106 protein-coding genes and 1 other RNA gene (2 of these 107 cut by a window edge) are annotated in these 112,819 nt (G+C 60.9%); 66 read left to right on the top strand and 41 right to left on the bottom strand.

All coding sequences use genetic code 11. The features are described 5' to 3' along the window. Both QMK55_RS12235 and QMK55_RS12230 read left to right on the top strand, forming a co-directional pair. Positions 1-528 carry the 3' portion of a mechanosensitive ion channel family protein gene (locus QMK55_RS12235; RefSeq protein WP_102354818.1) on the top strand. The gene continues 54 nt to the left of window position 1, outside the view, so 528 of the gene's 582 nt are visible here — the last part of the coding sequence; the start codon falls outside the window, past its left edge; the stop codon is at positions 526-528. Between the two features lie 221 nt (positions 529-749). Beyond that, the gene (locus QMK55_RS12230) at positions 750-1,382 is read left to right on the top strand and encodes a LysE family transporter (RefSeq protein ID WP_102354819.1); all 633 of its coding nucleotides are present in this window, start codon (positions 750-752) and stop codon (positions 1,380-1,382) included. Positions 1,383-1,584: 202 nt separating this feature from the next. On the opposite strand, the gene QMK55_RS12225 is transcribed toward QMK55_RS12230, so the two are convergent. The 5 genes from QMK55_RS12225 to QMK55_RS12205 all read right to left on the bottom strand — a co-directional run bounded on the left by QMK55_RS12225 (position 1,585) and on the right by QMK55_RS12205 (position 6,346). Further along, positions 1,585-2,328, bottom strand: coding sequence for a penicillin-binding protein activator LpoB (locus QMK55_RS12225; protein WP_320329259.1), 744 nt, complete (start codon positions 2,326-2,328; stop codon positions 1,585-1,587). A gap of 3 nt (positions 2,329-2,331) precedes the next feature. Continuing rightward, positions 2,332-2,919 (bottom strand): penicillin-binding protein activator LpoB, encoded by a 588-nt coding sequence (gene lpoB / locus QMK55_RS12220; protein ID WP_102354821.1) that lies wholly within the window; start codon positions 2,917-2,919, stop codon positions 2,332-2,334. A gap of 36 nt (positions 2,920-2,955) precedes the next feature. Further along, the gene (locus QMK55_RS12215; protein ID WP_025113270.1) at positions 2,956-3,330 is read right to left on the bottom strand and encodes a YcfL family protein; all 375 of its coding nucleotides are present in this window, start codon (positions 3,328-3,330) and stop codon (positions 2,956-2,958) included. A gap of 15 nt (positions 3,331-3,345) precedes the next feature. After that, on the bottom strand, positions 3,346-4,740 hold the full coding sequence (locus tag QMK55_RS12210; RefSeq protein WP_320329258.1) for a hypothetical protein: 1,395 nt from the start codon (positions 4,738-4,740) through the stop codon (positions 3,346-3,348). Between the two features lie 214 nt (positions 4,741-4,954). Then, on the bottom strand, positions 4,955-6,346 hold the full coding sequence (locus tag QMK55_RS12205) for a hypothetical protein (protein ID WP_320329257.1): 1,392 nt from the start codon (positions 6,344-6,346) through the stop codon (positions 4,955-4,957). Positions 6,347-6,540: 194 nt separating this feature from the next. On the opposite strand from QMK55_RS12205, the gene QMK55_RS12200 reads away from it, so the two are divergent. The 3 genes from QMK55_RS12200 (at position 6,541) to QMK55_RS12190 (ending at position 9,982) form a co-directional block, all read left to right on the top strand. Continuing rightward, a complete protein-coding gene (locus tag QMK55_RS12200) occupies positions 6,541-7,440 on the top strand; it encodes a LysR family transcriptional regulator (protein WP_102354824.1) in 900 nt (299 codons plus the stop codon). A gap of 84 nt (positions 7,441-7,524) precedes the next feature. Next, positions 7,525-9,420, top strand: a complete 1,896-nt coding sequence (locus QMK55_RS12195) for an FTR1 family protein (protein ID WP_102354825.1) — start codon at positions 7,525-7,527, stop codon at positions 9,418-9,420. Positions 9,421-9,526: 106 nt separating this feature from the next. Next, on the top strand, positions 9,527-9,982 hold the full coding sequence (locus tag QMK55_RS12190) for a YaiI/YqxD family protein (RefSeq protein WP_320329256.1): 456 nt from the start codon (positions 9,527-9,529) through the stop codon (positions 9,980-9,982). A gap of 131 nt (positions 9,983-10,113) precedes the next feature. On the opposite strand, the gene elbB is transcribed toward QMK55_RS12190, so the two are convergent. Then, the gene (gene elbB, locus QMK55_RS12185) at positions 10,114-10,782 is read right to left on the bottom strand and encodes an isoprenoid biosynthesis glyoxalase ElbB (protein ID WP_102354826.1); all 669 of its coding nucleotides are present in this window, start codon (positions 10,780-10,782) and stop codon (positions 10,114-10,116) included. Positions 10,783-10,896: 114 nt separating this feature from the next. On the opposite strand from elbB, the gene QMK55_RS12180 reads away from it, so the two are divergent. Beyond that, positions 10,897-12,132 carry a sterol desaturase family protein gene (locus QMK55_RS12180; protein WP_320329255.1) on the top strand — a complete coding sequence of 412 codons (1,236 nt, stop codon included), beginning with the start codon at positions 10,897-10,899 and terminating at the stop codon, positions 12,130-12,132. Here QMK55_RS12180 and QMK55_RS12175 read toward each other — a convergent pair. Next, positions 12,113-12,760 carry a DedA family protein gene (locus QMK55_RS12175; protein WP_320329254.1) on the bottom strand — a complete coding sequence of 216 codons (648 nt, stop codon included), beginning with the start codon at positions 12,758-12,760 and terminating at the stop codon, positions 12,113-12,115. The two genes, QMK55_RS12180 and QMK55_RS12175, sit on opposite strands and share 20 nt — an antisense overlap. Before the next feature lie 208 nt (positions 12,761-12,968). Here QMK55_RS12175 and hemB point away from each other — a divergent pair, with 208 nt between their 5' ends. Beyond that, positions 12,969-13,982 carry a porphobilinogen synthase gene (gene hemB / locus QMK55_RS12170; RefSeq protein WP_102354829.1) on the top strand — a complete coding sequence of 338 codons (1,014 nt, stop codon included), beginning with the start codon at positions 12,969-12,971 and terminating at the stop codon, positions 13,980-13,982. A gap of 18 nt (positions 13,983-14,000) precedes the next feature. Beyond that, a complete protein-coding gene (ppk1, locus tag QMK55_RS12165; RefSeq protein WP_102354830.1) occupies positions 14,001-16,226 on the top strand; it encodes a polyphosphate kinase 1 in 2,226 nt (741 codons plus the stop codon). A 249-nt stretch (positions 16,227-16,475) separates the two neighbouring features. Here ppk1 and ppx read toward each other — a convergent pair whose 3' ends face one another. The 5 genes from ppx to QMK55_RS12140 all read right to left on the bottom strand — a co-directional run bounded on the left by ppx (position 16,476) and on the right by QMK55_RS12140 (position 21,046). Then, a complete protein-coding gene (ppx, locus tag QMK55_RS12160; protein WP_102354831.1) occupies positions 16,476-17,978 on the bottom strand; it encodes an exopolyphosphatase in 1,503 nt (500 codons plus the stop codon). 220 nt (positions 17,979-18,198) lie between these two features. Further along, on the bottom strand, positions 18,199-18,936 hold the full coding sequence (locus QMK55_RS12155) for an amino acid ABC transporter ATP-binding protein (protein ID WP_187678221.1): 738 nt from the start codon (positions 18,934-18,936) through the stop codon (positions 18,199-18,201). Beyond that, positions 18,923-19,573, bottom strand: a complete 651-nt coding sequence (locus tag QMK55_RS12150) for an amino acid ABC transporter permease (protein ID WP_320329253.1) — start codon at positions 19,571-19,573, stop codon at positions 18,923-18,925. Before QMK55_RS12150 ends, QMK55_RS12155 begins: the two co-directional genes overlap by 14 nt. Beyond that, positions 19,570-20,238 (bottom strand): amino acid ABC transporter permease, encoded by a 669-nt coding sequence (locus tag QMK55_RS12145; RefSeq protein WP_320329252.1) that lies wholly within the window; start codon positions 20,236-20,238, stop codon positions 19,570-19,572. Before QMK55_RS12145 ends, QMK55_RS12150 begins: the two co-directional genes overlap by 4 nt. Before the next feature lie 22 nt (positions 20,239-20,260). Then, entirely contained in the window at positions 20,261-21,046 is a 786-nt protein-coding gene (locus QMK55_RS12140) for a transporter substrate-binding domain-containing protein (RefSeq protein WP_320329251.1), read from the bottom strand. 256 nt (positions 21,047-21,302) lie between these two features. Between QMK55_RS12140 and QMK55_RS12135 the strand changes: the two genes are divergently transcribed. From QMK55_RS12135 to QMK55_RS12110, 6 genes are all read left to right on the top strand, one after another. Then, positions 21,303-22,010, top strand: a complete 708-nt coding sequence (locus QMK55_RS12135) for a FadR/GntR family transcriptional regulator (RefSeq protein WP_102354836.1) — start codon at positions 21,303-21,305, stop codon at positions 22,008-22,010. 120 nt (positions 22,011-22,130) lie between these two features. Next, entirely contained in the window at positions 22,131-22,460 is a 330-nt protein-coding gene (gene trxA, locus QMK55_RS12130; RefSeq protein WP_320329250.1) for a thioredoxin TrxA, read from the top strand. 249 nt (positions 22,461-22,709) lie between these two features. Continuing rightward, positions 22,710-23,969 carry a transcription termination factor Rho gene (rho, locus tag QMK55_RS12125; protein ID WP_003229334.1) on the top strand — a complete coding sequence of 420 codons (1,260 nt, stop codon included), beginning with the start codon at positions 22,710-22,712 and terminating at the stop codon, positions 23,967-23,969. A gap of 186 nt (positions 23,970-24,155) precedes the next feature. After that, positions 24,156-26,156, top strand: a complete 2,001-nt coding sequence (locus QMK55_RS12120) for an acyltransferase family protein (RefSeq protein WP_320329249.1) — start codon at positions 24,156-24,158, stop codon at positions 26,154-26,156. Between the two features lie 69 nt (positions 26,157-26,225). Further along, positions 26,226-27,692, top strand: coding sequence for a 4-hydroxy-3-polyprenylbenzoate decarboxylase (gene ubiD / locus QMK55_RS12115; RefSeq protein ID WP_102354838.1), 1,467 nt, complete (start codon positions 26,226-26,228; stop codon positions 27,690-27,692). Beyond that, positions 27,692-28,660, top strand: coding sequence for a CDP-6-deoxy-delta-3,4-glucoseen reductase (locus QMK55_RS12110; RefSeq protein WP_320329248.1), 969 nt, complete (start codon positions 27,692-27,694; stop codon positions 28,658-28,660). The genes ubiD and QMK55_RS12110 overlap by 1 nt, the downstream gene beginning before the upstream one ends. Before the next feature lie 34 nt (positions 28,661-28,694). Here the strand turns inward: QMK55_RS12110 and QMK55_RS12105 are convergent, their stop codons facing one another. After that, entirely contained in the window at positions 28,695-29,171 is a 477-nt protein-coding gene (locus QMK55_RS12105) for a sn-glycerol-3-phosphate transporter (RefSeq protein ID WP_320329247.1), read from the bottom strand. Positions 29,172-29,525: 354 nt separating this feature from the next. On the opposite strand from QMK55_RS12105, the gene QMK55_RS12100 reads away from it, so the two are divergent. Next, on the top strand, positions 29,526-30,194 hold the full coding sequence (locus tag QMK55_RS12100) for a gamma-glutamylcyclotransferase (protein WP_320329246.1): 669 nt from the start codon (positions 29,526-29,528) through the stop codon (positions 30,192-30,194). Here QMK55_RS12100 and glpT read toward each other — a convergent pair. Then, positions 30,170-31,519, bottom strand: a complete 1,350-nt coding sequence (glpT, locus tag QMK55_RS12095) for a glycerol-3-phosphate transporter (protein ID WP_102354842.1) — start codon at positions 31,517-31,519, stop codon at positions 30,170-30,172. The genes QMK55_RS12100 and glpT overlap by 25 nt on opposite strands. A 226-nt stretch (positions 31,520-31,745) precedes the next feature. Here glpT and QMK55_RS12090 point away from each other — a divergent pair, with 226 nt between their 5' ends. Both QMK55_RS12090 and QMK55_RS12085 read left to right on the top strand, forming a co-directional pair. Then, complete coding sequence (locus tag QMK55_RS12090; RefSeq protein ID WP_102354843.1) at positions 31,746-32,375, top strand: flagellar basal body-associated protein FliL; 630 nt, start codon at positions 31,746-31,748, stop codon at positions 32,373-32,375. A 178-nt stretch (positions 32,376-32,553) separates the two neighbouring features. Then, entirely contained in the window at positions 32,554-33,168 is a 615-nt protein-coding gene (locus QMK55_RS12085; protein WP_320329245.1) for an energy transducer TonB, read from the top strand. A gap of 95 nt (positions 33,169-33,263) precedes the next feature. Here the strand turns inward: QMK55_RS12085 and QMK55_RS12080 are convergent, their stop codons facing one another. Beyond that, a complete protein-coding gene (locus QMK55_RS12080) occupies positions 33,264-34,241 on the bottom strand; it encodes an NADPH:quinone oxidoreductase family protein (protein WP_320329244.1) in 978 nt (325 codons plus the stop codon). 150 nt (positions 34,242-34,391) lie between these two features. Here QMK55_RS12080 and QMK55_RS12075 point away from each other — a divergent pair, with 150 nt between their 5' ends. After that, on the top strand, positions 34,392-34,799 hold the full coding sequence (locus tag QMK55_RS12075) for a flagellar basal body-associated protein FliL (RefSeq protein ID WP_320329243.1): 408 nt from the start codon (positions 34,392-34,394) through the stop codon (positions 34,797-34,799). Positions 34,800-34,815: 16 nt separating this feature from the next. On the opposite strand, the gene QMK55_RS12070 is transcribed toward QMK55_RS12075, so the two are convergent. The 4 genes from QMK55_RS12070 to QMK55_RS12055 form a co-directional block, all read right to left on the bottom strand. Continuing rightward, positions 34,816-35,934: an ABC transporter permease gene (locus tag QMK55_RS12070; protein WP_102354848.1), complete on the bottom strand. Its 1,119-nt coding sequence runs from the start codon at positions 35,932-35,934 to the stop codon at positions 34,816-34,818. Further along, positions 35,934-38,657, bottom strand: coding sequence for a ribosome-associated ATPase/putative transporter RbbA (rbbA, locus tag QMK55_RS12065; protein WP_102354849.1), 2,724 nt, complete (start codon positions 38,655-38,657; stop codon positions 35,934-35,936). Before rbbA ends, QMK55_RS12070 begins: the two co-directional genes overlap by 1 nt. After that, positions 38,654-39,619, bottom strand: coding sequence for an HlyD family secretion protein (locus tag QMK55_RS12060; RefSeq protein WP_102354850.1), 966 nt, complete (start codon positions 39,617-39,619; stop codon positions 38,654-38,656). The genes rbbA and QMK55_RS12060 overlap by 4 nt, the downstream gene beginning before the upstream one ends. Before the next feature lie 122 nt (positions 39,620-39,741). After that, positions 39,742-40,191 (bottom strand): EVE domain-containing protein, encoded by a 450-nt coding sequence (locus QMK55_RS12055; protein WP_102354851.1) that lies wholly within the window; start codon positions 40,189-40,191, stop codon positions 39,742-39,744. Between the two features lie 197 nt (positions 40,192-40,388). Between QMK55_RS12055 and QMK55_RS12050 the strand changes: the two genes are divergently transcribed. Further along, on the top strand, positions 40,389-40,544 hold the full coding sequence (locus tag QMK55_RS12050; protein ID WP_003229308.1) for a hypothetical protein: 156 nt from the start codon (positions 40,389-40,391) through the stop codon (positions 40,542-40,544). Between the two features lie 35 nt (positions 40,545-40,579). Here the strand turns inward: QMK55_RS12050 and QMK55_RS12045 are convergent, their stop codons facing one another. From QMK55_RS12045 to QMK55_RS12030, 4 genes are all read right to left on the bottom strand, one after another. Next, positions 40,580-41,185, bottom strand: coding sequence for a 5-formyltetrahydrofolate cyclo-ligase (locus QMK55_RS12045; protein WP_320329242.1), 606 nt, complete (start codon positions 41,183-41,185; stop codon positions 40,580-40,582). A gap of 80 nt (positions 41,186-41,265) precedes the next feature. Continuing rightward, a non-coding RNA gene (gene ssrS, locus QMK55_RS12040) (6S RNA) lies at positions 41,266-41,444 on the bottom strand. A gap of 30 nt (positions 41,445-41,474) precedes the next feature. Then, positions 41,475-41,792: a cell division protein ZapA gene (locus tag QMK55_RS12035; protein ID WP_008055229.1), complete on the bottom strand. Its 318-nt coding sequence runs from the start codon at positions 41,790-41,792 to the stop codon at positions 41,475-41,477. Further along, complete coding sequence (locus tag QMK55_RS12030) at positions 41,789-41,998, bottom strand: TIGR02449 family protein (protein ID WP_007911197.1); 210 nt, start codon at positions 41,996-41,998, stop codon at positions 41,789-41,791. Before QMK55_RS12030 ends, QMK55_RS12035 begins: the two co-directional genes overlap by 4 nt. 125 nt (positions 41,999-42,123) lie before the next feature. On the opposite strand from QMK55_RS12030, the gene QMK55_RS12025 reads away from it, so the two are divergent. The 8 genes from QMK55_RS12025 (at position 42,124) to gcvH (ending at position 51,225) form a co-directional block, all read left to right on the top strand. Next, a complete protein-coding gene (locus QMK55_RS12025) occupies positions 42,124-42,684 on the top strand; it encodes a YecA family protein (RefSeq protein WP_102354853.1) in 561 nt (186 codons plus the stop codon). 27 nt (positions 42,685-42,711) lie between these two features. Beyond that, positions 42,712-44,046, top strand: a complete 1,335-nt coding sequence (gene pepP / locus QMK55_RS12020) for a Xaa-Pro aminopeptidase (RefSeq protein WP_102354854.1) — start codon at positions 42,712-42,714, stop codon at positions 44,044-44,046. Next, a complete protein-coding gene (gene ubiH, locus QMK55_RS12015) occupies positions 44,043-45,230 on the top strand; it encodes a 2-octaprenyl-6-methoxyphenyl hydroxylase (protein ID WP_102354855.1) in 1,188 nt (395 codons plus the stop codon). Before pepP ends, ubiH begins: the two co-directional genes overlap by 4 nt. A 109-nt stretch (positions 45,231-45,339) precedes the next feature. Next, entirely contained in the window at positions 45,340-46,557 is a 1,218-nt protein-coding gene (locus QMK55_RS12010; protein ID WP_178082094.1) for a 2-octaprenyl-3-methyl-6-methoxy-1,4-benzoquinol hydroxylase, read from the top strand. Between the two features lie 221 nt (positions 46,558-46,778). After that, a complete protein-coding gene (locus QMK55_RS12005) occupies positions 46,779-47,783 on the top strand; it encodes an extracellular solute-binding protein (protein WP_320329241.1) in 1,005 nt (334 codons plus the stop codon). Between the two features lie 154 nt (positions 47,784-47,937). Then, on the top strand, positions 47,938-49,554 hold the full coding sequence (locus tag QMK55_RS12000; protein WP_320329240.1) for an iron ABC transporter permease: 1,617 nt from the start codon (positions 47,938-47,940) through the stop codon (positions 49,552-49,554). Positions 49,555-49,710: 156 nt separating this feature from the next. Next, positions 49,711-50,793 carry a glycine cleavage system aminomethyltransferase GcvT gene (gene gcvT, locus QMK55_RS11995; protein ID WP_320329239.1) on the top strand — a complete coding sequence of 361 codons (1,083 nt, stop codon included), beginning with the start codon at positions 49,711-49,713 and terminating at the stop codon, positions 50,791-50,793. Positions 50,794-50,841: 48 nt separating this feature from the next. Next, positions 50,842-51,225 carry a glycine cleavage system protein GcvH gene (gene gcvH, locus QMK55_RS11990; protein WP_102354860.1) on the top strand — a complete coding sequence of 128 codons (384 nt, stop codon included), beginning with the start codon at positions 50,842-50,844 and terminating at the stop codon, positions 51,223-51,225. A gap of 54 nt (positions 51,226-51,279) precedes the next feature. Here the strand turns inward: gcvH and QMK55_RS11985 are convergent, their stop codons facing one another. After that, complete coding sequence (locus QMK55_RS11985; protein WP_320329238.1) at positions 51,280-52,422, bottom strand: DegT/DnrJ/EryC1/StrS aminotransferase family protein; 1,143 nt, start codon at positions 52,420-52,422, stop codon at positions 51,280-51,282. 156 nt (positions 52,423-52,578) lie between these two features. On the opposite strand from QMK55_RS11985, the gene gcvP reads away from it, so the two are divergent. After that, positions 52,579-55,452 carry an aminomethyl-transferring glycine dehydrogenase gene (gcvP, locus tag QMK55_RS11980; protein WP_320329237.1) on the top strand — a complete coding sequence of 958 codons (2,874 nt, stop codon included), beginning with the start codon at positions 52,579-52,581 and terminating at the stop codon, positions 55,450-55,452. Positions 55,453-55,638: 186 nt separating this feature from the next. Here the strand turns inward: gcvP and QMK55_RS11975 are convergent, their stop codons facing one another. Then, entirely contained in the window at positions 55,639-55,956 is a 318-nt protein-coding gene (locus QMK55_RS11975) for a DUF2388 domain-containing protein (RefSeq protein WP_102354863.1), read from the bottom strand. A 139-nt stretch (positions 55,957-56,095) separates the two neighbouring features. Here QMK55_RS11975 and QMK55_RS11970 point away from each other — a divergent pair, with 139 nt between their 5' ends. After that, the gene (locus QMK55_RS11970; protein ID WP_146011264.1) at positions 56,096-57,073 is read left to right on the top strand and encodes a hypothetical protein; all 978 of its coding nucleotides are present in this window, start codon (positions 56,096-56,098) and stop codon (positions 57,071-57,073) included. 5 nt (positions 57,074-57,078) lie between these two features. Here QMK55_RS11970 and QMK55_RS11965 read toward each other — a convergent pair whose 3' ends face one another. Together QMK55_RS11965 and QMK55_RS11960 are read right to left on the bottom strand one after the other, a co-directional pair. Beyond that, positions 57,079-58,863, bottom strand: a complete 1,785-nt coding sequence (locus QMK55_RS11965; protein WP_320329236.1) for a GspE/PulE family protein — start codon at positions 58,861-58,863, stop codon at positions 57,079-57,081. 91 nt (positions 58,864-58,954) lie between these two features. Then, complete coding sequence (locus QMK55_RS11960) at positions 58,955-59,293, bottom strand: hypothetical protein (protein WP_320329235.1); 339 nt, start codon at positions 59,291-59,293, stop codon at positions 58,955-58,957. A gap of 126 nt (positions 59,294-59,419) precedes the next feature. Here QMK55_RS11960 and QMK55_RS11955 point away from each other — a divergent pair, with 126 nt between their 5' ends. Continuing rightward, entirely contained in the window at positions 59,420-59,884 is a 465-nt protein-coding gene (locus QMK55_RS11955) for an Lrp/AsnC family transcriptional regulator (protein WP_102354867.1), read from the top strand. 139 nt (positions 59,885-60,023) lie between these two features. Here the strand turns inward: QMK55_RS11955 and QMK55_RS11950 are convergent, their stop codons facing one another. After that, complete coding sequence (locus tag QMK55_RS11950; RefSeq protein ID WP_320329234.1) at positions 60,024-61,394, bottom strand: inorganic triphosphatase; 1,371 nt, start codon at positions 61,392-61,394, stop codon at positions 60,024-60,026. 156 nt (positions 61,395-61,550) lie between these two features. Here QMK55_RS11950 and argE point away from each other — a divergent pair, with 156 nt between their 5' ends. Together argE and argA are read left to right on the top strand one after the other, a co-directional pair. Continuing rightward, on the top strand, positions 61,551-62,705 hold the full coding sequence (argE, locus tag QMK55_RS11945; protein WP_102354869.1) for an acetylornithine deacetylase: 1,155 nt from the start codon (positions 61,551-61,553) through the stop codon (positions 62,703-62,705). 267 nt (positions 62,706-62,972) lie between these two features. Then, positions 62,973-64,274: an amino-acid N-acetyltransferase gene (argA, locus tag QMK55_RS11940; protein ID WP_102354870.1), complete on the top strand. Its 1,302-nt coding sequence runs from the start codon at positions 62,973-62,975 to the stop codon at positions 64,272-64,274. A gap of 122 nt (positions 64,275-64,396) precedes the next feature. Here argA and tauA read toward each other — a convergent pair whose 3' ends face one another. Continuing rightward, on the bottom strand, positions 64,397-65,392 hold the full coding sequence (gene tauA, locus QMK55_RS11935) for a taurine ABC transporter substrate-binding protein (RefSeq protein WP_413817459.1): 996 nt from the start codon (positions 65,390-65,392) through the stop codon (positions 64,397-64,399). A gap of 363 nt (positions 65,393-65,755) precedes the next feature. Here tauA and QMK55_RS11930 point away from each other — a divergent pair, with 363 nt between their 5' ends. From QMK55_RS11930 to QMK55_RS11895, 8 genes are all read left to right on the top strand, one after another. Then, positions 65,756-67,081, top strand: coding sequence for an OprD family porin (locus QMK55_RS11930; protein WP_102354871.1), 1,326 nt, complete (start codon positions 65,756-65,758; stop codon positions 67,079-67,081). Between the two features lie 295 nt (positions 67,082-67,376). Continuing rightward, the gene (locus tag QMK55_RS11925) at positions 67,377-68,015 is read left to right on the top strand and encodes a peroxiredoxin (RefSeq protein ID WP_041072107.1); all 639 of its coding nucleotides are present in this window, start codon (positions 67,377-67,379) and stop codon (positions 68,013-68,015) included. A gap of 320 nt (positions 68,016-68,335) precedes the next feature. Continuing rightward, positions 68,336-68,929, top strand: coding sequence for an NADPH-dependent FMN reductase (gene ssuE / locus QMK55_RS11920; protein ID WP_320329233.1), 594 nt, complete (start codon positions 68,336-68,338; stop codon positions 68,927-68,929). 89 nt (positions 68,930-69,018) lie between these two features. Further along, positions 69,019-69,999 carry a sulfonate ABC transporter substrate-binding protein gene (locus tag QMK55_RS11915; RefSeq protein WP_320329232.1) on the top strand — a complete coding sequence of 327 codons (981 nt, stop codon included), beginning with the start codon at positions 69,019-69,021 and terminating at the stop codon, positions 69,997-69,999. 25 nt (positions 70,000-70,024) lie between these two features. Then, entirely contained in the window at positions 70,025-71,173 is a 1,149-nt protein-coding gene (gene ssuD / locus QMK55_RS11910; RefSeq protein ID WP_320329231.1) for an FMNH2-dependent alkanesulfonate monooxygenase, read from the top strand. Between the two features lie 8 nt (positions 71,174-71,181). Beyond that, positions 71,182-71,964 (top strand): aliphatic sulfonate ABC transporter permease SsuC, encoded by a 783-nt coding sequence (gene ssuC, locus QMK55_RS11905; RefSeq protein ID WP_115146594.1) that lies wholly within the window; start codon positions 71,182-71,184, stop codon positions 71,962-71,964. Next, on the top strand, positions 71,961-72,767 hold the full coding sequence (gene ssuB / locus QMK55_RS11900; RefSeq protein ID WP_102354875.1) for an aliphatic sulfonates ABC transporter ATP-binding protein: 807 nt from the start codon (positions 71,961-71,963) through the stop codon (positions 72,765-72,767). The genes ssuC and ssuB overlap by 4 nt, the downstream gene beginning before the upstream one ends. 32 nt (positions 72,768-72,799) lie before the next feature. Beyond that, positions 72,800-73,015, top strand: coding sequence for a TOBE domain-containing protein (locus tag QMK55_RS11895; RefSeq protein WP_007967989.1), 216 nt, complete (start codon positions 72,800-72,802; stop codon positions 73,013-73,015). Positions 73,016-73,182: 167 nt separating this feature from the next. Here QMK55_RS11895 and QMK55_RS11890 read toward each other — a convergent pair whose 3' ends face one another. Both QMK55_RS11890 and QMK55_RS11885 read right to left on the bottom strand, forming a co-directional pair. After that, entirely contained in the window at positions 73,183-73,809 is a 627-nt protein-coding gene (locus QMK55_RS11890) for a TetR/AcrR family transcriptional regulator (RefSeq protein ID WP_102354876.1), read from the bottom strand. A gap of 250 nt (positions 73,810-74,059) precedes the next feature. Then, a complete protein-coding gene (locus tag QMK55_RS11885; protein WP_102354877.1) occupies positions 74,060-75,436 on the bottom strand; it encodes a glutamine synthetase family protein in 1,377 nt (458 codons plus the stop codon). A 278-nt stretch (positions 75,437-75,714) separates the two neighbouring features. Here QMK55_RS11885 and QMK55_RS28605 point away from each other — a divergent pair, with 278 nt between their 5' ends. From QMK55_RS28605 to QMK55_RS11845, 8 genes are all read left to right on the top strand, one after another. Further along, positions 75,715-76,071, top strand: coding sequence for a glutamine amidotransferase (locus QMK55_RS28605; RefSeq protein ID WP_146011265.1), 357 nt, complete (start codon positions 75,715-75,717; stop codon positions 76,069-76,071). A 95-nt stretch (positions 76,072-76,166) separates the two neighbouring features. After that, the gene (locus tag QMK55_RS11875; RefSeq protein WP_102354878.1) at positions 76,167-77,525 is read left to right on the top strand and encodes a glutamine synthetase family protein; all 1,359 of its coding nucleotides are present in this window, start codon (positions 76,167-76,169) and stop codon (positions 77,523-77,525) included. A gap of 56 nt (positions 77,526-77,581) precedes the next feature. Further along, the gene (locus QMK55_RS11870; protein WP_320329230.1) at positions 77,582-78,946 is read left to right on the top strand and encodes an aspartate aminotransferase family protein; all 1,365 of its coding nucleotides are present in this window, start codon (positions 77,582-77,584) and stop codon (positions 78,944-78,946) included. Between the two features lie 171 nt (positions 78,947-79,117). Beyond that, positions 79,118-80,227: a polyamine ABC transporter substrate-binding protein gene (locus QMK55_RS11865; RefSeq protein ID WP_102354880.1), complete on the top strand. Its 1,110-nt coding sequence runs from the start codon at positions 79,118-79,120 to the stop codon at positions 80,225-80,227. A 187-nt stretch (positions 80,228-80,414) separates the two neighbouring features. Further along, entirely contained in the window at positions 80,415-81,512 is a 1,098-nt protein-coding gene (locus tag QMK55_RS11860) for a polyamine ABC transporter substrate-binding protein (RefSeq protein WP_102354881.1), read from the top strand. 67 nt (positions 81,513-81,579) lie between these two features. Continuing rightward, positions 81,580-82,722 (top strand): ABC transporter ATP-binding protein, encoded by a 1,143-nt coding sequence (locus tag QMK55_RS11855; protein WP_025112033.1) that lies wholly within the window; start codon positions 81,580-81,582, stop codon positions 82,720-82,722. Between the two features lie 35 nt (positions 82,723-82,757). Beyond that, complete coding sequence (locus QMK55_RS11850) at positions 82,758-83,639, top strand: ABC transporter permease subunit (RefSeq protein WP_320330251.1); 882 nt, start codon at positions 82,758-82,760, stop codon at positions 83,637-83,639. Continuing rightward, on the top strand, positions 83,636-84,526 hold the full coding sequence (locus tag QMK55_RS11845; protein ID WP_123469660.1) for an ABC transporter permease subunit: 891 nt from the start codon (positions 83,636-83,638) through the stop codon (positions 84,524-84,526). The genes QMK55_RS11850 and QMK55_RS11845 overlap by 4 nt, the downstream gene beginning before the upstream one ends. A gap of 143 nt (positions 84,527-84,669) precedes the next feature. On the opposite strand, the gene QMK55_RS11840 is transcribed toward QMK55_RS11845, so the two are convergent. Continuing rightward, entirely contained in the window at positions 84,670-85,311 is a 642-nt protein-coding gene (locus QMK55_RS11840) for an HD domain-containing protein (protein WP_102354883.1), read from the bottom strand. Between the two features lie 303 nt (positions 85,312-85,614). On the opposite strand from QMK55_RS11840, the gene QMK55_RS11835 reads away from it, so the two are divergent. After that, positions 85,615-86,580 (top strand): GlxA family transcriptional regulator, encoded by a 966-nt coding sequence (locus QMK55_RS11835; RefSeq protein ID WP_102354884.1) that lies wholly within the window; start codon positions 85,615-85,617, stop codon positions 86,578-86,580. Between the two features lie 114 nt (positions 86,581-86,694). On the opposite strand, the gene QMK55_RS11830 is transcribed toward QMK55_RS11835, so the two are convergent. Then, positions 86,695-89,106, bottom strand: coding sequence for a penicillin acylase family protein (locus QMK55_RS11830; protein ID WP_102354885.1), 2,412 nt, complete (start codon positions 89,104-89,106; stop codon positions 86,695-86,697). Positions 89,107-89,208: 102 nt separating this feature from the next. Further along, positions 89,209-89,787 (bottom strand): DUF6436 domain-containing protein, encoded by a 579-nt coding sequence (locus QMK55_RS11825; RefSeq protein ID WP_102354886.1) that lies wholly within the window; start codon positions 89,785-89,787, stop codon positions 89,209-89,211. Between the two features lie 99 nt (positions 89,788-89,886). Here QMK55_RS11825 and QMK55_RS11820 point away from each other — a divergent pair, with 99 nt between their 5' ends. Next, positions 89,887-90,834, top strand: a complete 948-nt coding sequence (locus tag QMK55_RS11820; protein WP_025112040.1) for an alpha/beta hydrolase — start codon at positions 89,887-89,889, stop codon at positions 90,832-90,834. A 102-nt stretch (positions 90,835-90,936) separates the two neighbouring features. On the opposite strand, the gene QMK55_RS11815 is transcribed toward QMK55_RS11820, so the two are convergent. Beyond that, on the bottom strand, positions 90,937-91,689 hold the full coding sequence (locus QMK55_RS11815; RefSeq protein WP_102354887.1) for a DUF2059 domain-containing protein: 753 nt from the start codon (positions 91,687-91,689) through the stop codon (positions 90,937-90,939). Positions 91,690-91,797: 108 nt separating this feature from the next. On the opposite strand from QMK55_RS11815, the gene QMK55_RS11810 reads away from it, so the two are divergent. After that, positions 91,798-92,430 carry a 2OG-Fe(II) oxygenase gene (locus QMK55_RS11810; RefSeq protein WP_025112042.1) on the top strand — a complete coding sequence of 211 codons (633 nt, stop codon included), beginning with the start codon at positions 91,798-91,800 and terminating at the stop codon, positions 92,428-92,430. 1 nt (position 92,431) lies between these two features. Continuing rightward, positions 92,432-92,917, top strand: coding sequence for a DUF523 domain-containing protein (locus QMK55_RS11805; RefSeq protein WP_102354888.1), 486 nt, complete (start codon positions 92,432-92,434; stop codon positions 92,915-92,917). A 121-nt stretch (positions 92,918-93,038) separates the two neighbouring features. Here the strand turns inward: QMK55_RS11805 and QMK55_RS11800 are convergent, their stop codons facing one another. Then, positions 93,039-93,608 (bottom strand): transporter substrate-binding domain-containing protein, encoded by a 570-nt coding sequence (locus QMK55_RS11800; protein WP_102354889.1) that lies wholly within the window; start codon positions 93,606-93,608, stop codon positions 93,039-93,041. Positions 93,609-93,742: 134 nt separating this feature from the next. On the opposite strand from QMK55_RS11800, the gene QMK55_RS11795 reads away from it, so the two are divergent. Further along, entirely contained in the window at positions 93,743-94,168 is a 426-nt protein-coding gene (locus QMK55_RS11795) for a DUF4399 domain-containing protein (protein ID WP_102354890.1), read from the top strand. A gap of 71 nt (positions 94,169-94,239) precedes the next feature. Here QMK55_RS11795 and serA read toward each other — a convergent pair whose 3' ends face one another. Next, the gene (gene serA / locus QMK55_RS11790) at positions 94,240-95,469 is read right to left on the bottom strand and encodes a phosphoglycerate dehydrogenase (RefSeq protein ID WP_102354891.1); all 1,230 of its coding nucleotides are present in this window, start codon (positions 95,467-95,469) and stop codon (positions 94,240-94,242) included. Positions 95,470-95,675: 206 nt separating this feature from the next. Here serA and QMK55_RS11785 point away from each other — a divergent pair, with 206 nt between their 5' ends. The 4 genes from QMK55_RS11785 (at position 95,676) to QMK55_RS11770 (ending at position 99,977) form a co-directional block, all read left to right on the top strand. Then, complete coding sequence (locus tag QMK55_RS11785) at positions 95,676-97,070, top strand: FAD-binding oxidoreductase (RefSeq protein WP_320329229.1); 1,395 nt, start codon at positions 95,676-95,678, stop codon at positions 97,068-97,070. Positions 97,071-97,109: 39 nt separating this feature from the next. Beyond that, on the top strand, positions 97,110-97,775 hold the full coding sequence (locus QMK55_RS11780; protein WP_047596640.1) for a fumarylacetoacetate hydrolase family protein: 666 nt from the start codon (positions 97,110-97,112) through the stop codon (positions 97,773-97,775). 258 nt (positions 97,776-98,033) lie between these two features. After that, positions 98,034-98,957 carry an SdiA-regulated domain-containing protein gene (locus tag QMK55_RS11775; protein WP_102354893.1) on the top strand — a complete coding sequence of 308 codons (924 nt, stop codon included), beginning with the start codon at positions 98,034-98,036 and terminating at the stop codon, positions 98,955-98,957. Between the two features lie 102 nt (positions 98,958-99,059). Further along, positions 99,060-99,977: an SdiA-regulated domain-containing protein gene (locus tag QMK55_RS11770; protein ID WP_102354894.1), complete on the top strand. Its 918-nt coding sequence runs from the start codon at positions 99,060-99,062 to the stop codon at positions 99,975-99,977. A 150-nt stretch (positions 99,978-100,127) separates the two neighbouring features. Here QMK55_RS11770 and rpiA read toward each other — a convergent pair whose 3' ends face one another. Next, positions 100,128-100,802 carry a ribose-5-phosphate isomerase RpiA gene (gene rpiA, locus QMK55_RS11765; protein ID WP_095137581.1) on the bottom strand — a complete coding sequence of 225 codons (675 nt, stop codon included), beginning with the start codon at positions 100,800-100,802 and terminating at the stop codon, positions 100,128-100,130. 310 nt (positions 100,803-101,112) lie between these two features. Between rpiA and ilvA the strand changes: the two genes are divergently transcribed. Further along, entirely contained in the window at positions 101,113-102,627 is a 1,515-nt protein-coding gene (gene ilvA, locus QMK55_RS11760; RefSeq protein ID WP_102354895.1) for a threonine ammonia-lyase, biosynthetic, read from the top strand. Positions 102,628-102,666: 39 nt separating this feature from the next. Then, complete coding sequence (locus tag QMK55_RS11755) at positions 102,667-103,092, top strand: DUF2269 domain-containing protein (RefSeq protein WP_320329228.1); 426 nt, start codon at positions 102,667-102,669, stop codon at positions 103,090-103,092. 105 nt (positions 103,093-103,197) lie between these two features. Here the strand turns inward: QMK55_RS11755 and QMK55_RS11750 are convergent, their stop codons facing one another. Beyond that, a complete protein-coding gene (locus QMK55_RS11750; RefSeq protein ID WP_320329227.1) occupies positions 103,198-103,854 on the bottom strand; it encodes an HAD family hydrolase in 657 nt (218 codons plus the stop codon). Positions 103,855-103,997: 143 nt separating this feature from the next. Between QMK55_RS11750 and QMK55_RS11745 the strand changes: the two genes are divergently transcribed. After that, on the top strand, positions 103,998-104,477 hold the full coding sequence (locus QMK55_RS11745) for an RNA pyrophosphohydrolase (protein WP_003229203.1): 480 nt from the start codon (positions 103,998-104,000) through the stop codon (positions 104,475-104,477). Between the two features lie 22 nt (positions 104,478-104,499). Continuing rightward, positions 104,500-106,779, top strand: coding sequence for a phosphoenolpyruvate--protein phosphotransferase (gene ptsP / locus QMK55_RS11740; RefSeq protein WP_320329226.1), 2,280 nt, complete (start codon positions 104,500-104,502; stop codon positions 106,777-106,779). A 235-nt stretch (positions 106,780-107,014) separates the two neighbouring features. On the opposite strand, the gene QMK55_RS11735 is transcribed toward ptsP, so the two are convergent. After that, positions 107,015-107,761 (bottom strand): NRDE family protein, encoded by a 747-nt coding sequence (locus tag QMK55_RS11735; protein WP_102354899.1) that lies wholly within the window; start codon positions 107,759-107,761, stop codon positions 107,015-107,017. A gap of 130 nt (positions 107,762-107,891) precedes the next feature. Between QMK55_RS11735 and QMK55_RS11730 the strand changes: the two genes are divergently transcribed. The 4 genes from QMK55_RS11730 to QMK55_RS11715 all read left to right on the top strand — a co-directional run bounded on the left by QMK55_RS11730 (position 107,892) and on the right by QMK55_RS11715 (position 111,580). Beyond that, the gene (locus tag QMK55_RS11730) at positions 107,892-108,674 is read left to right on the top strand and encodes a sulfite exporter TauE/SafE family protein (RefSeq protein ID WP_102354900.1); all 783 of its coding nucleotides are present in this window, start codon (positions 107,892-107,894) and stop codon (positions 108,672-108,674) included. 77 nt (positions 108,675-108,751) lie between these two features. After that, positions 108,752-109,567, top strand: coding sequence for a prolipoprotein diacylglyceryl transferase (gene lgt, locus QMK55_RS11725; RefSeq protein ID WP_102354901.1), 816 nt, complete (start codon positions 108,752-108,754; stop codon positions 109,565-109,567). Positions 109,568-109,617: 50 nt separating this feature from the next. Continuing rightward, on the top strand, positions 109,618-110,589 hold the full coding sequence (locus tag QMK55_RS11720; protein WP_320329225.1) for a thymidylate synthase: 972 nt from the start codon (positions 109,618-109,620) through the stop codon (positions 110,587-110,589). A gap of 151 nt (positions 110,590-110,740) precedes the next feature. Further along, positions 110,741-111,580, top strand: a complete 840-nt coding sequence (locus tag QMK55_RS11715) for a hypothetical protein (protein ID WP_320329224.1) — start codon at positions 110,741-110,743, stop codon at positions 111,578-111,580. Between the two features lie 20 nt (positions 111,581-111,600). Here QMK55_RS11715 and cadR read toward each other — a convergent pair whose 3' ends face one another. After that, on the bottom strand, positions 111,601-112,050 hold the full coding sequence (gene cadR, locus QMK55_RS11710; protein ID WP_130928467.1) for a Cd(II)/Pb(II)-responsive transcriptional regulator: 450 nt from the start codon (positions 112,048-112,050) through the stop codon (positions 111,601-111,603). Positions 112,051-112,134: 84 nt separating this feature from the next. On the opposite strand from cadR, the gene QMK55_RS11705 reads away from it, so the two are divergent. Beyond that, on the top strand, positions 112,135-112,819 hold the beginning of the coding sequence (locus QMK55_RS11705; RefSeq protein WP_320329223.1) for a heavy metal translocating P-type ATPase. 1,589 nt of this gene lie beyond the right edge of the window; only the first 685 of its 2,274 coding nucleotides appear in the window; its start codon is at positions 112,135-112,137; its stop codon lies off the right edge, out of view.

Here is a 112,819-nt window from a genome sequence, read left to right as displayed (position 1 = left end):
GCGGTGCAGATTCTGCTGATCCTGCTGGCCGGTTATCTGGCCCAGCGCTTCGTTGCCAAAGGCCTGACTCGCCTGGGTGAGCGCTACCCGTTCCCGCCGCAGTTGCTGATGCCGCTGCGCGGCGGGCTGCGCTGGCTGATCATGGGCAGCGCGCTGATCTTTGTGCTGGAACGACTCGGCGTGTCGGCCACGGTGCTGTGGACGGCGCTGTCGGGTTTCGTTGCGGTGGCGGCGGTGGCGTTCTTCGCCATGTGGAGTGTGCTGTCGAACCTGCTCTGCGCGATCCTGATCTTCACCGTCGGCCCGTTCCGTCTGGGAGATGTGGTTGAGCTGGTGGACACCACCGACAAGCCTGGCGTCAAAGGCCGGGTGGTGGCGATCAATCTGCTGTACACCACGTTGATCGAGGCTGAGGAACTGGGTACCGGCAGCGCCATGGTGCAGGTGCCGAACAGTCTGTTCTTCCAGCGCTCGGTGCGGCGCTGGCGCGGTAGCGATGTATTTCCTTCCAGCGGTTTCGAGAAGTAGATTCCCCGGGCGATTGATCTGACGCCTTCGCGAGCAGGCCCGCTCCCACAGTGTCCTGGGTGGAACACACAATGTGTGAACACCAAAGATCCTTGTGGGAGCGGGCTTGCTCGCGAAGGGGCCCTCAGTAGCACCTGCAACATTCAGCAAAAAATCGGTAGTCATCCATTCAAACCCGGATTAGCTTAGGCATTTGTCACGAGCATGAGTCGAGGTGTGCGATGGAGCTACAAACATGGCTGGCGTTTTTCGCCGCCTGCTGGGTGATCAGTCTGTCCCCGGGTGCCGGCGCTATTGCGTCGATGTCCAGCGGTCTGCAATACGGTTTCTGGCGCGGCTACTGGAACGCCCTTGGCCTGCAAATCGGCCTGGCGGTGCAGATTGCGATTGTCGGCGCCGGCGTTGGCGCGATCCTGACTGCTTCGGCCACGGCTTTCCACGCGATCAAATGGTTCGGTGTGGCTTACCTCGTGTATCTGGCGGTCAAGCAATGGCGTGCGCTGCCCATGGACATGAGCGATGACGCGGCGGTACGGCCGATCGGCAAACCTCTGGCGCTGGTGTTCCGCGGTTTTCTGGTGAACATCAGCAACCCCAAGGCGCTGGTGTTCATGCTGGCGGTGCTGCCGCAGTTCATCAATCCGCACGCACCACTGCTGATACAGTACCTGGTGATCGGCGTGACCATGATCTGCGTCGATCTGATCGTCATGGCCGGCTACACCGGTCTGGCGTCGAAAGTGCTGCGGCTGTTGCGCACGCCGAAGCAGCAGAGGCGCATGAACCGCACGTTTGCCGGGCTGTTCATCGGTGCGGCGGCGTTCATGGCGACGTTGCGTAAAGCGGTGGTGTGACGCCTGCGGGCACAAAAAAGGCGACCTGATGAGGTCGCCTTTTTTATTATTACGTATCGCTCTAGTGAACTCAGTTGTAGTGAGGGGATTCATCCCCGATGGACTGCGTAGCAGTCCCAATCTCTTTTTTGCTCAAGAGCGGGGCCGCTTCGCGGCCCATCGGAGATGAATCCCCTCGCCACAGAGTTCCGTGCTCACTCGGTCAGTGCAAGATCACCGGCGCCGTATCACGCGGCAGGTTGTTGCGCTGTTGCGGCTCACGCGGCTGCTCGTAACCGCCACCACCGAGCTGTTGGCTCAGTTGCCCGGCGACGTCCTCGCCCAGTGCCTTGGACACGTCACGCACCACCCGAGGTCGGTTCAGCGAGATCTTGATGTCGCGGCCGTTCACCAGTTTGGTGTCCTGCGCTTCGCCCATCGCCGTGAAGGCCGACGTGATCTCGTAGGTCTTGGTGTTGATCAGACTGAAATCCGCCACCAGCGTCAGGCCCAGCACCGCCGAATAGCTGTCGGTGTGCGCCAGCTCGTTCATGTCCTGGGTGAAGTCGATGTCGGACACGGTGCCGAACAGCACATAGTCGGCGCCTTTGAAGTTGCCGGCCTTGATGCGCTTGATCACGTCATAGACGTCACCCTTGGACGACGCAGTGTACGGCGTGCCTTGCACCAGCTGGAACATGCCGGTACGCAGGATTTCACCCTTGATGTCGCCAGTGAATTTACGCAGCTCACCCTGCTCGATGTAGCTGGTGGTCGCTTCCAGCTCGTTGTAGTTCGAAGAACCACTGGAGCTGTAGTAACCCTCACGGTAATTGTTCTGCGCTGAAACGATGTGGATGTATTGTTCCACGCGCTCCTGATACGCCAGATCCGTCACCGCGACTTTCGGGGCCGCTTGCACGCTGAACGCGCAAGCCAGGGCCATCATGCCAATCCATGTGCGCATTGATTAACGCTCCGTGGTTTTGCGGATCTCTTTTTCGTCCATCCACTCGGCCAGACCGCTTTCAACGTCGATCAGTTGCAGGCTGAATTTGTAGAAGACGTCCTTGTAATCGCTGCTGCGCTTGACGATCGAGCTGATCGAACCTTCGATGCGGTACTTGGCGGCAACCATGTTGCCGGTCTTGGCCACGGTGCTCTTCTTGTACAGGCCGCTCTGGTTTTGCAGCTTGAGCTGGTCAACCTGGCTTTGCATCGCGTTGTTGTCGCTGGCGAAGCGGGCAACACCGGTTTTCATCAGCTGAGTCTTGATGCTGGTGGTGATTTCGCGGGTATCGATGTACTCGCTGGTCTTGTTCTTCACATCGTAGACCTGCACCACCGGGCGGCCCTGCAGGATGCCGGACTGGGCCAGCGAGCGGGTCATCGATTCGGCGATCATTTGCAGGTCGGTCGAACCGAATTCGTTGGTCACGGTTTCAACCGCTTTGGTGTCGCCGTAGCTGATGTTCTTGCTGCCCAGGGTTGGCGAAGTGTTGGCGCAACCGGAAGCCAGCAGGGCGAGGACAGCGATCATGGAAAAGCGTGCAAACATGGGAATGCTCTCTAAAACAGGAATAGGGTGGCGGGCTTAAGGCGTCTTGAGTTCCAGACGGAAATCCACGGCTTTCGGGGTCGGGGCGATGCCCTGGATGAAGCTGGTCTGGGCGCCGTACATCATCTGGCTTTTCCAGACTTCTTCCTCGGCGATCGGGAAACCTTCCGGGCCAAGCCAGGCGAAGCGGTAGTAGAACGTCTTGTTGCTGTTGAGGGTGTTGGTCAACTGCACATTGACGGTCATGAAGCCGTTCTCGCGGGCCACGCGCATGGCGCCGACCGCGATGTGTTTCTGCGGGCCCATGGCCACGACCTTGCTTGCGGCGCTGCCCGGCTCCGGTGGTGGCGGGGTGGCGCAGCCGCTGGCCAGGACGGCGAGGGCGGCAACGGCGATGAGTTTGAAGCGCATGCAAAGACTCCGTTCTTAAGGTTGTTTGTTGCTGGCGACGTTGGTCGCGCCGGCGCTCGGGATGACGTGGGCGGCGACGCCCGCAGCGAACACCTGGTTGCCCACGGCGCGCAGGCTGATCACCTGATAACGCTGATCGACGGTGACCTTGACCACTGAACCGCCGACGGCGCTCGGCAGACTTACTTGGTGCTCGCCTTTCTTCAAGCGCAGACGCACCACCTGGGTGTTGTCCGGTAGGGTGCGCCACGTACGGGTATCGGCACCTTCCAGCACTGCTGAAGAGATACCCACGGCCAGACCGGCCAGCGGGTTGGTTTCGTTGATCTTCTTCTGCGCCACACCTTTGGTGATTGCACGCACAGTGGTGCGCACGATGATCCCCGGCATGTCATCGCGCAGGGCGCGGCGCGACATGGCGGTGGTGCTGTTGAGGGCAGTCAGGTTGACCTGCTGGCCATCGACGCCAATCTGCGCGAACGGCGCGGTGGAGGTGTCAGGCTTGATGATCGGGAACGACAACGGGGTGATCACCACGTTGTTGGAGATCGGCAATGGCAGCGGCACGCGGATCGAGTCGCGCGATGGCGCCAGACCGCTTTGCACCACGATCAGGATGTCGCTGTCGTCGGACTTGGACGGCTTGTCGAGATTGACCAGCGCCTGTTCCAGCAGCGGGGTGTTCGGACGCAGTTCAGCCGCCTTGCGGTAGCCCGGTGCAGCCAGGTCTTTCTCGCCCAGGGCTTCGTAGACGAAGCCGGCCAGGTAATGGCTGAACGCACTCTGGTAGCTGTTTTTCAGGCTGACCACTTCTGGCGCATCGAGGCTGGCAACCGGGTAACCCTGCAGATCCTTGTACTGGGTCTTGATCCCTTCTTTCTCGGCCTCTTCTTCGCTCTTGAGGTATTCCTTGTCGCGCAGGTCGGCGATTACCGCTTCACGTTCGTGAGTCTTCTTGATGGCGGTGCGGGCGCCGTCGAAATCATTGACCGCCAGCAGGTTGAGGGCCATCTGCGTGGTCAGCATGACTTTTTCATAGTCGTAGCCTTCGTAGCGGCGGACCTTGTCGTTGACGATGAAGCTGCCGAACTGGGCCAGGTATTTGCCGGAGTCGAGCTTGACCGCGTCTTCCCACTGACCGACCACCTGGTCGGCGCTGGTCCAGGCGTTCTGGCTGCCGGACAGGTCGCCCTTGGCGCGCAGCAACTCACCTTTCTCGAAGTAATAGAGCAGGTCTTTGTCCGGGCCAGTGTTGTTCTTTTCCAGCAGGGTCAGTGCGGCGTCGACGTTGCCGGTGGCCAGTTGCTGGTTGGTCTGGGCCAGTTCCGAATCGTAGTTGCGAAACGCCGAACAGCCGGACAGCAGAGTGACAGCGCTGAGCGCGATCAAGGTGGGAGCACGGAATGCCATGGGGGTACTTCTTCCCTGAGCTTGAAACTGCAGCAGCCACCTGTGCTGGTCGGGCTGATGTGACCCATCGACAGTGGCGCTGGCCTCCTGCCAATTCCTCATAACCAGAGGAGCTTTTATGCCGTATCGCGATAGCGAGGGCGCGGCATTATAAGCGGGTGCTGCTGGCCATGTAATAGCTTTTTGATCGCACTTGTTAGCTTTGTGCCATTACTTATTTCAGGTCCGATACGCGGGTTTCCAGCACAGGGATGGCCTGAAAAGCGCTGCCATTCGCGTAAATCCGCTCGCCCAGCACCCGCAGACCGATCATCTGGCGGTTCTGGTCGATGCGGATTTTCAGTGGCGCTGTGGCATTCGGCAGACCGATCAGATGTTCGCCCTTTTTCAGGCGCAGGCGCACGACCTGCGTCAGGTTGGGCAGGGTGCGCCAGGTGCGAGTGTCCGCCTGCTCGAAACCGTCCCACTGGGTCACATAGGACGCTTTGCCCGGGTTACGTCGGTTGTCCGTGCCCTGAACGTCCGCTGCAAGAAACGCCCGGTAGGTCGTGCGCTGGATAATCCCGGGCATGTCGTCACGCAGCGTGCGCAAGGACATGTCGGTGATGCTGTTGACCGCGATCAGCTTTTTTTGTCGACCATCGATACTGACCTGACTGATCGGCGGGGTGGTGGTGTCCGGCACCATCACCGGAAACGAAATGTTGGCGACGATGACTTGCCCGTCCGCCAGTTTCACCGGGTAAGGCACGCGTACCGAACTGCGCGCAGGCGCCAGGCCACTTTGCACGATGATCAGAACATCGCTTTCGTCGGTCTTGAGTTCGGGGCTGTCGAGATCGCGCAATGCCTGTTGGAAAAACGCCATGTCCGGGCGTAATTCGATGGCCTGTCGATAGCCGGGCGCAGCGAGGTCCTTTTCACCCAGTGCTTCATAGGTGAAGCCGGCGAGATAGTGACTGAACGCACTTTGGTAACCGTTTTTCAGGGCAATCACTGCAGGCGATTCGAGCATCACCACCGGATACCCCTGCAAATCCTTGTAATGCACGCGTGCGCCCTGAGCCTTGGCTGCTTCCTCGATTCTTTCGTATTCCAGCTCCCGTTGCCGGGCGATCAGCGCTTCGCGTTCGTGGGTTTTCTTGATATCGGCGCGGGCGCCGTCGAAGTCATTCAGCGCCAGTTGGTTGAGGGCCATCTGCGTGGTCAGCATGACTTTTTCATAGTCGTAGCCATCGTAGCGGCGCAGCTTGTCATTGATGATGCTGCCCCAGTGATCGCCCATTGCGGCTAGCAGTTTGTCGCCGGTGGTTTCGATCGTGTCCTGGCGCTCGATGATCATCTGCTCGGCGCTGCGCCAGGTCGTCTGGCTCTGTGCGAATTCGCCGCCGGCACTGAGAATGGCGCCCTTTTCAAAGTAGTAGAGCAGGTCCTTTTCCGGGTCAGGATTGTGCGCTTCGATCACCGAGAGAGCGCCGTCGATGTTGCCGGCCTTGAACTGGTCGGTGGTCTGTTGCAGTTCCAGATCGTAGTTGCGATACGCAGCGCAGCCGCTCAGTTGCACAACGGCGGCGATCAACAGGGGCAGCAGCAAGCGATGGCGCATGAAGAGGGTTCATCCTTGAGCGGAAAATGCGACGAGGTGGCGCATTATAGGGTGCAGTAGTGGCCAAGTGATGTGTCGTTTTTGTTTGCCAGTTGCACCGATCAAGTCTGGCGCGCTGCCGACTTACCGGTGGGATGGTCGACGGGATTGAGCTAGCCTTGCCGGCCTGACGCTTAACGAACTGCAGGACTTCGATGAATCAACTGCAAGCCATGCGCGCGTTTCGTAGCATTGTCGAGTGTCGCGGATTCAGCGCCGCCGCCGAGCGGCTCGACACCACCCACTCGACCATTTCCCGGCAATTGCAACAGCTGGAAAGCGAACTCGGCACGCGTCTGATCAACCGCAATACCCGGCGCTTCAGTCTGACTACGGCGGGGCAACAGTATTACGCGGCGTGCGTGGACATCCTCGAGCGCCTCGATCAGGCCGCGCTGGCGGTGGGGCAGGCCCATGAAAGCCCCAGCGGTGTGTTGCGCGTCAGTGCGCCGATGGTGATCGGCACCCTGGAACTGGCGAGCTGGCTGCCAGCGTTTCACCAGCGCTATCCCGAGATCGAGGTGGACCTGTCCTGCGATGACCGTTTTGTCGATCTGATCGCCGAGGGCTTCGACGTGGCGCTGCGCATCTGCGGGCCATTGGCCGATTCGTCATTGGTGGCGCGCCTGCTGACCGTCTCGGACCTGTTGCTGGTGGCGTCGCCGGCCTATGTCGCCCGCAACGGCCTGGTCCGCCAGGTACGTGAGCTCGCCGAACACCAGTTGCTGGCGTTTGCCGGGGGCAGCGAGTGGGTGCTGACCGATGCGCGCGGGGCGACCACGCCGGTACGGGCAGACGGTCGGTTCAAGGCTGATTCGATCAGTTCGTTACACGCTGCGGCGCTGGCCGGGGTCGGCATTGCGGCGTTTACCCGGGCCACGGTACAGGACGATCTGCTGGCGGGCCGACTGGTGCAGATCCTGCCCAACTGCGGCCTCGGTCAACGGCACTATTACGCGCTTTATCCCCATGCCCGGCATGTGGCGCTCAAGGTGCGGGTCTTTGTCGAATTCATGCTCCAACACTATCTACAGGCATCGGTGCCACTGCGCTAAAGCGGTTCTACGTCGACAAAGCTTGAGCGAAAGGCGTTCGAAGTGAACAATATGTAACTTCGCATTTCCATTTGAGACTCATTCATGACTGCCTCGTCCCGATTCCTGGCCTGGCTGGTGTTCCCGTTGTTTGCCCTGAGCAGCTTCAACCTGCTGGCCGACACCGTGGAAGGCGCCCCGCAGGCGCTGCACCTGCTCGATTACATCAGCGCCGACTACCCACCGACGGTCGCGGCGGGCAAGGTCGTTGACGATGGCGAGTACCGCGAGCAACTGGAATTCACCCAGGTGCTGCAAGGGCTGATCACAGGTCTGCCGGCCAAGCCGGAGAAGGCCGCGCTGGAGCAGGGCGTCGAGGCTCTGCACGCCGCCATCACCGCGAAACAGGACGGCGCCGAAGTCGCCCGGCAGGCCCGGCAACTGGGGGCGAAACTGGCGGTGGCGTATGAAGTCAGCCAGGCACCGATCATCACGCCGGATCCGACCCGGGGTGCGCCGCTGTATGCGCAAAACTGCTCGGTGTGCCACGGTGCCAACGGTGCCGGCGACGGTCCGGCGGGTCTCGGCATGACGCCGCCACCGGCCAATTTGCGCGATGCAGCGCGGATGGACCACCTGAGCCTGTACGCGATCTACAGCACCCTCGGTCAGGGCGTCGAAGGCACCGACATGCCGGCGTTCGCCGATCAACTGGACGACCGTCAGCGCTGGGACCTGGCGACCTACATCGCCGGCTTCAGTGCCGACCCGGCAGCGGCCAGGTCCGACAAGACCTACAACATCGCCGATCTGGCCCGCCAGACCCCGGCCGAAGTGCAGTCCGCCGCAGGCGTGCAAGTCGCCGCAACCTTCCGCGCCCAGCGCGCGCAGCCGCCGCAGGTCAAGCGCGGCCCGGCGCAGTTGCTCGACTACACCGCCGCCACGCTGGACAAGAGCCTGGCCGCGTACCGTGCCGGTGATCACGATCAGGCCTATGACCTGTCGGTAGCGGCGTATCTGGAAGGCTTCGAACTGGTTGAAAGCTCGCTGGATAACGTCGACGCCAACGTGCGCAAGGACACTGAAAAGTCGCTGATGGCCTACCGTCAATCGCTGCAGGACGGTCTGTCGGTGGCACAGGCCGAGCAGCGTCTGGACGCGGCCAAGGAAAAATTGAAGGCGTCTGCCGAACTGCTCGGCAGCGATGGCCTGAGCTGGTCGCTGAGCTTCATTTCCGGCCTGCTGATTCTGCTGCGCGAAGGCCTCGAAGCGATTCTGGTGCTGGCGGCGATCCTCGCCTTCCTGCGTAACACCGGCCAGCAGTCGGCGGTGCGCAGCGTCAACATCGGTTGGGGCCTGGCGCTGTTGGCTGGTCTCGGCACCTGGGCGCTGGCGGCATACGTGATCGACGTCAGCGGCTCGCAGCGTGAACTGCTTGAAGGCGCGACCGCGCTGTTCGCCAGTGTCATGGTGTTGTGGCTCGGCGTGTGGATGCACGATCGGCGCCACGCGGCGGCCTGGCAGGATTACATCAAACAGAGTCTGGTGGGCGGCGGCGGGCGTTTCGGCTTCGCGATCCTTGCCTTCTTCTCGGTGTACCGCGAGCTGTTCGAAGTGATCCTGTTCTACGAAACCCTGTGGTTGCAGGCAGGCCCGGCCGGGCATGACGCGGTGCTGGCCGGTGGCGCCACGGCGCTGGTGCTGTTGGTCGGTCTGGCCTGGGTGATCCTGCGCGGCTCGGCGAAACTGCCGCTGGCGCTGTTCTTCAGCATCAACGCCGGCCTGCTGTGTGCGTTGTCGGTGGTGTTCGCCGGGCATGGCGTGAAGGCGTTGCAGGAAGCCGGGATCTTCGGCACGCGGCCGGTGGCGTTCTTCGACTTCGACTGGCTGGGGATTCATGCCGACGCCTATTCGCTGACGGCGCAGGCGGTGGCGATTCTGGCGATTGCCGTGTTGTATGGGCGTAGCCGGATGGCCGAGAAGAAGCGGGTGACTGCTTAAGAGCATTCGCTGCGCTCATATTCGCGGGCAAGCCCGCTCCCACAGGTTTAGCGTTAACCTTGCGGGAGTGGCCTTGCCCGCGATGCTTTTAAAAGAGGAAAAGAACATGCGTGTATGGATCGATGCCGACGCCTGCCCTCGGGCTGCCAAGGATCTGGTGGTGAAGTTCGCCCTCAAGCGCAAGTTCGAAGTGGTGCTGGTGGCGGGGCAGCCGCAGATCAAACCGGGGCTGGCGATCGTCAAACTGATCGTGGTGCCGAGTGGCCCGGATGCGGCGGACGATTATCTGGTCGAGCACGCGGTGCCCGGTGAACTGGTGATCTGCAGCGATATTCCGCTGGCTGATCGTCTGGTGAAAAAAAGCGTGGCGGCGCTGGACCCGCGCGGCAAGGAGTTCGACGCGCAGAACATGGGCGAGCGCCTGGCGGTGCGCAACCTGTTCACTGACCTGCGCGAACAGGGCCAGATCAGCGGCGGCCCGGCGCCGTTCGGCGAGCGCGAGAAGCAGGCGTTTGCCAATGCGCTGGACCGCATCCTCACCCGGCTCACCCGCAAACCCTGAACATTACACAAATCCCTTGTGGGAGCGGGCTTGCTCGCGAAGGCGTCGTATCAGACAACATTGATTTGAATGACGCACCGCTTTCGCGAGCAAGCCCGCTCCCACATTTTTGTTCTGCATGCCGTCAGAGATCAGGCATCGTTTTCGTGGGTCAATTCCAGAACGCGGTCGACCAGTTTATTGATCCCCGAAGCCGCCTCACTGATGTTCTGCGCCAGCATGTACGCCGGGGTCGTCACCAGTTTGCGTGCCTTGTCTTCGATGATGTCGCTCACCGCGCAGTTTTCGTGGGTGGCGCCCATCTTGTTCATGGCGGTCGCGGTGTCGGCGTCATTGCCGATGGTGCAGGTCACGCCCGGGCCGTAGATCTTCGCTGCCAGCGCCGGCGAGATGCACATCAGGCCTACCGGTTTACCCGCTTCGGCAAACGCCTCGGCCAGTTCCAGCACCTGCGGCTGCACGCTGCAACCGGCGCCTTCGACGGCGAAGTTAGAGAGGTTCTTCGCTGCGCCAAAACCGCCGGGCACGATCAGCGCGTCGAAGTCGTCGACGTCGGCTTCGCGGATGTCCTTGATGTTGCCGCGGGCAATGCGCGCCGACTCCACCAGGACGTTACGCGTCTCGGGCATTTCTTCACCGGTCAGGTGATTGATCACATGCAATTGCGCAATGTTCGGGGCGAAGCACTGCACCTGCGCGCCGCGTTGATCCAGGCGCAGCAGGGTGATGACGCTTTCGTGGATCTCGGCGCCGTCGTACACGCCGCTGCCGGACAGGATCACTGCAACTTTTTTGCTCATGGGTTTCTCTCCAGATTCATGGCGCTAAATGTCCACTAATTTGTCGCGCGTTGCCATAGGGTGATTGGGCGGCTACACCTAGGATCTGTCCATAGAATCCGACCGGGGCGCGCCATGGACTTCATTCTGTATGCAGTGCCGTTTTTCTTCGTGCTGATCGCCGCTGAACTGATCGCCGACCGCTGGCGCGGGGTGAGCCACTATCGCCTCGCCGACTCGGTGAACAGCCTCAGCGCCGGGGTGTTGTCGACCACCACCGGGCTGTTGACCAAAGGCGTGGGGCTGCTGACGTATGCGTTTGCCCTGGAACACCTGGCGCTGCTCAGGCTGCCGGCGGACAGTGTCTGGGTCTGGGTGTTGGCCTTTGTGTTCTATGACTTCTGCTATTACTGGCTGCACCGCCTGGGCCACGAGCGCAACATCCTCTGGGCCGCGCACTCGGTGCATCACCAGAGCGAGGAGTACAACCTCTCCACCGCGTTGCGACAGACCAGTACCGGGTTCCTGCTGGGCTGGATCTTCTACCTGCCGATGGCCGTGTTTGGGGTGCCACTGCTGGTGTTCGTCAGCGTCGCGGCGATGAATCTGCTGTATCAGTTCTGGGTTCACACCCGGCACATTCCCAAGCTTGGCTGGTTCGAGTGGTTCTTCGTCACGCCATCCAATCATCGGGCCCACCATGCACAGAACGCTCTCTACATGGATCGCAACTACGGCGGGGTGTTCATTCTTTGGGATCGGCTGTTCGGTACATTCCAGGAAGAGGACGACAGCGAACCGGTAATTTTCGGCGTGACCACGCCGCTGGCGAGTTGGAACCCGCTGTGGGCCAATGTGCAGTTCTACGCGCAATTGTGGGACGACGCGCGCCGCGCCGAAAACCCGTGGGACAAGCTGCGGATCTGGTTCATGCGCACCGGTTGGCGTCCGGCGGACGTGGCGGCGAAGTACCCGCTGAGCAAGCCGGACCTGAGCTGCTTTCGTAAATTCGAGGTGCCGCTCGACAGCCGTCGAAAGGGCTACGTGGCGCTGCAGTTCTGCGTCTATATCGCGCTGGGCAGTTACCTGATGGGGCAGGCGCCGCATCTGCCGATCGCCGCGCTGGTGCTCGGCTGGGGCGCTGTCGCATCGGGTTTGTTTGCGCTGGGCGTGGCCCTGGAGAACCGCCCGTGGGCGTTGAAGGTGGAGCTGCTGCGGCTGGGGTCAAACGTGCCGCTGGTGTGGTTGGCGCCGCTGGTCGGGCTATGGCCGGCCAGCCCGTTGGCCTGGGCTGGCCTGCTCGGTTACAGCCTGCTCAGTGGCATCGGGCGGTATGGCTGTCGCCAGCGCGTTACTCGGCTGGCGTCTTAGGTTCGGGTTTGGCTGTTTCTGTCTGATGCAGATGCGCGGTTTTTGCGGCTTGCTCGTCGGCGTAAACCTGCTTGGCCAGTCGCGCATTCTTGAACCGGCGACGCAGCCACAGGCCTACACCCAGCACCAGCAGCGCGCCGAGCACCCACAGTTCGTACTTCTTGATGCTGCCGAGCATGCCTTCGAGTACCGCGCCGAAGTGGTAGGCGGCAGCTGCCAGGGCCGTGGCCCAGATCGCCGCACCAATACCGTTGAGCAGCAGATAACGTCCCGGCGGATAACCCGACAGGCCGATCGCCACCGGCATCACCGTGCGCAGACCATAAACGAAGCGGAAGCTCAGCACCCAAATGTCCGGGTGCTTGCGGATGTGTTCCAGCGCGCGGTCGCCCATCATCTGCCAGCGCGGTTTGCGCGCGAGTAATTTGCGCCCGTGCTTGCGCCCCAGGAAGTACCACAGCTGATCGCCGGCATAGCTGCCGAAGAACGCCACGACCACCACCAGGTTGATGTCCATGTATCCACGGAACGCGAGGAAGCCTGCGAGTACCAGGATGGTTTCGCCTTCGAAGAACGTGCCGAGAAACAGGGCAAAGTAGCCGAAGTCATGCAAAAATTGTTGGAGCATTGTCTGGGTGCTGGCGAAATGAACGCGCAGCCTAACCCTTCGGACACATTCATGAAAGTGTCGAAATGTGTCTCGACGTGAACATTTCCTACAATGACAATGGATTGCGACTACCTGTCACAGGGGTGCACATAACTGTAATACGACCGTCATAATGGCCGCTTATAACTGTCACGCTCGCCCGTTTGCGCGGGCTCAGGAGTCTGCCGTGAGCTTTACCCCTGCCAACCGTTTGTTCCCCGCCACCCGTTTGCGCCGCAATCGCCGCGATGATTTTTCGCGTCGGCTGGTACGGGAAAACGTGCTGACGGTCGATGATCTGATCCTGCCGGTGTTCGTGCTTGACGGTGAAAACCGTCGCGAAGCCGTGGCCTCGATGCCCGGTGTCGAGCGCCTGACCATCGATCTGCTGCTCGAAGAAGCGGCCAAGTGGGTCGATCTGGGGATTCCGGCGCTGGCGCTGTTCCCGGTCACTCCTGTCGAATTGAAATCCCTCGACGCCGCCGAGGCCTGGAACCCGCAGGGCATCGCCCAGCGCGCCACTCGTGCCTTGCGCGAGCGTTTCCCGGAGCTGGGGGTGATCACCGACGTCGCGCTTGACCCGTTCACCACCCACGGACAGGACGGCATTCTCGACGAAGAAGGTTATGTGCAGAACGACATCACTGTCGACGCACTGGTGCGTCAGGCGCTGTCCCATGCCGAAGCCGGCGCTCAGGTTGTGGCACCGTCGGACATGATGGACGGGCGCATTCAGGCGATCCGCGAAGCGCTGGAGATTGCCGGTCACGTCAATGTGCGGATCATGGCCTACTCCGCCAAGTACGCCAGCGCCTATTACGGACCGTTCCGCGATGCAGTGGGGTCGGCGGCGAATCTGGGCAAGGCCAACAAGGCCTCGTATCAGATGGACCCGGCCAACAGCGACGAAGCGCTGCACGAAGTCGGCGCGGACTTGTCTGAAGGCGCGGACATGGTCATGGTCAAACCCGGCATGCCGTACCTGGACATTCTTTTGCGGGTAAAAGATGCCTTCAAAGTGCCGACCTTCGTCTATCAGGTTAGCGGCGAATACGCCATGCACATGGCGGCGATCCAGAATGGCTGGTTGAGCGAGGCGGTGATTCTCGAATCACTGACCGCCTTTAAACGTGCCGGCGCTGATGGCATCCTGACTTACTTTGCTGTCCGCGCCGCTCAATTGTTACGAGAGCAGAAATAGCCCTCCCAGGAACATTCGATGAATACCGAAGGACTCACAGAAGTTGCAGTAAAAGAAGCTCAGCCGGTGGTGGAACAAATCACCGAAACGCCGCCGGAACTGGAGCCAGCGCCACCCGCGCCGGTTGCCGAACCTGCAGCAGCGGCACCGGTGATCGCGATTCCCGGCCTGGATGACAGCAGCCTGTACATCCATCGCGAGCTCTCGCAACTGCAATTCAATATCCGCGTGCTGGAACAGGCGCTGGACGAGTCCTATCCGTTGCTGGAGCGACTGAAGTTCCTGCTGATCTTCTCCAGCAACCTCGACGAATTCTTCGAGATTCGCGTCGCCGGCCTGAAGAAACAGATCACCTTCGCTCGGGAACAGGCGGGTGCTGACGGTCTGCAACCGCATCAAGCGTTGGCGCGGATCAGCGAGCTGGTACACGGTCACGTTGACCGCCAGTACGCGATCCTCAACGACATCCTGTTGCCGGAGCTGGAAAAGCACCAGGTGCGTTTCATCCGTCGCCGTTACTGGACGACCAAGCTCAAGACCTGGGTGCGCCGTTATTTCCGCGACGAGATCGCGCCGATCATCACCCCGATCGGCCTCGACCCGACGCACCCGTTCCCGTTGCTGGTGAACAAGAGCCTGAACTTCATCGTCGAGCTGGAAGGCATCGACGCCTTTGGCCGCGATTCCGGTCTGGCGATCATCCCGGCACCGCGCCTGCTGCCACGGATCATCAAGGTCCCGGAAGAAGTCGGCGGCCCGGGCGACAACTATGTGTTCCTGTCGTCGATGATCCACGCCCACGCCGATGACCTGTTCCAGGGCATGAAGGTCAAGGGCTGCTATCAGTTCCGCCTGACCCGAAACGCCGATCTGGCGCTCGATTCCGAAGACGTCGAAGACCTTGCGCGTGCCCTGCGTGGCGAGTTGTTCTCGCGTCGTTACGGCGATGCGGTGCGCCTGGAAGTCGCTGACACTTGCCCGAAACACCTCTCGGACTATCTGCTCAAGCAGTTCAACCTGAGCGAGAGCGAGCTGTATCAGGTCAACGGCCCGGTCAACCTGACGCGGTTGTTCAGCATCACCGGTCTGGACAGTCATCCGGAGCTGCAATACACGCCGTTCACTCCGCAGATCCCGAAACTGCTGCAGAACAGTGAAAACATTTTCAGCGTGGTCAGCAAGCAGGACATCCTGTTGCTGCACCCGTTCGAGTCGTTCACCCCGGTGGTCGACCTGCTGCGCCAGGCGGCGAAAGACCCGCACGTGCTCGCTGTGCGCCAGACCCTGTACCGCTCTGGCGCCAACTCCGAGATCGTCGATGCGCTGGTCGATGCCGCGCGTAACGGCAAGGAAGTCACGGCGGTCATCGAGCTGCGTGCGCGCTTCGACGAAGAGTCCAACCTGCAACTGGCCAGCCGTCTGCAAGCGGCCGGTGCGGTGGTGATCTACGGCGTGGTCGGCTTCAAGACCCACGCCAAGATGATGCTGATCCTGCGTCGCGAGGCCGGCGAGATTGTGCGTTACGCGCACCTCGGCACCGGTAACTACCACGCCGGCAACGCCCGTCTGTACACCGACTACAGCCTGCTGACTTCCGACGACGCGTTGTGTGAAGACGTCGGCAAGCTATTCAGTCAGTTGATCGGCATGGGCAAGACGCTGCGCATGAAGAAGCTGCTGCATGCGCCGTTCACCCTGAAGAAGGGCATGCTCGACATGATTGCCCGCGAGACCCAGTTCGCCCTCGACGGCAAACCGGCGCACATCATCGCCAAGTTCAACTCGCTGACCGATCCGAAGATCATCCGCGCGCTGTACAAGGCCAGCCAGTCCGGTGTGCGCATTGATCTGGTGGTGCGTGGCATGTGCTGCCTGCGTCCGGGCATTGCCGGGGTTTCGCACAACATCCACGTGCGCTCGATCATCGGCCGCTTCCTCGAGCACACCCGGGTGTTCTACTTCCTCAACGGTGGCGAGGAGCAGATGTTCCTCTCCAGCGCCGACTGGATGGAGCGCAACCTCGACAAGCGCGTCGAGACTTGCTTCCCGGTGGAAGGCAAGAAGCTGCTGACCCGTGTGAAGAAAGAGCTGGAGCTGTACCTGACCGACAACACCCACAGCTGGAGCCTGCAGTCGGATGGCCGCTACATCCGCAACACGCCAACCGGCAATCAGAACCCGCGCAGTGCGCAGGCGACGTTGCTGGAACGCCTGGGTAGCCCGATTCTTCCGGTGAGCAGCTAAAGCCAAGAGCAAGAGCCCCTCACCCTAACCCTCTCCCGGAGGGAGAGGGGACTGACCGAGGTGTCTTACGCTATACGCCGACGTGAGATATCGAGTCGAGCTCAGGCTTCGAAGCCAATGGAGATCGGCTCCCTCGGGAGAGGGCTGGGCGGACGGCGTTCCGATGAGGGGCAGGCCCACCCCCAATCTCAAACCGAACCCAATAAAAAAGGCGATCCCTGCGGATCGCCTTTTTTGTGTCTGCCCGTCTCAGTGGACGGTAAGGACGATGCCAACCCGCGTCAGCCAATCCGCCTCAAGCCCGAAATCCGCCTGAGTCAGCTGATTCTCATCCAGCCAGTTCTCCGGAAACTCCACATCCAGGTTGTCACCCTTCGCATGCAGCACCACCTGCGGCATCGCCTGAGTCCCGCGAATGTGGTGGAACAGGATCGCGAAGCGCAGCAGCACGCAAAGGCGGATCAGCTTGTCGCCGTCGTCACCGAACTCGGCGAACTTGTCCTTGGGGATGTTGCGGCGATGGCCACGCACCAGCAAGGCGAGCATCTGCTGGTCTTCGCGGGAGAATCCGGCGAGGTCCGAGTGTTCGATCAGATAGGCGCCATGTTTGTGGTAGTGGTAGTGCGCGATGTCGAGCCCGACTTCGTGGACTTTCGCCGCCCAGCCCAGCAGTTCGCGCCAGATACCGTCATCCAGCTCCCAGTCTGCGGCGACCTGATCGAAGGCGTGCAGCGCCTTGCGCTCGACTCGCGCCGCTTGTTCCAGATCGACGTGGTAACGCTCCATCAGCGAGGTCAGGGTGCGTTCGCGCACGTCTTCGTGATGATGGCGGCCCAGCAGGTCGTAGAGCACGCCTTCACGCAGCGCGCCTTCACAGTGATCCATGCGTTGCAGTTCGAGGGCGTCGAAGATCGCTTCGAGAATCGCCAGACCCGCCGGGAAAATCGCCCGACGGTCAGGCTTGATGCCTTCGAAATCGATCTTGTCGACGTCACCCAGCTTGAACAGGCGGCGCTTGAGCCAGGCCAGGCCTTCGGCGTTGACTTCGCCGGTGCCATGCCCGCCGGCCTTCAGCGCCAGGCCGATGGCGCGGATGGTGCCCGAGGAGCCGATGGCTTCATCCCAGGTCAGGCGGTGCAGGGCGTGCTCGATGCTCATGATCTCCAGCCGTGCCGCGGTATACGCCTGGGCGTAACGGGCCGGGGTGATCTTGCCGTCCTTGAAGTAACGCTGGGTGAAGCTGACGCAGCCCATTTGCAGGCTTTCGCGCAACAAAGGCTCGAAGCGCTGGCCAATGATGAATTCGGTACTGCCGCCGCCGATGTCGGCCACCAGACGTTTGCCCGGGGTGTCGGCGAGGGTGTGCGAGACGCCCAGATAGATCAGGCGCGCTTCTTCACGGCCGGAGATGACTTCCACCGGGTGACCGAGGATTTCTTCGGCGCGGTGGATGAATTCCAGGCGGTTGCGCGCTTCGCGCAGGGCGTTGGTGCCAACGATCCGCACGGCGCCCAGGGGCATGCCGTTGATCAGTTGGGCGAAGCGCTTGAGGCAATCAAGCCCGCGCTGCATGGATTCTTCGTTGAGATGGCGCTCATCGTCGATGCCGGCGGCAAGCTGAACCTTCTCTCCGAGGCGCTCCAGAATACGGATTTCACCGTTCTGGGCCTTGGCCACGACCATGTGAAAGCTGTTGGAGCCCAGGTCGATTGCGGCGATCAGGGACAGATTCTTGGCTTTGGATTGCGGCATGGTCTGGGGGTCTCGGTCGATAACCCCGACATCGTGCCACGATCAAACGCTGACGCCAACGCGCATGGTTCAAACCGCCGGAGCGAGCACCCCGAACCTGATCGTTCCCAGGCTCTGCGTGGGAATGCCTCACCGGACGCTCTGCGTCCGCTTTTGGGACGCAGAGCGTCCCTGGCTGCATTCCCACGCGGAGCGTGGGAACGATCAGGGTGAGTCAGATTCAGGCTGTCGCTTCCACCGTACCAATGAAATTCGCCAGCTCCGCCGTCTGCGGATTGGCAAACAACACCTTCGGATCCCCCACCTCATGCACCTTGCCATGGTGCATGAACACCAGTTTGTCCCCGACCTCCCGGGCGAAGCGCATTTCGTGGGTGACCATGATCAGCGTCATGCCTTCCCTGGCCAATTGGCGCACCACGCTGAGCACTTCATTGACCAGCTCCGGGTCCAGCGCCGAGGTGATTTCGTCGCATAGCAGCACTTTCGGCGACATCGCCAAGGCCCGGGCAATTGCCACACGCTGCTGCTGGCCGCCGGAGAGTCGGTCCGGAAACGCATCGAATTTCTCCCCCAGGCCGACGCGCTCGAGCATCTTGCGCGCCAGTTCGGCCGCCTTGGCCTTGGGCACTTTCTGCACCACTTGCGGGGCGAGCATCACGTTCTCGCCCACGGTCAGGTGCGGGAACAGGTTGAACTGCTGGAACACCATGCCGACTTTCTGCCGCAGGCTGCGCAGATCGGCGCGGGCGGCGTCGAGGTATTCGCCGTCGACTTCGATCACCCCGTCGTTGATCGACTCCAGACCGTTGAGGGTGCGCAGCAGGGTCGATTTGCCCGAGCCGCTGCGGCCGATGATCGCCACCACCTGGCCTTCCTCGACGCTCAGGTCGATGCCTTTGAGCACATGATGGTCGCCGTAGTATTTATGCAGGGCGGAAATTCTAAGCAGAGGCATGCAGTCTCCTTTCCAGGTAGCGCGCACTGAGCGACAAGGGGTAGCAGAGCAGGAAGTAGCCGAGGGCGACGAGGCCGTAGACCATGAACGGTTCGAAGGTGACGTTGGCGAGCATGCCGCCGGTTTTGGTCAGCTCGGTGAAGCCGATGATTGAGGTCACCGCGGTGCCTTTGACCACTTGCACCGAGAAGCCCACGGTCGGCGCCACGGCAATCCGCAGCGCTTGCGGCAGGATCACGTAGCGCAATTGCTCCAGCGGATTCAGCGCCAGACTCGCCGAGGCTTCCCACTGGCCATTCGGGATCGCTTCGACGCAACCGCGCCAGATCTCCGCCAGGTAGGCGCTGGTAAACAGCGTCAGGGCAATCGCCGCCGCCATCCACGGCGAGATTTCGATCCCGGCCAGCGCCACGCCGAAGAACACCAGAAACAGTTGCATCAGCAGCGGCGTGCCCTGGAACAGTTCGATCCAGGTGCGGGCGATGTTGCTCGGCAAAGGGTTTTTCGAGATGCGCATGACCAGAATCAGCAGCCCGACGACCCCGCCACCGATGAAGGCCACCAGCGACAACGCCAGCGTCCACTGCAGACCGGTGAGCAGATTGCGCAGGATGTCCCAGAAGGTGAAGTCGCTCATCGGCTGCTCCTCGCGATATAGCGGCGGCCGACCCAGTTCAGCAGTTGCCGGATCAGCAGCGCCATGCACAGGTAAATCAGCGTGGTCAGCGCATAGGTTTCGAAGGCGCGGAAGTTGCGCGACTGAATGAAGTTGGCGGCGAAGCTCAACTCCTCGGTGGCGATCTGCGAACACACCGCCGACCCGAGCATGACGATGATGATCTGGCTGCTCAGGGCCGGCCAGACCTTGCCCAGCGCCGGCAGCAGCACCACGTGGCGGAACGCTTCGAACCGGCTCATCGCCAGCGCGGCCGCGGCTTCCAGTTGCCCGCGCGGGATCGCCTGGATGCCGGCGCGAATGATCTCGGTCGAATACGCACCGAGGTTGATCACCATCGCCAGTACCGCCGCCTGCCATTCGGAAATCTGCACCCCGAGCGAGGGCAGGCCGAAGAATATGAAGAACAGCTGCACCAGAAATGGCGTGTTGCGGATCAACTCGACGTAGACGCCGAAGATTGCCGAGAACGGGCGGATGTTCCACGCCCGCACCAGCGCGCCGATGATGCCCACGCCGACCCCGAGCACTGCGCCAATGGCCGTCAGCTCCAGGGTAAACAGTGCGCCGCGCAGCAACAGGTCGGTGTTTTGCACCACCGGCATGAAATCGAACTGATAAGCCATCGATTGTCTCCCGCGCGACCGATCAGAGATCGGCCGGCAGCGGCTCTTTGAGCCAGGTCTGCGAATTTTTCTCCAGCGCGCCGTCGGCCTTGGCGGTGGCGAGGATCTCGTTGACCTTGCCCAGCAGCGCCGGCTCGTTCTTGTTCACGCCGACGTAGACCGGCGAATCCTTGAGCTTCACTTTCAATGCCGGCACGCGTTTCGGGTTCTTCTCGCTGATTGCGACCATCACCACGTTGCCGCTGGCGATCAGGTCGACTTGCCCGGCGAGGTAGGCGGCAATGGTCGAGTTGTTGTCTTCGAAGCGCTTGATGGTCACGCCTTCGGGGGCGACCTTGGTCAGCTCGATGTCTTCGATGGCGCCACGGGTGACGCTGATGGTTTTGCCCTTGAGGTCGTCGAGCGTGGTGATTGCGGCATCAGGCGGGCCAAATACCGCGAGGTAGAACGGCGCGTAGGCGTGGGAGAAGTCGATGACTTTTTCGCGCTCAGGGTTCTTGCCCAGGCTTGAGATCACCAGATCGACTTTGCCGGTGGTCAGGAACGGGATGCGGTTGGTGCTGTTGACCGGAGTCAGTTCGAGTTTGACCTTGAGCTGCTCGGCCAGCAGTTTCGCCGTGTCGATGTCCAGGCCGCGAGGCTTCATGTCCGGGCCGACCGAGCCGAATGGCGGGAAGTCCTGAGGCACCGCGACTTTCAGTGTGCCGCGTTTGACCACGTCGTCCAGGCCGTCGGCGTGAGCGGGGATATGGCTGAGCATCAGGCTGGAAAACAGCGCGGCGAGGAGGGCTCGGTAACGCAGGGTCATGGCAAATCTCCGGATCGGCGGGAAGTTAAATCTGCGTTCGGACAGAGCATGTGCCGTGCCAATACGTGGCTTTCGCCACGGCAGACCACGGTTTCAGCGGGTTTGTTCGGTCTTACTGGTCTGAACAGTCAGGTCGTTTTTCGCACTGCCATGGCGCATCGGCCTCGATCACCGAACCCCGCTGGGGCATGACTTGCCGGACTCGGCGAATAGCTTTACAACTAGCCGCACATTGGCCTGACGCATCTGAAAAACCATGAATTCGATTTCCCGTGCGGTACCCGAAGTGGCGCTGCAAGCGATCCGCAAACTGATCACCGACCAGGGTTTCGGCGCGGGCGACGCCTTGCCGTCACAGCGCGATCTGGCGCTGCAACTTGGCGTGAGTCGGGCGTCATTGCGCGAGGCGCTGTCATCGCTGAGTGCGCTGGGTGTGGTCAGCATTCAGCCGGGCAAGGGTGTTTTCGTGCAGGCTCCGGTGGAGTTGTCGCGCGGCGACAGCGCACCGGGCTGGTCGTTTGCGGCGCAGGCCTCGCCGCTCGATATTTTTCAGCTGCGCTATGCGCTGGAAGGGTTTGCGGCCGGGTTGGCGGCGGTAACCTTGAGCACGTTCGATCTGGATGCGCTGGAGGACAACGTTGCGGCGATGCGTGAGCAGTTGAAGGCGGGTGACTTCGAGGCGGCAGCGACGCTCGACTTTGAATTCCACCAGCGCATTCTGTTGGCCAGCGGCAATCAGGCGATGCTGAGCATCCTTACCGCCAGTGCCGAGATCTTTCTCGAGAGCCAGAAGCTACCGTTCATCCGCGCCGAACGGGCCATGGAAACCTGGCAGGAGCACCGCAAGATTCTCCGCGCACTGGCGCGCCGGGCGTCCGCCGCTGCCCAGAAAGCCATGCAGGAGCACGTGCGCAACGCGGCACTGCGTACCGGGATTGCCTTCATCGCCCCCGCCACCGCCTGACTTGAGCTATACCCAGACTCATGGGGCGCCATAGCAAGACTCAATCATCTGCGGCTTCCTGAACAAGGGAAGGGCGGATATGATGGGCCACGTTTTTTTGCTTACAACCTGGAGAATTCCATGAGCAGCGATCTTATCAAACACGTTAGCGACGCTAGCTTCGAAGCCGACGTACTCAAGGCCGAAGGCGCTGTCCTGGTCGATTACTGGGCTGAATGGTGCGGTCCTTGCAAAATGATCGCTCCGGTTCTGGACGAGATTGCTGGTGAATACCAAGGCAAGCTGACCGTTGCCAAACTGAACATCGACGAGAATCAGGAAACCCCGGCCAAGCATGGCGTGCGTGGTATCCCGACGCTGATGTTGTTCAAGAACGGCAACGTTGAAGCGACCAAAGTCGGCGCGCTGTCGAAGTCTCAGTTGAAAGCTTTCCTCGACGCCAACATCTAAGCGTCGCTGTAAATCGCCGAAAAAAAAGCCTCGCAAATTGCGGGGCTTTTTGCGTATTCAGGGCTAGACGCTCCGAAACTCAGGTGGTACATTCGGCCCCGCACTGGTTTCTCCACTGCCCCCTGCTAGCCGTCGCCGACGCACTCCTTTTCGAACAAGTTCGCGATCCTGTCGCCTTCTCCGCGGCGCGGCCTCATTAAGCCAAAAGCTTAATTTCCCCCCCTCCATAAATGATTACGTCATTCCTATATGAATCTGACTGAACTCAAGCAAAAGCCGATTACCGAACTGCTCGAATTGGCCGAACAGATGGGCATAGAAAATATGGCCCGTTCGCGCAAGCAGGACGTGATTTTCTCCCTGCTCAAAAAGCACGCGAAAAGCGGCGAGGAAATCTCCGGTGATGGCGTGCTGGAGATTCTCCAGGACGGCTTCGGCTTCCTGCGCTCCGCTGACGCTTCCTACCTGGCCGGTCCGGACGATATCTACGTCTCGCCAAGCCAGATCCGTCGTTTCAACTTGCGCACCGGTGACACCATCGTTGGCAAGATCCGCCCTCCAAAGGAAGGCGAGCGTTATTTCGCCCTGCTCAAGGTCGACACGATCAACTTCGATCGTCCCGAGAACGCGAAAAACAAGATTCTCTTCGAGAACCTGACCCCGCTGTTCCCGACTGTGCGCATGAAGATGGAAGCCGGCAACGGTTCCACTGAAGACTTGACCGGTCGTGTGATCGACCTGTGCGCCCCGATTGGCAAAGGCCAGCGTGGTCTGATCGTTGCACCGCCCAAAGCCGGTAAAACGATCATGCTGCAGAACATCGCAGCGAATATCGCCCGTAATAACCCTGAAGTTCACCTGATTGTGCTGCTGATCGACGAACGTCCGGAAGAAGTAACCGAAATGCAGCGCACCGTGCGCGGCGAAGTGGTTGCCTCGACTTTCGACGAGCCGCCGACCCGCCACGTTCAGGTTGCCGAAATGGTGATCGAGAAGGCCAAGCGCCTGGTCGAACACAAGAAGGACGTGGTGATCCTGCTCGACTCCATCACCCGTCTGGCCCGTGCCTACAACACCGTGATCCCGAGCTCCGGCAAGGTCCTGACCGGTGGTGTCGATGCTCACGCCCTGGAGAAGCCAAAGCGTTTCTTCGGTGCTGCGCGCAACATCGAAGAAGGCGGCTCGCTGACCATTATCGCCACCGCACTGGTTGAAACCGGTTCGAAAATGGACGAAGTGATCTACGAAGAGTTCAAGGGTACCGGCAACATGGAACTGCCGCTGGACCGCAAGATTGCGGAAAAGCGCGTGTTCCCGGCCATCAACATCAACCGTTCCGGCACCCGCCGCGAAGAGTTGCTGACCGCCGACGACGAACTGCAGCGCATGTGGATTCTGCGCAAGCTGCTGCACCCGATGGACGAAGTCGCAGCGATCGAGTTCCTGGTCGACAAGCTGAAAACGACCAAGACCAACGACGAGTTCTTCCTGTCGATGAAGCGCAAGTAACATCGCAGGTAGTACCCGAAAATGGCATCCCGTACGGGATGCCATTTTTTTTGCCTGAATTATGGGAGGTTCGTGATCTGTTAAGGTCTGTCACTGGGCAAAAACAACAAGCAGCATTCGTGAGCCTCTTCGAGTCAGAGGCTCAAGCTGTACAAAAAACAACCATCTGATTGGCATTAAAGATTTATGAGCACACTCGCTTATCGAAGGGATATCGACGGCCTGCGCGCAGTCGCGGTGATCGCCGTGGTGCTGTTCCACTTTGGCGTCCCGGGGTTTACCGGCGGTTTTGTCGGCGTGGACGTGTTCTTCGTGATTTCCGGCTACCTCATTACTTCGATCATCTGGAACCAGCGTCAGGCGGGTCGTTTCAGTTTCGTCGAGTTCTGGGCGCGGCGTGCGCGGCGGATTCTGCCGGCGCTGTTCGCGATGATCATTGCGGTGCTGGCGGTGGGCTGGTTCCTGCTGGCTCCCAAGGACTATGAAGAGCTAGGGCGCTCGGTGCGTTACCAGGTGACGTTCGTCTCGAACATCCTGTTCATGCGCCAGGACGGCTACTTCGATGTCGCCTCTGACCTGAAACCGCTGCTGCACACCTGGTCGCTGGCGGTGGAAGAGCAGTTCTACATTGTCTTTCCGCTGCTGCTGACGTTGCTCTCGAGCCGGCTGAAACACTGGCGGCTGGCGCTGTTCGGCGTGCTGCTGGTGTCGTTCGGGCTGAGTGTGTGGGCAATCAATCATCACCCGGAAAAAGCCTTCTTCCTGCTGCCGATGCGGGCCTGGGAGTTGCTGGCCGGGGCGATGCTGGCGATTGCGCCGAAACACGCCTGGCGCTTGAAACCGCTGGCCGCCCAGGCCTTGAGCCTGCTGGGCATGGGGCTGATCCTGCTGGCGGTGTTCGTCTACGACAAGTCGACGCCGTTCCCGGGGGCCACCGCATTGTTGCCGGTGCTGGGCGTAGTGCTGCTGATTCTGGCCAATGGTCATCGTGAAACAGTGGTTGGTCAATTGTTGAGCAGTCGGGTGATGGTCGGCCTCGGTCTGATTTCCTATTCCTGGTATTTGTGGCATTGGCCGGTGTTCGTTTTTTCCAGCTACGCCAGTGTCGATGAACCGGGCGTGCTCGATACGGCTGGCTTGATCCTGTTGACGCTGGTACTCGGTTATCTGTCGTGGAAACTCGTCGAAACCCCGTTCCGTGAGCGGCGTTTGCTGGCCGGGCGTCGCCAGGTATTGCTCGCGGGTTTATGCGGCATTCTGGTGCTCGGTCTGGCCGGGCAATCCCTGCGCTGGACCGATGGCCTGCCATGGCGCCTGTCCGAGCAGGCTCTGCAATACGCCAAGGGCCGCGAGTGGCGACCGGAGTTGATGGCGTGTCTGGCGGACGACAAGACCCCTGACGACAAGCTGTTCTGCCATTACGGCGTGACGGATCTGCCGACCCGCGCGATGGTCTGGGGCGACAGTCACGCCACCGCGTTGATCCCGGTGTTCGATGACGGTGCCAAGGCCCATGGCGTTAGCGTGATCCTGGCCAGTTCCCCGGGGTGTATCCCGGTCGATGGGCTGGAACATGACGGTGTTTGTGCGCGCTTCAACAAGCGGGTCGAGCAGGGGCTGAAGGCGCAGTCGGTCAGCGATGTGGTGCTGGTCGCGCGGTGGAGCCTGTATCTGTACGGCGATGCCAAAGGCGATCTGGGCCACGTATTGAGAACACCTGATGGCCGTTACGACCGCGCCGACGCCGAGCGGCGTCTGGCTGAAGGTCTGCGGGCACGGGTGGCGCAATTGCGCGCTGGCGGGCATCGCGTGTGGCTGGTGAAAGAGGCGCCGTTGCAAGCCTTCAGCCCGCCGTATCGGCTGACGCGTCTGGCGATGCTCGATCGTCCGGTCGATGACGTCGGTCTGGACGTCGAGGTGCACCACAAGCGCCAGGTGTTCATCAGTCAGTTGTTCGCGCTGCTGGCGCAGGTTGACCCGGCCGTGCATGTAGTCGATCCGGCGCCGCGCCTGTGTGATGACAAGGGCCTGTGCCACGCTGAACTCGGCGGTTATTCGCTGTACACCGATGACAATCATCTGTCCGAAGTCGGTGCGCGCTTCGTGGCGCCGCTCCTCGAGCCGCTGTTTATCGGCCTGCAAGCCCGGGAAAACCTTGGAAAAGCACAGACGAATGCAGCCAAGTAGGCAGCGACAGGCTGCCACAGGCCGGCATAGCAGGTAGGATGTACGCCTATTTTGAGGGTGCCATCGTCAATGAAATTCAAGGATCTTCGGGATTTCGTGCAGCAGCTTGAGCAGCGCGGAGAGTTGAAACGCATCCAGATTCCCGTCTCGCCGGTGCTGGAGATGACCGAGGTGTGCGACCGCACACTGCGGGCCAAGGGCCCGGCGCTGCTGTTCGAAAAGCCCACCGGCTATGACATCCCGGTGCTCGGCAACCTGTTCGGCACCCCCGAGCGGGTCGCCATGGGCATGGGCGCCGAGTCGGTCAGCGAGCTGCGCGAAATCGGCAAGCTGCTGGCCTTCCTCAAGGAGCCGGAGCCGCCGAAGGGCTTGAAGGATGCGTGGTCGAAACTGCCGATCTTCCGCAAGATCATCGCGATGGCACCGAAAGTCGTCAAAGACGCGGTGTGCCAGGAAGTGGTTATCGAAGGCGACGACGTCGACCTGGCGATGCTGCCGGTGCAGACCTGCTGGCCCGGCGATGTCGGCCCGCTGATCACCTGGGGCCTGACCGTCACCAAAGGCCCGAACAAGGACCGTCAGAACCTCGGCATCTACCGTCAGCAAGTGATCGGCCGCAACAAGGTGATCATGCGCTGGCTCAGCCACCGTGGCGGCGCGCTGGATTTTCGCGAGTGGTGTGAGAAGCACCCGGGTCAGCCGTTCCCGGTGTCTGTAGCGTTGGGCGCTGACCCGGCGACCATCCTCGGCGCCGTGACGCCGGTGCCGGACAGCCTTTCCGAATACGCCTTCGCCGGTCTGCTGCGCGGTAACCGCACCGAACTGGTCAAGTGCCGTGGCAACGACCTGCAAGTGCCGGCCACTGCCGAGATCATCCTCGAAGGCGTGATCCACCCGGGCGAGATGGCCGACGAAGGCCCGTACGGCGACCACACCGGTTACTACAACGAAGTCGACAGCTTCCCGGTGTTCACCGTCGAACGCATCACCCACCGGATCAAACCGATCTACCACAGCACCTATACCGGTCGTCCGCCGGATGAGCCGGCGATCCTCGGCGTGGCGCTGAACGAAGTGTTCGTGCCGATCCTGCAGAAGCAGTTCCCGGAGATCACCGACTTCTACCTGCCGCCAGAAGGCTGCTCGTACCGCATGGCCATCGTGACCATGAAGAAGTCGTATCCGGGGCATGCCAAGCGCGTGATGCTCGGTGTCTGGTCGTTTTTGCGACAGTTCATGTACACCAAGTTCGTTATCGTCACTGACGACGATATCAACGCCCGGGACTGGAACGACGTGATCTGGGCCATTACCACGCGCATGGACCCCAAGCGCGACACGGTGATGATCGACAACACGCCGATCGACTACCTCGACTTCGCCTCGCCGGTTTCCGGCCTGGGCTCGAAAATGGGCCTGGATGCCACCCACAAGTGGCCGGGCGAAACCACTCGCGAGTGGGGTCGCGTGATCGTCAAGGACGACGCCGTCACCCAGCGGATCGATGCCATCTGGAATCAGTTAGGAATAGATTGATGCGTGTAACCCTGCAGCCCTCCGGAGCGGTGCTTGAGATACGGCCCGGCGAGCGGATTCTCGATGGCGCTCGGCGCCTGGGCTACGAATGCCCGCAAAGCTGTCGCAACGGCAATTGCCATGTATGTGCGGCGCTGCTGGTGGAAGGCCGGGTCGAGCAGGCCGGCAAGGTGCACGACCACGGCGAGTTCTACACTTGCATAGCCGAGCCGCTGGAAGACTGCATCCTGCTGTGGGATGGCGTGCTCGCGCTGGGAGAACTGCCGGTGCGCAGCCTGTCGTGTCAGGTCATCGAATGCCGGGACGTCGGCGGCGACACCTGGCGCGTGCGCTTGCGGGCGCCGGCCGGCAAGTCGCCGCGCTATCACGCCGGGCAGTACCTGATGATCGAGCGCGAAAGCGGCGAGAAGTCGGCGTTCTCCATGGCCTCGGCACCGCACGGCGGGCGTGACCTGGAAATCCACGTACTGGCGCGCGAGGCCAGTGCGTTGAGCCTGATCGAGCAACTGCAACGCAACCCGCTGGTGCGCGTCGAGCTACCATTCGGCGACACTCATCTCGCCGAACTGCCCGACGGTCCGCTGGTGCTGATCGCCGCCGGTACTGGCATGGGCCAGATCCACAGCCTGATCGAACACTGCCGCGCCAACGGCTTCAAACACCCGGTGCATTTGTACTGGGGTGTACGTCGTCCGGAGGATTTCTACGAAATCGAACACTGGGATGAGTGGCTGAGGCTGCCCAACCTGTTCCTGCACAAAGTGGTCAGCGACCAGTGCGGTTGGGAAGGGCGCTGCGGGATGTTGCACCAGGCCGTGTGCGAAGACTTCGCGGATCTGAAGTCCCTGCATGTCTACGCCAGCGGCTCGCCGGCAATGGTCTACGGCACGCTGGATGCGCTGGTGGAAGCCGGGATGGATGCGCACCAGATGCGCGCCGATGTATTTGCCTACGCGCCACGCTCTTGAGCCGCGCGAATTGAGCCGAGCCTGAGCCCCACCCCTAGAAACGTACGCCGGTAGTCACCATCGCCGCGTTGGCGCCGAGGAATACCAACTCGGCGGCCAATGGGCCGTAGTGAGTACCGATGGACGGAATGATCACCGGCGCAACGCCGTAGCGATTCAACGGGATCTTGTCCTTGTAATCACCGCGATAACCCTGCAACAGCCCACCGGTGACTTTCAGATAAACCGGATACTCGCTGCTGTCATAGCGTTTGCCGACATACGCATAGTTCGAGCGCTGGCGGAACGAATTGCGGAAAGTTGCCCCGCCCCATACCCAGCCGGAAGCCTGATTGCGTTCGATGCCGATCAAGTCCTGATGATTATTGTGTTCGGGGTCGGGCGAGTAATGTCGGGTATAGACACTGGTCTGTGCGTACCAGAAGCCCTTGTCCTTCTGTGAGTCATCCTCGGCCAAAGCCTGGCCGGTCTGAATCAACAACAATGCGGCCAACAGCCTTGGTTTTTTCATGATGCAGCCTCGGTCAAACGGGATGGCTTGCGCCAGAGGAAGGCCGTTATACGTAGGCGTTCAGCGACGGGAAAGACAGAAAGTCCGACATTTTAGTAGGAAGTTTCCTGCATTTTCTTGAACCGATCCTGAACAAGCGAAGGCTTATGCATATTTCATTCGGGTATTTAAGATATTTTGGCAATGGTATTAGGCTATATAAAACCCGTTAGCCGAGGCTGATAATTGCGCTTTAGTGCTATCGGGCAGGTCATACATCCTTTAGCACTTTTCGTTTTACAGTTACTGCTATATGTTCTATCAAGCGAATTGTGCTTACATCTTGTAATACTTGCGGGGCCGAACACTTCCTTCATGACAGCCATTGAATCTGCTTTTGTGAATCTGGCTTACCCTCCGCGGCTCGATCTGGGGCCGCAGCTGACACACGAACAACTTCTCGTCTCGATGCAATCGACCATGGCGCGCCACAAGGGCGGGCCGGTGTGGCTGTTTGCCTACGGTTCGCTGATCTGGCGCCCGGAATGTACGGCGGTGGAGCGGGTGCGCGGGCGAGTCCATGGCTACCATCGCGGCCTGTACCTGTGGTCGCACGAGCATCGCGGGACGCCGGAAATGCCCGGGCTGGTGTTTGGTCTGGATCGCGGTGGTTCGTGCAGCGGCTTCGCCTATCGGCTGCCGGAAGAAAATCTCGACGGTGCGCTGTACGCGCTATGGAAACGCGAAATGCCGTTCCCGTCCTATCGCCCACACTGGCTCAACTGCCGGCTCGAAGATGGCAGTCAGGTGCAGGCTTTAGGATTTGTCTTGGAGCGACACCTGCCCAGCTATGCCGGTAACTTGCCGGATCATGTGCTGAGCCAGGTGTTTGAAAGCGCTTGCGGGCGGTATGGCACGACTCGCGATTATGTCGAGCAGACCGCCCACGCCCTGCGCAGCCACGCCATGCCGGATCGAAATCTGGAGGCGCGTCTCAAGCGCTGCAAGTCAAAGGTCGATCAGGCGAGCGCCTCACGGCTCTGACTGGCGACGTTCTTGTGCCACAAGGTCGGAGCCAGGCAAACCATCGCCATGATGCAGCCGCCCACCAGCAGCACGAAGCCGCCGTCCCAGCCGAAATGGTCCACGGTGTAGCCCATCGCTGCACTGGCCGCGACCGACCCACCCAGATAACCAAACAGACCGGTGAAGCCTGCTGCAGTACCGGCGGCTTTCTTCGGTGCAAGTTCCAGTGCCTGCAAACCGGTCAACATCACCGGGCCATAGATCAGGAAGCCAATGGAGAACAGCGCGATCATGTCGATGGTCGGGTTGCCAGGCGGGTTGAGCCAGTAGACCAGCGTCGCCACGGTGACCAGCGCCATGAATACCATGCCGGTCAGGCCACGATTGCCACGGAAGATCTTGTCTGACATCCAGCCACACAGCAGCGTGCCTGGAATACCGGCCCACTCGTAGAAGAAGTACGCCCACGACGTGGTGTCCACGGTGAAGTGCTTGGCTTCCTTCAGATACGTCGGGGCCCAGTCCAGTACGCCATAGCGCAGCAGGTAGACGAAGACGTTGGCCATGGCCACGTACCAGAGCATTTTGTTGCGCAGCACGTACTTGACGAAGATTTCCTTGGTGCTGAATTCGTCTTCGTGGCTGGCATCGTAGCCTTCGGGGTAATCGTTCTTGTACTGTTCGATTGGCGGCAGGCCAACCGATTGCGGGGTGTCGCGCATGGTCATGAACGCGAACGCCGCCACACCCAGGGCCACTGCAGCCGGCACGTAGAATGCCGCATGCCAGTCATTGAACAGGCCCATGCCGAGCAGGAACAACGGACCGATCAGGCCACCACCCACGTTGTGCGCCACGTTCCATACCGACACCACGCCGCCGCGCTCTTTCTGCGACCACCAGTGCACCATGGTCCGACCGCTCGGCGGCCAACCCATGCCCTGAGCCCAGCCGTTGATGAACAACAGAATGAACATCATGGTCACGCTGGACGTGGCCCACGGTGCAAAACCGAAGACGAACATCACGCCTGCCGAGATCAGCAAGCCGAACGGCAGGAAGTAACGTGGGTTGGAACGATCGGACACCAGGCCCATCAAGAACTTCGACAAGCCGTAAGCGATCGCGATGGCTGACATTGCCACACCTAACTGACCCCGGGTGTAGCCCTCGTCGATCAGGTACGGCATGGCCAGCGAGAAGTTTTTGCGCAGCAGGTAGTAACCGGCGTAACCAAAGAAGATACCGGCGAAGATCTGCCAGCGCAGGCGTCGGTAAGTACTGTCTATTTTTTCTTCAGGCAATGGAGCCTGATGTGCGGCAGGTCGAAAGAAAGCAAACATTCAAGGGCTCCAGATTTCTTGTTTTGACTGCGGATGCGAATGTTACAGTTTCGTTACCGAAAATAGCACCGGTTCGCATCGGCAAAACAGCGGAAAATGTTGGAAGTCGCATGTTCTTTTACGAACCTGTCGCTCAGCTGTAAGAACGGGGCGTTTTCACCACTTTTGAACATGGTGTGGCATAGACTCGCGGCCAGTTCAGCCGATTGATCAGCAGAGATAAGAAATGCCACTGAAGGTTCGCAGATTGATGCCGAGGTTTTTGGTGGCGGCGGGGCTCGCCCTTGTCATGCTGGGCTTGATTGTCGTCGATCATCCTTCCCATTCCGGCCTGCGCAACGCGACGGTGCTGATCATTCGGCATGCGGAAAAACCGGATGTGGGATCAGTGCTCAATGCTCGAGGCGAACAGCGTGCGGCCGCCTACGTCGACTATTTCAACCCGCTGAAACTCGACGGCCAGACTCTTGTTCCCCAGCGCTTGATCGCTGCTGGCGACACCCCGGAGAGTGCACGCTCACGGTTGACCCTGACGCCATTGGCCCAGCGTCTGAACCTTGCAATTGAGCAGCCCTACGTCAATGGTGATCTTCATCAACTGGTCAAACTGTTGCGCAAGAGCAATCAGGCGCAAACGGTTCTGATCGCCTGGCACCACGGCCATATCAACAAACTGATCAAAGCCTTTGGCGGCGATGCCACCGCATTGATGGGGCAGGAAAAATGGCCGGATGATGTCTTCGACTGGCTGATTGTCCTGCGCTTCGATGACAAGGGACGGCTTATCCCATCTCGCAGCCTGAAGGTGCAAGAGCATCTGTTGCCGGGTGACGTTGCCGGGCCGAGCGGCGGCTAAACGTCCGTCAGAAAATTTACCTGCTGCCATTTGCCCAGCGGTTTCGTCAGGTTTCCCATCGGGATCAGGAAATGTCCTGCACCCAAAAGCGAAGCTGCGCCATTCAGTTAAAAGGCCGCGCTCCGTAACCTTTGTGCTGTTGCCGGATAAGGCATCTCACTAGGGAAGGGGCGCGAACATGCGGTGGTTTTTTGCTGGGCTTTTGTTGACGATCTTCAGTCTGGCGCTGGCGGCAGAAGGGTTGCTCATCCCTGAACACAACCCCAAGCCGATTTACCCCAGAGCGTTGCACAGGGCCGGGATCGATGGCGAGGTCAAGGTCAGCTTCATCGTCAAGGCGGATGGTTCGGTCAACGGGATCAGCATTGTGCACAGTGATCATCCAGAACTGGCGGAAGCAGCCCGGGAGGCGATAGCGCAGTGGCGATTCAAGCCCTGGACGGTCGATGAAGGTCGGCCGGCGGAACAGCCGGTGCTGGCGCCAATGCTCTTCCGGCTTCATCAGGATCAGCCGATCCACCTCAACCAGTGGCTGCAGACAGTGAAATGTCGAGTAATCAACGATAGCTTCAGGAACCTGCCAGAGTACGCGTGGGTTGATGCGCAGATATTCAATGACACCCGCGCATACGTCTCCAACGTCATCCACCAGAGCCAGTTGGCGAATGAACAGCGTCTGGCGATCATTGCAAAGATCAACCGGCGCGTCCCCATGATCGTCAGAGGTTGCCGGGAAAACCCGATGCGCAAATACATGAGTTTTTTGCCGCGGGAGGTTCGTGAGTTGCTATGAGAGGCAGCAACGCAGCGCCGCTGTGGGTGACGCTGCGTTAGTGGCTTTCGGGCTCGAGCCGGTTCTTGGGGGAAATATCCGGCCTGAACAACAACTCAGCGCACCTGCACCACCACCTTGCCCACCGCCTTGCGCTGCCCCAGATCATTGATCGCCTGCGCCGCGTTGCTCAGTGGATACACCTGCGACACGAAGGGTTTGAGCTTGCCTTCGGCGAACCAGCCGAACAGTTGCTGGAAGTTCGCCGCGTTGTCCTGCGGCTGGCGTTGGGCGAAGGAACCCCAGAACACACCGAGTACCGCCGCGCCTTTGAGCAGGGCGAGGTTGACCGGCAGTTCCGGGATGCGCCCGCTGGCGAAGCCGACCACCAGCAGCCGACCATTCCAGGCGATGGCGCGGATGGCCTGGTCAAACAGGTCGCCGCCGACCGGATCGTAGATCACGTCGGCGCCCTGGCCGTCGGTAAGGCGTTTGATTTCATCCTTGAGATTGGCTTCGCTGTAGTTGATCAGTTCGTCGGCGCCGGCTGCCTTGGCCACGGCGAGTTTCTCCGCGCTGCTGGCGGCAGCGATGACGCGGGCGCCCATGGCTTTGCCGATTTCCACTGCCGCGAGGCCGACGCCACCGGAAGCGCCGAGCACCAGCAGGGTTTCGCCCGGTTGCAGGTTGGCCCGTTGTTTAAGAGCGTGCATCGAGGTGCCATAGGTCATGCTGAACGCGGCGGCGGTGTTGAAGTCCATCGACGGCGGGATCGGCAGGACGTTGTAGCCCGGCACCGCGACCTGTTCGGCAAAGCTGCCCCAACCGGTCAGGGCCATGACCCGGTCGCCGACCTTCAGGTGGCTGACCTTTTCGCCCACGGCGCTGACCACACCAGCCGCTTCGCCCCCTGGGGAAAACGGGAAGGGCGGCTTGAACTGGTATTTGCCCTCGATGATCAGCGTGTCCGGGAAGTTGACCCCGGCGGCGTGCACCTCCAGCAAGATTTCGTTCTTCTTCAGGGCAGGACTGGCGACGTCTTCCAGCACCAGCGATTCGGCAGGGCCGAAGGCTTTGCACAGCACGGCTTTCATCAGGGCTATTCCTTTGGGAGTGATGGCCGATAAGTGTAGGTGTGTCAGTCAACGGGTCAACGAGCATGCCCGACCCTGATAGTCAGCCATAAGCTTGTGCTTGCGCGGCGGGTCGTTATGCTAGGCCGCAAACCGGATAAGGAGCGAATTGTGAAAGCGTGGATCATGTTGTTGCTGGCCCTGTCTCTGCCTGTGGCAGCGCTGGCCGAAGAAGCCAAAGAAGGCGAGGCGCCGAAGGTCAACTACATCACCTTGAGTCCGCCGTTCGTGGGCAACTACGGGCTGGACGGCACGCCGAAGCTGAAGGTCTACAAGGCCGACGTGGCGCTGCGTGTGACCGGCGAAGAGGCGACCAAACTGGTCAAGGCCAACGAGCCGATGATCCGCAATCAACTGGTGGCGCTGTTCACTCAGCAGACGACCGAGGCGATGGGCAGCATCGAAGGCAAGGAAAAGCTGCGTCAGGAAGCCCTGAAGCAGACCCAGCAAGTCATGAATGACGAGACCGGCAAGCCGGTGGTTGAAGACCTGTTGTTCAACAACCTGATCATTCAGTAACCACGCTGGCTGCTGTTCAGGACGCCAGGCTTTTGCGAAAGCGCGCCAGCGCGATGAGGAAGAACAGCAGGCCGATGGCCGTCAGCGCCAGCAAGTCTGGCCAGACCACGCTCAGCCCGGCGTCGCGAAACAAAATCGCGGCGCTGAGGCTGACAAAATGCGTGGACGGTGAGCCCTGCATGACCCACTGCAGCCATTGCGGCATGCTGTCCAATGGCGTGCTGCCGCCCGACAGCAGCAACATCGGGATGATCACCGGAATCGCCAGCAGGCCGAACTGCGGCGTCGAGCGCGCCAGTGTCGCCAGAAAGATGCCCAACGCGGTACTGGCAAACAGGTAAACCGCGGTCACCAGCAAAAACAGGCTCATCGAGCCGGCCAGCGGCACACCCAACAGGCCTTTGACCACCACCTCCAGCGACAGCCAGGTGCATAGCGCCACCACCAGCAGGTTGCTCCAGATCTTCGCCAGCATGATTTCCAGCGCCGTCAGCGGCAGCACCAGCAAATGGTCGAGTGTGCCATGTTCGCGTTCGCGCAGCAGCGCCGTGCCGGTCAGGATGATCGCCAGAATGGTGATGTTGTTGACGATCTGAATCACCGCGAGAAACCAGCCGCCCTCCAGGTTGGTGTTGAACAGCGCGCGGGTGGTCAGTTGAATCGGTGTCTTGGTCGCGGCATCGTTCTGGCCGCCATAGGCCTGCAGCTCACGCTGGAAGATCCGGCCGATGTAACCGGCGCCCATGAACGCCTGGCTCATGGCAGTGGCGTCGACGTTGACCTGAATGGCCGGTTGCCGCGCCGCCAGCAGATCGGTTTGAAAACCTGCCGGAATGTTGATCACGAAGGTGTACTGGCCGCTGTCCATGACCTGATCCAGTTGCGGGTAGGGCAGCAGCACCGGCGTCTGGAACTCCGGAGGTTGCAGGGCCTGGGCCAACTGGCGCGAGAGGGCGCTGTGATCTTCGTCGACGATGGCCACGCTGGCATTGTGCACGCCGATCACCGATCCGGCGGCGGGCATGTAGATCGCCACGGTGAAGGCGTAGAACAGGAACAGCAGCAACACGCTGTCGTGGCGCAGGCTGGTCAGTTCCTTGAGTCCCAGGCGCAGGATGTGCGTGAACTTGTGCATCAGGCCTCCTGCTTTTTCAGCATGATCAGGCTCAGCCCGGTGAACCCGACAAAGAACCCGAACAGCGCCAGGCACTGCGGCCACAGTTGCCGCAAGTCCAGCGCTTTGGTGAACGTGCCCACCGCAATGTCGAGGAAGTGGCCCGCCGGAAACAGCATGCCCATCACCGCTGCCGCCCCCTCCAGCGAAGAGCGCGGCACGATCAGCCCGGAGAACTGGATGGTCGGCAGGCTGGTGATGATCATGGTGCCGAGGATCGCCGCGATTTGCGTGCGGGTGAACGCCGAGATCAGCAGGCCCATGCTAGTGGTCGCCAGCACATACAGCAGGCCGCCGAACGTCAGGGTCAGCAGGCTGCCCTTGAACGGCACGCCGAACAGCCAGCGGTTCATCGCCACCAGCAGCGCGAGATTGACCAGGCTGATCAGCAGGTACGGCGCCTGTTTGCCCAGCAGAAACTCCAGGCGGGTCAGGGGCGTGGCGTAGAAGTTGGTGATCGAGCCCAGTTCTTTTTCGCGCACGATGCCGAGCGCGGTCAACATCGCCGGAATGAACGCCAGAATCAGCGCCATGACCCCGGGGCCGATGGCGTTGACGCTGACCACATCCTGGTTGTAGCGAAAGCGGGTTTCCAGGTTGGCAGCCGCTGGGTGACTCATTGCAGGGCTGCTCTGCTCGGCAAGTTGTTGCAGATTGGCCAAGTGCACGGCTTCGACATAATTGCGGCTGGTCTCGGCGCGAAACGGCATGCCGCCATCCAGCCACGCCGCCACCGCAGGCTGGCGTCTGGCGTACAGGTCGCGGCCAAATCCGGGCGGGATTTCCAGCGCCAGTTTGATTTCCGAGCGTTGCAGGCGGCGGTGCAGCTCTTGAGCGTTGTGGATGGTCGGCCGTTCATCGAAGTAACGCGAGCCACGAAAGGCTTCCAGATAGGTTCGGCTCTGCGGTGTCTGATCCTGGTCGTACACGGCGAACGCGAGGTTTTCCACGTCCAGGGAAATCCCGTAGCCGAAAATCACCATCATGAAAATCGCCCCCGCCAGCGCAAACGCCATGCGTACCTTGTCGCGCAGCAGTTCCTTGCCTTCGCGGCTGGCTACCGCCAGCAGGCGACCGAGGCTGAAACCGCGCTGCTTGAGCGGGGGCGCCGCGCCCGTTGGTGCTGTTGGCGATTCACTCGCGGGAGGCGACTGGGCAGTGTCCTGAGCCTGTTCCAGGCACGTTACGAAAGCCGCTTCCAGCGTCTCTCCGGCGAACTGCCGTTGCAGCGCCGCCGGGGTGTCGCAAGCGAGGACTTTGCCGGCGTGCATCAGCGAGATGCGGTCGCAGCGCTGGGCTTCGTTCATGAAGTGAGTGGAGAGGAAAATCGTCACGCCTTGCTCGCGGGACAGTTCAATCAACAGTCGCCAAAAGTCATCACGGGCTGCCGGGTCGACGCCGGAAGTCGGCTCATCGAGGATCAGCACTTCCGGGCGATGCAAGACGGCCACTGCCAGCGACAGGCGTTGGCGCAGCCCCAGAGGCAGGGCGCCGGACGGTTGATCGGCGACGCTGAGCAGGTTGAAGCGTTGAATCAATGCGTCGATGCGTTGCGCGCTTTCGGTCTTGGGCAAGTCGAACAGTCGAGCGTGCAGGTCAAGGTTCTGCCGCACGCTGAGTTCGCCATACAGCGAAAAGCTCTGGGACATGAACCCGACCCGCTTGCGCGTGGCCAGATCCTTGGCGTCCACCGGATTGCCTAGCAGTGTCGCGCTGCCCTCGCTGGCCGGCATCAGTCCGGTCAGGACTTTCATGGTGGTGGTCTTGCCGCAGCCGTTGGAGCCAAGAAAGCCGAAAATCTCGCCGCGACCGATGGCGAAGCTGACGTGATCCACCGCCGTGAAATCGCCGAAACGCAGTGTCAGGTCATGGGCCTCGATGGCAATGTCGCTGGTGCCGCCAGTACGTGGCGGAATCACCAGCGGCTGAGCGTCATGTTGGCTGTCGCCCTGGAAATGTGTGAAAGCTTCATCGAGTTTGCCGCTGGGGGTGACAGCTGCCAGCTCGCGGCTCAGGCCGGTGGCAATCAACTGGCCGTTGTCGAGCATCAGGCAATGCTCGAACTGTTCGGCTTCTTCCATATAAGCCGTGGCGACCAGCAGGGTCAGTTGCGGGCGCTCGCGCCGCACGTCGTCGATCAACTCCCAGAAGCGCCGGCGTGACAGTGGGTCGACGCCGGTGGTCGGTTCATCGAGGATCAACAGGTCTGGCTCATGGATCAGCGCGCAGCACAGGCCCAGTTTCTGTTTCATGCCGCCGGATAACTTGCCGGCGGGACGCTCGGCGAATTTCAACAGGTCAGTGGCCAGCAGCAGGTTGTGCATGCGCTGCTCGCTGTCGCCTTTCGACAGGCCGAACAGCGTGGCAAAGAACTGGATGTTTTCGCGGATCGACAGTTCGGGATACAGGTTGCCGCCCAGCCCCTGGGGCATGAAGGCGATGCGTGCATACAGCGTGTCGCGGTGGCGGCGCTGCTGAATCGGCCCGCCGAGGACGTCCAGTTGCCCCTGTTGCAAGGCCTTCACCCCGGCGATCAGCCCCAGCAGGCTGGACTTGCCCGCGCCATCGGGACCGATCAGCCCGCAACGGGTGCCGGCGGGCAGGCTGAACGTGATATCGCTCAGGGCTTGCTGCTTGCCGTAGCGGTGCGCGATAGCGTTCGCCTGAACCGCGAGGCTGTTCATTGCAAATTGGCCGGCCAGACGATCGGCGCGGTGCGTACATAACCGGCGCCGGGCATGCCCGGTTTGGCTTGCGGCACGGCGCTGGGTTGCAACAGGCGCAGCTTGACGCGGAACACCAGTTTTTGCCGCTCGTCGCGGGTCTCGACCTCTTTCGGAGTGAACTGCGACTTGCCGGCGACGAAACTGATCTTCGCCGGCAACGGCTTGTCGGGCAGGGCGTCGAGCAGCACCCGGGCTTCATCGCCCACCGCCAGACGTCCGGCCACGGAGGCTGACAGGTAGAGGTTCATGTACTGGTCGTTGGGGTCGATCAACAGCAACACCCGGCCGCCTGCCCCCAGCACTTCGCCGGGTTCGGCCATGCGCAACTGGATCACCCCGTCAATCGGCGCGCGTAACTGACTGTCGTCGATCTCACTGGTCAGCTGCGCGACCTGGGCCTGTGCCGCACCGATCGCCGCACTGACTGCCGATACCTGGGCGCGGGCCGCCGTCACCGCAGCGTTGCCGGTGCCGATGCGCGACTGCAATTGATCGATGATCTGGGCGCTGACGTAACCGTGCTTGAACAGCGATTGCGAACGCCCCAGCTCTTGCTGGGCCAACAGCAATTCACTCTGGCGCAATTGCACATTGGCCTGGGCGGCGTTGAGGTTTTCCCGGGCGCGCAAGACTTCGGCTTCGGCCTGAATGCGCTGGGCTTCGAGGGTGCGGGTGTCCATGCGGGCGAGCAGTTGGCCCTTGTTGACCTTGTCACCTTCATCCACCAGCACCTCGGCCAGGCGCCCGGGTGTCTTGCTGGCGATCTGCACCTCGGTGGCTTCCAGCCGCCCGTTGCCCATCGACAGACCCTCGACCAGTCTGCTGCTGATCGACATCCAGTAACCGACCCCGCCGGCGGCGGCGAGTAACACCAGAAGCGAACCGGCGTATAAAAATGAAGAGCGGCTGTGCGTCGACATGGGGGCATCCTGCGGCTGTGGCGTCCAGTCTGACTGCTCAAGCGTTCCATTCGCTTGATGTCAGTCAAATGAGCGTCAGCCTAGCCCCTTTTGCCGGTAAAAAAACCGTGACCGGGGAGTTCTCAGCGCAAGCCGAGTACGGTGGCCCACTGTTCGGCCGTCACGGGCATAACCGACAGGCGACTGCCTTTTTGCACCAGCGGCATTTCGGCCAGCGCGGTCTGCTGCTTCAGATAATCGAGCTTCAATACCTGGGCAAACGTTTCGACGTGCGCAACATCGATCGCGCTCCAGGCATTTTTCTCGGGTGTGGCCTTGGGGTCGAAGTAATGGCTCTCTGGCTCCAGTGCGGTGGGATCCGGGTACGCCGCCTGAATAATCTTGCCGATTCCGGCGATCCCTGGCTCCGGGCAGCTGGAATGGTAGAAAAAGAATTCATCCCCCACCGCCATCGCCCGCAGGAAATTACGCGCCTGATAGTTGCGAACCCCATCCCAGCGCGCTGTGCCGAGTTTCTCCAGACCTTTGATCGAGAGTTCGTCGGGCTCGGATTTCATCAGCCAATAGGCCATGTCTTGTGCTCCTCAAGCGGTCATTGGGCAGGTTGTCGGGCAATTTTATGACAAACCGACGGTCGGTTGACGTCAGCATTTGCGCCCGGGTTCACGTTGTCGCAAAATGCCGGCCTTTAAAGCTTGACGCTGCTGCACGGCCTACGAATGGAAACCGCTGCTGTCATCGTGATGATGTGCCTTGAGGGGGGCAATCGATGAAACGCAAACCGGATTTGCTTTGGACTTTGGTTATTTTGTTCGGCCTGGGCGTCGTGACCACCGGTTATGCGCAAAGTCTGTGGACAAGCAAGACCGATGCTCCGGTTGAAGTCGCGCAACAGGTCCAACAGTCGACCGCCTTCAAACGCTGAAACTGCCTCTGCGACGCCGCTGATCTGCGCGGCGTCTAGTCTGCGAAATACCACGCCTTGTCTGTCACCGTGCCCTGCAACGGTACGTCCCAGCTTGCCTGCGCCAGGCGCTCGACCTTCTGACATTCATGGGCCAGCCCCAGCAGCGTCGGCTTGCGCCAGTTTTTGCGCCGGGCCAGATACGCCAGGCTGCGGTCGTAGAACCCGCCGCCCATCCCCAGGCGTCCGCCGACATCGTCAAACCCCACCAGTGGCAGCAACACCAGGTCCAGCGTCCAGATCTTGCGTTGCCGGGCCAGATTGGCGCGCGGTTCGAGAATGCGGAAGCGATTGGGCTTGAGTTTGTCGCCGGGGCGAATGCGCTGGAAGACCATTTTGGTTCGCGGCCAGGCGCTGAGCACCGGCAGGTAGGTGGCCTTGCCACGACGCTGGGCTTCGCGCAGCAGCAGGCGCGGGTTGATTTCACCGTCGGTGGGCAGATACAGAGAAATGTGTTTCGCCCGGCGGAAGTGCGGGTTTTGTGCCAGTTGGCGGAACAGGCCTTTGGCGGCCTGACGTTGCTCGCTCGGCGTCAGCGCGCGGCGCGCCTTGCGCAGCAGGCGGCGGAGTTGCGGGCGGGGCAGCAGCGCAGGTTCGGTCATGGTTCGGCTTCGGCAGTTGAGGGCGAAAACGCACGCATAAAAAATCCGACGCGGGCAAAAACCGGCATCGGATTCGAATCAGGCTCCCCGGATGAACCGCTGTCAACTTAGCCCTTGAACCCGAAAGTTCAAGGTGGAGGATGCAGTAGACTTTAAGGCTTTCCGTCTGGCGGACATGCACACCAGCCCAACGTGCAACCTCCAGGGTAGTGCGAATCGGCTCAGGGACATCGTCAACTGGCAAGCACCCCAGGGAGTGCCGCGAGTATACCTCAAGCGGCCTGGCGAATCAGCCCTTGGTGACGTCCGGATCGGTGGCCAGCACCAGATCGACACGATCGAGCAAGTCGCGCACCTGTTCACGGGTCGAGCCGCTGGCCTGGATGTCCGGGCGCTCTTCTTTGTGCAAGAGGTCGTGGGTGATGTTCAGCGCGGCCATCACGGCGATACGGTCGGCGCCGATGACTTTGCCGCTGCTGCGGATCTCGCGCATCTTGCCGTCCAGGTAGCGTGCGGCACTGACCAGATTGCTGCGTTCTTCCTGCGGGCAGATGATCGAATATTCTTTGTCGAGGATCTGCACGGTGACGCTATTGCTTGAACTCATGAGTCTTGCTCCAGGGCCTTGAGGCGCGAAATCATCGATTCGACCTTACGCCGGGCGATTTCGTTTTTTTCAATGAGGTGAGCGCGTTCCTCGCGCCAGGTCTTTTCCTGAGCTAGTAAGAGTGCGTTTTGACTCTTAAGTTGCTCCACTCGACCAATCAGCAGTTCGAGTCTGGCCATCAGCGCTTGCAGGTCGGTGTCTTCCATTGTGTCCACGTGTTCGTCTGATGGGTGGTAGCTGGCGGACAGCCTTTAATAGTCTTGGCGAGTCTGTCGATGTAGGATACAAGGCCTTCATTCTAGACATAGCGCCGTCTGGCGCCTAGCTGCCCATGACCATTGCGAATTCCCCGTACCAAGCCTTTGCCACGCTGCTGACTTCCAGCGGCCATAACGTCTCGCCTGCCGAACTGCACGGCGTGCTGCTCGGGCGCAGTTGCGCCGGTGCCGGCTTCGATAACGAAGGCTGGCTGATCGACGCCGCCGAACTGCTCGAAGGCGACATTCAGGACAACGTCCGCAACGCCCTGATCGGCCTGCAAGAGATGGTCAAAGGCGAGCTGACCGGCGACGACGTCACCGTCGTTCTGCTGCTGCCGACCGATGATGCACCGCTGACCGACCGTGCCGCTGCACTGGGCCAATGGTGCCAGGGCTTCCTCAGCGGTTTCGGCCTGAACTGCCGCGACAGCAGCATGCTCAGCACTGAAGCCACCGAAGTGCTGCAGGATCTCGCAGCGATTTCTCAGGTGCAAGATGCTCTTGAAGAGTCCGATGACGGCGAAAACGACTACATGGAAGTCATGGAGTACCTGCGCGTCGCGCCGCTGCTGCTGTTCTCGGAAACCAAGAAAGCCGACGTGCCGCCAGCCGCCAAACCGTCGCTGCATTAATCGCGTGCCAGGGAAAGCCATCTGCCCATGACCCATATCCCCAAAGCGGAATACAGCCGTCGCCGCAAGGCCCTGATGGCGCAGATGGAACCCAACAGCATCGCGATCCTGCCCGCCGCCGCGGTAGCGATCCGCAACCGCGACGTCGAGCACGTCTACCGTCAGGACAGCGACTTCCAGTACCTCAGCGGATTCCCCGAGCCGCAAGCCGTCATCGTCTTGATGCCGGGGCGCGAGCATGGTGAGTACGTGCTGTTTTGCCGTGAACGCAACGCCGAACGCGAGTTGTGGGACGGCCTGCGTGCAGGGCAGGAAGGCGCGATCCGTGATTACGGCGCTGACGACGCATTCCCCATCACCGACATCGACGACATCCTGCCGGGCCTGATCGAAGGCCGAGACCGGGTGTATTCGGCGATGGGCAGCAACCCTGAATTCGACCGCCACCTGATGGACTGGATCAACGTGATCCGCTCCAAGGCGCATCTCGGTGCCCAGCCGCCGAACGAATTCGTTGCCCTGGATCATCTGTTGCACGACATGCGTCTGTATAAGTCGGCGGCAGAAGTGAAGGTGATGCGCGAAGCCGCACGGATTTCGGCTCAGGCCCATATCCGCGCGATGCAGGCCAGTCGGGCCGGGCTCTACGAGTACAGCCTCGAAGCCGAGCTCGATTACGAATTCCGCAAGGGCGGGGCGAAGATGCCGGCCTACGGCTCGATCGTCGCCGCCGGGCGCAACAGCTGCATTCTGCATTATCAGCAGAATGACGCGCTGCTCAAGGACGGCGATCTGGTGTTGATCGACGCCGGTTGCGAAATCGACTGCTACGCCAGCGACATCACCCGCACCTGGCCGGTCAATGGCAAGTTTTCCGCCGAGCAGAAAGCGATTTACGAGTTGGTGCTGGCCTCGCAGGAAGCTGCATTTGCCGAAATCGCCCCGAACAAAAACTGGAATCAGGCGCACGAAGCCACGGTCAGGGTCATTACCACCGGCCTGGTGCAGCTCGGGATCCTGCAAGGCGAGGTCGACGAGTTGATCGCGACCGAAGCCTATAAAGCGTTTTACATGCACCGTGCCGGCCACTGGCTGGGCATGGATGTACACGACGTCGGCGAATACAAGGTCGGCGGCGAATGGCGCGTGCTGGAGGTCGGCATGGCGTTGACCGTGGAGCCTGGCATCTACATTGCGCCGGGCAACCAGAACGTAGCGAAGAAATGGCGCGGCATTGGCGTGCGCATCGAGGATGACGTGGTAGTGACCAAGACCGGTTGTGAAATCCTGACCAGCGGCGTACCGAAAACCGTCGCCGAGATCGAAGCGCTGATGACGCAAGCACGGACACACGCGGCATGAGTCGAGTCAATCTGGCAATCATCGGTGGCGGCCTGGTCGGCGCCAGTCTGGCGTTGGCCTTGCAGGCCGGGGCCAAGGCTCGCGGCTGGAAAATCGTGCTGATCGAGCCGTTCGCTCCCGGTGACAGCTGGCAGCCTAGCTACGACGCCCGTTCGTCGGCGCTGTCCTTCGGTTCGCGACAGATCTATCAGCGCTTGGGCGTGTGGCAGGAGATTTCCCGCCGAGCCGAGCCGATCAAACAGATCCACGTGTCCGACCGTGGCCGCTTCTCCACCGCCCGTTTGTCGGCGATGGAAGAGGGCGTGCCGGCGCTCGGTTATGTAGTGGAAAACGCCTGGCTTGGCCAGTGCCTGTGGCAGCACCTTGATAAAGAGGTGATCAGCTGGCGCTGCCCGGCGGAAGTCACGCGCATGGAGCCGCTGACCGACGGCTATCGCCTGACCCTCAACGATGAAACCACGCTTGAATGCGACCTCGCGGTACTCGCCGATGGCGGCCGTTCCGGTCTGCGCGAGCAGTTGGGCATCAACGTGCGCAAGCGTCCGTACAACCAGAGCGCACTGATCGCCAACATCACCCCGAGCGAAGCGCACAACGGCATGGCCTTTGAGCGCTTCACCGACGAAGGGCCGATGGCTTTGCTGCCGCTGCCGGAAAACCGCTGCGCGCTGGTCTGGACCCGTCTGGGGATGGACGCGCAACGCCTGGCCGACCTCAGTGAACGCGATTTCCTCAGTGAACTGCAAGGCGTGTTTGGCTACCGTCTCGGTACCTTGAAACAGGTTGGCGCGCGACACTTGTATCCGCTGACGTTGGTCGAGGCCGAGGAACAGGTACGTTCGCATCTGGCCGTGCTCGGTAACGCCGCCCATAGCCTGCACCCGATTGCCGGGCAGGGCTTCAACCTGTCGCTGCGCGACGCCGATGCCTTGGCCGCCGCGTTGCTCGCCAGTGACAAGCCGCTGGGCGACTTCGCCACGTTGCAGGCGTATCGCGAGCGTCAGCGTCTGGATCAGGACCTCACCGTGGGCTTCTCCGATCAAGTCACGCGGCTGTTCGGCAGCACCCAGCCGTTGGTCTCGCTGGGACGCAACATCGGCCTGCTCGGCCTTGATCTGCTGCCACCGGCCAAACGCTGGTTCGCCCGTCAGGCCATGGGGCTGGGGACGCGACCGGATGCTTGAGTGGCGGGCCGGCACTTTCACTTTCAGGATCGCGCCGCCAACTGGCGCGCTCGGTAAAACCCTTTACGGGCGGCGCACGCCGCCAGCGAGACAGGCTTAAAGCATGGAAATGCGCGCAGATCTGCTGATTGTCGGAGCCGGAATGGTCGGCAGCGCCCTCGCGTTGGCGTTGCAGGACAGCGGGCTTGAAGTGTTGCTGCTCGACGGTAGCCCACTGAGCGTCAAACCGTTCGATGCCGCCGCGCCGTTTGAGCCACGGGTGAGCGCCTTGTCGGCGGCCAGCCAGCGAATTCTCGAACGCCTCGGCGTGTGGGACGGCATCGCCAAACGCCGCAGCAGTCCGTACACCGACATGCATGTGTGGGACGGCAGCGGCACTGGCCAGATTCATTTCTCGGCGAGCAGTGTGCACGCCGAGGTGCTGGGGCATATCGTCGAGAACCGTGTGGTTCAGGATGCCTTGCTCGATCGTTTGCACGACTGCGATCTGGGCATGCTGGCCAATGCGCGGCTGGAGCAGATGCGTCGCTCCGGCGACGACTGGCTGCTGACCCTGGCCGATGGTCGCCAGTTGCGCGCGCCGCTGGTGATCGCGGCGGACGGTGCCAACTCGGCCGTGCGTCGCCTGACCGGCGTTGCCACCCGTGAGTGGGATTACCTGCATCACGCCATCGTCACCAGCGTGCGCAGCAGCAAACCGCACCGGATGACCGCCTGGCAGCGTTTCACCGATCACGGGCCGTTGGCGTTCCTGCCGCTGGAGCATGACGGGCAGCAGGACTGGTGCTCGATCGTCTGGTCGACCACCCCGAGTGAAGCTGAACGCCTGATGGCGCTGGATGAAGCGGCGTTCTGCCGTGAGCTGGAGCGTGCGTTCGAAGGCTGCCTGGGCGATGTCATCAGTGCTGATCCACGGCTCTGCGTGCCGTTGCGTCAACGGCATGCCAAGCGTTATGTGGCCGAAGGGCTGGCGTTGATTGGTGATGCGGCGCACACCATTCACCCGTTGGCGGGGCAGGGCGTGAACCTCGGTTTTCTCGATGCGGCGGTGCTGGCTCAAGTGCTGCTGCAGGCTGCAGAGCGCGGCGAGCGACTGGCGGACGTGAAGGTGCTGAGCCGTTACGAGCGTCGGCGCATGCCGCACAACCTGGCGCTGATGGTGGCGATGGAGGGCTTCGAGCGTTTGTTCCAGGCCGATCCGCTGCCGGTGCGCTGGTTGCGCAATGCCGGGTTGAAGCTGGTGGAGCAGCTGCCGGAGGCCAAGGCTCTTTTTGTTCGTGAAGCACTTGGCCTCACAGGCGACCTTCCGGCGCTCGCCAAACCCTGACATTTTCATTGAGGCTGATGACCTCATAGCGAGCAGGCTCACTCCTACATGGGAACGCATTCCAACTGTAGGAGTGAGCCTGCTCGCGATGGCATCAGTCCATTCACCGCAGTTTCGGAGCTGTGCAACATCTGGTAACTCCTTGGAAAAGTGATCGATTGAGAACCTAAATGTGAGTCCTTATCATTTGGCCCACATTTTCCGACCGAGAGATCACTCCCATGTTGGCACCCAAGCGTCTTCTGACTGCACTGGCCCTGACCCTGATCGGCAGCACCACCGCCCAGGCCGCCGACGAGGTGGTGGTCTACTCCTCGCGTATCGATGAACTGATCAAACCGGTGTTCTATGCCTACACCGCGAAAACCGGGGTGAAGATCAAGTTCATCACCGACAAGGAAGCGCCGCTGATGCAGCGCATCAAGGCCGAGGGCGAAAACGCCACCGCCGACCTGCTGCTCACCGTCGATGCCGGCAACCTCTGGCAGGCCGAGCAGATGGGCATCCTGCAGCCATTCACCTCCAAGACCATCGACGCCAACATACCACTGCAATATCGTTCCTCGACCCACGCCTGGACCGGCCTGAGCCTGCGCGCGCGGACCATCGCCTATTCCACCGAGCGGGTGAAACCGGGTGAGCTGACCACCTACGAAGCGTTGGCCGACAAGAACTGGGAAGGGCGCCTGTGCCTGCGCACGGCGAAGAAGGTCTACAACCAGTCGCTGACCGCGACCATGATCGAAGTGCACGGTGCCGAGAAGACCGAGAAGATCCTCAAGGGCTGGGTCAACAACCTGTCCACCGACGTGTTCTCCGACGATGTTGCGGTGCTGGAGGCGATCAATGCCGGCCAGTGCGATGTCGGTATCGTCAACACCTACTACTACGGTCGCCTGCACAAGCAGAAACCGGATCTTCCGGTGAAACTGTTCTGGCCGAACCAGGCCGATCGCGGCGTGCACGTGAACCTGTCGGGCATCGGCCTGACCAAGCATGCACCGCACCCGGAAGCGGCCAAGGCGCTGGTGGAGTGGATGACCACGCCTGAGGCGCAGAAGATCTTCGCCGACGTGAACCAGGAATTTCCGGCCAACCCGGCGGTGAAACCATCCGACGAAGTGGCGGCGTGGGGCAAGTTCATTGCGGACACCTTGCCGGTGGAAGTGGCGGGCAAGCGCCAGGCTGAGGCGATCCGCATGATGGATCGGGCGGGCTGGAACTGAGTCTGCTTTGATAGCGCTATGATCGTTCCCACGCTCTGCGTGGGAATGCAGCCCCCGACGCTCTGCGTCGAATCACCGAAAGCGTGACGCGGAGCGTCACAGGATGTGTGCCCACGCAGAGCGTGGGCACAATCATTTGAGCGAGACTGTTTCCTTGGCCCACCCCGCCCAACGCCGCTGGTACCCCATCGTCTTCGCCATCGCCGCGTTGGTGCTGTTGCCCCTGAGTGTTCTGCTGCTCTCCTGGCAAACCATCGATCAACAAATCTGGTCGCACCTGTGGCAAACCCAGATGCCGCGCCTGCTCGGCAACACGCTGACACTGGTACTCGGCGTTGGTGTCGGCGTGACGCTGCTCGGCGTCAGTCTGGCGTGGCTTACCAGTCTCTGCGAGTTCCCCGGACGCCGCTGGCTCGACTGGGCGTTGATGCTGCCGTTCGCCATTCCGGCCTATGTGCTGGCGTTTGTCTTCGTCGGTCTGCTGGACTTCGCCGGCCCCGTGCAAACCCTGTTGCGTGAGTGGTTCGGCAGCGGCCTGCGCCTGCCGCGAGTGCGCTCCACCGGCGGGGTGATTATCGTGCTGGTGCTGGTTTTCTATCCCTACGTCTACCTGCTGGCGCGCACCGCGTTTCTTGCGCAGGGCAAAGGCCTGATGGAGGCGGCGCGAGTGCTCGGGCAATCGCCATGGCAGGCGTTCTGGCGGGTGGCGTTGCCGATGGCGCGTCCGGCGATTGGCGCCGGTGTGGCGCTGGCGCTGATGGAAACCCTGGCCGACTTCGGTGCGGTGTCGGTGTTCAACTTCGACACCTTCACCACCGCGATCTACAAGACCTGGTACGGCTTCTTCAGCCTGCCCAGCGCGGCGCAACTGGCCAGCCTGTTGCTGTTGGTGGTGATGCTGGTGTTGTACGGCGAACGTCGCGCACGCGGCTCCAACCGGGCGAGCAACGAACGACCACGGGTCAAGGCGCTGTATCACCTGCGCGGGCTCAAGGCGTTCGCGGCGACGGGCTGGTGCTCGTTGGTGTTCGCCTGCGCTTTCGTGATTCCGCTGTTGCAGTTGATCGTGTGGTTCTGGCAGCGCGGGCGCTTCGATCTCGATGAGCGTTACGCCGGGCTGATCCTGCACACCCTCTACCTGGGCGGCATGGCGGCGTTGATCACCGTCAGCGTCGCGTTGCTGCTGGCCTTCGCCCGACGACTGGCGCCGACCCGGGCGATCCGTTCCGGCGTCAGCCTGGCCAATCTCGGATACGCATTGCCGGGCTCGGTGCTGGCGGTGTCGATCATGCTCGCCTTCAGCTACCTCGACCGCGAACTGGTGATTCCGCTGTCGGGCTGGCTCGGGGGCGCCGACAAACCGCTGCTGCTCGGCAGTCTGGCGGCGTTGCTGATGGCCTATCTGGTGCGCTTCATTGCCGTGGCCTACGGGCCGCTGGAAAACAGTCTGGCGCGTATACGGCCGTCTTTGCCTGAAGCGGCACGTAGCCTGGGTGTCAGTGGGCCGCGACTGTTTTTCAAAGTGTATCTGCCGCTTTTGCTGCCCGGCACGCTGAGCGCAGCGTTGCTGGTGTTCGTCGATGTGCTCAAGGAAATGCCCGCGACCCTGCTGATGCGCCCGTTTGGCTGGGACACGCTGGCGGTGCGGATCTTTGAAATGACCAGCGAGGGCGAGTGGGCGCGGGCGTCGCTGCCGGCGCTGACGCTGGTTCTGGTCGGCCTGTTGCCGGTCATTGGCCTGATCCGGCGCTCGGCGCACCGAAACACTTAGTCGTCAGTCCTGAATCATGCGGCTACAATGCGCGGCATTCGGTGCGGTTCGTCTGACAGACCCGTTCGCTGAAATCGGCTGAAAGCCTTCTATTTCGCGGCTTTCACCCCGTACAGCGGCTGTCCGCACCTTCGCCACGCCCGGAAGGAGAAACCCATGGGACAGCGTACGCCTCTGTATGACCTGCATCTCGCCCTCGGCGCGAAGATGGTCGATTTTGGCGGTTGGGACATGCCACTGCATTACGGCTCGCAGGTCGAGGAGCACCACGAGGTGCGCCGCGATTGCGGGGTCTTCGATGTTTCCCACATGACCGTGATCGATATCACCGGTGCCCAGGCCAAAGCCTGGCTTCAGCATTTGCTGGCCAATGACGTCGAGCGCTTGCACCGCCCCGGCCGCGCGCTTTACAGCACGATGCTCAACGAGCGCGGCGGCATCGTCGACGACATGATCGTCTATCGCCTCGAAGACCGTTATCGGCTGGTGTTCAACGCCTCCACCCGCGATCAGGATCTGGCGTGGATGCAGGCGCAACTGGCCGGGTTCGACGTGCAATTGCACGAGCGCTCCGAGCTGGCGATGCTCGCCATCCAAGGCCCGCAGGCCCGGCACAAGATTGCCGAGCTGGTGACCCAGTCCCGCGCGACACTGATCCAGCACCTCAAACCGTTCGAAGCTGAAGTCGATGGCGACTGGTTCATTGCGCGCACCGGTTACACCGGTGAGGACGGTCTGGAAATCGCCTTGCCGGCCGATCAGGCCCCAGGGTTTTTCAACGATCTGGTGGGTGCGGGCATTTCGCCGATCGGCCTCGGCGCCCGCGACACGTTGCGGGTGGAAGCCGGGATGAACCTCTACGGCCAGGACATTCATCAAGATGTCTCGCCGCTGGCTTCCAATATGGCCTGGAGCATTGCCTGGGAGCCGGCCTCGCGGCAGTTCATCGGTCGTGCAGCGCTGGAAGCGGAAAAAGCCACCGGTGTTGCGCACAAACTGGTGGGCCTGGTGCTTGAGGAACGCGGTGTTTTACGCGCCCATCAAGTGGTTCGTATCGCCGATGTTGGCGAAGGAGAGATCACCAGTGGTAGTTTCTCTCCTACGCTAAGCAAATCGATTGCCCTGGCGCGTGTACCGATGGCCACAGCCGACCGCGCCGAAGTGGAAATCCGTGGCAAGTGGTACCCGGTACGCGTGGTCAAACCGACCTTCGTCCGCCATGGCAAAACTTTGATCTAACCTTTTCCGGCGGGTACGACCGCTGACAATTTCTCGAGGACACCGAGCATGAGCAATATCCCCGCTGAACTGCGTTTTGCCGAAAGTCATGAGTGGGCGCGTCTGGAAGCTGACGGCACCGTTACCGTGGGCATCAGCGATCACGCGCAGGAAGCGCTGGGCGATGTGGTGTTCGTCGAGCTGACTGAGGTGGGCAAGGTGTTCGAGGCCGGTGACGCGGCCGGTGTGGTCGAGTCCGTGAAAGCGGCTTCCGACATCTACTCGCCGATCAGCGGCGAAGTGATTGCAATCAACGAAGTGCTGGCTGACGCGCCGGAAGAGCTGAACAACGATCCTTACGAGTCCTGGATCTTCAAGCTCAAGCCAAGCGACAAGGCCGAGCTGGATAAGTTGCTCGACGCCGCCGCCTACAAGGCTGCCATCGGCGAGTAATTGCCCGCTACACAAAAAAGCCCCGATCTCTCGGGGCTTTTTTGTGGGCGTCGATCAGGCGTCGCGCAACACCGCTTTCACTGCCGCGACCGAACGCTCGACATCGTCCTTGGTCATGGTAGTGAACATCGGCAACGACACGATCAGGCGTCCAACGCGCTCGGCCACCGGCAGCATGCCTTCCTTGAAACCGCGCTCGCGGTACAGGCTGAGCAAGTGGATCGGCGGATAGTGATAGCCGATGCCGATGCCTTTGGCCTGCATCTGCTCCATAAACGTGGCCCGCGCTGGCAAGCCGTCCTTGCGCTCCGGCAGCACCAGCTGGAACAGGTGCCAGTTGCTGTTGGTGAAATCCGCGGGCGGCAGTTGGGCGCCATAGGTCGCTTCAAAGTCATCGCCAAAACATTTGAAGTAGTGACGGGCCAGTGCCTGGCGATGGGCGGTCAGCGCTTCGATGTGGGCAAACTGTCCCAGACCGATGGTGGCGGCAACGTCGGTCATGTTGAACTTGCCGCCGAGCACATCGACGTCGAGGCCGTCGAAGCCGTTGCGGGTCACGCCTTGCAGGCGGTATTTCTCCGCCAGCCGTGCTTCTTCCGGGGTGTTCAGCACCAGGCAGCCGCCCTCGGAGCAGGTCACGTTCTTGTTCGCCTGGAAGCTGAACGACACGAAATCGCCGCTGACACCGATGCGCTGGCCGTTCCAGCTCGAACCCAGGGCCTGGGCGGCGTCTTCGACGATGCGCAGATTGTGTTTGCGGGCGATGGCGTACAGCCGATCCATGTCCACCGGCAGGCCGGCGAGGTACACCGGGATCACCGCTTTGGTGCGCGGGGTGATTGCCGCTTCCAGCTGGTCCAGGTCGATGTTGCGGGTCACCGGGTCGATATCGGCGAACACCGGGGTGGCGCCGACTTCGAGGATCACGTTGGCGGTGGCGACCCAGGAGATCGGCGTGGTGATCACTTCATCACCCGGCCCGATGCCGGCGATGCGCAGGGCGATTTCCATGGTGCAGGTGCCGGAGTTGAACGTGCGCACCGGGCGCCCGCCAAAATATTCCGACAGCTGTGCTTCGAAGGCCTGGACCTTCGGCCCGCTGGTGATCCAGCCGGAGCGCAGCACATCGCCGACGGCGGCAATCGTGGCTTCATCAATGACAGGTTTGGAAAACGGCAGGAACGGCAGTTGGCTCATGGGGATTGGATCATCCGAAAGTTGGACGCCTGATGCAGGCGCTACAGCATGCCCCGGAACGCCCTGTGCCGCCAAGCCGTGCGCGTCGGTATCGGCTGCTATGCTGGTTTGACCGTGTTGCATTGACGCCGAGCGCCAGTCAAGAGAGAGCCCGTCATGTCCCAGTTGCCATCCTTGAGCCAGTTACGCGACCCTGAAGCCTTCCTGCGCCGCCATTTGGGCCCCGACGCCGCCGAACAGCAGGCGATGCTCGACAGCCTCGGTCTCGGCAGCCGGGTCGAACTGATCGAGCAGACGGTGCCGCCGGGCATTCGTCTGAACCGGGCGCTGGATTTGCCACCGGCCCTCGACGAACAGGCAGCGCTGGCCAAGCTGCGTGGCTATGCCGAGCAGAACCAGGTGTGGACCAGCCTGATCGGCATGGGCTACCACGGCACGCTCACGCCGACCGTCATCCTGCGCAACGTGCTGGAAAATCCCGGCTGGTACACCGCTTACACCCCGTATCAACCGGAGATCGCTCAAGGCCGACTCGAAGCGCTGCTGAATTTCCAGCAACTGACCATCGACCTCACCGGGCTTGAACTGGCCAACGCCTCTTTGCTCGACGAAGCCACTGCTGCGGCGGAAGCCATGGCACTGGCCAAGCGTGTGGCGAAGTCCAGGAGCAATCTGTTTTTCGTCGACGAGAACTGTCATCCGCAGACCATCTCCGTGGTGCAGACCCGCGCCGAAGGTTTCGGCTTTGAACTGATCATCGACGCTGTGGATAACCTGAAACAGCACCAGGTGTTTGGCGCACTGCTGCAGTATCCCGACACCCACGGCGAGATCCGCGATCTGCGCCCGGTCATCGATCAACTGCATGCGCAGCAGGCGCTGGCCTGTGTGGCGGCGGATCTGCTGAGCCTGTTGCTGCTGACACCACCGGGTGAGCTGGGCGCCGATGTGGTGTTCGGCTCGTCCCAGCGCTTTGGTGTGCCGATGGGCTACGGCGGCCCGCATGCGGCGTTTTTCGCCAGCCGCGAAGAATACAAACGGGCGATTCCCGGGCGGATCATTGGTGTCTCGAAGGACGCCCGGGGCAACGTCGCGTTGCGCATGGCCTTGCAAACCCGTGAGCAACACATTCGCCGGGAGAAGGCCAATTCGAACATCTGCACCGCGCAGGTGCTGCTGGCCAACATCGCCAGTTTCTACGCGGTCTATCACGGGCCCGAAGGCTTGAAACGGATCGCCCAGCGGGTGCATCGGCTGACCTGCATTCTGGCGGCGGGGCTGGAGCGCCATGGTCTTTCTCGGGTCAACGGGCAGTTTTTCGACACCCTGACCCTCGACGTGGGTGGCGCGCAAAGCGCGATCATCGACAGCGCCAAGGCAGCGCAGATCAACCTGCGGATTCTCGGGCGCGGTCGTGTGGGGCTGAGCCTTGATGAGACCAGCGACGAAAGCACGGTGGCCAGGCTGTTCGATGTGCTGCTGGGTGCCGATCATGGCTTGAACGTCGAGCAACTCGATGCAGAAGCACTGGTTTCAGGCATCCCCGACAGCCTCCAGCGCAAGACGCCTTACCTGCGCCATCCGGTGTTCAACGCTCACCACAGCGAAACCGAGATGCTGCGCTACCTCAAACAACTGGAGAACAAGGATCTGGCGCTCAACCAGTCGATGATCCCGCTGGGCTCCTGCACCATGAAACTCAACGCCACCAGCGAGATGATCCCGGTCACCTGGCCGCAGTTCGCCAACCTGCATCCGTTCGCGCCTCGGGAGCAGGCGCTCGGGTACACCTTGATGATCGAAGAGCTGGAGCGCTGGTTGTGCGCGATCACCGGGTTCGATGCGATCTGCATGCAGCCCAACTCCGGGGCGCAGGGCGAGTACGCCGGGCTGCTGGCGATTCGCAAATATCACGAGAGCCGGCATCAGGGCGCACGGGACATCTGCCTGATTCCGTCTTCGGCCCACGGCACCAACCCGGCTTCGGCACAGATGGCCGGGATGCGCGTGGTGATTGTCGAGTGCGACGAGGCCGGCAACGTCGATCTGGATGACCTGAAAACCAAGGCTGCCGAGGCAGGGGACAAGTTGTCGTGCCTGATGGCGACCTATCCTTCGACCCACGGCGTGTACGAGGAAGGCATCAGCGAGATCTGCGAAGTGATCCACAAGCATGGCGGGCAGGTGTACATGGACGGCGCCAACCTCAATGCGCAGGTCGGGCTGGCGCGCCCGGCGGACATCGGCGCCGACGTGTCGCACATGAACCTGCACAAGACTTTCTGCATCCCGCATGGAGGCGGCGGGCCGGGCATGGGGCCGATCGGCATTCGTGCGCATCTGGCACCGTTCGTCGCCAATCACCCGGTGGTACCGATTGACGGCCCGTTGCCGCAGAACGGCGCGGTCAGCGCGGCGCCGTGGGGCAGTGCGAGCATTTTGCCGATCAGCTGGATGTACATCGCGATGATGGGGCCGCAGTTGGCGGATGCCAGCGAAGTGGCGATTCTCGCGGCGAATTATCTGGCGCAACACTTATCCGGCGCTTTCCCGGTGTTGTACACCGGGCGCAACGGGCGGGTGGCCCATGAGTGCATTCTCGATTTGCGGCCGTTGAAGGCGCAGACCGGGATCAGTGAAGAGGACGTCGCCAAGCGTCTGATGGACTACGGCTTCCACGCGCCGACCATGTCATTCCCGGTGCCGGGGACGTTGATGGTCGAGCCGACCGAGAGCGAGTCCAAGGCCGAACTGGACCGCTTTATCGGCGCCATGTTGAGCATTCGTGCGGAAATCACCGAGGTGCAGAACGGCAACTGGCCGGCGGAAGACAATCCGCTCAAGCGTGCTCCGCATACCCTGGCGGATGTTACCGGGGTCTGGGAACGGCCCTACAGCATCGAACAGGGCATCACCCCGGATGCGCACACCAAGGCGCATAAATACTGGCCGGCGGTGAACCGGGTGGATAACGTCTATGGGGATCGCAATCTGTTTTGTGCCTGTGTTCCTGTGGACGATTACCGCTGATGTCCCCGTGCGACCCGATTCATTGTAGGAGTGAGCCTGCTCGCGATAGCGGTGCATCAGTCGCCGAATCCATTGCCTGGAGTACAGCTATCGCGAGCAGGCTCACTCCTACAGGGGGGGAGTGAAGCGGGAAATGCAGGCAAAAAAATGCCGCTCGATCGAGCGGCATTTTTCTCGGCGCCAGGCTTACTCGGTTTCCACCGCGTTTTTCGCCAGAATCGCATTCGCCAGTTCCATGTCCGTGGCCTGCAGGCCCGGGTTGTCGGCGCGGACTTTCTGCATTGCCGCTTCCAGGTACGGCCCACGGATGCCGCCATCGCTGGCGACGAAGCTGCCGGCATCGTCCTGCGCGGCAACGATCAGCTTGTGATCCTTGAAGGTCAGGTAGGTCGAACCGGTGGTGGCGCCGGACGAAATGACGTTACGCCAAAAGCTGTCGGCCATCGCTGAACCAACGGGAAGGGACAGCAAGGCAAGGGTGGCGACAGCAAGTTTGAGACGCATGATTGAGTGACTCCTGGGGGTTAACTACGGCCTTGGATCGTCATTTACCCGATCCAGTTCCATGACTGTCCAGTCATGGGCGCTGTTGTGCTGGAGGCGAGGCGACTTGTTTGTCACCATGTGCCTTTGTTTCTCAAGCATGGACGCAACCTTGGGTTTGATCGGTCTGTTTTACGCGCTGTTCTGGTGGCTGCTCCTCGTCAGTTTCATCGGGCTGCCGGTGCTGTTGATCATGCTGAGTGTGCCGGCGTGGCGCCGGTCGCTGCTGCTGCATCCGCGCAAGCTTGCAGCCATTGCCCTGGTATGTGTGCCCGTGGTTGGCCTGACCGTTTATCAAATGGTGAGCAGTGCCCAGGACAGTCGCGCGCGTAATCCCAGGCTCGATCATGACGTTCAGATCGGCAACATGGCCCTGCCGGCGGGTACTCGATTGCATCTGAGTACGCTTGAGCCGCTGGATGAGAATGGTCAGCCACAAGTCCATGGCCTGGCAAGTCTCGATCGCGCTGATTTTGCCGGCCCGCATAGCCTTGCCGGGATGCAGGTTTCGGCAATCAAAATGTATCGCCTGCCGGAAACCGAGTTGCTGCTGGTGGGTGATCAGGTCATCGATGGCTGGCCCTGCGCAGGCGGCAGCTGGTTGACCATGACGGTCACCGAACAGACGCGATTGCAACCTGAACGCTGGGCGTTCGGCGCTTGTACGTTGGTCGGCGGGACGCGGATTGTCGGCGAAACCTGGCCCGCCGAGAGCAGGGTCTATCGCGAAGACGACCACTACAGCGTCAGCGACTGGATGGCGAAGGAGCCGGTTTCAATGCGTGGCATTGTGCTGTCGAGCGTCACCGTGAAACTGGACAAGCAGCGCAGGCTGCTGCGTTGGGACGGTCAGTTGCAAAACCCGATGACCCTGGGTGAATGGCAGTACCCGCACGGCATGCGCGTGGGGCAAAGCCATCCGGGTACGTTGATGTTCAGCCCGAGCCAGTCTTACGCCGCACGAAACCTGCGAACCGGGGAGGGGCTCAAGCTCAATCACTCGATTCTGCAACGCAGGTCGGATGGCTCGGTGCTGTGGATCAAGCCGAATGCCGAGGTCAATGTCGCCGACTGGTAACCTCGCTAGCGCTGCTCGCTCTGCGGTGTCACTCGCAGCACTTCTTCAAGGGTTGTCAGCCCTGCCGCGACCTTCTGCGCCCCCGACAGGCGCAGGCTGCGCATGCCTTCCTTGAAGGCTTGCCGGCGAATGGCGGTGAGGTCGGTGTCGGGGGTGATGAAAGCTTTGAGGCTGTCGCTCAGTTGCATGATTTCGTAGACCCCGGCACGCCCGCGATAACCGGTGTCGCGGCACTCCAGGCAACCGATCGCCCGCTGCGCGTTGCCCGGCAGTGGCGCTTGCCACGGTCGGGTCAGGGTCTGCCAGTCTTCCTCTTCCAGCGTCAGCGGCGCCTTGCAGTGCGGGCACAAGGTGCGCACCAGACGCTGGGCCATGACCCCGAGCACCGTGGCCTTGATCAGATAATGCGGCACACCGAGTTCGAGCAGACGGCTGATGGCGCTCGGCGCATCATTGGTGTGCAGGGTCGACAGCACCAGGTGTCCGGTGAGCGCGGCCTGGATCGCCATTTCGGCGGTTTCCAGGTCGCGGATCTCGCCGATCATGATGATGTCCGGGTCCTGTCGCATCAATGCGCGCACCCCGGCGGCGAAGCTCAGGTCAATGTTGTGCTGCACCTGCATCTGGTTGAACGCCGGTTCGACCATCTCGATCGGGTCTTCGATGGTGCAGAGGTTGATCTCCGGCGTCGCCAGCTTCTTCAGCGTGGTGTAGAGCGTGGTGGTCTTGCCCGAACCGGTCGGCCCGGTGACCAGAATGATGCCGTTGGGCTGGCGGGTCATGTCCTGCCAGCGGCGCAGGTCGTCGGCGGAAAAGCCCAACTGATCGAAGTCCTTGAGCAGCACTTCCGGGTCAAAAATGCGCATGACCATTTTTTCGCCGAATGCGGTGGGCAGCGTTGAGAGCCGCAGCTCGACTTCGCCGCCGTCCGGGGTCTTGGTCTTGACCCGGCCGTCCTGGGGTTTGCGCTTTTCGGCGACGTTCATCCGCCCGAGGCTTTTCAGGCGGCTGACGATCGCCATGGTCACCTGCGGCGGGAATTGATAGACGTTGTGCAGCACGCCGTCGATGCGAAAACGCACCGTGCCCTGTTCGCGGCGCGGTTCGATGTGGATATCGCTGGCGCGCTGCTGAAAGGCGTACTGGAACAGCCAGTCGACGATGTTGACGATGTGCGCATCGTTGGCGTCCGGCTCCTGATCACTGGCGCCGAGGTTGAGCAGTTGTTCGAAGTTGCCGAGGTTGCCGTTCTGCGGGTCGGCGTTGTTGGCGCCGCTGACCGATTTGGCGAGGCGGAAGAACTCGACGCTGAAGCGCTGGATGTCCACCGGGTTGGCAACCACCCGTTTGATCGGCAGCTTCAGCACGTGGGTCAGGTCGGCTTCCCAGCCGGTGACGTAGGGCTGGGCGCTGGCGACGACCACGGCGTCGCAGTCGACCGCCACCGCGAGAATCTTGTGCCGCTGGGCAAACGCATAGGACATCAGCGGGGTGATCGCGGCGACGTTGATCTTCAACGGGTCGATGCGCAGATACGGTTGGCCGGCCTGCTGGGCCAGCCACAGGGTCAGGCTTTCCAGGTCCAGGTGTTTGCCCGGACGGCTGAGGTCGTCCAGTTGCTGGCTGGCGATGAATTCCAGTGGATGCTGCTGGCCGCGGGTCGCGTGGCGGCGACGGGCATTGAGCGCCTGCTCCGCCGAGTCCTGGCTGATAAAGCCTTGGGCGACCAGTTCACGCAATACATCGTTGAGATCCAGCCAGCGGTCCTGAGTGGCGAGTTGAACGGACATGCGGGCTTCCTTTTGAACGACAGTTCGCAAAGGATAGTCGTGGCCCCGCAGACCGCTGGGCCACTACCCGACAAAGCCGTTGCCGGATTCGTCAGGCGCTGGCCTGTGCCGGCGCATCCCAAGCCGTGTCGGCGTTTTGCAGGTTCACCGAGCAGACGCTGATCAGGTTACGAAGTTTTTCCGCAATCACTTGCGCGCGATGCCAACTGCAACCGCCCATGACGATGTCGATCGACATCAAGTCGTCCATCCGCTGCACGTTGACCTGTTCGGGTGTGAGGAATTGCAGGGCGAACAGGTTGAGCACCCGCACCAGCAAATCCGGCTCGGCCTCGGCGAGGATCTGATACTGCGCCAGGCAATGGCTGTTGTTGACGTTCCAGACATCGGCTCGGGTTGGGGTGGCGTTCACGGCTTCAAGGTGCGGCATGGCAAGTCTCCAGAATCACTGGAGAAATTTTTACATTCGGTGCCGGGCATTTCTTGGCTAAGATCGGTGTTATTGGCGAGTGATCGACTGGATCAATTCGCAGGATCCTGTATTTGAGGTTTTTCTATGCACTGTGAGCTGGACGCCTACGACCGCAAGATACTCGCCCTGCTGCAAGAGGACGCTTCATTGTCCAGCGCACAGATCGCCGAGCAGGTGGGTTTGTCGCAGTCGCCTTGCTGGCGGCGGATTCAGCGGATGAAGGAGGAGGGGATCATTCGCGGCCAGGTGACTTTGCTCGATCGCAAGAAGATCGGCCTGAACACGCAGATCTTCGCCGAGATCAAACTCAACGCCCACGGGCGTTCGAACTTCACCGAATTCACCGAGGCGATTCGTGGCTTTCCGGAAGTGCTGGAATGTTATGTGCTGATGGGCGCGGTGGATTTTCTGTTGCGCATTGTCGCGGCGGACATCGAGGCGTATGAGCGGTTCTTCTTCGAGAAGCTGTCGCTGGTGCCGGGGATTCAGGAAGTGAACTCGATTGTGGCGTTGTCGGAGATCAAATCCACAACCAGCCTCCCGGTTTAGCGCGAATAACCTCGGGGCTAGGGGGATTTACTGTGGCGAGGGGATTTATCCCCGATGGACTGCGCAGCAGTCCCCGCTTTTTTTAAGAGCGGGGCCGCTTCGCGACCCATCGGGGATAAATCCCCTCACCACACAGTCATCACATGCGCAGAAGCATTTTCCACGCGCGATTCTGGTAAACCGCGATCGCTTGCTGCTTGCGTGCATCGAGCAGTTCGTCAGTGATCGTCGGTTCGTTGGCCAGTTGCGCCAGTTTGTTCAGCTCGCCGTACAGGCGATCCATTTCCGGGATCTCCAGCACGTTACGCGCGTGGTGCAGCCAGGCCTGGATGCGCTCGATACGCGGCAGTTGCTCGGCCAGATCTTCCGGCTGTTGCTGATAGCGCTGCAATTGCAGGGAGGTGGCTTCTTCGCCCAGCATGCGCGGCAGCCAGCTGTGCAGTTGCGCGGCGCCTTGGCGGTTACCGCGAGTGTTGCGCTCGGCGGTCCAGGTGCGGGCCAGCAGCCAGCGCGACGCGGTCAGCGAGAACAGGCCCCAGCGCGGGTCTTCCAGCTCTTCGAGGAATTGCTCTGGCGCCGCCTTGCGCACGTCTTCGTCTTCGATGCCGACCTGAACCAGCGGGCGCCAGTCTTCGAGCAAGGCATCGAGTGCCACGCGCAAGTCGTGCGTCGCCGGACGCGGTGCGGCCTGGCCGAGGCTGCTGAGCAGGGCGCGCATTTCCGCGAGGTTTTCGACCCAGTCCAGCAGCAGGCGCCAGTGGCCGTTGAAACGGTACTGTTCAGCCAGACGCTGGCTGCTGCCGAGCAGGTGCCAGCAGAGCGCGGCGAAGGCGTCGTCGAGTTGGGTTTCCGGCGTCAGTTGCGGCGCCGGCAGGCTCAGCGAGTAGCTGTTGGCGTCATACAGACGGTAGCCGCGTTCGGCCTTGCTGATGTCGCATGGCATCAGGGCCAGGGTTTCCGCCAGTTCGGCGGCCAGTTCCAGTAGCGCGGCCGGCTCGCCTTCGCGCAGTTCCAGTTCCAGCTCGCAGATTTCTTCTTTCTGCTTGCCGACCACCACGTGACCGAGGTCCAGTGCGGCTTCAATGACCACTTTGGCCTTGCCGCGGCCCCAGGCGATTTCCGCGCGCTCGCGGACGAAATCGGTGGTGAAGATTGGCTTCAGGGTTTTCTTGTCCAGCTCGGCCAGCGACTCGGGCCAGCATTCGCCGTCGAGTTTCTTTACGTCGAGCTTGGCTTTGGGCAACTTCCAGTCGTACTCGTTACGCTCGGACAGACCGGCCACGCTCTGGCCGCGGGTCTTGAGGGTCTGAATCACTTCGTCACCGTCCTTGCGCAGGCGCAGGGCGACTTTGGCCTGGGCCAGGTCGCGCTCGGGGGTGTCGAAATACTGGTTCATCAGCTCACGGCGTTCCCAGCCATTTTTGTTGCGTTTTTTCAGTAACGGGTGCTCGCGCAGGGCGGCGAGGGTTTCGCGGCTGACGCGGAGTTTGATTTCGGTTTCTTTCTGCATGGCCGGAAAATCCAGGATCGGGAGCGCAGCCGGGGGAATGTGTGGCTGCCAAGGCCGTGCAGTGTACAGGACTGATACGTCCTACGCCCTGCGGCGGTTTATTCCTGGCGCCGGATGGCTCTATGATGGACTTCAAATCGGGAGTTGGAGCCAGCGATGCCTTTGCCGTCCATGCAAGACCAGTTCGCTGCACTGATCGCCGCACCGTCGGTCAGTTGCACCCAACCGAGCCTGGATCAGTCCAACCGGGCGGTGATCGATTTGCTCGCCGGATGGCTGGGGGATCTGGGCTTCAGCTGCGATATCCAGCAGGTTAGCCCCGGTAAATTCAACCTGCTCGCCAGTTTCGGCAGCGGCCCCGGCGGCCTGGTCCTGGCCGGGCACAGCGATACCGTTCCTTATGACGATGCGCTGTGGCAGACCGATCCGCTGAAGCTCACCGAAGTCGACGGCCGCTGGGTCGGGCTGGGCAGCTGCGACATGAAGGGCTTTTTTGCCCTGATCATCGAAGCCGTGCAGCCACTGCTTGACCAGCCATTCAAGCAACCGCTGCTGATCCTCGCCACCTGTGATGAAGAAAGCTCGATGTCCGGTGCCCGAGCGCTGGCCGAGGCCGGTCGTCCGATTGGGCGCGCGGCGGTGATCGGCGAGCCGACCGGGCTCAAGCCGATCCGCATGCACAAAGGCATCATGATGGAGCGCATCGACATCCTCGGGCAGAGCGGCCATTCGTCGGATCCGCGCCTGGGCCACAGCGCCCTCGAAGCGATGCACGACGCCATCGGCGAACTGCGCGGCCTGCGCCTGTTGTGGCAGCGTGAATTCAACAACCCGCAGTTCAGCGTGCCGCAACCGACCCTGAATTTCGGCTGCATCCATGGTGGTGATAACCCGAACCGCATTTGCGGCCAGTGTTCGCTGGAATTCGACCTGCGCCCGTTGCCGGGCATGGACCCTAAAGTCCTGCGCGCGGAGATTCTGCGCAAGCTCAATCCGGTCGCTGAACGGCATCAGGTGAAGATCGATTACAAACCGTTGTTCCCGGAAGTGCCATCGTTCGAGCAGGCCGAAGACGCCGAATTGGTGCGCATCGCCGAAAAGCTCACCGGTCACCGTGCCGAAGCAGTAGCGTTCGGCACCGAAGCGCCTTATCTTCAGCGCCTTGGCTGCGAAACCATCGTGCTCGGCCCCGGCGACATCGCCTGTGCACATCAGCCCGGCGAGTACCTTGAAATGTCACGTTTACAGCCTACCGTGCATCTACTACGGCAGTTGATTGAACATTACTGCCTGAGCACTGATCAACGGTGATGTTCCCTTTGTAGGAGTGAGCCTGCTCGCGATAGCGGTGAACCAGTCACCGAAGATATTGACTGACACTGCGCTATCGCGAGCAGGCTCACTCCTAAAAGGGACTGTGTCCTGTCTGACCAAACGCTGTAAATTGCCAGCATCCCAACCCGTATTCATGAGGAGAGCGCGCGTGTCGCCAAGCCTGTTCCGACGATAACCATCAGCCCGCTGTGCGTTTTCCGTTTCGCCCTTTTTTCGGCTGCTATTTATTACAGGCCCAGGTTCATGCCCGAATACGTCAATTGGCTTCGTCACGCGTCCCCTTACATCAATGCCCACCGCGATTGCACCTTCGTCGTCATGCTGCCCGGCGACGGCGTGGAACATCCGAACTTCGGCAACATCGTCCACGACCTCGTGCTGCTGCACAGCCTTGGTGTGCGTCTGGTGCTGGTCCATGGTTCGCGCCCGCAGATTGAAACCCGCCTTGCCGCCCGCGGCCTGACCCCCCACTACCACCACGGCATGCGCATCACCGATGCGGCGACCCTGGAGTGCGTGATCGACGCTGTCGGCCAGTTGCGCATCGCCATCGAAGCGCGCTTGTCGATGGACATGGCGTCGTCGCCGATGCAGGGCTCGCGCCTGCGGGTGGCCAGCGGCAACCTCGTTACCGCGCGGCCGATCGGCGTGCTGGAAGGTGTCGACTATCACCACACCGGCGAAGTGCGTCGGGTCGACCGCAAAGGCATCAATCGTCTGCTCGACGAACGCTCGATCGTGCTGCTGTCGCCGTTGGGCTACTCCCCGACCGGTGAAATCTTCAACCTCGCCTGTGAAGACGTCGCCACCCGCGCCGCCATCGACCTCGGTGCCGACAAACTGCTGCTGTTCGGCGCCGACCTTGGCCTGATCGACGAAAACGGCAGGCTGGTGCGCGAACTGCGCCCACAGCAAGTGCCGGCGCATCTGCAGCGTCTTGGCAGCAGCAACTATCAGGCGGAACTGCTGGATGCCGCCGCCGAGGCCTGCCGTGGCGGTGTCGCGCGCAGCCATATCGTCAGTTATGCCGAGGACGGCGCGCTGCTGACCGAGCTGTTCACCCGTGACGGTGGCGGTACGCTGGTGGCCCAGGAGCAATTCGAGCTGGTGCGCGAGGCGGCGATTGAGGACGTCGGCGGTTTGCTCGACCTGATCAGTCCGCTGGAAGAACAGGGGATTCTGGTGCGCCGCTCGCGTGAAGTGCTGGAGCGCGAGATCGAGCAGTTCAGCGTGGTCGAGCGTGAAGGCATGATCATCGCCTGTGCGGCGCTGTACCAGATCGCCGATTCGGATGCCGGTGAGCTGGCGTGCCTGGCGGTGAACCCGGAGTACCGCCACGGTGGTCGCGGCGACGAGTTGCTGGAGCGCATCGAAACCCGGGCCCGGGCACAAGGCCTGAAAACCCTGTTCGTCCTCACCACCCGTACCGCGCACTGGTTCCGCGAACGTGGTTTCGAGCCTAGCAGCGTCGAGCGCCTGCCAGCGGCGCGGGCCTCGCTGTACAACTATCAGCGCAACTCGAAGATCTTCGAAAAGACCCTCTGAAGATTAGCGAAGGACTCTTGTGGCGAGGGGATTCATCCCCGATGGGCCGCGCAGCGGCCCCCTTCACCAAAAGCAGGGGACTGCTGCGCAGTCCATCGGGGATGAATCCCCTCACCACATATTCAATTGTTTTCGCTTACAAACTTCGCGCTGACATACGGTGAATAGTCCGGCAGCACCGTTTCAACCTTGCCTTGCTCCTTCAAAAACTTCGCCGTTTCAGCAATCGCCTTGGCCGTGCCGCCATCCAGCAGCGCAGTGGTTTGCTGTGCCTTGGCATCCGGGAACGCAGAACCAGCCAGCAGTTGGGGAACATCGGCGGCATTGGCACCGGTCAATTTGGCGATTTTCTGCACCGGCGCCGAGTCAGCCGTCCAGTTGTCTTTATGGCTGGCGTAATCGGCAAACGCGTCTAGAGTGACCTTGGCAAATTTGGCGATCACTTCAGGATGTTTTTCGGCGTAGTCCTTGCGCGCGACCCAGACTTCGAAGGTCGGCGCACCCCATTGGCCGACTTGTGCAGCATCGGTCAGGGTCTTGCCAGTCTTGCGAATTTCCCCCAGCGCCGGCGACCAGACAAACGCGCCGTCGATGTCACCGCGCTTCCACGCTGCGGCGATTTCCGCGGGCTGCAGGTTCACCACTTTGACTTTGCTGGTGTCCAGCTCCCAGTGCTTGAGTGCGCCGAGCAAGCTGTAATGAGAGGTGGAAACGAAGGGGGTGGCGATGGTCTTTCCGACCAGATCCTGGGGGCTGTTAATCCCGCTGCCATTGCGTACCACCAACGCTTCGGCGGCATTGATCTGCGCTGAAACAATGAATGCGACGATCGGCAGATTGCGCGAAGCGGCCGCTGCCAAAGGGCTGGAGCCGAGGTTGCCGATTTGTACGTCGCCCGATGCAATGGCTGTCACAACTTGCGGGCCACTATTGAAGCGTCGCCAGTCGATCTTCTGGCCGATGGTTTTCTCGTAGGTACCGTCGGCTTGAGGGACTTTGCTTGGGTCGATACCGGTTTGATAACCGATGGTGAGGTTGGCGGCGTGGGCGGAGAAAGAAATTATTACCGACACACAAACTGTAACAATTTGACTAGATAGTGCACGTTTGACCATGATGGCGTCGCCTTTTAGATAGGGATTGACGTGTTTCAGATGAGTCAACGCTAATCGATCTAAAAATAGGCGAATAAATACCATTTAGTAATTAGCTTAGTAGCCGATATCCTGTGTTGCGCTGCAGGTGGCCATTACTGGGCCATATATCTGAATGGCATAAAAAAGAATGAAATAATTCTTTTTGGGGTTATCAGGAAAGTCAGTACTGTGCAGGGACCCAAATACCGCGATTAGACCTTGGTCGTAGACATACAAGGTTACGATTGACTTGTCAGTCACGCTCTGGCGCTAATCGCGAACCTACGGATCCGGGCATTCGACCAGGACCAGGAACACAAGAATTAGAAACGAGAGGAGCTTTACATGAACAAGTCCACCTTGGCCCTGGCTGTGGCCGTAGGGGTTTTGGCGCAGCAGGCAGGCGCCGCCGGTTTCATCGAAGACAGCAAGGCCACTCTGGGCCTGCGCAACTTCTACATCAACACCGACAACCGTGACGGCACTGGCCCGAACAAGAACGAAGAGTGGGGCCAAGGCTTCGATCTGCGTTTCATCTCGGGTTACACCCAAGGCACCGTGCAGTTCGGTGTTGACGCGATCGGCCTGTACGGCGTGCGTCTGGATTCCAGCCCGGCCACCAGCGGCAACTCCGCCGGTACCGCTTCCGGCGGCACCGTGTTCCCAAGCGATGGCAATCGCGCTGTGAATGACTTCGCCAGCCTGGGCGTGACCGGCAAGGTCAAGATTTCCCAGACCGAGCTGAAGGTCGGTACCCTGATGCCGAACAACCCGGTCATCAAGTACAACGACGGTCGTCTGCTGCCGCAAACCTTCCAGGGCGAAGCGATTACCTCGAACGAATTCAAGGACCTGACCCTGACTGCCGGTCAGGTTGAGGCCGTGAAAGGTCGTAACTCCAGCAACAACGAGAACATGTCGATTGCCGGTGCGAACGCTGGTTCGAACTATGACAAAGGCGTGTTCAGCAACAAGTTCTACTACGGTGGTGCTGACTACAAGATCAACAAAGACCTGACCGCTTCGTACTACTACGGTGAGCTGAAGGATTTCTACTCGCAGAACTTCCTGGGTCTGGTACACAACTGGGGCATCGGCCCGGGCGTGCTGAAAAGCGACCTGCGTTACTACCGCAGCCGTGACAACGGTGCCAACGGCGATACCGCTGCCTACTACACCAGCGGTTACTACGGTGGCAAAACCGTCAAGGGCAAGGTCGACAACGACCTGTACAGCTACCTGGCGCTGTACTCGGTTGAAGGTCACACCTTCGGTGCCGGCTACCAGTACACCAAAGGCGACAGCGACTTCCCTTGGCTGAACCAGGGTGACGGCTCGTCCAACAGCACCATCACCGACATGCAGATCCAGAAGTTCGCCCGTGCTGGCGAGCGTACCTGGCAGGCTCGCTACGGCTACGATTTCGCCAAGATCGGCGTTCCTGGTCTGACCGCCAACCTGATCTACCTGCGTGGCAACAACATCGACACTCCGCTGGGCGAAAAAACCGAGTGGGAACGTGACCTGACCGTAGGTTACGTGATCCCTGAAGGTCCGCTGAAAAACCTCGGCGTAGCCTGGAAAAACGCTATGTGGCGCACCGACCTGGCGAACACCCGTTCCCAGGACGAAAACCGCCTGATCGTCAGCTACTCGATCCCGCTGCTGTAATAGCGCGTTCAAGCTGCTGATATAAAAAAGCCCCGTCCGGCACCGTGCCGGACGGGGCTTTTGCATTTTCGAGTCAGACTCACCCCCGTAAGCCCTTCCCGAAATTCCCCTCTTTTGCAGCTACTCAAGGCCTTCTCGAACCTTGAGGGCGATGTTCGTCGCGATGCCGGCGAGCGTCCAGTGAACGATGTTTAATATTCCTTTAGATTCTAGATATCTAGTTATTTATTCTTTTTAATAATGGCGAATCCCGAGCTACAGTTGAGTTCTCCAACAACTCATCAGGAGCAGCACCATGAGCCTCAGACTCGGCGACATCGCCCCCGACTTCGAACAGGATTCCAGCGCCGGCAAGATTCGTTTCCACGAGTGGCTGGGCGATAGCTGGGGCGTGCTGTTCTCCCATCCGGCCGACTTCACCCCGGTGTGCACCACCGAACTGGGCTTCACCGCCAAGCTCAAGGATGAGTTCAGCAAGCGCGGCGTCAAAGCCATCGCGCTGTCGGTCGACCCGGTGGACTCGCATCACAAGTGGATCGAAGACATCAACGAAACCCAGAACACGATCGTCAACTTCCCGATCCTGGCCGATGCCGATCGCAAGGTCTCCGATCTCTATGACCTGATCCATCCGAACGCCAACGACACGCTGACCGTGCGTTCGCTGTTCGTGATCGATCCGAACAAGAAGATCCGCCTGACCATCACTTATCCGGCGAGCACCGGGCGCAACTTCCACGAGATCCTGCGGGTGATCGATTCGCTGCAGCTCACCGACAACTACAAGGTGGCGACCCCGGCCAACTGGCAAGACGGTGAAGAAGTGGTGATCGTGCCGTCGCTCAAGGATGAGGAAGAGATCAAGCGACGCTTCCCGAAAGGCTATCGCGCAGTGAAGCCGTACCTGCGTCTGACGCCGCAGCCGAACAAGTGATCTTCTTGGGCAGATCGTTCCCACGCTCTGCGTGGGAATGCCGCCCGTGACGCTCCGCGTCACAGTGGACGCGGAGCGTCCATGGATTCATTCCCACGCAGAGCGTGGGAACGATCAGCGTGTAGCCACAAAGCAGGGGATTTCAGGCCGTTTCGACGGCCTTTTTTTTCGCCCGAAGAAAGCTGAAATTTATATCTCCAAAACGCATAACCAAATGAATAAATATGATTTATGGATATATTAATCAGCTGGTAAGGTCACTCCCATCGAAGCGAGATCGCAACCCGCGAATCGCCTGTAACGCGCAAGGAATCGTCTGAATGCTGGTCGTCTCACTCGGTGGTAGCCCCAGCCAACGCTCCCGTTCCGGAGTGTTGCTGGAGCGCTCGCAACGCTGGTTGCAGGAGCAGGGAGTGGAAGTGGTGAGTTATCAGGTGCGGGACTTCCCGGCCGAAGACCTGCTCCACGCCCGCTTCGACAGCCCGAAGGTGCTCGACCTGCTGGCGCAGATTGAAAACGCCGACGGCCTGCTGATCGCCACCCCGGTCTACAAAGCGTCATTTTCAGGCGCGCTGAAGACCGTGCTCGACCTGCTGCCGGAGCGCGCCCTGAACCACAAGATTGTTCTGCCGATGGCCACCGGCGGCAGCATCGCCCACATGCTGGTGGTCGATTACGCCCTCAAGCCCGTGCTGTCGGCGTTGAAAGCCCAGGAAATGCTGCAAGGCATCTTCGCCGAGGACAGCCAGATCGCGTACGGCGAAGGCAGTGCCCAGGCGCAATTGGCACCAGCAATGGAGCAGCGTCTGCATGAAGCGCTGGATCAGTTTGTCAGCGCCATGGCCCGCCGGCCGAAACCGCTGGAGCCGGGCTTGTTGAATGAACGTTTGTTGAGTGCTCGCTGGAGCATTTAAGCCTCACCGAAACTTGAAGTACTCACCTTACTCAGCCGTCAACGGCCAAGCAGGTGCAGCCAAAACCCAACAGCAAAAAGGAGAGCGCTATGCGCACTGTATTTTTGCGTCGTGGTCTGGTCGCTCTGTTTGCTGCGGCTGTCACCTTCGGCGCCATCACTCAAGCTCAGGCCGAGACGCTACGAATCGGTTATCAGAAGTACGGCACGCTGGTGCTGCTCAAAGCCAAAGGCACGCTGGAAAAACGTCTGGCCGCCCAAGGCGTCGACGTGCAATGGACTGAGTTCCCCGGTGGCCCGCAATTGCTTGAAGGCCTGAACGTCGGCTCGATCGACTTCGGTGTCACCGGCGAAACCCCACCGGTGTTCGCTCAGGCAGCCGGTGCCGATCTGCTCTACGTCGCCTACGAACCGCCGGCGCCGAACAGCGAAGCGATCCTCGTGCCGAAAGACTCGCCGATCAAATCGGTGGCCGATCTCAAAGGCAAGAAAGTCGCCCTGAACAAAGGTTCCAACGTGCACTACCTGCTGGTGCGTGCGCTGGAAGACGCCGGTCTCAAGTACTCCGACATCCAAACCGTGTTCCTGCCGCCCGCCGATGCTCGCGCCGCGTTCGAACGTGGCAGCGTCGACGCCTGGGTCATCTGGGATCCGTACCAGGCCGCTGCCGAGAAACAACTGCAAGCGCACACCCTGCGTGACGGCAAAGGCATCGTCGACAACCACCAGTTCTACCTCGCCACCAAGCCCTACGCCCAGAAAAACCCCGAGGTGATCAAGACCCTCGTCGAGGAAGTGCGCGCGGTGGGCGAGTGGTCCAAGGCCAACCCGCAGGACGTGACCCAACAGGTTGCGCCACTGCTCGGCCTGCCGGCGGACATCATCCTGACCTCGGTGAAACGCCAGGGCTACGGCGCGCTGTTCCTGACCCCGGAAGTGGTCGCCGCGCAGCAGAAAATCGCTGACACGTTCTTCCAGCTCAAGCTGATTCCCAAGCCGTTGAGCATCAAGGACGTGATCTGGACACCACCGGCCGCTGTGGCCCAAAGCTCGGCCACCCAAGCCCAGTAACTCGAATTCCCAAGGAGACCACTCCATGAGCCTCAATATCTTCTGGTTCCTGCCTACCCACGGCGACGGCCATTACCTTGGCACCGCCGAAGGCGCTCGCACCGTCGACCACGGTTATCTGCAACAAGTCGCGCAAGCGGCGGATCGTCTGGGTTTCGGCGGCGTGCTGATTCCCACTGGCCGCTCCTGCGAAGACTCGTGGCTAGTGGCGGCGTCGCTGATCCCGGTGACCCAGCGTTTGAAGTTCCTCGTTGCCCTGCGCCCCGGGATCATTTCCCCGACGGTCGCGGCGCGGCAGGCAGCCACGCTCGATCGTCTGTCCGGCGGCCGTGCGCTGTTCAACCTGGTGACCGGTGGCGACCCGGAAGAGTTGGCCGGCGACGGTCTGTTCCTCAGCCACGAGGAGCGCTATCAGGCTTCGGTGGAATTCACTCGCATCTGGCGTCGTGTGCTGGAAGGCGAAACGGTTGATTACGACGGCCAGCACATCAGCGTGAAGGGCGCCAAGCTGCTCTATCCGCCGATCCAGCAACCGCGTCCGCCGCTGTACTTCGGCGGATCTTCTGAAGCAGCACAGGATTTGGCTGCGGAACAAGTCGAGATGGTGCTGACCTGGGGCGAGCCGCCAGCAGCCGTCGCCGAGAAGATCGAACAGGTGCGGGCCAAAGCCGCCAAGCTCGGCCGCACTGTGCGCTTCGGCATTCGTCTGCACGTGATCGTGCGGGAAACCAACGCCGAGGCCTGGCAAGCGGCAGACCGGCTGATCTCGCATCTGGACGACGACACCATCGCTCGCGCTCAAGCTTCGCTGGCGCGTTTCGATTCGGTCGGCCAGCAACGCATGGCCGCGCTGCACGGCGGCGGCCGCGACAACCTCGAAGTCAGCCCGAACCTGTGGGCCGGTGTCGGTCTGGTGCGCGGTGGTGCCGGTACCGCGCTGGTTGGCGATGGCCCGACTGTGGCTGCACGCGTGAAGGAATACGCGGATCTGGGTATCGATACCTTCATCTTCTCCGGTTATCCACACCTCGAAGAATCGTACCGGGTCGCTGAGCTGCTGTTCCCGCACCTCGACATCGAGCGTCCGGAACTGCCGAAAAGTGCCGGTTACGTCAGTCCGTTCGGCGAGATGGTTGCCAACGACATTCTTCCCAAAGCCGCGTCGCAGAGCTGAGGCGCGCCATGAAGAAAATCATCCACAGCCTCGCGCCCTGGGCGTTGCCGGTGTTGTTACTGGCGGTGTGGCAGTTGTCGGTGTCGGCCGGCTGGTTGTCGACGCGGATCCTGCCGGCGCCGGTGGCGGTGATCGAGGCCGGTGTCAGTCTGGTGCGCAGCGGCGAAATCTGGACGCACCTGGCAATCAGCGGCTGGCGCGCGGCGCTGGGCTTCGCCATCGGCGGCAGCATCGGTCTGGTACTGGGTTTCATAACCGGCCTGTCGAAGTGGGGCGAGCGCCTGCTCGACAGCTCGGTGCAGATGATCCGCAATGTGCCGCACCTGGCGCTGATCCCGCTGGTGATCCTGTGGTTCGGCATCGACGAGTCGGCGAAGATTTTCCTGGTGGCATTGGGCACGTTGTTCCCGATCTACCTCAACACCTATCACGGCATCCGCAACGTTGATCCGGCGCTGGTGGAAATGGCGCGCAGTTACGGCTTGAGCGGTTTCAGCCTGTTCTGGCAGGTGATTCTGCCGGGCGCGCTGCCTTCGATTCTGGTTGGCGTGCGCTTCGCGTTGGGCTTTATGTGGCTGACGCTGATCGTCGCCGAAACCATTTCCGCCAGCTCTGGCATTGGCTATCTGGCGATGAACGCCCGGGAGTTCTTGCAGACCGACGTGGTGGTGTTGGCGATCCTGCTTTACGCCGTGCTCGGCAAACTCGCCGACCTCGCCGCCCGTGGACTTGAACGTGTGTGGCTGCGCTGGCATCCGGCCTATCAGGTTGCCAAGGGAGGTGCGGCATGACCGCTCAACAACCTCCACGCTTGCTGCGCGGGATTCCGCTGGTGGTGCGCAATCTGCAGAAAACCTTCGGTGCGCGGCAGGTGCTGCGTGACATCGACCTGCACATTCCGGCGGGGCAATTCGTCGCCGTGGTCGGGCGTAGTGGTTGCGGCAAAAGTACTTTGCTGCGCTTGCTCGCCGGCCTCGATCAACCGACTGGCGGTGACTTGCTGGCCGGATCTGCGCCGCTCAGCGATGCGCGGGAAGACACCCGCTTGATGTTCCAGGAAGCACGGCTGCTGCCATGGAAAAAGATCATCGACAACGTCGGGCTCGGCCTCAAGGGCAACTGGCGTCCGCAAGCTCTGGAAGCGCTGGAAGCGGTGGGGCTGGCGGATCGTGCCCATGAATGGCCGGCGGCGTTGTCCGGTGGGCAGAAGCAGCGCGTCGCACTGGCGCGGGCGCTGATCCACCAACCGCGTCTGCTGTTGCTCGACGAACCGCTCGGTGCGCTGGACGCCCTGACCCGGATCGAGATGCAGCAACTGATCGAGCGCTTGTGGCAGCAGCACGGCTTCACGGTGCTGCTGGTGACCCACGACGTCAGCGAAGCGGTAGCGATTGCCGACCGGGTGATTTTGATCGAGGACGGCGAAGTCGGTCTCGATCTGCAAGTGGAATTGCCGCGCCCTCGGGTACGTGGCTCGCACCGACTGGCGGCGCTGGAAACCGAAGTGCTCAACCGCGTTTTGTCCCTGCCTGGCGAACCGCCAGAGCCAGAACCTGTTTCACCCCTGCCTACGCAATTGCGTTGGGCGCAATAACTCAAGTTCTATCAACGACAGGAATCAAAGCCATGACTATCAAAGCCATCAACGTGCGCAACCAGTTCAAAGGCTCGATCAAGGAGATCGTTCTCGGCGACGTGCTGTCGGAAATCGACGTGCAAACCGCTTCGGGCATCGTCACTTCGGTGATCACCACCCGTTCGGTCAAGGAGCTGGAACTGGCGGTGGGCAGCGAAGTGATCGCCTTCGTGAAATCCACCGAGGTGTCGATCGCCAAGTTGTAAGCCTGTGAGTAAAAAACAACCCCGAAAGGCGTGAGCCCTTCGGGGTTTTTTGTGCATGGCGATCGTTCCCATGCTCCGCGTGGGAATGCCACTTGGGACGCTCCGCGTCCAGTGACGCGGAGCGTCACGGGCTGCATTCCCACGCAGAGCGTGGGAACGATCATGGCTCAGCGCTTGGGTAGATACGGCGGCAGATACAGGCCGATGTAAGCATCAAACACCCTCATCCCTTCCTCGGCCATGCGCGGCGTGATCTGCCCATGCTGCTGCACTGAGCGCGCATACACGCGGTCGCCCAGCTCCATCGCCAGGGCAAACACGTCGACGTCGCTCGGCAGGCGCGGTAATTCGAAGTGATGGTCGAACAGCTTGTGCATCAGGTCGCCCAGTTCGATGTCGTGCTGGCGGTCAGCCTGGGTCACTTCGGTCAGCCCGTGCTGAGCAAGGATCAACTGGCGAGCAGCCGCGTCTTCATCGTAGATCTCCAGCATCCGCTCCTCGACCAGCCGCGACAGGTCGCGCCAGTCGCGCAGGGCATCGTGGTCGATCGGCGCTTGCAGGCAGGCGCGAAACGCCGCATGCACATCGGCGGTCAGCGCTTCGAGTAACGCCGGCACGCTGGCGAAGAAGTGGTACACGGAGGAGGGCGGAATCTGCGCGCGTTCGGCCACGCTGTAGATCGACAGGCTGGCCACACCCTCGGCGGCCAGCAACGTGCGCGCGGCATCGAGTATCGAATCGATCCGCGCCTGGCTGCGGGCACGGGGTTTGCGGACGGGGGCGGGACGCGTCATGGAAGTCTCCTGCGGGGCAGCGGGCATTGTACGAGCCGAGCCGTGTGTTGTCTGCCAGGACGCCTTCGGGAGCAAGCCCCCTCCCACAGTTGATCTTCTGTGTACAAAAAATCCCTATTCGCTGTAGATCCCCTGTGGGAGGGGGCTTGCTCCCGAACCGCCGTAGGCGGCCATTCAGATCAGAATTCGGTCATAAAAAAACGCCGCTGGCTGCAATAGCCAACGGCGTTCTTTCTGGCACTACAACCGCTTACACGGTATGCAGGTACCAGTTGTACTCGAGGTCGGAGATGGAGTGTTCGAACTCCTCCAGCTCGCTCTCTTTGCAGGCGACGAAGATATCGATGTATTTCGGATCGATGTACTTGGCCATTACCTCGCTGTCGTCCAGCTCACGCAGGGCATCGCGCAAGTTGTTCGGCAGGCTTTGTTCGTTCTGCTCGTAACTGTTGCCTTCGACCGGAGCGCCCGGTTCGATCTTGTTCACCAGGCCGTGATGCACGCCGGCCAGGACCGAAGCCATCAGCAGATACGGGTTGGCGTCGGCGCCGGCCACGCGGTGTTCGATCCGCACGGCATCGGCAGAGCCGGTCGGTACGCGGATCGCCACGGTGCGGTTGTCCAGGCCCCAGCACGGCGAGTTCGGCACATAGAACTGTGCGCCGAAACGACGGTACGAGTTGACGTTCGGGCAGAGGAAAGCCATCTGCGCCGGCAGGGTCTCGAGCACACCGCCGATCGCGTGACGCAGCGCGGCGTTCTGCTCGGGATCCTCGCTTGCAAAGATGTTCTTGCCATCTTTGTCGAGCACCGAGATGTGGACATGCAGACCGTTACCTGCCTGGCCCGGGTAAGGCTTGGCCATGAAGGTGGTGTCCATTTCATGGTCGTAGGCGATGTTCTTGATCAGACGCTTGAGCAGTACCGCGTAGTCGCATGCCTTGATCGGGTCGGCGACGTGGTGCAGGTTCACTTCGAACTGCGCCGGGGCACTTTCCTTGACGATGGCGTCGGCCGGGATGCCTTGCTCTTTGGCACCTTCCAGAATGTCCTGAAGGCAGTCGACGTATTCGTCGAGATCGTCGATCAGGTACACCTGTGTCGAATGCGGACGTTTGCCGGAAACCGGCGAGCGTGGTGGTTGCGGACGACCGTTCACGTTCTCCTGGTCGATCAGATAGAACTCGAGTTCGAACGCGGCGCAAATAGTCAGGCCCATTTCATCGAACTTGCGAACCACATTAGCCAGCACTTCTCGCGGGTCGGCAAAGAATGGCTGGCCTTCGAGTTCATGCATGGTCATCAACAGTTGCGCGGTTGGGCGCTTCTGCCATGGCTCGTTGCACAGGGTGTCGGGGATTGGATAGCAGATCCGGTCGGCGTCGCCGATGTCCAGGCCCAGGCCGGTGCTTTCCACCGTAGAACCATTGATATCCAGAGCAAATAGAGAGGCCGGCAGGTTGATGCCTTTCTCGTAAACCTTGTGGAGGCTGGTGCGTTCAATGCGCTTGCCGCGCACCACACCATTCATATCCGCAATCAGAAGGTCAACGTACAGAACCTCAGGATGTTCCTTAAGGAACGCGTTCGCTTCGTTAAGCTGAACGGCACGCGGGGGTACCGACATGATGCAACACCTTTGTTGTTAAAAATATCAATCATTGATCTTTTCTGGTTTCAGTCAACCCGAACGGCATGCCGAAGTCAAGCGAGGCCTTTTTTGCCCTAAAAAAGCGCTGTGAGGGCATTTATGAGGCAATTTAGGGCGGTTTTCTGTCCTTGGGACGCTTGGCACCCGCGGGCTTGAGCAGGCCGTGTTGTATTTTTTACGGGGGTGTTGTGTAAAAAAATGAACAAGGCTAAGCTCGGATCAAACCCATAACAGCAATAATACCGGGGTGCTTCATGTCTCGCCTGCCGTTAATCGGCATCACCGACTGCTCGCAACAGTCCGGTCTGCATGCTCAACACATCAGTGGCGACAAATCCGTCCATAGCGCAGCCAGCAAGGCTCGTGATCTGTCGACGAGGTTCTCGTCGGCAGCAGGCAGAACGGCAGCGTCCGTTATTCTGGACGTACGGCAAAGCATCCTGTTTATGGCTTCTCCTTCCAATATAGATCTCTTTGAGTCCCAAAGCCTGTGCCGCTTCTCCAGCCGTGCTCGTGATTCTGCACGCCTTGAATGTGCACAGGAAATGCAACGCCAGCGTAAAGGGCAGGTAAGCTCCTCTTTCATTGTCGATGCGCGGTGCCGGGCTTAAGCCGGCACTGCGCGCAAGCAAGCCCCCTTTAACGCGACGCCACGGCGTCAAACTTTGCCTGACACGATGTCAGGAGACTCAGCCCAGAGGCATTTATGAGTAACAACCTCGACCAGCTCACCGATTGGTTGAAAGACCACAAGATCACAGAAGTCGAATGCATGATCGGCGACTTGACCGGTATCACCCGAGGCAAGATCTCGCCGACCAACAAGTTCATCGCCGAAAAGGGCATGCGCCTGCCAGAGAGCGTACTGCTGCAGACCGTGACCGGCGACTATGTCGAAGACGACATCTATTACGAACTGCTCGACCCGGCCGACATCGACATGATCTGCCGTCCCGACCAGAACGCCGTGTACCTGGTGCCATGGGCCGTCGAGCCGACGGCGCAGGTGATCCACGACACTTACGACAAGCAAGGCAACCCGATCGAGCTGTCGCCGCGCAACGTCCTCAAGAAAGTCCTGAAACTCTATGCCGACAAGGGCTGGCAGCCGATCGTGGCGCCGGAAATGGAGTTCTACCTGACCAAGCGCAGTGACGACCCTGACTACCCGCTGCAGCCGCCAATCGGCCGTTCGGGCCGTCCGGAAATCGGTCGTCAGTCGTTCTCCATTGAAGCGGCGAACGAATTCGACCCGCTGTTCGAAGACGTCTATGACTGGTGCGAACTGCAGGAACTGGACCTCGACACGCTGATCCACGAAGACGGCACGGCGCAGATGGAAATCAACTTCCGTCACGGCGACGCGCTGTCGCTGGCCGACCAGATCCTGGTGTTCAAGCGCACCATGCGCGAAGCCGCGCTCAAGCACGACGTGGCCGCGACCTTCATGGCCAAGCCGATGACCGGTGAGCCGGGCAGTGCGATGCACCTGCACCAGAGCATCATCGACATCGAGACCGGCAAGAACGTGTTCTCCAATGAAGACGGGACCATGAGCCAGCTGTTCCTGCACCACATCGGTGGCCTGCAGAAGCTGATTCCGGAATTGCTGCCGCTGTTCGCGCCGAACGTCAACTCGTTCCGTCGCTTCCTGCCGGACACTTCGGCACCGGTGAACGTGGAGTGGGGCGAAGAAAACCGCACCGTGGGCCTGCGCGTACCGGATGCTGGCCCGCAGAACCGTCGCGTGGAAAACCGCCTGCCGGGTGCCGACGCCAACCCGTACCTGGCGATCGCCGCGAGCCTGCTCTGCGGTTACATCGGTATGGTTGAAGGCCTCAATCCGAGTGCGCCAGTCGTTGGCCGTGGTTACGAGCGCCGCAACCTGCGCCTGCCGCTGACCATCGAGGACGCACTGGAGCGCATGGAAAACAGCACCACCGTCGAGAAATACCTCGGCAAGACTTTCATCACAGGCTACGTCGCGGTCAAGCGGGCCGAGCATGAAAACTTCAAGCGCGTGATCAGTTCCTGGGAGCGTGAGTACCTGCTCTTCGCCGTCTGATACGCCGGGCGCGGCTGGCAGCAGCCGCGCCTTCACCGATAACAAGGAGAATTGGCATGACCAGCAACAACCCGCAAACCCGTGAGTGGCAAGCCCTGAGCAGCGATCACCACCTGGCCCCGTTCAGCGACTTCAAGCAGCTGAAAGAAAAGGGTCCACGGATCATCACCAACGCCAAGGGCGTGTACCTGTGGGACAGCGAGGGCAACAAGATCCTCGATGGCATGGCGGGTCTGTGGTGCGTGGCGATCGGTTATGGCCGCGATGAGCTGGCTGACGCAGCCGCGAAGCAGATGCGCGAACTGCCTTACTACAACCTGTTCTTCCAGACTGCGCACCCGCCGGCGCTGGAACTGGCCAAGGCCATCGCCGACGTTGCGCCAGAAGGCATGAACCACGTGTTCTTCACCGGTTCCGGCTCCGAAGGCAACGACACCATGCTGCGCATGGTCCGTCACTACTGGGCGATCAAGGGCCAGCCGAACAAGAAAGTCATCATCAGCCGCAAGAACGGTTATCACGGTTCGACCGTGGCCGGCGCGAGCCTGGGTGGCATGACTTATATGCACGAACAGGGCGATTTGCCGATTCCGGGCATCGTCCATATCGCGCAGCCGTACTGGTTCGCCGAGGGCGGTGACATGTCGCCGGAAGAATTCGGCATCTGGGCGGCCAATCAACTGGAAGAGAAGATTCTCGAAGTCGGCGTGGACAACGTCGGTGCCTTTATTGCCGAGCCGATCCAGGGCGCCGGTGGCGTGATCATTCCGCCAGACACCTACTGGCCGCGCATCAAGGAAATCCTCGCCAAGTACGACATCCTGTTCGTGGCAGACGAAGTGATCTGCGGTTTCGGCCGTACCGGTCAGTGGTTCGGTTCGGATTTCTACGGTCTGAAACCGGACATGATGACCATCGCCAAAGGCCTGACGTCCGGCTACATCCCGATGGGTGGCCTGATCGTGCGTGACGAAGTGGTGAAGGTGCTCAATGAAGGCGGCGATTTCAACCACGGCTTCACCTACTCCGGGCACCCGGTGGCGGCAGCGGTGGGGCTGGAAAACATCCGGATTCTGCGCGACGAGAAAATTATCGAGAACGTGCGCAACGAAACGGCACCGTATTTGCAGAAACGTCTGCGCGAACTCAACGATCACCCGTTGGTGGGTGAAGTGCGCGGCGTCGGTCTGCTGGGGGCGATCGAGCTGGTGCAGGACAAGGCCACTCGCAAGCGTTACGAAGGCCGGGGTGTAGGCATGATCTGCCGGCAGTTCTGCTTCGATAACGGCCTGATCATGCGCGCTGTGGGCGACACCATGATCATTGCGCCGCCGCTGGTAATCAGCAAGGCGGAGATCGATGAGTTGGTAACAAAGGCACGCAAGTGCCTGGACCTGACCCTCAGTGCGTTGCAGTCCTGAGTGCTAGGCTTCGAGCGGGGGAGCTGCGGCGCTCTCGCTTGAAGGTGTCAGAAAGGTTGGCCTTTTCTTGAAAGACCGCCTCCGATCTTGCCAGACTAGCCGCGGTTCCAGTTGTCGGGGTTCGGCCGCTGAACAAAGTGGTTCAAAAAAGAAAAATTTGGAGCATGACGCATGAAGGCATTAGGTAAAAAGCTTGCTGGCAAGACTCTTCTCGCTTTGTCCGTCGCGGGCATGATGGCGGGTGCGGTTCACGCGGACGACAAAGTGCTGCACGTCTACAACTGGTCCGACTACATCGCTCCGGATACCATCGCCAACTTCGAGAAAGAGTCCGGGATCAAAGTCGTCTACGACGTATTCGACAGCAACGAAACTCTGGAAGCCAAACTGCTGGCGGGCAAGTCCGGTTATGACGTGGTTGTGCCGTCGAACAACTTCCTGGCCAAGCAGATCAAGGCTGGCGTTTATCAGGAGCTGGACAAGTCCAAGCTGTCCAACTACAGCAACCTGAACAAGTCGCTGCTCAAGGCCGTTTCGGTCAGCGACCCGGATAACAAACACGCCTTCCCGTACATGTGGGGCTCGATCGGCATCGGCTACAACCCGGAGAAGGTCAAGGCTGCGCTGGGCGTTGACACCATCGATTCCTGGGACACTCTGCTCAAGCCGGAGAACATCGCCAAGCTCAAGGGCTGCGGTGTGAGCTTCCTCGATTCGCCGACCGAAATGCTCCCGGTCGCGCTGCACTATCTGGGCCTGCCAACCGACAGCCAGAAGAAAGAAGACATCAAGAAAGCCGAGGATCTATTCCTCAAGATTCGCCCTTCGATCACCTACTTCCACTCCTCCAAGTACATCTCGGACCTGGCCAACGGCAACATCTGCGTAGCGGTCGGCTACTCGGGTGACGTGCAGCAGGCCAAGTCCCGTGCCGCCGAGGCCGGTGACAAGGTCAAAGTCAGCTATGCCATTCCGAAGGAAGGTGCCGGCAGCTTCTATGACATGGTCGCGATTCCGAAAGATGCGGAAAACATCGACGGCGCCTACAAGTTCATGAACTACCTGCTGCAACCGAAAGTGATGGCCGAGATCACCAACGCTGTGCGCTTCCCTAACGGTAACGCCGAAGCGACCCAGTACGTGAACAAGGACATCACCTCCGATCCAGGCATCTACCCGCCAGCCGACGTGCAGGCCAAGTTGTATGCGATCGCCGATTTGCCGGCCGCTACCCAGCGTGAGCTGACCCGCAGCTGGACCAAGATCAAATCCGGTAAATAAGCCGGTTTGAAGCAGCAACCGCTGGCCGTCGTCCCCGCGAAGGCGGCCAGCGGATCAATTAAATGACATAAAGTTTTGCTGGAACGGTTTTTCGAGGGTAAGTTGCGCGCCGGTTTTGTTGCCGGGCAGCCATGGCTGTCATGTAACGCTGGGCAACTTGGGCCCAACTAATTTAGAGGACCTCCACTTGCCTGTTTTTTCTTCTTTGCGCAAAGCCCTGCTGGCCGCTGCCGGCCTGACGATCGCTGTCGGAGCCCAGGCCGCCGGTACGGTGCATATTTATAACTGGTCGGATTACATCGGCGAGAGCACCCTGGCCGACTTCCAGAAAGAAACCGGGATCAAACCGGTCTACGACGTGTTCGATTCCAACGAAACCCTGGAGGGCAAGCTGCTGGCCGGGCGTACCGGTTACGACGTGGTCGTGCCGTCGAACCACTTCCTTGGCAAGCAGATCAAGGCGGGCGCGTTCCAGAAACTCGACAAGGCGCAGCTGCCGAACTATTCGAACCTCGATCCGGTGCTGCTCAAGCGCCTGGAACAGAACGACCCGGGCAACCTCTACGCTGTACCGTACCTGTGGGGCACCAACGGCATCGGTTACAACGTCGAGAAAGTCAAAGCCGTGCTCGGTATCGACAAGATCGATTCCTGGAACGTGCTGTTCGAGCCTGAGAACATCAAGAAGCTGCACAGCTGCGGCGTAGCGTTCCTCGACTCGGCGGATGAAATGATGCCGACCGTGCTCAACTACATGGGCCTGAACGCCAACAGCACCAATCCCAAGGATTACGAAAAAGCCACGGCCAAGCTGCTCGCCGTGCGTCCTTACGTGACCTACTTCCACTCCTCGAAATACATCGGTGATCTGGCCAACGGCGACATCTGCGTGGCCATCGGTTTCTCCGGCGACATCTTCCAGGCCAAGCACCGTGCCGAAGAAGCCAAGAAGGGCGTGAACATCGCCTACTCGATTCCGAAAGAAGGCGGCGCGCTGTGGTTCGACATGCTGGCGATTCCGAAGGACTCGTCCAATGTCAAAGAGGCCCACGCCTTCATCAACTATTTGCTGAAACCTGAGGTGATCGCCCAGGTCAGTGATTACGTTGGTTACGCCAACCCCAACCCGGGTTCGGACAAGCTGATGGAGCAGTCCATCCGCACCGATGAAGCGGTTTATCCGCCGCAAGCGGTCCTCGACAAGACCTATGTGTCGACCGAGTTGCCGCCCAATATTCAGCGTTTGATGACCCGCAGCTGGACCAAGGTCAAGTCGGGCAAGTAAGGCACAAACTATCCTGGGTTCGTCCGCGTTGGGCGAACTGCACTGTTTTTTTCTGGGAGTTTCGTAAATGGCAGTTGCCTCCGGCGCCTATAAGAAAGCCCTCGAGGGCGACCAGACACCTAAACAGGTGTTGGTCAAAATCGACCGGGTCACGAAGAAGTTCGACGAGACGATTGCCGTGGACGATGTGTCCCTGGAAATCAAGAAAGGCGAGATCTTCGCCCTGCTCGGCGGTTCGGGATCGGGCAAATCCACTCTGCTGCGGATGCTGGCAGGGTTCGAACGGCCCACGGAGGGGCGCATTTTCCTCGACGGCGTCGACATCACCGACATGCCGCCGTACGAGCGACCGATCAACATGATGTTCCAGTCGTACGCCTTGTTCCCGCACATGACCGTGGCGCAGAACATCGCCTTCGGCCTCAAGCAGGACAAGATCCCGACGGCGGAAGTCGATGCCCGCGTGGCCGAAATGCTCAAGCTGGTGCAGATGAGCCAGTACGCCAAGCGCAAACCGCATCAACTCTCCGGCGGCCAGCGTCAGCGGGTGGCGCTGGCACGTTCGCTGGCCAAGCGACCGAAGCTGTTGTTGCTCGACGAACCGATGGGCGCACTGGACAAGAAACTGCGTTCGCAGATGCAGCTGGAACTGGTGGAAATCATCGAGCGCGTGGGTGTTACCTGCGTGATGGTGACCCACGACCAGGAAGAGGCCATGACCATGGCCGAGCGCATCGCGATCATGCACCTGGGCTGGATTGCCCAGATCGGCAGCCCGATCGACATCTACGAAACCCCGACCAGCCGTCTGGTCTGCGAATTCATCGGCAACGTGAACATCTTCGAAGGCGAAGTGATCGACGACGCCGAAGGCCACGCGACCATCACCTGCAAGGACCTCGACCGGCAGATCTACGTCGGCCACGGCATCAGCACCTCGGTGCAGGACAAGTCCGTCACCTACGCGATCCGTCCGGAGAAGCTGCTGGTCACCGCCGAGATGCCGACCTGCGAGTACAACTGGTCGAGCGGCAAGGTGCATGACATTGCCTACCTGGGCGGTCACTCGGTGTTCTACGTCGAACTGCCGAGCGGCAAACTGGTGCAGTCGTTCGTCGCCAACGCCGAACGTCGCGGCGCGCGTCCGACCTGGGGTGATCAGGTTTACGTGTGGTGGGAAGACGACAGCGGCGTGGTACTTCGCTCATGAACATGCGCAAATTCAAACGCCGCCTCAATCGAATAATTCCCGGTGGCCGCCAGTTGGTCATCGGGGTTCCCTTCATCTGGCTGTTCCTGTTCTTCATGCTGCCGTTCTTCATCGTCCTGAAGATCAGCTTCGCCGAAGCCGACGTGGCCATCCCGCCATACACCGAGATCTACACCTTCGTCGACCAGAAGCTGCAACTGCTGCTGAACCTGGGCAACTACGCGATGCTCGGCGACGACGAGTTGTACATCGCCGCCTACCTCGGCTCGCTGAAGATGGCGTTTTTCAGCACGCTGTTGTGCCTGCTGATCGGCTACCCGATGGCCTACGCCATCGCCAGCGCGCGCAAAGAGCTGCAGACGGTGTTGGTGCTGCTGATCATGATGCCGACCTGGACCGCGATCCTGATCCGCGTGTATGCGTGGATGGGCATCCTCAGCAACAACGGCCTGCTCAACGGCTTCCTGATGAGCATGGGTTTCATCGACGAGCCGCTGCAGATCCTCAACACCAACCTTGCGGTGTACATCGGTGTCGTTTATTCGTACCTGCCGTTCATGATCCTGCCGCTGTACGCCAACCTGGTGAAGCACGATCACAGCCTGCTGGAAGCCGCTTCCGACCTCGGTTCGAGCACCTTCAACAGCTTCTGGAAAATCACCATTCCGCTGTCCAAGAACGGGATCATTGCCGGCTGCATGCTGGTGTTCATCCCGGTGGTGGGCGAGTTCGTGATCCCGGAACTGCTCGGCGGTCCGGAAACCCTGATGATCGGTAAAGTGCTCTGGCAAGAGTTCTTCAACAACCGTGACTGGCCGGTGGCGTCTGCCCTGGCGGTGGTGATGCTGGCGATCCTGATAGTGCCGATCATTCTGTTCAACCGCAGTCAGGCCAAGGAAATGGAGGGTAAAGAATGAAGCGCTTCCGTTTCTCCAGCCTGATGCTGGTCCTGGGTTTGTTGTTCATCTACCTGCCGATGCTGATCCTGGTGATCTACTCGTTCAATGCCTCGAAACTGGTGACGGTGTGGGGCGGCTGGTCGATCAAGTGGTACGTCGGCCTGCTCGACAACACCCAACTGATGGGTTCGGTGCTGCGCTCGCTGGAAATTGCCTGCTACACCGCAGTTGCCGCGGTGGCGCTGGGCACGTTGGCAGCGTTCGTGCTGACCCGAATCACCCGCTTCAAGGGCCGCACGCTGTTCGGCGGTCTGGTCACCGCGCCGTTGGTGATGCCGGAAGTGATCACCGGTCTGTCGCTGTTGCTGCTGTTCGTGGCCATGGCGCAGATGATTGGCTGGCCGCAGGAACGCGGCATCGTCACCATCTGGATCGCGCACACGACGTTCTGTGCGGCGTATGTGGCGGTGGTGGTGTCGGCGCGCTTGCGTGAGCTGGACCTGTCGATTGAAGAGGCGGCCATGGATCTCGGTGCACGGCCGTGGAAGGTGTTCTTCCTGATCACCATCCCGATGATCGCGCCATCGCTGGCGGCGGGCGGCATGATGTCCTTCGCTCTGTCGCTGGACGACCTGGTGCTGGCGAGCTTCGTCTCCGGCCCAGGTTCGACTACCCTGCCGATGGAAGTGTTTTCGGCGGTGCGTCTGGGCGTGAAGCCTGAGATCAACGCCGTGGCCAGTCTGATTCTGCTGGCGGTGTCGCTGGTGACCTTCATGGTCTGGTTCTTCAGCCGCCGTGCCGAAGAAGCGCGCAAGAAAGCCATCCAGCAAGCCATCGAAGAAGGCGCTGCCGATTCGTGGAAGCAACCGGACGTGCGCCGCGCGCCAGCGCCGGAAGCGGCTTAAGGCAATACCGGGTTGGCCCGTTACTCAAGGCCAATCCAATTCCAAACTGTAGGAGTGAGCCTGCTCGCGATAGCGGTGTGTCAGTCAGGATATTTCCAACTGACAGGACGCCATCGCGAGCAGGCTCACTCCTACATTGGGTTTCAGGCCGTCCACGGGGATTTACGGATGACTTCAACAAAGTTCATCGGCTTGAACCCCGGCTCCTGATCCACCAGCACATCGGTCTTCACATTGCCGAACGTCGTCTGCGGACGATGGCGCAAGCCGTCGGCAAACGCGCAGATGATGCACTCCTTGAAACCTTCCCCACGCGGATGCGCATGCACCACCGCCTCGCGCTGCACAGTGCTGAACGCCGCGTAATCCATGCCCAGCACATCCATCTCGACCCCGGCGGTCACCAGTGCCACGGTCGGCCGCAGATGCTTGGGCACACCGGGTGTGGTGTGCAGGGCAATCGACAGCCACACTTGTTCGATGTCGTCATCACTCAGCCCGTACGGCTTGAGAAACGCCGCTGCCGCATTGGCGCCATCCACTTCAAAACGTTCGTCGTCACTGCGATAGCCTGCGACCAGCCCGACGTCGTGGAACATCGCGCCGACGTACAGCAACTCAGGGTTGTACGCCAGTTGCTGGCGCTCACCACTCAATGCACCGAACAGAAACACCCGACGCGAGTGGTGGTAGAGCAGGTCGGATTCGATGTCGCGAATGTACTCGGTGGTGGCCCGGGCCAACGCGCTGTCAGGGATTTTGATGCCGGCAATGGTGGTGCTCATGGGAGGTTTCCTCACTGAAACGCCGTCGTGGCGCCGATGGACAAAGTCTGTTCCCCGAGGCGGTAAACGGACAATCAACGCATGGCTGCGATCCTTGCCAATCGACCTGCAAATCGTGCCAACTCACGGCTTGAGCGCTTATCGCGTTCCTCTGTGGTGAGGGGATTTATCCCCGATGGACTGCGCAGCAGTCCCAAAACCTGCTGTTTCGGTGTATCAGGTAAACCGCGCAGTGAGGATCTACGACTGCTGCGCAGCCGATCGGGGATAAATCCCCTCGCCACAAAGATCCCCAGGAGGCTTATGAACAAAACCATCGCCATCGTGGTGTTCCCCGGCGTGCAGGCGCTGGATGTCAGCGGGCCGATGGATGTGTTCGCCGAGGCCAACCGGTTTCTGCTGCCTGAGGATCACTATCGGCTGGAGGTGATCGGCCTCGAACGCGGGTCGATGGCTTGTTCCAATGGCCTGAACCTCAGCGCTCACCGGCACTTCAGCGAGGCGCTAGACGCCTGGGACTTGCTGTTGGTGGCGGGTGGGCCGCAGTTGCCATTCATGGATTTCGGTCGCGGGTTCGACGCCTGGCTGCGCGATGCTTGCGCCCGTGCGCGGCGTTTCGGTTCGATCTGCAACGGTGCGTTCATGCTGGCGCGGGCGGGGCTGCTGGACGGACGCACGGTAACCACGCACTGGAACGATGCCCAAGCCCTGGCGCAGTTGTGTCCATCGACCCGGGTCGAGGCCGATCGCTTGTACGTCGAGGACGGCGCGCTCTACACCTCGGCGGGGGTCACGGCAGGGATTGATCTGTCGTTGTACCTGCTGGCCCGCGATCACGGCGCTGAAGTGGCGCTGAGCGTGGCCAAGCGGCTGGTGGTGTTCACGCAGCGTTCGGGCGGGCAGTCGCAGTTCAGCCCGTTCCTCACCCCGCATGCGGAACCGACCTCGGCGGTGGCGATGGTGCAGCTGTATGTGCTGGCCAATCTCACGGGTGACCTGACGATTGCCGATCTGGCGAATGCGGCGAACATGAGCGCGCGTAACTTCTCCCGGGTGTTCGCCCGCGAAGCCCGGGTTACCCCGGCGGAGTTCGTCGAACGGGCGCGGGTGGATGCGGCGCGGGTAATGCTCGAAAGCACCACGGCGCCGCTGAAGACCGTGGCCTATCAGTGTGGGTTTCGCGATGCGCAGCACATGCGCAGTGTGTTCAATCGGCGGCTGGGGGTGACGCCGCAGCAGTTTCGGCTGAATTTTGCGCTGATGCTCTGAGATATGTGTTGAGTCGACGGTCCCCATCGCGAGCAGGCTCACTCCTACAAATGGAATGCGTTCCCCTGTAGGAGTGAGCCTGCTCGCGATAGGGCCCGTCCGGCTAATCGAGGATTATTGGGCAGCCCTTGCCGGCAACAGTTTCAAGGTACTGCGGGTATTGGCCGTCACTTCCTCATCGCTGAAATGCGCCTGCACATACATCCCCTCGACGTACTCCTCGGCTTGATCGTCATAGTGGCTGTCGAACGGCACACCACTCTGGCCGACCGGGTTGATGGTCAGGCTGTGCGCCGGGTCGGCGAAGTCGATCAGTCGGCGCGTCGAAGGTCCGTAAGTCACCGGCCATGGCGCCGGGCCGAGTTTGGCCGAGAGGTTGTTCGGCACTTCATGACTGCCCGGCGCTGCAAACGGGCCAACGTTGAAAATCTTATCCAGCGGCTTCTGTTGCCCCAACGGATGGCCGTGGGTCAGGGTGTGCGCCGTGCCCCATTGCCAGTCGGACGGGGTGTCACCGAGGGTCTGTTTCAGGTGCGCCATGCTCGCCTGCCACGCCACCTTCACGATGTCGGCGCGGGTTTCCTTGTTTGGTGTGTTGCGATTGTCCCACCACGGTGAGTCCGCGTTCGCCGCCAGTCGCGGCAGAGCGGCATCGATCACCCGGGTCGACAACAGCGTTTCGAAGAAATCGTTGCCCAGCTCATCGCGCATCGCCGCATCGGCGAGGTCGTAGAGGAACTGGTTGAACAGCGTCGCGCTGACCGAATCCAGCGGATAGTCGCCTGGCCACTGCGCCAGTTGCTCGACCAGTTTCAGTTGCGCCGGATCGCTCACCACTTCGCGCAGCACCGGCAACAACGGCGCCAGGGTGCGCGGGCCGTAGGCGGTGGTGGTGCCCAGTTGCAGCTTCTGGTTGGCTTCGTTGCTCCACTTCACGCTCTTGTCGCTGAGCTGGCGGTTGAGCTGCTGACCGCGATCGGCCAGGTTGTAGTAACCGGGGATTTCCATACCGGTCGGTGACAGCGGCTGGAAGTTGGCCGAGACGATGTAGCCGCGCGCCGGGTTTTCTTCCTGCGGGTTGGCGCTGAACGGGTAGTAGCCGTCCTTGTCCGCCTGATTGCTGCTGCCGTCGAGGATGAAGTCCGGTTTCACCCCGGCAGGGCGTTTGGGCAGCAGCGCCGAAGCCCACCAGGCAATATCGCCCTTGGCGTTGGCGTAGACAATGTTCAGCCCCGGCGCTTGCACTTTGGCCGCCGCCGCGCGGGCCTTGGCCAGGGTGTCGGCGCGGTTGAGCTGGTAGAAACCTTCGAGGATCGGGTTCGGCGTTTCGAGGAACGCCCACCACATGGCGATCGGTGTCTTGCCGGCAGCCGTGCCGAGGGCGTCATTGACGATCGGACCGTGGGGCGACTGGCGCAGAGTGAGTGTCACCGGTGCCTGGCCCTTCACTGCGATCTGCTGCTCGGTGCTGACCAGATCGGTCCACTGACCGTGGTACCAGACCTGATTCGGGTTGTTCGGGTTGACCTTCTCGGCGATCAGATCCAGATCGTCGTTCTGGAACATGGTCAGGCTCCAGCCGAACTCCAGGTTGTGCCCGAGGAAGGCGAACGGCACCAGTGCCTGATGGTGGCCGTAGAGTTCGAAACCCGGCGCCGACAGTTGCGCCTCGTACCATACCGACGGTACCGAGAAGCGAATGTGCGGGTCGCCGGCCAGCAGCGGTTTGCTGCTCTGGCTGCGGCTGCCGGCGATCACCCAGGCGTTGCTGCCTTCGAATTGCGGCAGGCCGTTTTCGATCAGCGCCTGCTCGCTGAGGCGGGCGAGGGCGTTGAGGTCTTTCCAGTCGCCGGCGGCGAGGGCGGGCGTCGGGTTGGCGCGGCCTTTGGCGAGCACGCCCTTGGGTTGCCAGTCGAGATCGAAGACATTGAGGTAATCGGCGCCGAGTTGATCACGCACGTAGGTCAGCAGCGGTTCGGTGCGAAACGCGGCGGCGAAGCTGTAGGCCATGTAACCGGCGACGCTGATGCTGTCCTCAGCCGTGAACGGTCGCTTGCGGATGCCCAGCACGTCGAACTCCACCGGCGCGGCGTGGCTGTCCTGATATTGGTTGATGCCGTCCAGATAGGCTTGCAGGGCCTTCCACGCCGGTGACTGCTTATCGAGACTGGCGACATAACTGGCGGCGCGTTCGCGGATGCGCAGGCTGCGAAACAGTTTGTCGGTGTCGAGCAGCTTCGGCCCGAGTACTTCGGCCAGCTCGCCACGCGCGAGGCGGCGCATGGCTTCCATCTGGAACAAGCGGTCCTGGGCATGCACGTAGCCCAGGGCGCGATAGAGGTCGGTTTCGTTTTCGGCGCGGATGTGCGGCACGCCACGCTCGTCGTAACGCACGGTCACCGAACCCTGCAGGTTGCGCAGCTCCACCTGGCCCTGACGCGTCGGCTGTTTGCTGTAGACGTACCCGCCGACGCCGGCGAACAGAACAACGATGAGCAAGGCAAGAACGGTGAAAACGCGTTTCATGGTGACTCCTTGTGCATGCGGGATTGCCGCCCGTCGGGCTGCAAACAATTAGCACAGACCTTCCGTGCCGTGCATCGCTGTCCTTGAAAAGTCCGGAATGCCTTACTGCACCACCACCGGCCACGGGCAATAACAACCGACCGCCAGGGTGTGCGTGGCGTTGACCGGGCGATCATCCATCAGCGCGTTGAGGATCGGTTCGATGAAGCTGTTGCTGGAGTTGCAGGTCAAGCCTTCACTGTACGGCCCGAAGTATGCCAGTTTGCCGCTGCGATCCCAGATCGCCACGGCGGGGCTGGCGGGAATCTGCTCGGAGCCTGGCAGCACGGCGATGGTTTTCAGGTTGCTCAGGGTCGCGGGTAACTGGCCGTGGCTACCGGCGCGTTGCACCGCGAAGAACTCCACACCGCGCGGGCCGAACTGCTCGACCATTTCCGTCAGGTGCTGTTGGTTGCCGACGTTGCACGGGCAGGCCGGGTCCCAGAAGTGCACGAGGCGGATTTTGCCGGGGCCGGCCAACTCATCGGGCAGGCGCAGCGGATCACCGGAAAACACCGCCGTATGCTGGCTGAAGGCACGCAGATAGCGCCCCTGAAACCAGTCGTACGCCGCCCACAGCACCCCGGCACACACAAGCGCGAGCAGGCTGGCAAACAGTGCGGTGCGGTAGGGCGAACGCATGGTTTTTCGATCCTCGAAGGGCCGCTAGCTTGCCATGCTTGCCGCAACAGATGAATATCGCAGGCCGATAAAGTCTGTTTACCGCTTTGGAATACCCGCATGCCTGACACTTTCGATGCCGATCATTTACGCGCCAGCCTCAAGCCTTTGGCCCAGTGGCAGCCGTTGTCGGACGAGGCCAAGGCGTATCAGCGGTTCTATCAGACCGACTTCCCCGAGCGCGATGTCTGGCGCGGCATGGGGCGGTTCGAAGTCGATGGCTATGAACTGGTCAGCCACTGCTGGTGGCCGGAGAAGGTCAAGGGCACGCTGTTTCTGCTGCACGGTTTTTACGACCACACGGGACTGTATCGGCATGTGATCGAGTGGGCCCTGGATCAGGATTTTGCGGTGATCGCCTGCGATTTGCCGGGGCACGGTCTGTCGAGCGGGCCGCGGGCGAGCATCCGCGATTTCTCTGAATATCAGGACGCTCTGCAGGCGTTGTTCGCCGAAGCCAATTCGATCGCCTTGCCGCAGCCCTGGCACCTGTGCGGGCAAAGTACTGGCGGCGCGATCGTCGTCGACCATGTGCTCAACCATGGCGAGCACAGTCCGGCGCAAGGCCAGTTGATTCTGTTGGCGCCTCTGGTGCGTCCGCGCGCATGGGGCTGGTCGCAACTGAGTTATTACTTGCTCAGGCCTTTCGTGCGGGGCGTCACCCGGCGCTTCAGCGAGAACTCCAATGACCCGGCATTCCTGCCGTTCCTGCAAGCCGACCCGTTACAGCCCAAGCGCTTGCCGACGGCGTGGGTCGGTGCTCTGTCGCGCTGGATCATCCGCGTGGAACACGCGAAAAAAAGTCCGCGACGGCCACTGATCATTCAGGGCCAGGCGGACATGACCGTGGACTGGCAACACAACTTGCAGGTGATGAAATGGAAGTTCGACCGGCCACAGATTCTGCTGTTGCCGGAGGCCCGGCATCATCTGGCGAATGAGACGCTGGAGATGCGAGAGGAGTATTTCGAGTTTCTGAACAAGCGGATCAGGGGGCGCAATCTCTAGAGCTTTCGAGGGCCTCATCGCGAGCAGGCTCGCTCCTACATTTGATCGCGGTCTCTGTAGGAGTGAGCCTGCTCGCGATGGCGGTCTGAAAGGCGATAAAGATTACTGGCTGAGGTTCGAAGAGCTTTGCCCCACCGCCAACCCCGCGCGAATCGCCGCCAGCGCCGCCTGGTAGTACGCCTTGCCCTCGCTCGACTCGGCAAAGGTCGCGAACTGTTCCAGTTCGTCATCTGACAGATCACGATAAACGTAGAGCAGTGTGTTGTTCATATCGGCGCCGATCTGATCCATCAGGCGCTGGCGCTGACCGTTCAACATGCCTTGCGCCTGACCGCCGCCGAGCAGGCCGGGAATCATCGAACTCAAACTGTCCGCCGCCACGCCGGCAATCGCCAGGCTGACTTCGGCGCCGGCCTCGCGTGCCGGCAGCGCTTGCGCCAGATGGCCGATGATCAGCAGGCGGCTGTCGCTGGCCTGCATCTTCGGCAGGCCCTTGGCGTTCTTCGCCAGTTGATCGCGACGGGTGGCGAGCAATTCAGCGGCGACGATTTTCTTGCCCAGCGGCGATTGAAAAAAAGTCAGCGCCGGTTGTGGATCGGCGAGGTGCTGGCGCAGTTGCGCTTCGGCACGCTGATCCATCGCCTGGGGGGCGAAGCGCTGGTTGCTGTTGTTGACCAGGGCTTGAAACACCGCAGGCGGCAGGTTGTTCTGGTAGCGCTGCTGCGCGGCACTCAGGGCATCATTGAAATGCGCACGTTGATCTGGCCAGCCGGCAATCTTGTACAGCTGATCGTGGCCGTCCGCCCAGGCGGGCAAAACGCAGAACATCAACAGTGAAAAAAGCAAACGGCGCATAGGGACTCCTGTCAGCAGCGGACTATTCTCCGTGCGGTGCCGGTACTTGTCGAGAATTCGTGGCAAGCCGCCGCGTGGCTCTGTCGGATTTCTTGCCGCAGGCATACTATGCGCGCCATGCAAATATCCTCCGAACACCCGCTGCTGTTACGCATCGTCGACGACCTGGCCGAACACGGCTGGTCGCAGCAGAACATTTTCCTGCCCGCGGGTTTGACCCGTGAGCTGGCGGCCGAGTGCCGCAAACGTGAGGCCGAGGGCGAACTGGCGCCGGCAGCGGTAGGCCGTGGGCCGTTTTCGGAGATTCGCGAGGGGATTCGCGGTGACCACATCCAGTGGATCGACCCGGGGCAGGCCGAGGCCAGCGACCGTTATCTGAACCTCATGGACAGCCTGCGCGAGGCACTCAATCGCGGGTTGTTCCTGGGGCTCGAGGATTTCGAGTGCCACTTCGCCCTTTATCCGCCGGGCGCGTTTTACCGCAAGCACGTCGATCGCTTTCGCGACGATGACCGGCGCATGGTCTCGGCGGTGGTCTACCTCAATGACGCGTGGCTGCCGGAAGACGGCGGTCAGTTGCGCATGTATCTGGGCGAAGACCGGGTTCATGACGTGCAACCCACCGGCGGCTGTCTGGTGGTGTTTCTCTCCGGCGAAGTGCCGCATGAAGTGCTGCCGGCGAACCGCGAGCGCTTGTCGCTGACCGGCTGGTTCCGCCGCCGTGGCAACGAGCCGTTCTGATATGCAGAGGATTCTGGTCAGCCGCTGCCTGTTGGGCCACCGCGTGCGTTACGACGGCGGGGCCAGCGGGCCGTTCGATCTGCTAGAGAAGTGGATCGCCGATGGGCGCGTGGTGCCGCTGTGTCCGGAAGTCGCCGGTGGCTTGCCGACGCCGCGTGCGGCGGCGGAAATCCCGGGCGGGCAGGGCGCTGAAGTGCTCGATGGCACGGCGGCGGTGATCACCACCGAAGGCGAGGACGTCAGTGCGCAGTTTCTCGATGGCGCGCGGCAGGCGCTGGCACTGGTGCAGAAACATGGCATCCGCGTGGCGGTGCTCAAGGCCAACAGTCCTTCATGTGGCAACCTGCTGACCTATGACGGGTCGTTCAGTGGGGTGAAGGTCAGTGGCGAAGGCGTGACGGCTGCACTGCTCAAACGCCATGGGGTGCAGGTGTTCAGTGAGCTGGAGTTGCCGCAAGCCGCGGCAGCCCTGGCACACCTCGACTAAAAAACCACCGCAAATCCCTTGTAGGAGTGAGCCTGCTCGCGATAGCGGTGTGTCAGTTAACGATTATGTCGACTGACCTGACGCCATCGCGAGCAGGCTCACTCCTACAGGGGTTTTGTGTTCACTTGGGTTCGGTGAGCCACTTTTTCGACAGCGCCGCCAGCCGCCCGTCATCCTTGATCCGCTGCAAGGCACCTGCAAGGCTTGCCTGAAACGCCGGATTACCCTTCTGAAACGGAATCGCCAACTCCACCGGCGTCGCCGCTCTCGGTTTCTCTTCAGTCAACGCCTGCACCAGCACCATCGGTCGCGGCTGCTCGTCCTTCTTCGCCAGCATCTGTGAATCGACCTTGCTGTAAGACTCGCTGAAATCGAAACGATCCTTGAGTTCAGGTGTCAGTGCTATGTGATTGAGCGCAACGTCGTACTTGCCGCTTTCAACGCCCTGGAGCAAGTCTGCTTCGTCAGTGACGATGAAGTCGGCGCGTACATCCAGCTCGTTGGCCAGCTGTTGCCCCAGCTCGACCTCAAACCCCGTGAGTGTGTCGCCGTCCTTGAAATTGAAGGGTGGTGTATTAGCCTCAAGGGCGATGCGCAACTCGCCTCGATCGTTGACGTCATCAATCAGTTCGGCGTGAGCCAGAGGGCTCAAAAGGGGTAGCAGGCAGATCAGGCCAGGCAGAAAACGCATGGTCACTCCTTTGAAATCATTATGGCGGCCGGTTTTTCTGGCTCGCTTTGCTATGGTTGACGAGTGCCTTCGACAACGAATGGTCATGAAGTTGTCATGACCACGCGGATTTTACGGAAAAACTGGAGAAGAAAATGAAAAGCTTTATGTCACGTGCAGCGTTGGCGGGTTTGCTGATGGGCGTTTCGGTGTTGGCCAGTGCCGCCACTCCGGCCCCGAAAGGCGCCGAAGTGTTCATCGTTTCTCCCGAGGATGGGGCCACGGTTTCTCAAGAGTTCAAGGTCAAGTTCGGCGTCAAGGACGTCGCGCTGGCGCCAGCCGGTGATGTCACCAAAAACACCGGTCACCACCACCTGCTGATCGACGTCGACAAGCTGCCGGCGGCGGGCGCACCGATTCCGAATGACGCCAACCACATGCACTTCGGCAAGGCGCAGACCGAGGCCACGATCAAACTGGCACCGGGCAAGCACACCCTGCAACTGGAGCTGGGTGACAGCGGTCACATGCCGTTCGATCCAGCAATCGTCTCGAAGAAAATCACCGTCAACGTCGAATAAAAAAAGGGAGCCCTTCGGGGCTCCCTTTTTTATCGCTGCAAGCCTGAAGCTAGTAGCTCGTCGCTGCTTCTTTAGAAGAGCACACGGCTACGGATGGTGCCGTTGATGTGCTGCAATTTCTCTTGCGCCAGATCCGAGTACTCGGCGTCGACGTCGATCACTACGTAGCCGACTTTCTCGTTGGTCTGCAGGAACTGACCGGAGATGTTGATACCGTTTTCGGCGAAGACCTTGTTGATCTCGCTCATCACACCCGGAATGTTCTCGTGGATGTGCAGCAGGCGGTGCTTGCCAGGGTGAGCCGGCAGGGCCACTTCCGGGAAGTTCACCGACGAAACGGATGTACCGTTGTCGCTGTACTTGACCAGTTTTTCCGCCACTTCCAGACCGATGTTCGCTTGCGCTTCAGCGGTCGAACCACCGATGTGCGGGGTCAGGATCACGTTGTCCAGGCCACGCAGCGGGCTTTCGAACTCTTCGTCGTTGGAGCGTGGCTCCACCGGGAATACGTCGATGGCCGCGCCGATCAGGTGCTTGTCCTTGATCGCGTCCGCCAGGGCGTCGAGCTCGACCACGGTGCCGCGCGCGGCGTTGATCAGGATGCCGCCCTTCTTGATGGCGCGGATTTCCTTCTCGCCGATCATCCACTGGGTCGCAGCGGTTTCCGGAACGTGCAGGGTGACGATGTCGGACATGCCCAGCAACTCGTGCAGGTTGCCGACCTGAGTGGCGTTGCCCAGCGGCAGCTTGGTCACGGTGTCGTAGAAGAACACTTGCATGCCCAGACCTTCAGCCAGTACCGACAGCTGAGTACCGATCGAGCCGTAGCCGACGATGCCGAGTTTCTTGCCACGGATCTCGAAGGAGTTGGCTGCGGACTTGATCCAGCCGCCACGGTGGCAGGAAGCGTTTTTCTCAGGGATGCCGCGCAGCAGCAGAATCGCTTCGGCCAGTACCAGCTCCGCTACGGAACGGGTGTTGGAGTACGGCGCGTTGAACACGGCAATACCGCGCTCGCGGGCAGCACTCAGGTCAACCTGGTTGGTGCCGATGCAGAAACAGCCGACTGCCACCAGCTTCTTCGCGTGATCGAAGATCTCTTCGGTCAGTTGTGTGCGCGAACGAATGCCGATGAAGTGAGCGTCAGCGATCTTTTCCTTGAGCTCGGCTTCCGGCAAGGAGCCTGTCAGGTATTCGATGCTGGTGTAGCCCGCCGCCTTGAGGACGTCGACAGCCGATTGGTGGACGCCTTCGAGAAGAAGGAACTTGATCTTGCTCTTATCGAGAGAAGTCTTGCTCATCTGCGTAAACCTGTATCCCGGAGAAAAATGGCAGGGAGGGGAGCAGCCTGGAGCTGACCCGCACGGCAAGAAAGCCGTCACCGCAGAACTGGCCTTGGGCACTGGCCTGCGGGGTCGGTATGCTAGCATAGCCACCCCGCGAAACACTCATTCCTGCGACGTGAAGCGTCTTCAGGATGACCATGAATTGTTCGAGAGTTCTGTCGATGACCAATCCTGCCCTGATTGATGAACTGAAGACCCTGGTCGAGCCTGGCAAGGTCCTGACCGACGCCGACTCCCTGAATGCGTACGGCAAGGATTGGACCAAGCACTTCGCGCCCGCGCCGAGCGCCATTGTGTTTCCCAAGACCATCGAGCAGGTGCAGGCGATTGTCCGTTGGGCCAACACCCACAAAGTGGCGCTGGTGCCATCTGGCGGGCGAACCGGACTTTCTGCCGCCGCCGTGGCCGCCAACGGCGAAGTGGTGGTGTCGTTCGACTACATGAATCAGATTCTCGACGTGAACCTCACCGATCGCACGGCTGTTTGTCAGCCGGGCGTGGTCACCGAACATTTGCAGACCGTCGCTGAAGAGAAGGGCCTGTACTACCCGGTGGACTTCGCTTCTGCCGGTTCCAGCCAGATTGGCGGCAATATCGGCACCAATGCCGGCGGAATCAAGGTGATTCGCTACGGCATGACCCGCAACTGGGTCGCTGGCATGAAAGTGGTCACCGGCAAGGGTGATGTGCTGGAACTGAACAAAGATCTGATCAAGAACGCCACCGGTTACGACTTGCGCCAGTTGTTCATCGGCGCCGAAGGCACTCTCGGCTTTGTGGTTGAAGCGACCATGCGTCTGGATCGCGCGCCGAAAAATCTCACCGCGATGGTCCTCGGCACCGCTGACTTCGACTCGATCATGCCGGTGCTGCATGCCTTCCAGGGCAAGCTCGACCTGACCGCCTTCGAGTTCTTCTCCGACAAGGCTCTGGCCAAAGTGCTGGGTCGTGGTGATGTGCCGGCCCCTTTCGAAACCGACTGCCCGTTCTACGCACTGCTGGAATTTGAAGCGAGCACTGAAGAGGTGGCCAACAGCGCTCTGGAAACCTTCGAGCACTGCGTCGAGCAGGGCTGGGTGCTGGACGGCGTGATGAGCCAGAGCGAAACCCAGCTGCAGAACCTGTGGAAGCTGCGCGAGTACATCTCCGAGACCATTTCGCACTGGACGCCGTACAAGAACGACATCTCGGTCACTGTCTCGAAAGTGCCGGCATTCCTGCGGGAAATCGACGCGATCGTCGGCGAATATTATCCGGACTTCGAAATTGTCTGGTTCGGCCACATCGGCGACGGCAACCTGCACCTGAACATTCTCAAGCCGGATAACCTGAGCAAGGACGAGTTCTTCGCCAAGTGCGCGACCGTCAATAAATGGGTGTTCGAGACCGTCGAGAAATACAACGGCTCGATTTCCGCCGAGCATGGCGTGGGCATGACCAAGCGCGACTACTTGACGTACAGCCGCTCCCCGGTCGAAATCGAGTACATGAAAGCGGTCAAAGCGGTGTTCGACCCGAACGGCATCATGAATCCGGGCAAGATCTTCGCGGTTTGATTGGCAATCCCTTGAATCAATGAAGGCAGGAGTCGGTAAATGAGCTATCAGCACCAGTATGTCGACGGCACACGCATTCACTTCCCGATCGGGAAAGTGGTGTGCATTGGCCGTAATTACGCCGAACACGCCAAGGAACTGGACAATCCGGTCCCTACCGAACCATTGCTGTTCATCAAGCCGGGCAGTTGTGTGGTGCCGCTGGAAGGCGGTTTCAGCATTCCGACCGAGCGCGGTTCGGTGCACTATGAGGCGGAAATCGCCGTGCTGATCGGCAAGCCGCTGTCGACCAAGCCGAGCCGCGAAGAAGTGCTCGATGCGATCTCCGGTTTCGCCCCGGCGCTGGACCTGACCCTGCGCGACAAACAGGCTGAGCTCAAGTCCAAGGGCCTGCCATGGGAAATCGCCAAGTCGTTCGACGGCGCGGCGGTGATCGCCCCGTTCGTGGTCGGTAGCACCTTCGCTGACCTGACCGACATCGGCATTCGCCTGACCATCAACGGTGAAGTGCGCCAGGACGGCAACAGCAGCGCGATGCTCAACCCGATCGTGCCGATGATCCAGCACATGGCCGGCTGCTTCTCGCTGCAGGCCGGTGACGTGATCCTCACTGGCACGCCTGTGGGTGTCGGCCCGCTGAATGTCGGCGACGATATCGTGCTGGAACTGGTCGGTGCGAGCAGCTTCACCAGCAGCGTGCGTTAACCCACTGCAATCCCCCTGTAGGAGTGAGCCTGCTCGCGATAGCAGTCTGTCAGTTAACGAACGTGTTGACTGAGCCGACGCCATCGCGAGCAGGCTCACTCCTACATTGGTTCTGTGTCGCGGCCCGCAAAGACGAAGGGCAATCCCGCCATTTGCCGTTTTTTTCACATCCTGTCCGGATAATTCCTCTCATTCTGGCGTCTGAGCCGGCCTCTTTGTGCTATTACCCATAGCCTGAATTTTCGGAACGCGTCCCTGATGTCAGCTCAAACTCAGCTCAATCCTCCTCGTCGCTCACGTTTTGCCCTGCGCTGGTATGTCTGGCTGTTGCTGGTGCTCGCCGCCGCTTATGGTCTGGCGTTTGCCATGCATTGGGATGACCGTGGCCTGCTCTGGGTGCGCGAGCGTTTCGAGAGTCAGGCCGAGCAGAAAGCCAGCATCTGGTTGCCGGACTATCGGGCGGTGATCGACGGCAAACTGCTGCCGGGCATGGAAAAGGACGAAGCCTCGGACCTGTCCTATAACCCGCAGACCAAAACCCTGTTTTCGGTAATGGGCAAGAACCCGTTCCTGGTCGAATTGACCCTGCAGGGCGATGTGCTGCGCAAGATGCCGCTGGTGGGCTGGGTCAACCCGGAAGGTGTGACCGTGATGGAAAACGGCTTGATGGCGATCGTCGACGAACGCGATCACCTGCTGACCATCGTCAAGGTCGATGCCAGCACCCGTGAGCTGAATATCGCCGACTTCCCGAAATACGACCTCGGCCCGTCGAAAAACCAGAACAAGGCGTTCGAAGCGATCACCTGGGATCCGCGCAACCAGCAGTTGCTGTTGGGCGAAGAGCGCCCGCCGGCGTTGTTCACCTGGAAAAGCGACGGCAGCCAGATCCTCAAGGGCGACAAGCAGAAGCTGGCCAGCGATGAACTGGATATCCGCAACCTGTCTGCGCTGGCAATCGACCCGCGTACCGGCCACACCCTGGTGCTGTCCGCCGACTCGCACCTGCTGCTGGAGCTGGACGAGAAGGGTGAGCAGGTCAGCTTCATGACCCTGCTCGGCGGCTTCAACGGTTTGAAGAACACCATTCCCCGCGCTGAAGGCGTGACCATGGACGAGGCTGGCACGCTGTACATGGTCAGCGAGCCAAACCTGTTCTATCGCTTCGAAAAGCAGAAGTAAGCCCATCGGCCCCGGCTTGTGGTCACGGGCAAGTGGCCATTAAGCTTCAGTTCAGACAGGCGTGATATTTCATCCGCCTGTTTTGATCCCGAGCCTGCCCGAATGCGTCGACTTGCCCGCCCCAAGCCCCTGTTTGTCATCCTGTCGGTGATGGCTCTGATCGCATTGATCGCGCTCGGCCAATACCTGCGCCTGTTCGAGCGCGCCTGGTTCAACCTGCACACCCTGTGGCAGCCATTGAGCAGCGAGGCCATTGGCCTGGATCAATACCGGGTCGAGGTCGAAGCCAGGGTCATCGACGGGCTGAACGATGATGTGTCGGCGCTGACCTACGATCCGGTGCGCAACAGCCTGTTCACCGTGACCAACAAAAATGCCGAGCTGGTCGAGTTATCACTCGAAGGCAAGATTCTGCGGCGTATCGCACTGATCGGCTTCGGTGATCCGGAAGCGATGGAGTTCATCAGCGCCGACACCTACGTGATCACCGACGAGCGCCAGCAACGGCTGATCAAGGTCCATCTGCAAAAGGACACCACGTTCCTCGATGCGGCGGACGCCGAACAGATGACCCTTGGCGTACACATGAGCGGCAACAAGGGCTTCGAAGGTCTGGCGTATGACTCGGTGGGCAAGCGCCTGTTCGTGGCCAAGGAGCGTGATCCGATGCTGATTTATGAAGTGCACGGATTTCCGCACTTCAATCCGGAAAAGTCCTACGCCGTGCACGTGATCAACAACCCCAAGCGCGATGCCGGGATGTTCGTGCGCGATCTGTCGAGCCTGCAATACGACGAGCGCAGCGGCCATTTGCTGGCGCTGTCCGACGAGTCGGGGCTGATTCTGGAGCTGGATGTGGACGGGCGCCCATTGAGCACCTTGTCGCTGAACAAGGGTCGGCAGGGCTTGCAGAAGAGGGTGCCGCAGGCCGAAGGCATTGCGATGGATGATGACGGGACGTTGTATCTGGTGAGCGAGCCGAACCTGTTTTACGTCTTCAAGAAACCAGCGCAAAACTGACTGACACCGCAAAAAACCAAATGTGGGAGCGGGCTTGCTCGCGAAAGCGGTGGATCAGTCGACATCTGCATTGACTGAACCACCGCTTTCGCGAGCAAGCCCGCTCCCACAGGGGTAATGCATCTGCCCACAAGCTGTGGACAGCCAGGCTTACTCAGCCTTCAGGGTTTTCACGCCTTCGCTGGTGCCCAGCAGCAACAGATCCGCCGGACGCGCCGCGAACAGGCCGTTGGTGACCACGCCGACGATCGCATTGATCTGCGCTTCCAGCTCCACCGGGTTGGTGATCTGCAGGTTGTACACGTCGAGGATGATGTTGCCGTTGTCAGTCAGCACGCCTTCGCGGTACACCGGGTCGCCGCCCAGTTTCACCAGTTGACGGGCGACGTGGCTGCGGGCCATCGGGATCACTTCGACCGGCAGCGGGAATTCGCCCAGCACCGGTACCAGTTTGCTGGCGTCGGCGATGCAGATGAAGGTCTTGGCCACGGCCGCGACGATCTTCTCGCGGGTCAGGGCTGCGCCGCCGCCCTTGATCAGGTTCAGGTGCGCGTCGCTCTCATCGGCGCCGTCGACGTAGAACTCCAGGTCGCTGACGGTGTTCAGTTCATACACCGGAATGCCGTGGCCCTTGAGGCGCGCGGCAGTGGCTTCGGAGCTGGCGACCGCGCCATCGAACGCGCCCTTGTGCTGGGCCAGCGCATCAATGAAACAGTTGGCGGTGGAGCCGGTGCCGACCCCGACGATGCTCTTGTCGTCGAGTTTTGGAAGGATGAAGTCGACGGCGGCCTGAGCCACTGCCTGTTTGAGTTGATCCTGGGTCATGCGGGCTCCGGAAGCGGGCAAGGTAAGAACGGAAAGGCCGGTATTATATCCCCATGCCCGGCGAAAACCTCCTGTGGTGAGGGGATTTAACGAAACGTCGCACCGCTCCGACCAGCGACGCAGTCGTCGTAAAACCTGAGGGTGCGGTATCACTTGATGACTGCTGGGGGAGTGCTTCGCACTCCATCGGGGATAAATCCCCTCGCCACAATGGGTTCTCACTGGTTAAAACCACCTGTTTAGTGTGGTCGCCCAGGCAAAGGCCGGGTTAGACTCCTTGGTCCCGCCCAATCGCCAGTGATGCTTTCCGATGCTCGAACAGTACGTCAAAAAGATCCTCACCTCGCGCGTTTATGACGTTGCCGTAGAAACCCCGCTGCAGAACGCTCGCCAGCTCTCCGAGCGGCTGGGCAATGACATCTGGCTCAAGCGTGAAGACTTGCAGCCGGTGTTCTCGTTCAAGATTCGCGGCGCCTACAACAAGCTGACGCAACTGAGCGATGAAGAGCGCGCCCGTGGCGTGGTTACCGCGTCGGCGGGCAACCATGCGCAGGGTCTGGCGCTGGCGGCGAAAGTACTGGGCGTGAAAGCGACCATCGTGATGCCCAAGACCACCCCGGAAATCAAGGTCGAAGGTGTGCGTTCGCGCGGCGGCAAAGTGGTGCTGCACGGTGATTCGTTCCCGGAAGCGCTGGCCTACTCGCTGAAACTGGTCGATGAAAAGGGCTACGTTTACATCCACCCGTACGATGATCCGCACACCATTGCCGGGCAGGGCACCGTGGCGATGGAAATTCTGCGTCAGCACCCGCAACCGCTGGACGCGATCTTCGTGCCGGTCGGTGGCGGCGGTCTGATTGCCGGCATCGCGGCGTACGTGAAATACCTGCGCCCGGACATCAAAGTCATCGGCGTCGAGCCGGACGACTCCAACTGCCTGCAAGCGGCCATGGCTGCCGGTGAGCGCGTGGTGCTGCCGACCGTGGGCATTTTCGCCGATGGCGTGGCGGTGGCGCAGATCGGCCAGCACACCTTCGACATCTGCAAAGACTACGTTGATGAAGTGATCACCGTCAGCACTGACGAGATCTGTGCGGCAATCAAGGATATCTACGACGATACCCGCTCGATCACCGAACCTGCCGGTGCCTTGGGCGTGGCCGGGATCAAGAAGTACGTCGAGTTGCGCGGTGTCAGCGGCCAGACCTTCGTTGCCATCGACTCCGGGGCCAACGTCAACTTCGACCGCTTGCGCCACGTCGCCGAGCGCGCCGAGCTGGGCGAGGGCCGTGAAGCGATCATCGCCGTGACCATCCCCGAGCAGGCCGGCAGCTTCAAGGCCTTCTGCGAAGCGATCGGCAAGCGCCAGATCACCGAATTCAACTACCGCTACAACACCGGCAGCGAAGCGCACATCTTCGTTGGCGTGCAGACCCACCCGGAAAACGATCCGCGCAGCGCGCTACTGGCAAGCCTGACCGAGCAAGGGTTCCCGGTCATCGACTTGACCGACAATGAACTGGCCAAGCTGCACATCCGCCACATGGTCGGCGGGCGCGCGGCGCAAGTGGTCGATGAAGTGGTGCTGCGCTTCGAATTTCCGGAGCGTCCGGGTGCGCTGTTCAACTTCCTCAACAAGCTCGGCGGACGCTGGAACATCTCGATGTTCCATTACCGCAACCATGGTGCGGCGGACGGCCGTGTCGTCGCGGGCCTGCAAGTGCCTCATGACGAGCGTCATCTGGTGCCGGCGGCGCTGGCGGAAATCGGTTACCCGTACTGGGATGAAAGTGATAACCCGGCCTATAAGCTGTTTCTTGGCTGAGCGGCTACGCTGATGGGCAGGCCATAAGGAAATCGAACAATGGAAACGTTAACCGCCCTGAAAACGGCGCACATGGTGGCGACGGTGGTGTTGCTGGCCAGTGCGCTGGGTCTGGGAATCTGGGTTTTACTGACACGGCGCAAAGGTGACGCAACGGCCGGCAGCCGCACCTTGCAACGGCCTCGGGTGTTCATCTGGCTGTTGATGGGGCTGGCGCTGTTGAGCATGCCGTTCACCGGCTGGGGCATGGTGCATCTGGTCGGCTGGCCACTGGGGCAGACCTGGCTGCTGGCCTCCAGCGTGCTGTACACCGTGGCGGCGCTGGCATGGTTCTGGTTGCTGGTGCGTTTGAATCGCCTGCGCAAGGCGCCGGGTGGCGTCGGCAAGTTCAGTTTTGCCTTGGCCTTGTTCAGCTTTGTCTGCTTTGTGGCGATTGCCGGGTTGATGGGCGCCAAGCCTGTTTAAGGCTTGAGACCGGGTTGGCCCCATTCGCGAGCGGGCTCGCTCGCACAGGGGATTTGTGAACGACACAGATCCAATTTGGGAGCGAGCCTGCTCGCGAAGGCGTCATCAGCCGCGCAACGAAATCACCGGCCAGCCACGTTTCTCGGCTTCAGCCCGCAGATTCGGGTCCGGATCAACCGCCACCGGGTTCGCCACCTGCTCCAGCAGCGGCAAATCATTCATCGAATCACTGTAGAAATAGCTGTCATCCAGCGAATGCCCGGTCTCTGCCAGCCAGCGATTCAGGCGCGTCACCTTGCCTTCGCGAAAGCACGGAATGTCGGTGCTGCGTCCGCTGTAGCGGCCGTCGATCATTTCGCATTCGGTGGCGATCAGGGTTTCAACGCCCAGGCGCACGGCAATCGGTGCGGTGACGAAGCGGTTGGTGGCGGTGATGATCACCAGTTTGTCGCCAGCGTCGCGGTGCTTTTTCAGCAGCTCCAGCGCCTTGGGCAGCACGATCGGTTCGATGCAGTCGCGCATGTAATCGTTGTGCCATTGATCGAGCACGGCCATTTCGGTGCGGCCGAGGATTTCCAGGCAGAAGTTCAGGTACGCGGCGTTATCCAGTTTGCCGGCCAGGTAATCCTGATAGAACTCGTCGTTGCGTGCTTTGTACGCGATCGGGTCGAGGAAGCCGCGTTCGCACAGATAGTCGCCCCAGGCGTGATCGCTGTCGCCGCCCAGAAGGGTGTTGTCCAAATCGAATAGAGCCAGGCGCATTGCAGTTACCCGCTGAAAAGTCAGTAAAAAGGCGACAAGAATACGGTCTTTTCACAAGAGTGCACATAAGGTAGGAACCTTCGTTGCCGCCTTATCAAGCTTTGTGGAACAATGCGGCGACATGCGTTTGCGAGGTTGTTGCCGTGATCGACCCCGATGGTTTCCGCCCCAATGTCGGGATCATTCTGACGAATGACGCCGGCCAGGTGCTGTGGGCTCGCCGTATCAATCAAGATGCCTGGCAGTTTCCGCAAGGGGGAATCAACCCCGAGGAGACGCCGGAAGACGCCTTGTACCGCGAGCTGAACGAAGAAGTTGGCCTGGAACGTGAAGATGTTGAAATACTGGCCTGTACTCGGGGCTGGTTGCGCTATCGTTTGCCGCAACGTCTGGTGCGTACCCACAGCCAACCGCTGTGCATCGGCCAGAAACAGAAATGGTTTCTCCTGCGCCTGATCTCCAACGAGCAGCGGGTGCGGATGGATTTGACCGGTAAACCGGAGTTCGATGGCTGGCGCTGGGTCAGCTATTGGTATCCGTTGGGCCAGGTGGTGACATTCAAGCGCGAGGTGTATCGCCGCGCCCTCAAAGAGCTTGCCCCGCGCCTTTTAGCGCGCGACTGACGACGGAGTTCGACCCCGAGCCATGCTCAATACGCTGCGCAAGATCGTCCAGGAAGTTAACTCCGCCAAGGATCTCAAGGCGGCGTTGGGGATTATTGTGTTGCGCGTCAAAGAGGCCATGGGCAGCCAGGTCTGCTCGGTCTACCTGCTTGATCCCGAGACCAACCGCTTCGTCCTGATGGCCACCGAGGGCTTGAACAAGCGCTCGATCGGCAAGGTCAGCATGGCACCCAACGAAGGTCTGGTGGGTCTGGTCGGCACGCGTGAAGAACCCCTGAACCTCGAAAACGCCGCGGATCACCCGCGCTACCGCTACTTCGCCGAGACCGGCGAGGAGCGCTACGCCTCTTTCCTCGGGGCACCGATCATTCACCACCGTCGCGTCGTCGGCGTGTTGGTCATCCAGCAGAAAGAACGCCGCCAGTTCGACGAAGGTGAAGAAGCCTTTCTCGTGACCATGAGCGCGCAGCTCGCCGGTGTAATTGCTCACGCCGAGGCCACCGGTTCGATCCGTGGTCTGGGTCGTCAGGGCAAGGGCATTCAGGAAGCCAAGTTCGTCGGCGTGCCGGGTTCGCCCGGGGCGGCCGTCGGTACGGCGGTGGTCATGTTGCCGCCGGCGGACCTGGACGTGGTGCCAGACAAGCACATCACCGACATCGACGCCGAACTGGCGTTGTTCAAGACCGCCATCGAAGGCGTGCGCGCCGACATGCGTGCGTTGTCGGCCAAACTGGCGACCCAGCTGCGCCCGGAAGAGCGCGCGCTGTTCGACGTCTACCTGATGATGCTCGACGACGCCTCGCTGGGCAGCGAAATCACCACCGTGATCAAGACCGGCCAGTGGGCTCAGGGCGCGCTGCGTCAAGTGGTCACCGAACACGTCAACCGTTTCGAGCTGATGGACGACGCCTACCTGCGCGAGCGTGCCTCGGACGTCAAAGACCTCGGTCGCCGCCTGCTTGCGTACTTGCAGGAAGAGCGCCAGCAGAACCTGGTCTATCCGGAAAAAACCATTCTGGTCAGCGAAGAGCTGACGCCGGCGATGCTCGGCGAGGTGCCGGAAGGCACGCTGGTCGGTCTGGTTTCGGTACTCGGTTCCGGTAACTCTCACGTCGCGATCCTGGCCCGGGCCATGGGTATTCCGACGGTGATGGGCCTGGTCGACCTGCCGTATGCCAAGGTCGACGGCATCGAGGTGATCGTCGATGGCACCCGCGGCGAGGTCTACACCAACCCCAGCGACGTACTGCGCAAGCAGTTCGCCGAGGTGGTCGAAGAAGAGAAACAACTGGCGCTGGGCCTCGATACCCTGCGTGACCTGCCGTGCGTGACCCTCGATGGCCACCGCATGCCGCTGTGGGTCAACACCGGCCTGCTGGCCGATGTGGCGCGGGCACAGAAGCGCGGCGCCGAAGGTGTCGGCCTGTACCGCACCGAAGTACCGTTCATGATCAACCAGCGCTTCCCGAGCGAAAAGGAACAACTGGCGATCTACCGCGAGCAGCTCGCTGCATTTCACCCGCAACCGGTGACCATGCGCAGCCTGGACATCGGCGGTGACAAGTCGCTGTCGTACTTCCCGATCAAGGAAGACAACCCGTTCCTCGGCTGGCGCGGGATCCGCGTGACCCTCGACCACCCGGAAATCTTCCTGGTGCAGACCCGCGCCATGCTCAAGGCCAGCGAAGGCCTGAACAACCTGCGGATTCTGCTGCCGATGATTTCCGGCACCCACGAACTCGAAGAAGCCTTGCACCTGATCCACCGTGCATGGGGCGAAGTGCGCGATGAAGGCACCGACGTGCCGATGCCGCCTATCGGGGTGATGATCGAGATTCCGGCAGCGGTGTACCAGACCAAGGAGCTGGCGCGGCAGGTGGACTTCCTCTCGGTCGGCTCCAACGACCTGACCCAATACCTGCTGGCGGTGGACCGCAACAACCCGCGGGTGGCCGATCTCTACGACTACCTGCACCCGGCGGTGCTGCAAGCTCTGCAAACGGTGGTGCGCGATGCGCATGCCGAAGGCAAACCGGTGAGCATCTGCGGTGAAATGGCCGGTGATCCGGCAGCGGCGGTGCTGTTGATGGCGATGGGCTTCGACAGCCTGTCGATGAACGCCACCAACCTGCCGAAGGTCAAGTGGATGCTGCGCCAGATCAACCTGAGCAAGGCCAAGGATCTGCTGGCTGAGCTGATGACCATCGACAACCCGCAAGTGATCCACAGCTCGCTGCAACTGGCGCTGAAGAATCTCGGGTTGTCGAAGATCAATCCGCCGGCGGTCAACAAGGCCCTCTGAAGATCAAAAGCCCCTCACCCTAACCCTCTCCCAAAGGGAGAGGGGACTGATTGGGGGATGCTGCAGAGGTACGCCGACCTGAAAATGCTTTGCTGAATCCATAATCGATTCACACCGATTTGAAGGTGCTGTGTTGAATCCATAGTCGACTCGGTCTTTCAGGTCGATGTACGGCTCAAGACACCTCGGTCGGCTCCCTCTCCCTCCGGGAGAGGGCTGGGGTGAGGGTTTGCTCTTAGACGCAAAGCTCAACTTCCCCAAGATGCCCGCCATATGGCCCGAAACTCCGCTCCACCATCCGCCGAGTCCCATCCGCCTGAACGATCAACGCCGTACTCGCCCGCGTCCCGTAACTCTGACTGGCAATAAACACACTCGACAACAATGACTCCGTCGCCATGCCCACCCCGGTATCTGGCAATTCGGCAGATGGGGCCGTCTGCGTATCACTCAACAATGCCAACAGCTGCTCAGGCTGAGGATCCTCCAGCACCGCACTCAACCCAGCCTTGGCCTTGAGCAACTTCGGCCACGGCGTATCCAGCCCGGCATTCGATAACCCGTAGACGCCCGATTCCAGCATCACCGGCTCCGACATCCGCGCATTGAAGTGCCACAGCTCATGACTATTGCCGAGCAGCAGATTAAACCCGGCATATTCCGCCGCACGCCCGACCACATCGCTCAAATAATCATCAATCGACGCATCGCCCGTGAGAAACCGCGCCACCAACTCGCCCCGCGACTTGCGCGCTGGCGGCTGCTGCGGATCGCGAATATTGGTCAGCGCGGCAAAGCGCCCGTTGGCCCCGATCCCCAGCCAGGTGCCACCGGCTTCAAGATCACGCCCCGCGTGCACATGCGGCGCCTCCGGCCATTGCGCCAAGGGCAGGCTCGGCCGGGCGTAAAACTCGTCACGGTTGGCCGCGACGATCAGCGGCTGGGCATGGCCCGGGCGCCAGGCGAAAACAATCAGGCACATAAGGTGGTCCTTGTGTGTTTTTTGCTCACTCTACGCAGTCGTCGTCCGTGCATCCATCGTAAGTGGAGCCAAAGGGCATGCATCCGTTACCATGCCGCTCCGGTTTTGGGGATGCGTCTGGGAGACGGTCATGGAATTTCTGCTCTATCTGGCGTTGGGCGCCTGTGCGGGCGTGCTGGCCGGGCTGTTTGGCGTCGGCGGCGGGATCATCATCGTGCCGGTGCTGGTGTTCAGTTTCACCCTGCAGGGCTTTGATCAGTCGATCCTCACCCATCTGGCGGTCGGGACGTCACTGGCGACGATCATCTTTACCTCGGTCAACGCCGTGCGTGAGCATCACCGTCGTGGCGCGGTGCGCTGGCCGATCTTCATGTGGATGGCCGTCGGCATTTTGCTGGGCGCCGGTTTCGGTGCCCTGACTGCCGAGGCGATTTCCGGGCCGCACCTGCAAAAGATCATCGGCGTGTTCGCCTTGATCATCTCGGTGCAACTGGCGCTGGACATAAAACCCAAGGCCAGCCGAACGGTGCCGGGCAAATTCGGTCTGACCGTGGCCGGCAGCATCATCGGTTGGGCTTCCGCGATTTTTGGCGTCGGTGGCGGCTCTTTGACCGTGCCGTTCCTGACCTGGCGCAGCGTGCCGATGCAGCAAGCGGTGGCGACGTCGTCGGCCTGCGGCCTGCCAATCGCCTTGGTCAGTGCATTAAGTTTCATGATTCTGGGGTGGCACGATCCGTTGTTGCCACCGCATAGTCTCGGTTTTGTGTATTTGCCGGCGCTGCTGGGCATCGCCCTGACCAGCATGGTCTTCGCCCGCATCGGCGCGCGTCTGGCGCATCGGTTGTCGCCGCGCTTGCTGAAACGGCTGTTCGCCGCTTTGCTGTTCAGCGTGGGTGTGAGTTTCCTGCTTTAACCGTCGCAATCCTGGCTTAATCCTGAGGTGGCAGCGTCGCCCGGGAATTTTGGTTTCAACTCTAACGAGGAGTCGCAATGCTGCCTTACCCGCAGATCGACCCGGTGGCCCTGGCCATCGGTCCGCTGAAAATCCACTGGTACGGCCTGATGTACCTCGTCGGCATCGGCGGCGCATGGCTGCTGGCGTCGAGCCGGCTCAACCGTTTCGATCCGACCTGGACCAAGGAGAAACTCTCCGATCTGGTGTTCTGGCTGTCGATGGGGGTGATTGTCGGTGGACGTCTGGGTTACGTGCTGTTCTACGATCTGAGCGCCTACATCGCCAACCCGACGCTGATTTTCGAGGTGTGGAAGGGCGGCATGTCGTTCCACGGCGGGTTCATCGGCGTGATGCTCGCGGCGGTGTGGTTCGGCAAGCGTAACGGCAAGACGTTCTTCCAGTTGATGGACTTCGTCGCACCGATGGTGCCGATCGGTCTGGGTGCCGGGCGTATCGGCAACTTCATCAACGCCGAGCTCTGGGGCAAGCCGACCGACGTGCCGTGGGCGATGATCTTCCCGCCATTCAGCGATCCGGCGCAGTTGCCGCGTCACCCGTCGCAGCTGTATCAGTTTGCGCTCGAAGGCGTGGCGCTGTTCCTGATCCTGTGGTTGTTCTCGCGCAAGCCGCGTCCGACCATGGCGGTTTCGGGCATGTTCGCGCTGTTCTACGGCATCTTCCGTTTCATCGTCGAGTTCGTCCGCGTACCGGACGCGCAACTGGGCTATCTGGCCTGGAACTGGCTGACCATGGGCCAGATTCTGTGCGTGCCGATGATCGTCGGTGGATTGTTCCTGATCTGGCTGGCCTATCGTCGTGCGCCGGCAGCGCCCGTTGCGCCGACCGCTTAAACTACGAACCCCGGCGCGCGACGCCGGGGCTCAAAGGACACAGGTAACTCATGAAGCAATATCTCGAACTGGTTTCGCACGTCATCCAGAACGGCACCAAACAGGCCAACCGTACCGGCATCAACACCATCAGTTTCCCGGGTGCAATGCTGCGTTTCGATCTGCAGGAAGGTTTCCCGGCGATCACCACCCGCAAAATGGCCTTCAAATCGGCTATCGGCGAGATGTGCGGCTTTCTGCGTGGTGTGAACAACGCCGCTGAATTCCGTGCGCTGGGCTGCAAGGTCTGGGACCAGAACGCCAACGAAAACGCCCAGTGGCTGGCCAACCCGTTCCGTCAGGGCGAAGACGATCTCGGCGAAATCTACGGCGTGCAATGGCGCAAGTGGCCGGCGTACAAGCAGATCCCGCTGAGCAACCCGGCGGCCATCGAGCAGACCCTGAGCAATGGCTACAAGCAGATCGCTCAGGGCGAAGAAGACGGCCAGGCCTACGTGGTGCTGTACAAAGCCATCGACCAGGTGCGCCAGTGCGTCGACACGATCATCAAGGATCCGGGCAGCCGCCGTATTCTGTTCCACGGCTGGAACTGCGCCCAGCTCGATGAAATGGCCCTGCCGCCGTGCCATCTGCTGTACCAGTTCCACCCGAATGTCGAGACCAAAGAGATTTCTCTGACCCTGTACATCCGTTCGAATGATCTGGGTCTGGGCACGCCGTTCAACCTCACCGAAGGCGCCGCGCTGCTGAGCCTGATCGGTCGCCTGACCGGCTACACGCCGCGCTGGTTCACCTATTTCATCGGTGATGCGCACGTCTACGAGAACCACCTGGACATGCTCAACGAACAGCTCAAGCGCGAACCGTTCGCCATGCCGAAACTGAAAATCTCCGATCGCGTACCGGAATTTGCCAAGACTGGCGTATATCAGCCGGAATGGCTGGAGTTGGTGGAGCCGAGCGATTTCTCGCTGGAAGGCTACGAGCACCATGCGCCGATGACCGCGCCGATGGCGGTCTGATTTTATTGCAGGCACGGCTTTGCCTGATTGCAAAAGAATCTAACAAACTGTCAACTCTGACAGGTGGCGGACAAATGAAAGGGTGTTTGACTGACCATTAGCCATTCGGCTGTGGACGGCAACGCCCTTTCTTTATTTGTGGAGTTTCACTATGCCAATCAATGCAAACGATGCAACCAGCGGGTTTTCGGAGCGCACAATCGGTTCTACCGCCCAGAGCTCAAGCGTTCAATTGCCTGGAGCACCGTATGTTGGTTGCAGGAGTAGTTCGGGGGTGGTTCATTTTTTACCTTCCATTGCCCCCTGGGATTGCGTGATACCTGGTGAATTACTTCGGGGCGCCCCGCTTTTTGTTGATTCGCTGTTTTATGTGGTGCCTGTAAACAATCGGGACTTTCAGATCGGCGATCAAGTGCGGGTGCAAGGGCAGGCTTTCGGAGGAAGCGGAGGAAGCTTCCAGTTACCCTCCCAGACAGTTACTGGTTTTACCGATTTGTATTTTCCTTTTTCCGACGCTGAAGCACTCAAGCTCGAAGGAGACAGGGTCGAAGTCATCTTTGTAATCACAAGAAACGGAGGTTCTTTGCCTTCGGGATCTCTGTTCGTCAACTTCGTCCTTCCACTGGTCCAAACCGGGCAGATTTCTATCGAGGGAGTGTCGAATGGCGAACTGGAGATTGATAAACATCCAGATGGCCTCGTCCTTACAGTTCCGACGGTCTTGAACCTACAAACGAATAACGCCATCGAAATTTATGTGCTGAGTGATCTTGAGGGCAGACCAAGCGCACGGAACTGGAGAGACTATCAGCGCAAATTGACAGTCACTCCGGAATCAGCTGTCCAGTTCCGAATTGAACCAAGCGTCTATCAAGCGTTTCGTGGAGAGTCGGTTTTTCTGTATGGCAGCTTCTTTCTAGGTGCAGGAATGGTCCCGGGGATTAGTTACGGTATGGGCCGCCAAGGCATTCTGGAGTTCAAACTGATCTGATCATGGGAGTGATGGTTGACTTAGTGGCCGTGGCTGCGGCCCACATGCGAATGCTCGACCTCCGCAGCCACAACTCCGCCACTCACTTCCAGCCGCTGCAGGATCCCGCACTGATCTGCTTCCGGCCCTTCGCCACAACGTTGGCGCAGGTCGAGCAGTTGTGTCTGCAAGGCCAGCAATCCATCAATCCGCGCCTTCACATGCTGGATGTGCTCGTCGATCAGCGCGTTGACGCTCTCGCATTGATCCTGCGGGCTGTCGCGCAGCGCGAGCAGGCTGCGGATTTCCTCGAGGGTCATGTCGAGGGTACGGCAGTTGCGGATGAAGGTCAGGCGCTCGGCGTGCGCCTGGGTGTAGACGCGGTAGTTGCCGTCGCTGCGGGCCGGTTCCGGCAGCAGGTTTTCGCGCTCGTAATAGCGGATGGTTTCCACGGCGCAGTCGGTGAGTTTGGCCAGTTCTCCGATCTTCATGACGGCAATCTCCAAAAGGGTGCTTGACCCTATAGTGGCTACAGGGTCTTTACTTGGCAACAGGCACCTTCATGGACGCGACCAATGAGCGATTCCCAGCACACCCACACCCACCCCCACTCCCACAAGCCGGGCGACGGGCACGATCACAGTCATAAATTGCAGCCTGTGCATAAACATGACCACGGCGGCGATGCCTGCTGTTCATCAAAAGCCGCTGCACCGTCGCGGATTCAACTGAGCGAGACGAAAAGCGCCGACGCCCGGTTGAGCAGTTTCCGCATCGAAGCGATGGACTGCCCGACCGAGCAGACGCTGATCCAGAATAAACTCGGCAAGCTGGCCGGTGTACAGCAACTGGAATTCAACCTGATCAACCGCGTGCTCGGCGTGACGCATAACCTGCCGGGTACCGAGCCAATCACTGAGGCGATCAAATCCCTCGGCATGCACGCCGAGCCGCTGGAGGCGGGCGTCGAAGCCCCGGCCCCTGCGCCGGTGAAAAAACACTGGTGGCCGCTGGCGCTGTCCGGCGTCGGTGCGCTGGCGGCTGAAGTTATCCACTTCACCAATGCCGCGCCGACCTGGGTGGTGGCGATCATTGCGCTGGTATCGATCCTCAGCGGTGGCCTGACGACGTACCAAAAGGGCTGGATCGCCCTGAAGAACCGCAACCTCAACATCAACGCGCTGATGAGCATCGCGGTGACGGGGGCGGTGCTGATCGGGCAGTGGCCGGAAGCGGCGATGGTGATGTTCCTGTTCACCG

The sequence above is a fragment of the Pseudomonas sp. P8_229 genome, from assembly GCF_034008635.1.
GTDB lineage: Bacteria > Pseudomonadota > Gammaproteobacteria > Pseudomonadales > Pseudomonadaceae > Aquipseudomonas.
The sequence above is the reverse complement of the archived record's forward strand: the minus strand, read 5'-3'. Positions and strand labels throughout refer to the sequence as shown.

Bases quoted from the DNA above. Each gene is read 5' to 3' on its own strand.
- QMK55_RS12080 (WP_320329244.1), bottom strand. From the start codon at position 34,241: ATGAAAGCCGTGCTGTGCAAAGCCTTCGGCCCTGCCGAATCGCTGGTG.
- QMK55_RS12120 (WP_320329249.1), top strand. From the start codon at position 24,156: ATGAGCACACTCGCTTATCGAAGGGATATCGACGGCCTGCGCGCAGTC.
- rpiA (WP_095137581.1), bottom strand. From the start codon at position 100,802: ATGACCCAGGATCAACTCAAACAGGCAGTGGCTCAGGCCGCCGTCGAC.
- QMK55_RS11715 (WP_320329224.1), top strand. From the start codon at position 110,741: ATGCCAATCAATGCAAACGATGCAACCAGCGGGTTTTCGGAGCGCACA.
- QMK55_RS12225 (WP_320329259.1), bottom strand. From the start codon at position 2,328: ATGCGCACATGGATTGGCATGATGGCCCTGGCTTGCGCGTTCAGCGTG.
- rho (WP_003229334.1), top strand. From the start codon at position 22,710: ATGAATCTGACTGAACTCAAGCAAAAGCCGATTACCGAACTGCTCGAA.
- QMK55_RS11875 (WP_102354878.1), top strand. From the start codon at position 76,167: ATGAGTAACAACCTCGACCAGCTCACCGATTGGTTGAAAGACCACAAG.
- ppk1 (WP_102354830.1), top strand. From the start codon at position 14,001: ATGAATACCGAAGGACTCACAGAAGTTGCAGTAAAAGAAGCTCAGCCG.
- QMK55_RS11985 (WP_320329238.1), bottom strand. From the start codon at position 52,422: ATGAGCCAACTGCCGTTCCTGCCGTTTTCCAAACCTGTCATTGATGAA.
- QMK55_RS12105 (WP_320329247.1), bottom strand. From the start codon at position 29,171: ATGAAAAAACCAAGGCTGTTGGCCGCATTGTTGTTGATTCAGACCGGC.
- QMK55_RS11845 (WP_123469660.1), top strand. From the start codon at position 83,636: ATGAAGCGCTTCCGTTTCTCCAGCCTGATGCTGGTCCTGGGTTTGTTG.
- QMK55_RS12070 (WP_102354848.1), bottom strand. From the start codon at position 35,934: ATGCACAAGTTCACGCACATCCTGCGCCTGGGACTCAAGGAACTGACC.
- QMK55_RS11800 (WP_102354889.1), bottom strand. From the start codon at position 93,608: ATGCGTTTTCTGCCTGGCCTGATCTGCCTGCTACCCCTTTTGAGCCCT.
- QMK55_RS12090 (WP_102354843.1), top strand. From the start codon at position 31,746: ATGCCACTGAAGGTTCGCAGATTGATGCCGAGGTTTTTGGTGGCGGCG.
- QMK55_RS12210 (WP_320329258.1), bottom strand. From the start codon at position 4,740: ATGGCATTCCGTGCTCCCACCTTGATCGCGCTCAGCGCTGTCACTCTG.
- QMK55_RS11950 (WP_320329234.1), bottom strand. From the start codon at position 61,394: ATGCAGAAAGAAACCGAAATCAAACTCCGCGTCAGCCGCGAAACCCTC.
- QMK55_RS12145 (WP_320329252.1), bottom strand. From the start codon at position 20,238: ATGGCTTATCAGTTCGATTTCATGCCGGTGGTGCAAAACACCGACCTG.
- QMK55_RS11770 (WP_102354894.1), top strand. From the start codon at position 99,060: ATGCGTCGACTTGCCCGCCCCAAGCCCCTGTTTGTCATCCTGTCGGTG.
- QMK55_RS11865 (WP_102354880.1), top strand. From the start codon at position 79,118: ATGAAGGCATTAGGTAAAAAGCTTGCTGGCAAGACTCTTCTCGCTTTG.
- QMK55_RS11755 (WP_320329228.1), top strand. From the start codon at position 102,667: ATGGAAACGTTAACCGCCCTGAAAACGGCGCACATGGTGGCGACGGTG.
- QMK55_RS11730 (WP_102354900.1), top strand. From the start codon at position 107,892: ATGGAATTTCTGCTCTATCTGGCGTTGGGCGCCTGTGCGGGCGTGCTG.
- ssuE (WP_320329233.1), top strand. From the start codon at position 68,336: ATGCTGGTCGTCTCACTCGGTGGTAGCCCCAGCCAACGCTCCCGTTCC.
- QMK55_RS12150 (WP_320329253.1), bottom strand. From the start codon at position 19,573: ATGAGCGACTTCACCTTCTGGGACATCCTGCGCAATCTGCTCACCGGT.
- argA (WP_102354870.1), top strand. From the start codon at position 62,973: ATGCCCGAATACGTCAATTGGCTTCGTCACGCGTCCCCTTACATCAAT.
- ubiH (WP_102354855.1), top strand. From the start codon at position 44,043: ATGAGTCGAGTCAATCTGGCAATCATCGGTGGCGGCCTGGTCGGCGCC.
- QMK55_RS11885 (WP_102354877.1), bottom strand. From the start codon at position 75,436: ATGTCGGTACCCCCGCGTGCCGTTCAGCTTAACGAAGCGAACGCGTTC.
- QMK55_RS11750 (WP_320329227.1), bottom strand. From the start codon at position 103,854: ATGCGCCTGGCTCTATTCGATTTGGACAACACCCTTCTGGGCGGCGAC.
- QMK55_RS11915 (WP_320329232.1), top strand. From the start codon at position 69,019: ATGCGCACTGTATTTTTGCGTCGTGGTCTGGTCGCTCTGTTTGCTGCG.
- QMK55_RS11820 (WP_025112040.1), top strand. From the start codon at position 89,887: ATGCCTGACACTTTCGATGCCGATCATTTACGCGCCAGCCTCAAGCCT.
- QMK55_RS11805 (WP_102354888.1), top strand. From the start codon at position 92,432: ATGCAGAGGATTCTGGTCAGCCGCTGCCTGTTGGGCCACCGCGTGCGT.
- QMK55_RS11890 (WP_102354876.1), bottom strand. From the start codon at position 73,809: ATGACGCGTCCCGCCCCCGTCCGCAAACCCCGTGCCCGCAGCCAGGCG.
- QMK55_RS11735 (WP_102354899.1), bottom strand. From the start codon at position 107,761: ATGTGCCTGATTGTTTTCGCCTGGCGCCCGGGCCATGCCCAGCCGCTG.
- gcvP (WP_320329237.1), top strand. From the start codon at position 52,579: ATGTCCCAGTTGCCATCCTTGAGCCAGTTACGCGACCCTGAAGCCTTC.
- ptsP (WP_320329226.1), top strand. From the start codon at position 104,500: ATGCTCAATACGCTGCGCAAGATCGTCCAGGAAGTTAACTCCGCCAAG.
- QMK55_RS12135 (WP_102354836.1), top strand. From the start codon at position 21,303: ATGAATTCGATTTCCCGTGCGGTACCCGAAGTGGCGCTGCAAGCGATC.
- QMK55_RS12060 (WP_102354850.1), bottom strand. From the start codon at position 39,619: ATGTCGACGCACAGCCGCTCTTCATTTTTATACGCCGGTTCGCTTCTG.
- QMK55_RS11795 (WP_102354890.1), top strand. From the start codon at position 93,743: ATGAAAAGCTTTATGTCACGTGCAGCGTTGGCGGGTTTGCTGATGGGC.
- QMK55_RS12155 (WP_187678221.1), bottom strand. From the start codon at position 18,936: ATGCCTCTGCTTAGAATTTCCGCCCTGCATAAATACTACGGCGACCAT.
- QMK55_RS12190 (WP_320329256.1), top strand. From the start codon at position 9,527: ATGCGTGTATGGATCGATGCCGACGCCTGCCCTCGGGCTGCCAAGGAT.
- QMK55_RS11840 (WP_102354883.1), bottom strand. From the start codon at position 85,311: ATGAGCACCACCATTGCCGGCATCAAAATCCCTGACAGCGCGTTGGCC.
- QMK55_RS12180 (WP_320329255.1), top strand. From the start codon at position 10,897: ATGGACTTCATTCTGTATGCAGTGCCGTTTTTCTTCGTGCTGATCGCC.
- QMK55_RS12175 (WP_320329254.1), bottom strand. From the start codon at position 12,760: ATGCTCCAACAATTTTTGCATGACTTCGGCTACTTTGCCCTGTTTCTC.
- QMK55_RS11785 (WP_320329229.1), top strand. From the start codon at position 95,676: ATGACCAATCCTGCCCTGATTGATGAACTGAAGACCCTGGTCGAGCCT.
- QMK55_RS12045 (WP_320329242.1), bottom strand. From the start codon at position 41,185: ATGACCGAACCTGCGCTGCTGCCCCGCCCGCAACTCCGCCGCCTGCTG.
- QMK55_RS11780 (WP_047596640.1), top strand. From the start codon at position 97,110: ATGAGCTATCAGCACCAGTATGTCGACGGCACACGCATTCACTTCCCG.
- QMK55_RS12140 (WP_320329251.1), bottom strand. From the start codon at position 21,046: ATGACCCTGCGTTACCGAGCCCTCCTCGCCGCGCTGTTTTCCAGCCTG.
- ssuD (WP_320329231.1), top strand. From the start codon at position 70,025: ATGAGCCTCAATATCTTCTGGTTCCTGCCTACCCACGGCGACGGCCAT.
- QMK55_RS12100 (WP_320329246.1), top strand. From the start codon at position 29,526: ATGACAGCCATTGAATCTGCTTTTGTGAATCTGGCTTACCCTCCGCGG.
- QMK55_RS12035 (WP_008055229.1), bottom strand. From the start codon at position 41,792: ATGAGTTCAAGCAATAGCGTCACCGTGCAGATCCTCGACAAAGAATAT.
- lgt (WP_102354901.1), top strand. From the start codon at position 108,752: ATGCTGCCTTACCCGCAGATCGACCCGGTGGCCCTGGCCATCGGTCCG.
- QMK55_RS11930 (WP_102354871.1), top strand. From the start codon at position 65,756: ATGAACAAGTCCACCTTGGCCCTGGCTGTGGCCGTAGGGGTTTTGGCG.
- QMK55_RS12055 (WP_102354851.1), bottom strand. From the start codon at position 40,191: ATGGCCTATTGGCTGATGAAATCCGAGCCCGACGAACTCTCGATCAAA.
- glpT (WP_102354842.1), bottom strand. From the start codon at position 31,519: ATGTTTGCTTTCTTTCGACCTGCCGCACATCAGGCTCCATTGCCTGAA.
- QMK55_RS11830 (WP_102354885.1), bottom strand. From the start codon at position 89,106: ATGAAACGCGTTTTCACCGTTCTTGCCTTGCTCATCGTTGTTCTGTTC.
- QMK55_RS11895 (WP_007967989.1), top strand. From the start codon at position 72,800: ATGACTATCAAAGCCATCAACGTGCGCAACCAGTTCAAAGGCTCGATC.
- QMK55_RS11775 (WP_102354893.1), top strand. From the start codon at position 98,034: ATGTCAGCTCAAACTCAGCTCAATCCTCCTCGTCGCTCACGTTTTGCC.
- QMK55_RS12025 (WP_102354853.1), top strand. From the start codon at position 42,124: ATGACCATTGCGAATTCCCCGTACCAAGCCTTTGCCACGCTGCTGACT.
- QMK55_RS12010 (WP_178082094.1), top strand. From the start codon at position 45,340: ATGCGCGCAGATCTGCTGATTGTCGGAGCCGGAATGGTCGGCAGCGCC.
- QMK55_RS12230 (WP_102354819.1), top strand. From the start codon at position 750: ATGGAGCTACAAACATGGCTGGCGTTTTTCGCCGCCTGCTGGGTGATC.
- ilvA (WP_102354895.1), top strand. From the start codon at position 101,113: ATGCTCGAACAGTACGTCAAAAAGATCCTCACCTCGCGCGTTTATGAC.
- ppx (WP_102354831.1), bottom strand. From the start codon at position 17,978: ATGCCGCAATCCAAAGCCAAGAATCTGTCCCTGATCGCCGCAATCGAC.
- QMK55_RS11835 (WP_102354884.1), top strand. From the start codon at position 85,615: ATGAACAAAACCATCGCCATCGTGGTGTTCCCCGGCGTGCAGGCGCTG.
- QMK55_RS11810 (WP_025112042.1), top strand. From the start codon at position 91,798: ATGCGCGCCATGCAAATATCCTCCGAACACCCGCTGCTGTTACGCATC.
- QMK55_RS12030 (WP_007911197.1), bottom strand. From the start codon at position 41,998: ATGGAAGACACCGACCTGCAAGCGCTGATGGCCAGACTCGAACTGCTG.
- pepP (WP_102354854.1), top strand. From the start codon at position 42,712: ATGACCCATATCCCCAAAGCGGAATACAGCCGTCGCCGCAAGGCCCTG.
- QMK55_RS11965 (WP_320329236.1), bottom strand. From the start codon at position 58,863: ATGTCCGTTCAACTCGCCACTCAGGACCGCTGGCTGGATCTCAACGAT.
- QMK55_RS28605 (WP_146011265.1), top strand. From the start codon at position 75,715: ATGTCTCGCCTGCCGTTAATCGGCATCACCGACTGCTCGCAACAGTCC.
- QMK55_RS11870 (WP_320329230.1), top strand. From the start codon at position 77,582: ATGACCAGCAACAACCCGCAAACCCGTGAGTGGCAAGCCCTGAGCAGC.
- QMK55_RS12215 (WP_025113270.1), bottom strand. From the start codon at position 3,330: ATGCGCTTCAAACTCATCGCCGTTGCCGCCCTCGCCGTCCTGGCCAGC.
- QMK55_RS11855 (WP_025112033.1), top strand. From the start codon at position 81,580: ATGGCAGTTGCCTCCGGCGCCTATAAGAAAGCCCTCGAGGGCGACCAG.
- gcvH (WP_102354860.1), top strand. From the start codon at position 50,842: ATGAGCAATATCCCCGCTGAACTGCGTTTTGCCGAAAGTCATGAGTGG.
- trxA (WP_320329250.1), top strand. From the start codon at position 22,131: ATGAGCAGCGATCTTATCAAACACGTTAGCGACGCTAGCTTCGAAGCC.
- QMK55_RS11815 (WP_102354887.1), bottom strand. From the start codon at position 91,689: ATGCGCCGTTTGCTTTTTTCACTGTTGATGTTCTGCGTTTTGCCCGCC.
- lpoB (WP_102354821.1), bottom strand. From the start codon at position 2,919: ATGTTTGCACGCTTTTCCATGATCGCTGTCCTCGCCCTGCTGGCTTCC.
- ssuC (WP_115146594.1), top strand. From the start codon at position 71,182: ATGAAGAAAATCATCCACAGCCTCGCGCCCTGGGCGTTGCCGGTGTTG.
- QMK55_RS11975 (WP_102354863.1), bottom strand. From the start codon at position 55,956: ATGCGTCTCAAACTTGCTGTCGCCACCCTTGCCTTGCTGTCCCTTCCC.
- QMK55_RS11955 (WP_102354867.1), top strand. From the start codon at position 59,420: ATGCACTGTGAGCTGGACGCCTACGACCGCAAGATACTCGCCCTGCTG.
- QMK55_RS12110 (WP_320329248.1), top strand. From the start codon at position 27,692: ATGCGTGTAACCCTGCAGCCCTCCGGAGCGGTGCTTGAGATACGGCCC.
- serA (WP_102354891.1), bottom strand. From the start codon at position 95,469: ATGAGCAAGACTTCTCTCGATAAGAGCAAGATCAAGTTCCTTCTTCTC.
- QMK55_RS12205 (WP_320329257.1), bottom strand. From the start codon at position 6,346: ATGCGCCATCGCTTGCTGCTGCCCCTGTTGATCGCCGCCGTTGTGCAA.
- QMK55_RS12050 (WP_003229308.1), top strand. From the start codon at position 40,389: ATGAAACGCAAACCGGATTTGCTTTGGACTTTGGTTATTTTGTTCGGC.
- ssuB (WP_102354875.1), top strand. From the start codon at position 71,961: ATGACCGCTCAACAACCTCCACGCTTGCTGCGCGGGATTCCGCTGGTG.
- gcvT (WP_320329239.1), top strand. From the start codon at position 49,711: ATGGGACAGCGTACGCCTCTGTATGACCTGCATCTCGCCCTCGGCGCG.
- ubiD (WP_102354838.1), top strand. From the start codon at position 26,226: ATGAAATTCAAGGATCTTCGGGATTTCGTGCAGCAGCTTGAGCAGCGC.
- QMK55_RS12200 (WP_102354824.1), top strand. From the start codon at position 6,541: ATGAATCAACTGCAAGCCATGCGCGCGTTTCGTAGCATTGTCGAGTGT.
- QMK55_RS11925 (WP_041072107.1), top strand. From the start codon at position 67,377: ATGAGCCTCAGACTCGGCGACATCGCCCCCGACTTCGAACAGGATTCC.
- QMK55_RS11825 (WP_102354886.1), bottom strand. From the start codon at position 89,787: ATGCGTTCGCCCTACCGCACCGCACTGTTTGCCAGCCTGCTCGCGCTT.
- argE (WP_102354869.1), top strand. From the start codon at position 61,551: ATGCCTTTGCCGTCCATGCAAGACCAGTTCGCTGCACTGATCGCCGCA.
- elbB (WP_102354826.1), bottom strand. From the start codon at position 10,782: ATGAGCAAAAAAGTTGCAGTGATCCTGTCCGGCAGCGGCGTGTACGAC.
- QMK55_RS11720 (WP_320329225.1), top strand. From the start codon at position 109,618: ATGAAGCAATATCTCGAACTGGTTTCGCACGTCATCCAGAACGGCACC.
- QMK55_RS12195 (WP_102354825.1), top strand. From the start codon at position 7,525: ATGACTGCCTCGTCCCGATTCCTGGCCTGGCTGGTGTTCCCGTTGTTT.
- rbbA (WP_102354849.1), bottom strand. From the start codon at position 38,657: ATGAACAGCCTCGCGGTTCAGGCGAACGCTATCGCGCACCGCTACGGC.
- cadR (WP_130928467.1), bottom strand. From the start codon at position 112,050: ATGAAGATCGGAGAACTGGCCAAACTCACCGACTGCGCCGTGGAAACC.
- QMK55_RS11960 (WP_320329235.1), bottom strand. From the start codon at position 59,293: ATGCCGCACCTTGAAGCCGTGAACGCCACCCCAACCCGAGCCGATGTC.
- QMK55_RS11970 (WP_146011264.1), top strand. From the start codon at position 56,096: ATGGACGCAACCTTGGGTTTGATCGGTCTGTTTTACGCGCTGTTCTGG.
- QMK55_RS12005 (WP_320329241.1), top strand. From the start codon at position 46,779: ATGTTGGCACCCAAGCGTCTTCTGACTGCACTGGCCCTGACCCTGATC.
- QMK55_RS12085 (WP_320329245.1), top strand. From the start codon at position 32,554: ATGCGGTGGTTTTTTGCTGGGCTTTTGTTGACGATCTTCAGTCTGGCG.